We start from the raw sequence: 115,343 nt of genomic DNA, 5'->3' as shown, positions 1-115,343 counted from the left end.
CAGACCATATTCAGCCATCGGCATAAACAGCTTTGGTGTTATCACATTACTCAAAGCACTATTTCTTTGCTGCGGCGTGCGGGCGCCTTGAAGAACACGGTTCATCAACAAATGCACCGAGCATCCTGCTGGCCCTGCGTCAGATATGTCTCGAAGAAACATGTCAACCGTCGGCAGCCCCGTTCTTGCGAATGCGTTCTCCGCTTCAGCTATGGATGAAACTACATCAGGATGGACAGCAAATTTATAGATCACGGAAGCCGTTAAATCCTGACGCATACCATAGTCTGTGATTTTAATGCATGTGTCTGTTTCTACAGTATAACCCAACTCAACCGCTTTTTTGCGCACCAAGGCAAGGGCTGAATAGTCTGACTGTTTCCTTATACGCTGTAAAATTTCGTCCATGTTCCCACGATAATTTTGCCATCGCATAGCCCTAGCGAGGTCATGACAATAGTCTCGCCTTAATGCGCCTGTTTTTGTAAGTGGTATGCTATCTTTTCCTCTGAGGGACGAGAGCAAGTACGACAAGCCTCGCGTAAGAGGCGAATATCGCATGACTACTTGATCATCATTTGCGTCCTGAAGTTCAAAAGCCACAATTTTGCCCAACCATTCAGTTTCATCATTTGCGCGACGCTTTTATAGCACAGTTTTGCCAAGGTCTAACTTCAGGCTGTGCCCACCCCACCATCCGCCTTCTGCGCAGCATATTCTTCAGCTAACAACTCGTAGCGCTTGCCGGTGAACATATCCTTTTTGATACGCGGGGTCATGTTGCTGTAATGGCGTTCGATCATGCCTATGCTCAGGCCCATCTGCTGGGCTAGTCCGTGGATATCCATGCCGTCATTGACCAATGCGAACGTGGCATAGGTGGGCCGCAGACTGTAGATTACGTGGTTATCGCCCGGTTATGGACATATCAGCAGATCCTTGTCGCTCAAAAACGCCTTGAAGTTCCTTACCCAAAAATATGTGCCACGTCACCAACAGGTCTATGAAAGTGCGTATTTGGGGGCCCGGGCATTGCATCACATTTGATCACGGTGTCTGCTATGAGCACAAAGCCAGCAAGAGGGCAGAGCATGACGACCAAAACCAACAGTGTATTCGTTGCGATTGCGTCTTACGTTGCATTCGCCACCCTACCACACGCTGCAGCAGCAGAAACATGGCAATCAGTGCAAGCCATCTTCGAGGAACGCTGTGTCGCCTGTCATTCCGGCGAATATGCGCCCCTTGGCCTTGCTTTAGACAGTTATCAAGCACTGATGTCCGGCTCTGAGAATGGCTCGGTCGTGGATATTGCCATCCCCCAGCAAAGCGCCCTGGTTCAGCGCATAACAGGAGCAGCAGAGCCAAGGATGCCATTGGATGGGCCTCCATTTCTATCAAGCACGGAAATCGCAACAGTTGTGGCTTGGATAGCAGCTGGAGCCGTTGAGCCAGAGGCAGAATCTCCAGATACGACAAAAGCCGACGACCCTTATGCAGATGGCCAAATCACCTATGACGAAGTGGCCAGTGTTTTCGGACGCCACTGTGTTATCTGTCATTCGGACAACGGACGGTATGATAGCCCACCTGAAGGGCTTCGACTTTCTTCACTGGAAAATATTCTTCGAGGTGGCGAACGGTTGGCAGTTCTGCCTAGCAATGCACAGGCATCAGAAATCATACGTCGAGTGGAAGGGTACAGCGATCCGCGGATGCCCTTAGATGGGCCACCATGGCTTAGCAAAGAGGAAACTCAGCTGCTGCGCGATTGGATTGACGGCGGTGCGAAATCTGAGGACGGAATACCTGCAGAAATACCTACAGGCGCAAGAGTTCGCATGAGAGGGATATTGACAGGACGCCATGAGATTGATGGCGCAGTTTTCGTTGTCACCGGTGACACACGTATAGATGATGTACCTAGAAAAGGTGGCAGGGCGGAAGTACGCGGGCATATCAGCGCCAATGGTGACATCATCGCCGACCGCTTCAGAGATCGATAGCAAGCACCAGCTATCGACCAAATCTATAAAATTTCAGGCTTGATCTGACGTACACTCAACCCTCCACGCTGAACAGCTGAGCGCTGCGGCTGAACTACTCTGACTTGTACCGTTTTTTGAATTCGTCAGCTGGCAAATCGTACCTTTTTCCAGTGAACATTTCTTTCTTCATGCGCGGCTCAAGATGGCTGTAATGCCGCTCAATCATGCCGATTGACGTCCCCATCTGCTTGGCCAGGGCGTGGATATCCATGCCGTCATTGACCAATGCAAAGGTGGCATAGGTATGACGCAGGCTGTAAAGCGTTCGATCCTTGCCAGTCTTTGGGCACTTGAGCAGGTCAGCATCTTTCAAAAAAGCTTTGAACGTCTGACGCAGATGCTCCGTTACAGTGCCATCTGGCAAGCAAAACACAGGCAAATCCAGCTTCTGCTTGAGCATGTCGTAGAAGTCGATATCTTTGATCGCATCAGTGCGGGCATGAATGCGCTTGAGATAGCCAATCGTTCCAGCCCGACCGATGGCTTCATGGGGTTTGGTTTTGCCGTGCAGGTAAAACTCTACATATTCTAAGCCGCCGTCTTCAAATATCGTGACATGCTTCCAGCGCAGGTTTTGTGCTTCGGTACCATGTCGCATGCCGGTGTTGGCCAAGATCAACACGTAGTCCCTGAGTAGGTAACGCATATCCCGTGACTTGCCGCCTTTGCCTTTGTCGATCCAGTGCGGCAATTTCCGGATCAGAGTGCGATATTCATCACGGCTGAAATCAGGTCTGCGTTCAGCACCCTCACCCTTGTTGGACAAGATCGGCACTTTGCCCTGGGCTATGAAACCCCGCGCCACAGCCTCATCGAACACTCTGTTCATAGCCGAGTTGTGCGTGTTCAGCGTCGACGCTTTTGGTTCACGACCAAGCTGCTGGACCCGCCAACGATTGAAGTCCTGAATTTTTTCATGGTCGATGTTGGTGATGAATGTCTTACCGAAAAACGGGATGAAATACAGGTTCAGCGCCTTGATGTAATCCTTATAAACCTTGCGCCCGGCTTCCGCGTCCAGCTGCCGCTGCATGTCAGCAATCGCCAGCTTGGCCACGTCCTCAAACCGCTTGGTCACAACAGGCAGGTCATGCTTGGCGCGGAAGCGATATTCAAGATATTGGTCACGGGCCACAGTCTTGGCTTCTTCCAAGTCGGTCTTGCCCGTGCTGATGCGCACCCAGTGCTGATCGATCTTGAAGGTGGCCTGCCAGCGCTTGCTGTTGCCGCGCTTGTAGACCTTGACCTCGCCGTCCAACAGTACGTGCGTATTTGGGCTGAGTGCGACCATGCTTCCCTTCCAGCAGCTTCATCGCACAGTATGGTTTTGTGTTGGCACTGTCAGCCAGAAAGCGCAGCTCAACACGTGCACCCGATAAAGAGTCCGAATTGTGACAAATCTTCAGCTATTCGTTCGCCACTAATGCAAAGATTCCACCCTCATACAGGTACCAAGCCCGCTCTCTGGTCTCGTTGGTGACAAAGGGATAAAGTACCCGTGGAGGCACTAGGTCATTTCCGTTACAGGTGACCCTGTGGACGAATAGCGTGTCACTGTCCGCTTCCATATCAGATTTCAGCGGGATGAACTTTTTGAATTCGGGGTTTTCGAAAAACTCGGTATTGGCATAGGTGGTATAGGTCATGGACTGACCCTTGAAGTCGCAACTGTAGAAGTAACCTTCAGCGTATCCGCCATCGAACATTTGCGTCTGTCCAATCACTTTTTCAGGTTGGACGAACCAGGCTTCACCAGTGAATTTCTCAACAGTCCAAGTAGTGTCTATAAAGTCCGCATTCGCAGGGCTTACCGCCAGCCCGAAGGCAAGGGCTGCTGCAAGAATTCGGCTTCCGGCTGTCTTTGCTTGAATTTCCATGGTATCAAACTGACATGAAACGCCTTCTCGCCTCAACCCTATTCGCACTGCTGCCAGCTTCAGGCCTTGCGGATGAGACCTGCTCAATTGAGGTGGATGGCCTGCTGTATCACCACGGGGAATGCCGATACTCCAAAACACTCTATGCTGACCGATTGTGGTCGATTGAGGTTGGCCAAAAGACAGACGACGAATCCTTGGGCTATTGGGTTCTTCTGCTTGAAGACTCGGACGGGACCTACCAAGGCCACTGGAACGGATCCTACGGTGCAAGCCATGCGCACAATCGCTTGGGTGAGATGCAGCTTGAAGACGAGTGCTGGATAGGTGACGATTCCCGTATATGCCTTGGCGTTCCTGTCGGTACAGTTCCGACCTATCGTATTCTCGAAGGGGATCAGTCACCGCTGGATAACACTGTCGAGGCTAATTTGAACGGCACCCGGTACGTGATCGACCATGACAGTTGGGAGCAAGTGGGTCCCTACAAGATCGGATCAACAAAAGACCTTGACGGAGACGGACACCCAGAGACCGTCGTTGAACTGTCCAATGGCGGGAACTGCTGCCCCGGAAAACTTTCCGTTATCTCGTATCGCGGTGACGGATTTTTCGAAATATTAAACGGTCAGCCAATTTCCAATGGATGGGATGGATATGAGCTTGTCCCATTCAAGGGCGAGACGCTGGTTCGGGTGAAAGACAGGGCTCTGGGTGCCGACAACTACGAGGATTGGCAATCGCAGTCAGACTATGCCCAGAGGGATGGAAGGCTGGTCAAGCTGACGGAGCGTTTCAATTACGCCAAGTCTGTCAGCCTGATGGAACTGACTGCAGAAGAAGTTCGAGACGCTCCACGGCAGACAAAATCTTTTGATTTCGACCTTGATCTGGACGGGAGGCTAGACACCGTAACATGTGCGTATTGGGATCGATGGGGAAGCCTGAGCTGTGATGTTCAGTATGATGGAGATACGCAGCCAACAAAGATGACATGCAAACGTTTTGCAATTCTGCCCAAGGTCAGTGAAGGTTACGTCAGTTTAGAATGTGATTAACACCCTGAAGTAAAAGAAAAAATACAACACATCAACTATGAAAGAACCAAATATGAATTTTGCCTATGAGCAAGTTTGTTCAGAGAAATTTTCTACCGCAGAACTTTCCTTACTTCAGAACTTCTTAGATCGTGGCCTTGAAGCGCCAATTTTTTGAAAGATTGAAATGATTTATTGCTCAAAGGTTTATTAGCACTTATCCAAAATCCACTTACATGCTTATCAGATCTCTGGATCTTGAATCCAGTAAGCGATTTTTCAAGAATCTTTATAACAATTTCAGTATCATTCGCATCTACCGCCTTAAGGGATTTCAGAATCCTGCTCCAGTCACCATGTTTTAAGTAGTGTTTCATCGCATCTACGATATTCATAAGGGAACCTGCATCAGGGCATTGATTGAGCGCAGCGCACATAGAATTTTGGCGCTGGGACACTGCAGAAGATTCAAGCTCTTTTGCTAACTTACGCTTTTGGTCAGCGAGTTTCTTGCGTTCATCTATAAGGCGCAAGAGATCGCGATCGTGGTTAATTTTACTCATTGCTGTTCTGCCTTCTAAAGCTTGTAAAACAGCACAGGGCCAAAAAACCAAAGAGAATGTAGCAGCTGGTTCAAACTTGATTCACCTACCCACCGAATAGAACAAAAACAAAAATTATGATTGCAGCTCCAATGATCCAGCCAAGCCAAGTTCTGTCATCATTGGAAGATTTAGACGCCGTAGATATAGGGCGAAAGCTACCTTCAGTAATACCAGTGTGGTTTTTATCGAACTCCAGCCGAACGGTGTGATTGCCGACTTTGAGCTCTTGTGTCGCGAAATGTGTTAGATGCCCCTCCGAAGACGAGAGATGATCAATCACGGCTGGGACTTGCTGTTGAGCACCATATATGATTGCCTTTCGTTCAAGATCTTGAAAATGGTTTAGTAGTTTTTGCCTTACTGCAACATCACCTGCGGCTAGCCACTCAAATCGCCGCTCAAAATTATCTGGAATTTCAAACTCCTTTACGACTGCAAGTGTGTGATCAGTGATCTTTTGGATGACATTTTCTGCACTCACGTCTGCTCCAACAGTGAACGTGGTGTTTGATTTAGGCCCAAGATGCTTCCATAGGCTCTCAACTAAATCGTATTTTTTTTCCAACGGCATCCGGGGTGGCAACAAGCTAAACAATCTGCCCGCGACCGTGCCGCTCATTTTTCGACGGCCAGATTTCCAATCCAAAAAGGTTCTTTCAGCATAGTCTTGCTTATCACGGCCAAACTGACGACCGTATTCGTCCATAATTGCTTTCAATTCACGGTTGGCAAGTGAGAAGAAATAGCGCTTCACGTCTTGGTCTGTTCCACCGAGCTCCCTTGTGAGCTGTTGTGCCTCTTCAATGTGTTTTTTAGCGGCTTCATAGCCTAGATTGCGCGGTCTACTTTGGTAACGGTAACCGTTGTTTCTGTATCTCCTGCGTGCCAATTAATTTCACCCACCGAAAAGCTTTTTTAAGCGACCCAAAAATGTCAAAGGTTCAGTATTTAGGGTTATTAGCAACCTATCACCTTCGAATTCTAAATATTTTGAAAGCTCAATATTGCTGCCATTATTATACAACACACGCATACTAGAAAAACGTGGAACAATGGTTTTCTCGAATTGCTCCTCAAAATATTCACGCGATTTTTGGCTCAGGTTTTTTTTTACGAGGTAACTCATAAAACGCTCCGAAATCTCGTTATCAGACAGATTCAGATCTATCATAAAACGGGTCATGAAAACCTCTACCCGCCTCCTAGAAGAGCCGCTATCAGAACCATAGCGAGCAAACCTCCCCCAATGTAGTATGGAGTTAGATCGCGCTCCCCCGTCTGAGATTTGGTAAGCTTACCTGTCTTAGCTTGGTCAGTGTTTCCCATGATAACTTCAGTACGGCCGATGGATGTCTCCTGCGTATGAGTAATCGTTACAGAATTGCCATCTTGAGCCGCTTCATTAGTGGTATTCGAGAGCGAGTTTAAAGTTGCCCGGAGCGCATCCGAGTCAACTCTCATTTGATGGGCTGCTGCGCTCACATCCAGAACTTTGTTGTTATAATCTGCCAGCATCTTTGCTCGCTGTTCTTCTGGAATACCTGCGAGGTCAATTGTTGGAGTTGGCCCAAAGTTGACCGTTGTTGGAGTGTGGTCAACCCGAACCGCAACATCTCTGGCTGTTTCTTTGTCTTCTTTAGACAACTCTCATCTCCTACAATCTTTCACCAGAACGCCACAGAGCAGGCTCGATGAATTCGCCCTGCCAGATACCACGTCCTGCATTTTTAGCATCAGTCTCATGTGGTACGTATACATCATCGTACCTGCGGTACGCTAGTGCCCAGCCACTTGCGACCATAGATGCGCCAATGTCGGACCCGTTGACGGAACAGGTTGCAATAGTCCGGCCATACCGGTCTGTGTCAAGAGTCTCACATGTGACGACTGACCGCCCAAGAAGTTGTTCAAGATAAAAGGTGGATCGTTGTCCACATTTATATTTCGCGCTGTTTACGGCACATAACTGGCCTATTTCGGGCGCATCTATTCCATGCAAACGTATACGGGTTCCCATCACATCAATCGTATCGCCGTCAATGACCGATGCAATGCCCATCAGTGAGCCTTTGGACGTTGCATCATTATGGTCGAATTCGTTTGGGGAACTTGTTGCACTCTCATGTCTTTCGACATCGAGATTATTTCGAACTGTAAGTGTCGACCTTTGGCTATCTTCCACGAGGAATAGCACCAGCGCAAATACCAAGGGCACAAAAAAAGCGAGCATCGCTATGCGGTTCAAATCATACCCCTTTAGCGAAAGATGGATGTTTCTACTAGGATACAGTCGTCGCTGTGTTCAATCCAAGTAGACCAGCACATCGCTGCGTCTCCCTGCACCCATAAGTTCAAGATTTAGCTTGTTCAATTTTTTGAGATGAGCTCGATCCGCCAATTTGGAAAGTACTTGGAAGAGAATGCATGACGGCTTCCGGATGCGAAACAGCTTTTAACGCAACTGTGTTTGGGGACTATGTTGCAAAAACTGTGTTCAAACACTGTGTTTAACACAGTAACCGCAAACACTGTGTTCAACACAGCAAATCACCCAGCTGCACAGCTCAAACACGCGACAAAACTGTGCGATGAGTGTGCAACACATTTCGTAAAAATGTGCGATGTCTAAGTTACTGATTTTGCTGGTTTAAATGGTGCCCGGGGGCGGAATCGAACCACCGACACGAGGATTTTCAATCCACTGCTCTACCCCTGAGCTACCCGGGCATGGGGAACGCGTCAGCGTTCGGGTGCGCGTGTCTTAGGCGAGCGCGCACGGCGTGTCCAGAGGGATTGGCAAAATTTTCAATGTGGTTTCGCCCGCTCTTTTTCCGCCTCTTCGAAAGCGCGCTCGATATCTTCGGGGTCTTGAGACGGGACCGCATAATCACCCCCAAACCATTTCCCCAGATCCACATCCGCGCAGCGCTTCGAACAGAACGGACGAAAGCGTGTGTCGGTCGGCTTTTGACAGATCGGACAGGTCATTCGGCCACCTCGCTCAGAGCTATGCGGTCGCGTTTGCGCTGCAACTCGAAATGGCCCAGTGGGGTCCATCCGACAAGGGCCGTTTCGACACGGTCCGCCCGAAAAGCGGCGCGCAGCGTGGTTTCGAACTGCCGGCGATCCTTCTTGGGCATGGGCGCGGGATCTATCACGATTTGCCCACCAAGCCCGCGCAAGCGCAAGTGGCGCGGAAGCTCCTTTGCAGCGGCAAGATTGGCCTTGAAGCCTGATGCCGGCGACATGTCACCACCTGTGTTCACATCCACCGCGATCAGGGCGCGTGTCGGCTCGATCACCATGGATGCCCCGCCCGAAAGCGGGCAGTCCGGCTGACGCAAGGCCTCGATCTGATCGAGCACGCCATGCGCGGCGAAACTTCCCGGTGTCGTGTCCAGCTCGGCCACATCCGTCCACTCGCGCCATGCCAGCAGATGCGGACCATCCCCTTCAGTCAGCTTTTCCGGCCCGGCACCCTCGGCATCCTCGGCTACGGCTTGCGCCAGATCATGCATGGCGCGGATATCATCGGCGATGTCGTCATCGCTGGCCTCGGCGCAGGAGGATCGCAGGATCAGGCCCATCTCGGCATCCCCCATCTCGGCATGGGCGATGGCCAGAAGTGCATCACGCCGATCCTCATCACGAATGCTGCGCGACACGTTCAGTCCGGGCGCATCAGGTGTGACGATGGCGTAGCGGCTTTTATACAAAAGCCTGGAGGTCACCGGCAGGGCCTTGCCCGGCTCGGGTTGGCCGGTGACCTGAACCAGAACGGCCTGACCGGGGCGAAGACCGCTCACCTGTCGCAGAAACCCCATACCATCGGTGGTGCGGACAAAGACGCCTCCCTGCCCCTTGACCGGACGATCCACTACAGCGCGGTAGATCGCGCCTGTCCTTATCCCGTCGCTGTCGAGAAACAGATCCTCCAGCCGCCCATCGACCATCAGGGCCGCCGCCTCATGACCGTTCAGATCATCCAGCACAATCAACCGGCCCTTCATTCTGTCCATCCTCCGAATACAGGGTAGCCCGCGGCCTGCAGCAAGCTTGCGGTCTCATAAAGCGGCAGACCAACCACCGCCGTGAACGAGCCTTCGATCCAGGGAATCAAGGCACCGGCCGGTCCCTGAATGCCATAACCGCCCGCCTTGCCCTGCCAATCGCCAGTCGCCAGATAGGCGTTGAGTTCCTGATCCGACAGGCGCTTCATCCTGACGCTGGTCACCACATCCCGTTCCCAGAGCCGCTCCCCCCGGCGCACCGCGACGGCGGTGATCACCTTGTGCCGGCGACCGGACATGGCCAGCAGGAACTCCGCCGCCTCTGCGGCGGTCGCGGGCTTGCCCATGATCCGGCGGCCAAGGGCCACCGTTGTATCCGCCGACAGAACGATATCCCCGCCATCCGCAACCACGGCCATCGCCTTTTCACGCGCCATGCGTGCGCAATAGGGGCGGGGCAATTCCTGTTTGCGTGGGGTTTCATCTATGTCGGGTGGGCGGATGTCATCCGGCACCACCCCAATCTGAGCCAGCAGCTCCCGCCTGCGCGGGCTGCCGGATCCGAGGATCAAACGCATTCAGTCAAAAGCTTACTTGAAGCGATAATTGATCCGACCCTTGGTCAGATCATAGGGCGTCATTTCCACCTGAACCTTGTCGCCCGCAAGAACGCGAATGCGGTTCTTGCGCATCTTGCCTGCCGTATGCGCGATGATCTCATGGCCGTTTTCAAGCTCGACCCGAAACGTCGCGTTAGGCAGGAGTTCCTTCACGACACCGGGGAATTCGAGCGTATCTTCCTTGGCCATGATATCTCCTTCGTTATGGAATCCGCCTATGTGCGGACCGCGCCTTAAATGGGGCCATTCGCCGTGTTTTTCAAGCTTATAATCAACGCAGGCTCAGGTTTATGGCTTTCTCGACGCGTTCCACCTGCTCTGTCCAGTGCGCGCGGTTGAGCACGACGCCATCGACCCGCACAGCCGCGACAGCCGCGGGCCTGATCTCGGCAAAGGTCCAGCCGGGTTTATTCAACACACCCTCGGCAATCACGCCTGTTGGCGGAAATCCGGTGTCCGGCGGGCCGAAGATACCACCCATGCCCGTGTTTTCATCCACCGCAGGGCACCAGGCGGCCTCGCCCACGGTCGAGGCCATGGCCACGACACATTGCGTCTCGAGCGCCCGCGCCATGGCCCCGATGCGCACCCTCGAGTAGCCCGCCAGCCCCTCGGTGCAGGACGGGGCAAGGATCACATCGGCATCCGACAAGGCTCGCCCCAGAAGCGGAAATTCGACGTCATAGCAAATCAGGATACCGATCCGGCCAAGGGCTGTGTCGAACAGCCGCAAAGGGCCACCGGGGATCACGTCCCAATCTTCGCGCTCGAAACGGGTCATGATTTGTTTATCCTGAACGCCGCAGCCCCCCTGCGGTGTGAACAGCCTGGCCCGGTTGACCGGCCTTGTGCCGTGATCCGGATCGAAAACAGGCGCCGATGCCGCACAGATATGCACCCCGTAGCGTGCCGCCAAATCGGAATGCAGGTTGTCCACCTCCGGCAGCCAGCGCGACACCGCATGCAGGGATCGTTCCAGATCGCCTGCAGCTTCCGCGCCGTCCAGCATCGCCAGTTCCATCGCGCCATATTCCGGAAAAACCAGCAGGTCCGCGCCCTGCCCTGCGGCGTCGGCCACCCAGTCCTTCAGCTTGGCGGCATAGGCGTCCCAGGACTGCACGGGATCAAGCGGATAGGCCGCTGTCGCGATCTTCATCATCTGGCTCCCTTCACAACCTGCACGGCGGGATCACACCCTGCCGCACCCCGCTCAGGCCGCTTGACCATCGGTGAATTGCAGCCGTGCGAGACGCGCGTAAAGCCCGTCTTCTGCCACCAATGCCTCATGCGTGCCCTGAGCCACGATACGGCCCTTGTCCATCACGATGATACGGTCGGCCTTTTTAACCGTGGCAAGACGGTGCGCCACGATGATCGTGGTCCTGGTGCGCGCCATCGCCTCGACCGCCGTTTGCACCGCACGCTCGCTTTCCGCATCAAGCGCCGAGGTCGCCTCGTCCAGCAAGAGCACCGGCGCATCGCGCAGGATGGCGCGCGCAATCGCGATGCGTTGTTTCTGCCCGCCGGAAAGCATGACGCCACGTTCGCCCACATAGGTATCATAACCGTCAGGCAGGACCGCTATGAAATCATGTGCCGCCGCTGCGCGCGCGGCCTCTTCGACTTCGGCATCGGTGGCATCCAGACGGCCAAAGCGAATGTTTTCGCGCGCCGAGGCGGCAAAGATGATCGGGTCTTGCGGAACCAGCGCCATGTCCTGCCGGAAATCCCGGCGCTCCATGTCGGAAAGGGAAATCCCGTCCAGCAGGACACGTCCCTGATCGGGGTCATAAAAGCGCTGGATCATCTGGATCACGCTCGTTTTTCCCGCCCCCGAAGGTCCGACCAGAGCGATCGTCTCGCCGGGGGCAACCTTCAGATCGAAACCGTCAAGCGCTGGCGTTTCGCGGCGCGACGTATAGGCGAATCGGACGTTCTCGAAGCTGATCTCACCACGCACCGGGCGCGGCAAGGCAACGGGCTTGGCAGGGTCGTTCACATGATCTTCCGCCTGCAGCAATTCAACGAGCCGTTCCGTGGCACCGGCGGCCCGCTGCAGCTCGCCGTAAATCTCGGACAGGGCCGCCACAGCGCCCGCCACCATGACCGAATAGATCACGAACTGAACCAGCGAACCGGGCGTCATGTTCCCCGCGCGCATGTCATTCGCACCGATCCAAAGGACGCCGACAATACCGGTGAACACAAGGAAGATCACGATCATCGTCATGGCCGCACGCACCATGATGCGCCGACGGGCCGCGTCGAAACTTTCCTCGGTCACATCTGCAAAACGTCCGCGGCTGGCATCTTCGTGGGTAAAGGCCTGCACGGTCTGAACCGACAAAAGCGCCTCGGATGCATTGCCCGAACTGTTGGCGATCCAATCCTGATTTTCCCGGCTCAGCTTGCGCAGCTTTCGGCCCATCGTCAGGATCGGCACGATCACAAGCGGCACGATCAGCAGCACCATCCCGGTCAGTTTGGCCGAGGTCAGCATCATGAAGATCAGACCGCCGACAAAAATCAGCAGATTGCGCAGCGCGATCGACACAGACGACCCGATCACCGACAGGATGAGCGTCGTGTCGGTGGTGATCCGGCTCAGAACCTCGCCGGTCATGATCTTTTCGAAAAAGGCCGGGCTCATTCCGATCACGCGATCGAACACGGCCTTGCGGATGTCGGCCACCACACGTTCGCCCAACCGCGTGACCAGCGCATAGCGCAGCCCCGTGCCGATCGCCAGCAAAGCGGCGATACCAAGCGAGGCCATGAAATAAAGATCCAGAAGGGCGCTGTCTTCCACCCCGAAATTGTCGATCACCCGGCGCACCGCCAATGGCAGCGCCAGCGACACCATCGCCGTCAGAACCAGCGCAAGAAGGGCCGCACCCAGAAGCGTTTTGTAGGGCTTGAGAAATGGCCAAAGCTCGCCAAGCGCACCCATGTCCTTGGACTTGTCACGCTCCAGCATATCGGCGCCATTTTCAGCTTTGCGCACCATCTTCCATTCCCTTGCCCTTTACGGACACGTTACTTGGCCGGGGAGGCGCGTGGGGTCAAGGGGCCAGATTTGCCGCAGGTGCAAACAGATTTCCCAATAAGCTGGAGCGGGCGGCGGGAATCGAACCCGCATCTCTTGCTTGGAAGGCAAGGGTCTTACCATTACACAACGCCCGCTCAGCAAGGCCGACGCATATTCCAAGCTGCGGCAAGGGTCAAGCAGTCGAGATCAATTCACGATCCACCCCGGCGCAGACGCGAGCAGACCGGGCCGCTTGGCGCCGCTTTCGCGAAAAAAAGGGCCGGCTCAAGTAAGCCGGCCAGTCTAACAGGGAGGTAGGAGGCATGCGCCCCCTAAGCCTATGTATAGCACATTTGCCGCTAAACGTGTGTGCCCGGCAAAAATCCGTGCCGATATGTGCCCTTGCTGCATCATGCAGGCGTGTTGGCCGGAAAAGGAAAGGCCAGCCGCCGCGCGGTGCCGGCGATTGGCCGGGATCAACGCCGGCTCGGGGCGGGCGTCCTCGATATATCGGCAGATCGCATCGGTTTCGCGAATCCGGATCCCGTCGATATCGAGCACCGGAACCTTGCCGAACGGATGGCGGGCCAGATGCTCGGGCTTGTGCGGCTCGCCCGCCAGCACATTGATCTGATCCGGCTGACAGTCCATGCCCTTGTCGGCCAGAACCATCTTCACCGCACGCACATAAGTCGACCCGTCGAACCCGTATAAACTCGTCCCGCGTTCCATGACGTCCTCCTGTGACTTTGCCGTGTGCCGATTGCGTTCAACACATTGCCATTCGCGACGCAGTGCACTTAACTCCGGCGGGAATGGCGGGGCGATCTCCGCCGCATCACCCAAGGGAAGAGAGAACACATATGTCGCGCAGCATTGTCATCGAACAGGCCGGTGGTCCGGAAAACCTGAAACTCATCGAGACCGAGGTCGGCGCACCCGGCCCCGATGAAATCCGGATCGCGCACAAGGCCTGCGGCCTGAACTTCATCGACGTGTATCAGCGCACCGGTCTTTATCCACTGACCTTGCCCCATGCGCTCGGCATGGAAGCCGCCGGCATCGTCGAAGCCGTGGGCGAGGGGGTCACCCATCTCAAGCCGGGCGATCGCGCCGCCTATGCCGCGACACCGCCCGGCGCCTATTGCGATGCCCGTGTCATGCCCGCAGCACAGGTCTGCCCCCTGCCTGACGCGATCTCGTTCGAGGATGCCGCCGCGATCATGCTGCAGGGTATGACCGTGGAATACCTCTTTCACCGTGTCTGGCCCCTGAAAGCCGGGGACAAGGTGCTGTTCCACGCCGCCGCCGGTGGCGTCGGTCTTATGGCCTGCCAATGGGCGCGCTCCGAGGGGATCGAGCTGATCGGCACCGCGGGCACCGACGAGAAATGCCAGTTGGCACTCGAAAACGGCGCAACCTCCTGCATCAATTACCGCGATCAGGATTTCGTCGCCAAGGTCAAGGAACTCACCGACGGCAAGGGTGTCGATGTGGTGATGGATGGCGTGGGCAAAGACACGTTTACCGCCTCGCTTGATTGCATCAAGCCGCTTGGCATGATGATGTCCTTCGGCAATGCCTCGGGTCCTGTCGAACCCGTCAGCCTGCTGACCCTTGCCGCCAAGGGCTCGCTCAAGCTGACCCGCACCACCCTGTTCACCTTCCTCGCGGACCATGAGCGTTGTCAGGACATGGCCCGCCACCTGTTTTCCAAGGTCGAAAGCGGGGCGGTCAAGGTCAATATCGGTCAGACCTTCCCGCTGGAGCAGATCTCGGACGCGCATCGCGCCCTCGAAGGACGGCAGACAACCGGCTCGACGATCATCACGCTTTGACCGGGCGCAGCGCGGCGTGATCCGTGTTAAGCTGCCGGTTCGCAGGTCTCGCGGACCGGTGGCATCGCATGGCCGCACCGCCTGCCACGGCACCATTTTTGCGAAGGGGAGAGACATACCATGACGATCAGACGCACCGAAGGACGGGGTCAGCGCTATGACAGCATTCTGGACACCGTGGGAAACACGCCCGTCATCCGCATCAACCGCATCGCGCCGAAAAACGTCTCCGTCTACGTCAAGTTCGAAGCCTTCAATCCCGCAGGCTCCGTCAAGGACAGGCTGGCGCTGAACATCATCGAGGCCGCCGAGGCCGATGGCCGCCTCAAACCCGGTCAGACCGTGGTCGAGGCGACATCGGGCAATACCGGCATCGGGCTTGCCATGGTCTGCGCCGCCAAAGGCTATCCGCTGGTGGTCACAATGGCCGAAAGCTTTTCGGTCGAGCGCCGCAAGCTGATGCGGTTTCTGGGCGCCAAGGTTGTTCTGACCCCCAAGGCGCTGAAGGGCTTCGGCATGTATTCCAAGGCCAAGGAACTGGCCGAGGAAAACGGCTGGTTCCTCGCCAGCCAATTCGAGACGCCCGACAACGCCGCGATTCATGAGGCCACCACCGCCCGCGAGATCATCAACGATTTTCACGGCGCGAGGCTCGATTACTGGATCACCGGCTATGGCACCGGCGGCACCGTGTCGGGCGTGTCACGGGTTCTCAGACGCGAACGCCCCGAGACCAAGATCATTCTCAGCGAACCGGCCAATGCCGCGCTGATCGCCTCGGGCTATGTCAACACCCGCAACGCGGCGCATCAGCCCACCGAAAGCCATCCCGCGTTCCAGCCGCATCCGATCCAGGGCTGGACGCCGGATTTCATCCCCTATGTCCTGCAAGAAGCGATCGACAAGCAGAGTTACGACTCGCTCGTCCCGGTGGCCGGCGCCGACGGCATCGCATGGTCCAAACGCCTTGCCGCCGAAGAAGGCATCTTTACCGGCATCTCGGGTGGCTCGACCTTCGCCGTGGCGATGGATCTGGCAAAGACCGCGCCCGACGGGTCGGTGATGCTGGTCATGCTGCCCGATACCGGCGAGCGGTATTTGTCTACACCCCTTTTCGACGGCGTCATCGAAGAGATGTCCGACGAAGAATGGGAGATTTCGCGCTCCACCCCGACGGCACAGATGTCGTCGGACTGACGCCACTTCCCGCTTGGGTCTCGCACTTGGTCGGGAAGTGGTCTAAAGTTCGGAAATGGGTCACGCAGCTGACATCGTTGTTTTTTCCGATCTCGATGGAACATTGCTGGATCATCAGGATTATTCCTGGGGTCCGGCCCTGCCTGCCCTGAACCTTTTGCACGATCTGGGCGCTGGCCTCGTGCTGGCCACCAGCAAGACAGCCGCCGAGGTCTGCGGCCTTCGTGACGCCATCGGCTTTCCCGACTGGCCCGCTATCGTCGAGAATGGCGGCGGGCTGCTGGCCGGGGGCCAGACCGACACGCCCGATACAGGGATCTACCTGCAAATCCGCGCGATCCTCGCTGATCTGCCGTCGGGTTTTCGCGGCTTCGGCGACATGACGACACCCGAGATCAGCCACCTGACCGGGCTGCCGCCCGCCCAAGCTGCTCTGGCGCGCGACAGGCGGTTCAGCGAACCGGGGCTCTGGTCGGGCACGGAGCAGGATCTCCAGACCTTTCTCCATGCCGCGTCCGAGGCCGGATTGACCGCCCGTCGCGGTGGCCGCTTCCTGACCCTGTCCATGGGCGGCACCAAGGCCGACCGCATGGACGAGATCATCGCCACCTGCAACCCGGCCCATACCATCGCCCTTGGCGATGCGCCCAATGATCTGGAAATGTTGCAGAAAGCCGATTTTGGCGTGATCGTGAACAACCCCGCCGCCCCCGCAATTCCCCCTCTCCCGGGCGAAGCGCGCGGTCGTATAAAGCGGACGCAAAAGCAAGGCCCCGAAGGCTGGGCGCAGGCCGTGACGGCGCTGCTGACCGAGTTGGGCAAGATCGGAGAACGCAAGGCACATGGCTGATTTTCACCAGAACGGCAGCATCACGACACTGCACAACCTGCGCACCCGTACGCTGGACGATCTGACTTATGAGCTGACCGCCTGCGCCGAAACGCGCAAGATATCCCTGATCCTGCCATGCCTTTACTCCGAACTCGAAGGCCCCGCGCTGCCCGCGATCCTCGATGAGCTGTGCACGGTGCCCTATCTGCACCGCATCATCATCGGGCTGGACAAGGCCGACGAAGCCCAGTTTCGCCACGCGCAGACATTTTTCAGCCGCCTGCCGCAAAAGCATATGGTGATCTGGAACGACAGCCCCCGGATGCTCGCACTTGGCCAGCGTCTCGATGCGCTTGGCCTTGCGCCGCAAGAGGCCGGCAAGGGCAAGAATGTCTGGGGCTGCATGGGCTACCTGATTGCCTGCGCCGACAGTGCGATCATGGCGATCCATGACTGTGATATCCTGACCTATAACCGCGAGATGCTGGCCCGGCTGGTCTATCCTGTGGCGCAACCGGCCTTTCCCTATCAGATGGCCAAGGGGTTCTATCCCCGCATCGACGGGCAGAAACTGAATGGCCGGGTGACACGGCTTCTGGTCAGCCCACTCCTGATCGCCCTCAAGAAGGTGGTGGGGGACCGCGATTACCTCGATTACCTGCGCAGCTTCCGCTATCCGCTGTCGGGCGAATTCGCGATGCGCACCTCGACCTTGCCCGATCTTCGCATTCCATCGGACTGGGGCCTCGAGATCGGGGTGCTGTCAGAGGCGTGGCGCAACCTTGCGCCGCAATCTGTCTGTCAGGTGGACATATCCGACGCCTATGACCACAAGCATCAGGAGCTGTCTCCAGAAGACGCCAATCGCGGCCTCAGCCGGATGTCCACGGATATCTGCAAGGCGATCTTCCGCAAATTGGCCTCGGACGGCACGGTGTTCACGCCCAATCTCTTCCGCACGCTCAAGGCGACCTATTACCGTCAGGCGCTCGACCTGCTGGAATGCTATTACAACGACGCCAAGATGAACGGCCTGTCTCTGGACCGTCACAAGGAAGAGAAATCGGTCGAACTTTTTGCCGAGAACATCATCCGCGCGGGGCAGATCTTTCTGGAAAACCCAAATGAAAGCCCCTTCATCCCGACATGGAACAGGGTCCATTCCGCCGATCCCGATTTCCTGTCCGACCTGCTGCGCGCCGCCGCCGACGACGCGCAGGATTACCGCTGACCGCCGCGCTCAGGCGCGGTTGGTGATCCACCGGCACTGATAGGGCGCAAACACGATCTCGGGTCCGGCCAGCGCGATCCGGTCCCCACTCAGGATATCCGTCCAGATATCGTCCTCGATCAGGTTGATCGTGGACGGGCTGACCGCAACCGGCTGGTTGCTCACGTTGTGAATGGCAAAGATCGACTGGTTGCGATCAAGGCTCTGACGCCACACCCCGAACAGCCGCTCATCCAGCGTCAGCGTGAACTGCGTGGCATTGGGATGGAACGCCGGTTGCCGCGACCGCAGCCGCAACCTCTCGGACATCCCCCGCATCACCTTGGACTGATCCGATGCCGGATCGCGCAGCAACTCCAGAAGCTCGGGATAATGCCAGCGATGCCGGTTGATCGCCCGGTTCATCCCGCGCCTCTCGACCGCCTCGTGATCGTTGCGGGTGGCCAGCAGCGAATGGATATAGAACGCCGGGATCCCCTCCAGCGACATCACGATGGTCTGTGAACACAGGAAACGGTCGATATGATGGCCGTCCTCGCCCTCGAAGGTCCGGCGCAAGGCATCGAACAACGCACAGTTCAGCTCGTAAGGCTCCTCGTACCCGTCCGGCAGCGTCCGCATCGACACGCGCCCGCCCGCCGCCTGCACCGTCTGGATCATCCGGTCCTTTTCCTCAGCCGGCAAAACCCCTTCGGCGGGCCGCATCCCCACCCCGTCATGGCTGGCCGTGAAATTCAGATAGGCGCAGCCCAGCTGCGCCGGCGGCATCGCCGATTGCCAGCGATGCAGATACCGCGCGCTCCCCGATTGCAGCGCATGCAGGATCAGCGGCGGCAGCGGAAAATTATAAACCGCATGCGCCTCGTTGCGGTTGCCGAAATAGCTCAGGTTCTCGGTGCGCGGCACGTTGGTTTCGGTCAGCAGCACGACCGTTTCGACCGCATGATCGCACAGCAGCCGCAAAAGCTGCACGATGGCGTGGGTCTGTGGCAGATGAATGCAGGGCGTGCCCGGCTCTTTCCACAAAAACGCCACCGCATCGAGCCTGAGGATCCGCACGCCCTTGTCGATATGCAGACGGATGATCCGCAGCATTTCCACAAGCACCTCGGGATTGGCGAAATTCAGATCGACCTGATCGTGGCTGAAGGTGCACCACACATGGCGATCACCGGTGCGCGTTTCGATCTTCTGCAGCAGCGGGGTTGTCCTCGGGCGCACCACCATCGACAGATCATCCGCCGGATCCCCTTCAAAGAAGAACCGGTCATAAGGCGCCTGACCCTGCCGATAGGCATTGAACCACGCCCCTTGGCTCGAGACATGGTTGAGCACCAGATCCGACATCAAATGAAACCGCGCGGCGATCCGTTCGATATCCGCCCAATCGCCAAGCTGCGAATTGACCGCCCGGTAATCGGTGACGGCAAACCCGTCATCCGAACTGAACGGAAAGAACGGCAGGATATGCACGCAATTGACCACGCCATCCAGATGATTGACCAGAAAATCCTGCAACAGGTCCAACGGCTTGTGCTGACCGTCCCGGATCGTGTCGCCATAGGTGATGAGAATCGCATCCCGTTCCGACCACAAGCCGTTGCTCGGCGCGCGGGCGCGCCTGCGGCGCTGCGTGCCCTCGGGCCAGAACGCCGTGATGATGGCATCCGCCAGCGCCCTGCTGTCTTCGCGCGGATAGATCGCACGAAGAAGCTCGTGCAGGCGTGCGTTGAACAATCTGGACGTTTGGATCACCCGGACATGGCTCCTGCTGCGTGTCGCCCCCTACCCCAAGTGTTAGAACACCAGCAGGCCGGGGTCCATCTGAAGCGCCCCGATTGGGCCACAACTCCTGATTTCTGTTCATTTTTTGCCCACACCACCCGCATTCATGCTGCGGCCTGCGCCAATCTGCAAGCGCAGCGGCACGTCACAACAACGATTGATGTGCCCTCGGGACAGGGTTACGCTTGGGCCGCATAATGCGTGACCCGTTTGATGCGCGCGCCCCAAAACGACCTCTGGAACCGGCCCATGCAATACCTGTCTCCCACCACCATAGACGACGCCATACGCCTGCTCTCGTCCCAAAGCGGAGACTGCAAGGTGCTCGCAGGCGGCACCGACCTGCTGGTCAGGATGCGCTCGGGCTTTGCCGAACCAGACAGCATTCTCGACATCAAGCGCATCGACGAGTTGCGCCGCATCTCCCGCGATGCGGGCGGCTGGCGCATCGGCGCCGCCTTATCCGGCGCCGAAATGGGCGAACATGCGGAGCTTGTCGCCGACTGGCCCGGCGTGGTCGAAGCCGTGAACCTGATCGGCTCCACCCAGATACAGGGCCGCGCGACAATGGCGGGCAACCTGTGCAACGCCTCGCCAGCAGCCGACAGCGTGCCCGCGATGATCGCCGCAGGCGCCGTGGCCCGAATCGCGGGGCCAGACGGCCTGCGCGACATCCCGGTGGCCGATGTGCCAACCGGGCCGGGCAAGACATGCCTGTCCCCCGGCGAATTCGTCACCTCGATCTGGCTGCCGTCCCGCCCCGAGCGGTCCGGCGACGCCTATCTGCGGTTCATTCCGCGGACTGAGATGGACATCGCCGTGGTGGGCTGCGCCCTGGCGCTGACGCTGGACGCGGGCGGCACCTGCACGGCGGCGCGCGTGTCGCTCGGGGCCGTGGCCCCCACGGCCATTCTGGTTGACGCCGCCGCCGACACCCTGATCGGCACGACAGTTGACGACACAGCACTGGACGCTCTGGCGCGCGCCTGTTCGGACGCGGCCAAGCCCATCGCCGACAAGCGCGGCACCGTGGAATTCCGCGTCCATGTGGCCGGAGTTCTGGCAAAACGCGCCGCGATCATCGCAAAGACCCGCGCCGGAGGTGCATCATGAGCAAGATCCACGTCACCACCACGATCAACGGCGATCCCGTGGACTATCTCTGCGATGCCGAAGAGACCCTTCTGGATGTGCTGCGCGATCATCTCGGACTGACCGGCTCGAAAGAGGGCTGCGGCACCGGCGATTGCGGGGCCTGCTCGGTCACCGTGGACGGGCGGCTTGTCTGCTCCTGCCTGATGCTGGGCGCCGAAGCGGCAGGCCGCGAGATCGGCACGATCGAAGGCATGGCCAAAGGCGATCAGCTTCATCCGCTGCAGCAGAAATTCATCGAACACGCGGCCCTGCAATGCGGGATCTGCACGCCGGGCATTCTTGTCGCGGCCAAATCCCTTCTCGACCACAACCCCGACCCGTCCGAGGAAGAAACGCGCTACTGGCTGGCCGGCAACCTGTGCCGCTGCACCGGCTATGACAAGATCATCCGCGCGGTTCTGGACGCGGCCAAGGACATGCGGGAGGCATCTTGATGGCACTCGATAGCAAGACCGACACCAAGCCACAGCAGTTCAAGGTCGTTGGCACACGCCCCTTGCGCCCCGACGGCATCGACAAGGTCACCGGGCGTGCGCGGTTCGGCGCAGACATGTCCGCGCCGGGAATGCTGGTGGGGCTGGTGCTGCGCAGCCCGCACCCTCATGCCCGGATCAGATCCATCGACACCTCCGCAGCCGAGGCCCTGACCGGCGTTCACGCCGTGGTCACCCGCGCCGATTTCGGACCGCCAAGCGCTCCCGGAGTTGCGGATGTGCTCGACAATTGCATGGCAGGAGAAAAGGCGCTTTACGACGGCCATGCCGTCGCCGCCGTCGCCGCCATATCGGGCAAGGTGGCCCGTCAAGCGCTCAAGCTCATCAAGGTCGATTACCAGCCCTTGCCGCATGTCACCGATGTCGACGCCGCGATGGTAGCGGGTGCCCCGGCGCTGCACGAGGGCCGCGCCGATGAAACCGTCCCTGCCGGCATGTCGCCCAACGTGATGGCCCGTCACGAGTTCGGCCATGGCGATATCGACGCTGGCCTCTCGCAGGCCGACCGCGTGCTGGAACGCACCTACCGGACCGAGGCGACGCATCAGGGCTATATCGAACCGCATGCCTGCCTTGCCACGATGAACGCCGACGGTCAGGCCGATCTGTGGTGCTGCACCCAGGGTCACTACATGGTGCGCAACACCTGTGCCGCGATTCTCGGGATCGAACAGGGGCAATTGCGCGTCACCGCCTCCGAGATCGGCGGCGGCTTCGGCGGCAAGACCACCGTGTTTCTGGAACCCGTGGCGCTCAAGCTGTCGCAGAAATCCGGACGCCCGGTGAAAATGGTGATGTCGCGCTCCGAGGTGCTGCGCGCCACCGGCCCCACCGCCTCGAGCTCGATCGACGTGCGGATCGGCATGACCCGCGATGGCCGCATCACCGCCGGCTTCGCCGAATTGCGCTATCAGGGGGGCGCCTATCCCGGCTCTCCGGTGGACATGGGATCGATGTCGGCTTTCGCACCATATGACCTCGAAAACGTACGAACCGTAGGGTTTGACGTGGTCACAAATCGGCCCAAACAGGCCGCATATCGCGCCCCCGGCGCGCCAATGGCCGCATTTGCAGTGGAAAGCGCGATTGACGAACTCGCCCGCAGCTTCAGCCTCGACCCTTTGGAAGTCCGCCTCAAGAACGCCGCCCGCGAAGGTACCCGCGCGTCCTATGGGCCGACCTATCCGGCCATCGGGCTCGAGGCCACGTTGCGCACCGCAAAGGATCATCCGCATTGGTCCGCGCCACTTGGCCCCAATCAGGGGCGGGGCGTCGCCTGTGGTTTCTGGTTCAATTTTGGCGGCGATACCTGCGTTTCACTGAATATAACGCCAGATGGCACCGTGACCCTGTCCGAAGGCAATCCCGATATCGGCGGATCGAGGGCGTCGATGTCGATGATGGCCGCCGAAGAACTGGGCATTCCCTATGACCGGGTGCGCACCGTGATCGCCGACACAGGCTCGCTTGGTCAGAACGAGGTGACCGACGGCAGCCGGGTGACCTTCGCCGTGGGCCTTGCCACGATCGAGGCCGCCCGCGCCGCCAAGCGCGAGATGTGCAAACGTGCCGCACAGGTCTGGGGCATAGACGAAGACGCGGTGATCTGGGAAGACGGCGCCGCCCGCCCCGCTGGCCCCAACGCAGGCCAGCATCCACCGATGTCCTTGGCCGAGATTGCGGCCATCGCCTCGAACACAGGTGGGCCGATCGCCGGGCATTTCGAAGTGAATGCCGAAGGCGCCGGCGTCAGCTTCGCCACTCATATGGTCGATACCGAGGTCGATCCCGACACAGGTGCCGTCAAGATTTTGCGCTACACCGTGTTTCAGGACGCGGGCAAGGCGGTGCACCCATCGTATGTCGAGGGCCAGTTTCAGGGCGGCGCCGTGCAGGGCATCGGGTGGGCGCTCAACGAGGCTTATATCTATGGCGAGGACGGCATCCTGCAGAATCCCGGTTTTCTCGATTACCGCATCCCCGTGGCATCTGACCTGCCGATGATCGACACGGTCATTCTGGAAATTCCAAATCCCGGTCACCCTTACGGCGTGCGCGGCGTTGGAGAAACCTCGATCGTGCCGCCGCTGGCGGCCGTTGCCAATTCCGTATCCGACGCGGCAGGGGTTCGCATGACAAGCCTTCCGATGTCACCACCCAAGCTGCTGGCGGCGATCCGGTCGGGTCAGTCCTGACACGCCATGGTTAAGGTGCAGATCTTCGGCTCTCTGAAGGCGGCGACCGACAACAAGAGCGAGGTCGAGATCGATGCGTCGACCCTGCGGGAATTGCTGGATGCTCTGGCAGACCGCTATCCCGGGATGCGTCCGCAACTGGACCGCGGCGTGTCGGTCGCCATCGACGGACGGATCTACAACGACAGCTGGTTCACGCGGATCAAGGACGACAGCGAGGTTGTGCTGCTGGCGCGCCTCAAGGGCGGCTGACGCGGTATCGCGCGCTGGCGTTTGCAGGCGCATTATGCGACGCAAGGCCAAGGATCAGGAAACGGAGAGCCCCCGCATGACCCCCAGATTCGGCACGCCTCCTGTGCGTCATCAGGCCTACCGCCCACGCCCCGGCGTCTATGCCATACTGCCAAGTGACGCAGGTCTTCTGCTGACCTTCCAAGAAGCACCGGAACCGGAGCTGCAACTGCCGGGCGGCGGCATCGACCCCGGCGAGTCCCCCCTGCAAGCGCTGCACCGCGAAGTGCGCGAGGAAACCGGCTGGAAGATCGCGGACGCGCGGCGGCTTGGTGTGTATCGCCGCTTCGCCTACATGCCGGAATATGACATCTGGGCGGAAAAGATCTGCACGATCTTCGTGGCCACGCCAGTCCTGCAGCTCTCGGAACCTACAGAACCGGGCCATAGCGTGATCTGGGCCTCAGCAGAGCAAGCCACCGAGCTATTGGCCAGTTCCGGCGATGCCGCTTTCGTTGCACGCCATATCCGAGACTTGCGCTGATTGCGCGCACTCGACCTTGACCGTCATGACCCCGACATGCTCAGGCCAGGCCCGGCAGCCATAGCACGATCATTGGGAAACTGACCAAAAGGGCGATGGTGATGCCATCCGCGATGAAAAACGGCGTGACGCCCTTGAACACGTCCTGCACGCTCAGGTCGGGTCTGACCCCGGCCACGACAAAACAGTTCAGCCCGATAGGCGGTGTTATCAAGCAGAACTCGGCCATCTTGACCACGAGGATGCCGAACCAGATCGCACACATCGGTCCAGACATGCCGAATGCGCTGTCTTCGGCAGACACATATACGCCGCCGTTCAGCGCCATGACCGCAGGATAGACAACGGGCAGCGTCAGAAGAAGCATACCGATAGCATCCATGAACATTCCAAGCACCGCATAGGCCAAGAGAATGCAGATCAGGATCACCATGGGCGACATGGTCAGTGACGTGATCCAGTCCGCAAAGGCGCTTGGCAATTCCGCAAAGCCCAGAAACCGAACATAGATCAGAACACCCCAGATGATGGTGAAAATCATCACGCTCAGCTTTGCCGTCTCCAGCAGCGCATCCTTCAGTTCGGCCCATCTCATGCCCCGATACACCGCCATCAGGAACACGATGAACGCGCCGATTGCGCCGCCTTCGGTCGGCGTTCCCCAAGCGTCCCCGCCAAACGGGTTGTAGACGAAAAAGACGATGGTCACGACGACCAGAACAATGGGCAGGGCCGCGGGAAGACATTCGAACCGCTCACGCCACGAAAAGCCCCCAACCGGCGGCCCGAAACCCTTGATCGTCAGGGCCATACCGATAATCAGAATCGCATAGACCAGCGCCGAGAACACTCCGGGAATGAACCCCGCCAGAAGCAGCTTGCCCACATCCTGTTCGACGATGATCGCATAGATCACAAGGATCGCCGAGGGCGGGATCAGACTGGCCAGAGTGCCGCCCGCCGCCACGACACCGGCGGCGAATTTCTTGTCATAGCCGATCTTGAGCATCTCCGGGATGGCGATGCGCGCAAACACGGCCGCAGTGGCGACGCTTGCGCCGGAAACTGCAGCAAAGCCCGCCGTGGCAAAGACCGTCGATACCGCTAGGCCACCAGGAACCCAGGCGATCCATCGCTTGGACGCCTCGAAAAGCGCCCGGGTCAGCCCGGCGTAATAGGCCAGGTAGCCGATCAGGATAAAGGTGGGGATCAGACTGAGCGCCTGCGAACTGACCTTGGAATGCGGCACCTGACCTGCCGTCTTGGCTGCAACCGTCAGCGCCCAACCGAATTCGTCGGGGTCATAGCCTTTCTTGGACCAGAAGATCCAGATCAGCCCGACCAAACCGGCGAGCCCGGCGGCAAAGGCAACACGCATACCAAGAACCACGAAAACCAGCAGTCCACCGGTTACGACAAGGCCGATATCGATAGGTTCCATCAGTTGGCCCCCTTATCTTCGCGGCGGCTGACATGCTCGGCCTCGCGCGCAGCCACTGTCGCGGCATCCAGCACCAGCGGAACACCGACCGGTTCATCCATTCCCTGCACAAAGGCCCGCATGTATCCCCAAAGCTGCAGAACAAGACGAACGCAGAGCACCGCGAATGCCACCGGGGCCAGAAGTTTCGCCGGCCAAAGCGGAAGTGCGATATCCATCGAACTGTCCCTGCTCCAGAGCGGCGACGAAAAATCGAAGCTGCGCTCGAAATGCGCCCAACTTCCCCAGACCAGCAGAAGCATCAGGATCAGAATCGCGAATGTGGTGATGAACTCGGCCAGATACAGCGCGCGCCCCTTCAATGCGCCGACCAGAATATCCATGCGGATATGTCCGCCGTCACGCTGCGTATAGGACACGCCCATGAAAGCGATAAGCGGCATGATCTGTTCGATCCAATCCACATAGCCCGGCAACGGCTGGTTGAAAATGTTGCGGCCCGTTACCGAGAATACGGCCAACAGCATCAAGACGAACACGGCGATACCGCTGAGCAGTGCGAAGAACCGTTCCAGCCTGTAAAAGCCACGATCCAGACGGCTGAGTCGGCTGTCATCTGACAGTACTGATGCAGCACCTGCCATATCGGTCCCCTTCTTTCCGGATAGTCTGCATGTCCACCGCGCCGGTCAAAACAGCCCGGCGCGGTGGACGGTCATCCTTGATCGGAATGACCCGGTGTTACTGGCCCTTGAGTTCCGCCAGCTTGCTGGTCGCGAAATCATACAGCTCCTGTGCGGGTAGGCCGCGGGCGCTCATGTCCTCGATCCAGGCCTCGGCTGCAGGTCCGGCAACAGCGTCTTCAAAGGCGGCAAGCGCATCGGGGTCATAGCTGATGCGTTCAATGCCACGCTCATCCAGAGCGGGGCCCCAGGCTTTCATCGTCTCGTTCGTGTAATAATCGACATAATGATCCAGGGCCTCATCGATCGACCCCAGAAGCGCGTCGCGATAGGCGTCCGGCAGATCGTTCAACGCATCGGTATTGGCCACCACCGGGCAGTTCACCGTGCCGGGATTGAGATTGGTCGTCCACCATGTCGCGTTCTCGATCGTGCCAAAGGCCATATGCGCGTGCGGAGCGAACGAAGCCGCGGTAATCACGCCGCTGTCCAAGGACTGGCGCACTTCGGTGGCCGACATCGACGTGGGCACCGCGCCCACGGCCTCCATCGCCGCGCCGATGCCACCCGTTGCCCGGACGCTCAGCCCCGCGAATTCTTCAAGGCTGCGCGGCGGCTCACCCATACCGACAAGGTTGTATTGCGGCATGGGCGACGGCATCAGAAGCGTCGCGTTCCAGCGGCCCAGATCCTCTTTGACGGCGGGAAGGTCATAGAGCGCCATGGACAGCTCGCGTTCCTGCTCAAGCGTCTCGACCCCGAGGAACGGCAGTTCGAGCACGGTGATCGATGGGTTCTTGTCCCGGTGATAGCCTGCACAGAACTGCGCCATCTCGAAGGCGCCGATGCTGATGCCGTCAAGGTTCTCGCGGTTGTTCGACAAACCGCCATAGCTGATGTTCAGCGTGAATTCGCCATTGGTCTTCTCGCTGACCAGTTCAGCCAGCTTTTCGACATGCTCGGTGAACGCCCGGCGCTTGCCCCAAAGCGATACGTTCCATTCGGTCGCGAGTGCTTCGGTGGCGAATGCAAGGCTGATTGCGGCCACGGTCGTGCAGCCCAGAAACTTCTGCATGGTGTCTCCTCCCAAGGTTTCATGCGGATCTATGTCGGGAGTATCGGTAAATCTGCCCCGCGCTCCAACGAAGAAAACCGCCGGGAAGATCCACTAGGCCCTGCGGAAATCCGCAGGGCTGAAAGTGCCGTTCTACAACAGCGCCTCCTTGTCCAAAGCCAGCTTGACGATCTTTTCGTTCAAAGTGCGCCGCCCAATGCCAAGAGCCTCCGCCACGGCATCCATCCGGCCCTCATGCGCCTTGATAGCCTTTGCGATTAACTCGCGCTCAAACGAGGCGACGGCCTCGCGCAAGGTGTTGGGAATATCATCGATCAGGGGATCGATCCGCATGGCCTGCGCCACAGATCCGCCCCCGCGACGCGACGCCAGCACCCGGCGTTCGGCCACATTGCGCAATTCACGCACATTTCCCGGCCAGTCATGGGCCATCAGGGCGGCGATGTCTTCTTGCGTCAAGGGCGGGGATGCTGTCTCGTAGACGCGGGCGAACTCTTGCGTGAAATGCGTAAAGAGCAGCAACAGGTCATCACGCCTTTGGTGAAGAGTTGGCAGGCTGACCATCATCGTATTCAGCCGAAACAGCAGATCACGGCGCAAACGGCTCTCTTCGACCGCCTGCTCGGGGTCTTCGTTCGTGGCCGATACCACGCGAAACGAAAGTGGAATGGGAGGGCCGCCCGCCGTGGGCAAGATCTGTTTGTCTTCGATCACGCGCAGCAGTTTGGCCTGCACCTGAAGAGGGCAGGAACAGATCTCGTCCAGAAACAGGGTCCCGCCATTCGCCGCCAAAAGGCGGCTGCCCTGCCCTGCATGACCGCCGAACATCTCGGTCTCGAAACTATCCGCGGAAAGCGCCGCGCAGTTCAAAGCCACGAAGGGTCCATCCCCAGCCGGGCTGAGATCGTGCAGCGCTCGGGCCACCAATTCCTTGCCGGTGCCGGTCTGCCCCAAAACCAGAACAGGCGCATCGCTTTCGGCCAAATCCAGAACATCCTCGCGCAAAGCGCGGGTTTCAGGTGTTTGTCCCAACAAGGCGCGGTCCAGCCCGGACAGTCTCATCAGCCGCGCCTTGAGCCGTTCGTTCGTGCGCCGCATGAGATGCTGATCGGCGGCATGGCGCAGAATCGTCAGCAGGCGGCGCGGCTCGTATGGCTTTTCGACAAAAGAATACGCCCCGTCTTGCATGGCCTTGACGGCCATCGGAATGTCTCCATGTGCCGAGATCAGCACCAGAGGCGGTGAGATATCCGGCGCAAGCTGCCCCAGCAGATCAAGGCCCGACATGCCGGGCATCTTCACGTCCGACAGGATCACGTCGGGCTGCAGGTCCGGCAACAGGTCGACCGCCTTTTGCGCCCGCGATACGGCCTCTGCCCGCCATCCATCAGCCTCGAGAAGATCGACGAGCGACTCGCGCATCGAGCGGTCGTCATCGATCAGCAGGATGGTGCGTATCTGGCTGCGGCTCAAGCGGCGGCCTCCTCTTCGGTTTCATTCAGCGGAATTTCCACCCGGAACACGGCGCCGCCCGAAGAGGCGTTACATGCCGACATCCGGCCATGATGTTCCTTGACGATACTGGCCGATATCGCAAGCCCAAGACCCATGCCCCGCCCGCTTTCTCGCGTGGTGAAAAACGGCTCCTGCAGATCCGACAGGGTCGCGTCGCCCAGTCCATGCCCGGTGTCGCGGACCTCGAACCAGCCTTTGTCGCCAGTGGTGCCGATCCGCACCGACAGATGTCGCTCGGTGCTGTCTTCCAGCGCATCCATGGCATTACGCAAAATGTTGGTTATCACCTGCTCGAGGCGCAACTGGTCGCCCCTCACAAAGACGGGGTCTTCTGGCAACTCAAGGGTCACACTGGCCTCGGCTTGTTCGATATTCGGAGCGACGAGTTCAAGCGCGGCCTGTGCCGCCTGACGCAGGTCAACCTCGCGAAACCCTTCTCCATCGGTGCGCGAAAAGAATTTCAGCTGCCGGGTGATCCCCTCCATCCGGTCCACCAATCCGCCGATGCGCGGCAGCAGCCCGCGATTTGCCGCGCCGCTCAATTCAGCCGCCGCCAGATGGTTGCGCATTGCGGCAAGCGGCTGTCCCAACTCATGTGTCACTGACGCCGCCAACTGCCCAAGTGCCGCAAGCCTGCTGGCGCGCTCCAATTCACCGCGGGTCCGCTTCAGTTGCCGCTCCGCCGCCTTGCGCTCTTCGATCTCGAAGGCCAGCCTTTCGTTGGCCTGCCGCAGCTGCGCCTCTTCGGCCACCGACTTGCGCAACGCCGCCCCGATCCGGCGGGTCCGCCGCAATTGCGAGAAGATGAAGGCCAGTGCCGCCAGGATCACGGCGATACCCGTGACCAACAGGCTTCGCACCACGGCGCGGTCATCGCTTGTGAAATAGTGCAGAACCCAGCCATGCGGCAAATCATGCGCGCTGAGATGAATGCGCTCGCCGCCGCCGATCACGGCGCGCTGTCCGGATTTCGGCTGCCAATCCAGCCGGTCCAGAGCCTGTCCGGGGAATTGACGCGAGGCGCGGATGGCATCGCTTTGCTCAGTCGTGATGTCCGTCAGCAAAGTATAGCGCCAGTCCGCATCCGAGGCCAACAGCACGACACCATCTTCATTGGCAAGGATCACCTGTTCGCCAGCCTCGCGCCAGCTTGCTTCGAGCCCGGACAGATCCAGCTTGATCGCCACAACCCCCGACACCACGTCATCCGGCCCGCGCACAGCATCGGCGATGAAATATCCCGGCAAACCCGTTGTCGCCCCGATCCCGTAAAAGCGCCCCTGACGTCCCTTGGTGGCATCCTTGAAATAGGGTCGGAACGAATAATCCTGCCCAACGAAACTGCCCGGTTCTCCGGCATTGGACGCCGAGATCGTCAGCCCGTCAGGTCGCATCAGATAGATCGCGTCCAGCCCTGACTTCTCGGCGAATGCGGCAAACCGGAGGTTCAGGGCACGGGTGTCGGCGCCAAGCGATGTCTCGATCACGAAAGGATCGCGCGCCAGGACATATGTAAGGTGCGAAAATCGCTCCAATTCGGCAAGAACAGTGCTGCGATAAAGCGACAACCGCCCCTGCGCCTTGCTGCGCTCCTCGGATTGGAAATAGCTCAGCGATATCCAGAAAATGCAGGCCGCCACAAAGGCGACCGCCAATGCGGCAAGAAGGGTTTGGGTCCGGCGCATGGCCTATCGATTGTCAGGATCACCTCTGATTGCAACTAGAATCGTCACGGCTCTGGACCCCGCTTGACGCAAAAAGGCCCCGCAGATGGGTCTGCGGGGCCTTTTGATGGTTTTGGGACCGGTCTTAATCGTCACGATTTTCCGGCGTGTCGACGAAATTGTCGAACGTGTCATCACCGATCACATCATCGTCCTGCACCGGTGCCGCAAGGGCTGCGGCTGCTGCCGCTTCTTCGCGGCGGGCTTCGATGACGACATTGTCGCGGCTCTGAGCGATCTGGCGCACCTTCTGGGTCGCGCCGCCTGTGCCCGCCGGAATGAGGCGGCCCACGATGACGTTCTCCTTGAGGCCCACCAGTTTGTCCACTTTACCCTGAACCGAGGCTTCGGTCAGAACGCGGGTGGTTTCCTGGAAGGACGCCGCCGAAATGAACGAGCGCGTCTGCAGCGATGCCTTGGTGATGCCCAACAGGATCGGTTCACCCGAGGCCGGGCGTCCCCCTTTGGCGATCGCCTTCTGGTTGGCTGCCTCCAGCTCCATCTTGTCGACATGCTCGCCCTTCAGCAGCGTTGTCTCGCCACTGTCGAGGATCTCCCACTTCTGCAGCATCTGGCGCACGATCACCTCGATATGCTTGTCGTTGATCTTCACGCCCTGAAGGCGATAGACCTCCTGCACCTCATGGATCATGTAATCGGCCAGCGCTTCGACACCCATGATCGACAGGATGTCATGCGGCGCGGGATTGCCGTCCATGATGTAATCACCCTTCTGGACATAATCCCCCTCCTGGACGGGGATGTGCTTGCCCTTGGGCACCATGTATTCGACCGGCTCCATCGACTCGTCCGCAGGCTCGATGGTGATGCGACGCTTGTTCTTGTAGTCGCGTCCATAGCGGACATATCCGTCGATTTCGGCGATGATCGCGTGATCCTTGGGACGACGCGCCTCGAAGAGTTCGGCCACACGCGGCAGACCGCCGGTGATGTCCTTGGTCTTGGCGCCTTCGCGCGGGATACGTGCAACCACGTCGCCCGCATGAATCTCCTGACCTTCCTCGATCGACAGGATGGCATCCACCGACATCGGATAGGTCACCGGGTTACCCGCGTCGTTGCGGACCGGCTCACCGTCTTCGCCGACGATGATGATCTCGGGCTTCAGCTCGTTGCCGCGCGGGGCAGCGCGCCAATCGGTGACGATCTTCTGTGTCATGCCGGTGGCGTCATCGGTCACATCACGCACCGAAACACCGCTGGTGAGATCAACGAATTTCGCCATACCCGACTTTTCGGCAAGGATCGGCAGGGTGTAGGGATCCCATTCGAACAGCTTGGCCCCACGGGTGATCTTGTCCCCGTCCTTGACGAACAGCTTGGTGCCATAACCGATCTTGTGGCTGGCCAGTTCGACATCGTTGTCGCCGATGATCCGCAACTTCATGTTACGGCCCATGACCAACGTTTCGCCCGACGAATTCTCAAGCGTTTGCGCATTGTCGAACACGATACGACCGGACTGGCTTGCTTCGAGGAACGACTGCTGGCCACCCTGAGCCACGCCACCGATGTGGAATGTCCGCATCGTCAACTGCGTGCCGGGTTCACCGATCGACTGCGCGGCGATGATGCCGACCGCTTCACCGGTATTGACCATGGTACCACGCGCAAGATCACGGCCATAGCACATAGCACAGACCCCATCCTCGGCCTCGCAGGTCAGCGGGCTACGGATGCGCGCTGTCTGCACAGCGGCCTCCTCGATCGCGTCGGCAGTGCGCTCGTCGATGAGCTGACCTTCGGCGACGATCACCTCTTCGGTCACCGGGTTGACGATATCCTCGGCTGCGACACGGCCCAGAACACGCTCACCAAGAGACGCGACAACCTCACCATCATTGACCGCCGGTTCGGCGGTGATCGCAAGGTTGGTGCCGCAATCATGCTCACGCACGATGCAGTCCTGCGCCACATCGACCAGACGGCGTGTCAGGTAGCCCGAGTTTGCCGTCTTCAAAGCCGTGTCCGACAGACCCTTACGGGCACCGTGGGTCGAGTTGAAGTATTCAAGAACGGTCAGACCTTCCTTGAAGTTCGAGATGATCGGCGTTTCGATGATGTCGCCATTCGGCTTGGCCATCAGGCCGCGCATGCCGCCCAATTGCTTCATCTGGGTGACCGAACCACGGGCGCCCGAATGGGCCATCATATAGACGCTGTTGGGTTCCATCACCGCGCCGTTCTCGTCACGGATTTCGGCCGAAATGGTGTTCATCATGGCTTCGGTGACCTGGTCGTTACACTTCGACCAAGCATCGACCACCTTGTTGTACTTCTCACCCTGGGTGATCAGACCGTCCATATACTGCTGTTCGAACCCCTTGACCTGGTCACGGGTCTCTTCAACGATCGTCCATTTGTCATGGGGGATCACCATGTCGTCCTTGCCGAAGCTGATGCCGGCCTTGAACGCCTCGCGGAAGCCCATCGACATGATCTGATCGCAGAAGATGACCGATTCCTTCTGACCGCAATAGCGGTAAACGGTGTCGATCGTCTGCTGCACTTCCTTCTTGCGCAGAAGCTTGTTGACCAAGCTGAACGGCGCCTTGGCATTCAGCGGCAGAAGCGCGCCGATCCGCACACGACCCGGCGTGGTTTCGAAGCGCATCATCACTTCGTTGCCTTCCTCGTCGATCTGCGGAACGCGGGCGATGATCTTGGCGTGCATATGCACTTCGCCGGCGTCCAATGCGTGCTGCACTTCTTCGATCGAGGCAAAGGTCATGCCCTCACCTTTCATGCCTTCGCGCATGATCGAGGTGTAATAGAGGCCCAAAACCATATCCTGCGACGGAACGATGATCGGCGCACCGTTTGCCGGTGACAGAACGTTGTTCGTCGACATCATGAGAACACGGGCTTCCAACTGCGCTTCAAGGCTCAGCGGGACGTGCACAGCCATCTGGTCGCCGTCGAAATCGGCGTTGAAGGCCGAACAGACCAGTGGATGAAGCTGGATTGCCTTGCCTTCGATCAGGATCGGCTCGAACGCCTGAATGCCCAGACGGTGCAGCGTCGGTGCCCGGTTCAGAAGAACGGGGTGTTCGCGGATCACCTCGTCGAGGATATCCCACACCTCGGGGCGTTCCTTTTCCACAAGCTTCTTCGCCTGCTTGACGGTCGAGGACATGCCCTTGGCTTCCAGCCGCGAGTAGATGAACGGCTTGAACAGTTCCAGCGCCATCTTCTTGGGCAGGCCGCACTGATGCAGCTTGAGTTCCGGACCGGTCACGATGACCGAACGGCCCGAGAAGTCGACCCGCTTGCCCAGAAGGTTCTGACGGAACCGGCCCTGCTTGCCCTTGAGCATATCCGACAGCGACTTCAGCGGACGCTTGTTGGCGCCGGTGATGACACGGCCACGACGACCGTTGTCGAACAGCGCGTCGACAGATTCCTGCAACATCCGCTTTTCGTTGCGGACGATGATGTCGGGCGCGCGAAGCTCGATAAGGCGCTTGAGACGGTTGTTGCGGTTGATGACCCGGCGATACAGATCGTTGAGGTCGGATGTCGCGAAGCGACCGCCATCCAGCGGCACCAGCGGGCGCAGTTCGGGTGGGATCACGGGAATAACGGTCATGACCATCCATTCCGGACGGTTGCCGGATTCGATGAAGCTTTCGACCACTTTCAGACGCTTGATGATCTTCTTGGGCTTCAATTCACCCGTTGCGACAGCAAGATCAGCGCGCAGCTGTTCGGCCTCGGCTTCGAGGTCGATATTCTGCAGCATCTCGCGGATCGCCTCGGCGCCGATATTGGCAGTGAACGCATCCGTCCCATAGGCATCCTGCGCGTCCATGAACTCTTCTTCGGTCAGCATTTGCCCATAGGACAGATCGGTGAGACCGGGTTCGATGACCACGTAGTTCTCGAAATAAAGCACCCGCTCCAGATCGCGCAGGGTCATGTCCAGCATCAGACCGATGCGCGAAGGCAGCGATTTTAGAAACCAGATATGCGCACAGGGTGCTGCCAGTTCGATATGGCCCATCCGCTCGCGGCGGACCTTTTGCAGCGTCACTTCGACACCGCATTTTTCGCAGACGACGCCGCGATATTTCATCCGCTTGTACTTGCCGCACAGGCATTCGTAATCCTTGATCGGACCGAAGATGCGCGCGCAGAACAGCCCGTCACGCTCAGGCTTGAACGTGCGGTAGTTGATCGTCTCGGGCTTCTTGATCTCGCCGTAGGACCAGCTGAGGATACGCTCGGGGCTGGCAAGGCTGACCTTGATCTGATCGAACACCTTGGCCGGAGCGGCCGGGTTGAACGGGTTGTTTGTAAGTTCCTGGTTCATGTTCAAATCCTTGAAATCTGGCTGAGGGGATGGGGACGGCGGGGGATCCCGCCGTTATTCCTCGTCCTCCTCGGCATCCAGGAGTTCCATGTTGAGGCCGAGGCCGCGGACTTCCTTCACCAGAACGTTGAAGCTTTCGGGCACACCGGCCTCGAAATTGTCCTCGCCCTTGACGATCGACTCGTAGACCTTGGTCCGGCCTGCCACGTCGTCCGACTTTACGGTCAGCATCTCCTGCAGGGTATAGGCCGCGCCATAGGCTTCCAGCGCCCAGACTTCCATCTCGCCGAAGCGCTGGCCGCCGAACTGCGCCTTGCCGCCCAGAGGCTGCTGCGTGACAAGGCTGTAAGGCCCGGTCGAGCGCGCGTGGATCTTGTCGTCCACAAGGTGATGCAGCTTCATCAGGTACTTGACCCCAACGGTGACCGGACGGCTGAACTGCTCGCCGGTGCGCCCGTCGAACAGAACCGACTGGCCGCTTTCGTCAAACCCGGCACGCCGCAGCGCATCGTTGACGTCAGCTTCCTTGGCCCCATCGAACACAGGTGTTGCAATCGGAACGCCCTTTGTGACGTTACCGGCCGCTTCCACCAGATGGGTCTCATCCATGTCGACAATGCCTTCGTCGTAGACATCGTCGCCATAGGCGATCTTCATCGCCTCACGCACCGGTGTCAGGTCACCCGAGCGGCGGTATTCCTGCAGGGCCTCATCGATCTTGATGCCAAGGCCGCGCGCGGCCCACCCCATATGGGTTTCAAGAATCTGACCGACATTCATACGCGACGGCACACCCAGCGGGTTCAGACAGAAATCTACCGGCGTACCATCGGCAAGGAACGGCATGTCCTCGATCGGCACAACCTTCGAAATCACGCCCTTGTTGCCGTGACGGCCCGCCATCTTGTCGCCCGGCTGAAGCTTGCGCTTCACCGCGATGAAGACCTTGACCATCTTCATCACACCCGGCGGCAGATCGTCGCCGCGACGCACCTTTTCGACCTTGTCCTCGAAGCGGGCTTCCAGCGTGCGCTTCTGCGCCTCGTACTGTTCGTTCAGCGCCTCGACGATCTGGGCATCCTTCTCATCCTTGAGAGCCAGCTGCCACCACTGACCCTTGGTCAGCGTCTCCAGAAGCTCTTCGGTGATCTCGGAGTTGGACTTGACGCCCTTGGGGCCTTTCACGGCCACCTTGCCAAGGATCAGGGACTTCAGACGCGCATAGATGTTGCGATCCAGAATCCCCAGCTCGTCGTCGCGGTCACGGGCCAGACGCTCGACTTCCTCGCGCTCGATTTGCAGCGCGCGTTCGTCCTTTTCAACGCCGTGACGGTTGAACACCCGAACTTCCACGACCGTGCCGTAATCGCCTGGCTTCACGCGCAGCGACGTGTCACGCACATCGCTCGCCTTTTCGCCAAAGATCGCGCGCAGCAGCTTTTCCTCAGGGGTCATCGGGCTTTCACCCTTGGGGGTGATTTTGCCCACAAGAATATCGCCCGGCTCCACGTCGGCGCCGATATAGACGATACCCGCTTCGTCGAGGTTGCGCAGCGCTTCCTCGCCCACGTTCGGAATATCGCGGGTGATCTCTTCCGGCCCGAGCTTGGTGTCGCGGGCGGCCACTTCGAATTCCTCGATATGAATCGACGTGAACACGTCATCCCGTGCGATCCGCTCGGAAATCAGGATCGAGTCCTCGAAGTTGTAGCCATTCCACGGCATGAAGGCCGTGACCACGTTCTTGCCAAGCGCCAGTTCCCCCATGTCGGTGGACGGGCCATCGGCGATCACTTCGCCTTTCTGAACCAGGTCCCCCACCTTCACCAGCGGCCGCTGGTTGATACAGGTGTTCTGGTTGGAGCGCTGGAACTTGCGCATCCGGTAGATATCTACACCCGGATCGCCGATTTCCAGATCCTCGGTCGCACGCACAACGATACGGGCCGCATCGACCTGGTCGATGATACCAGCGCGCTTGGCCATGATCGACGCGCCCGAATCCCGGGCGACAACACCCTCGATCCCGGTGCCGATCAGCGGCGCTTCCGAACGCAGCGTCGGCACGGCCTGACGCTGCATGTTCGAGCCCATCAAAGCGCGGTTGGCGTCATCGTTTTCCAGGAACGGAATAAGCGACGCCGCGACCGACACCAACTGCTTGGGGCTCACGTCGATCAGGTCAACGCTTTCGTTCGGGGCCAACATGTATTCGCCGGACTGACGAGTCGAGACGAGATCGTTCACGAACCGGCCTGCGTCATCCAGCTTGGCGTTCGCCTGGGCCACGGTGTGACGCATTTCCTCGGTCGCGGACATATACACCACGTCATCGGTGACTTGTCCGCTGTTCACCTTGCGATACGGCGTTTCGATGAAACCGTATTTGTTGACCCGGGCAAAGGTCGCAAGGCTGTTGATCAGACCGATGTTCGGACCTTCGGGTGTCTCGATCGGGCACATCCGGCCATAGTGGGTCGGGTGCACGTCGCGCACTTCGAAGCCTGCGCGCTCGCGCGTCAGACCGCCCGGCCCAAGCGCCGACAGGCGCCGCTTGTGGGTGACTTCCGACAGCGGGTTGGTCTGGTCCATGAACTGCGACAGCTGGCTGGACCCGAAGAATTCACGCACGGCCGCCGCGGCAGGCTTGGCATTGATCAGATCCTGCGGCATCACCGTGTCGATCTCGACCGAGGACATGCGCTCCTTGATCGCGCGCTCCATGCGCAGCAGGCCAACGCGATACTGGTTTTCCATCAGTTCGCCGACCGAGCGCACCCGACGGTTGCCGAGGTGGTCGATATCGTCGATGTCGCCCTTGCCGTCGCGCAGCTCAACCAGCGCCTTGATGCAGGCCACGATATCTTCACGGTCCAGCGTGCGCTGCGTGTCGGGCTTGTCGAGGGCCAGACGCATGTTCATCTTGACCCGTCCCACGGCGCTCAGATCGTAACGTTCGGCGTCGAAAAACAGCGTGTCGAACAGGGCCGATGCGGCCTCTTCGGTGGGCGGTTCACCGGGACGCATCACGCGGTAGATGTCCATGAGCGCGGTTTCGCGGTTCATGTTCTTGTCCATCGCCACGGTGTTGCGGATGTAGGCGCCGACATTGATGTTGTCGATGTCGAGAACCGGAATATCGGTGATCCCGGCATCCAGCAATTCCTTGACCGATCCACCGATGATGTCACCGTCCTTGTCGCGCTCGATCGTCAACTCGTCGCCGGCCTCGACATAGATCGCGCCGGTTTCCTCGTTGATGATGTCCCGTGCCACGAACTTGCCGGCGATCTGCTCGAACGGCATCAGCAACTCACTGACATTGCCGTCGTCGATCAGCTTCTTGACCGCGCGCGGGGTGATCTTCTTGCTGGCTTCGGCGATCACTTCGCCGGTCTTGGCGTCGACCAGATCAAAGGTCGGGCGCGTGCCGCGCACGCGTTCCGGGAAGAACTTGGAGACCCAGCCCTTGTTCTTCTTCAACTTGTAATCGACCGTATCATAATAGGCATCCATGATGCCTTCCTGATCCATACCAAGCGCATAGAGCAGCGTCGTCACCGGCAGTTTGCGGCGACGGTCGATGCGGGCATAGACGTGATCCTTGGCGTCGAATTCGAAATCCAGCCACGAGCCGCGATAGGGGATGATGCGGCAGGCGAACAGCAGCTTGCCCGAGCTATGGGTCTTGCCCTTGTCGTGATCGAAGAACACGCCCGGGCTGCGATGCATCTGGCTGACGATGACGCGCTCTGTGCCGTTCACGATGAATGTGCCATTCGGCGTCATCAGGGGCATGTCGCCCATGAAAACGTCCTGTTCCTTGATGTCCTTGACCGACTTGGCGCCGGTATCCTCGTCCACATCGAACACGATCAGACGCAGGGTGACCTTCAACGGCGCGCTATAGGTCATGTCGCGCTGCATACATTCTTCGACGTCGTATTTCGGACGCTCGAGATCATAGCCGACGAATTCCAGCACGCTGGTTTCGTTGAAATCCTTGATCGGGAATACCGACTGGAAGACACCCTTGATGCCTTCGCCGTCCAGCGGTTTGGGCTGGTCGCCGGATTTCAGGAAAAGATCATACGAGGATTTCTGAACCTCGATGAGGTTCGGCATATCGAGAACTTCGCGAATTTTGCCGAAATATTTCCGCAAACGCTTCTGGCCAAGGAAGGTCTGAGCCATGTGTCTGGTCACCTTTCGTTTCTCACCGGTCGCACCTGCTGTCGGGCCACAGCAGCACGCCCATCCGAGATGGCGGGTTCGATCCATTCCCGGCCTCTGTCCCACCAGAAGCCTCCCGATCGTGAAAACCTCGCCTTAGAAAACCCCCGACAAATCAGGGCCTTGCTGAGACAGGTTCGGCTGGGCCCGGAAATCCGGACCCAGCCTGTGATGTGACGCCAGGTTGCCCTGGCAAACCGATTACTTGAGCTCGACTTCTGCGCCAGCTTCTTCAAGCTTCTTCTTGATCTCTTCGGCTTCATCCTTGGAGACCTGCTCCTTGACGGCCTTGCCACCGGCTTCGACCAGGTCCTTGGCTTCTTTCAGGCCCAGACCGGTGATTGCCCGGACTTCCTTGATCACGTTGATCTTGGACGCGCCTGCCGACTTCAGGATGACGTCGAATTCGGTCTGCTCTTCAGCTGCCGCAGCACCTGCGTCGCCAGCCGGACCAGCCATCATCACGGCGCCGCCAGCGGCGGGCTCGATGCCATACTCGTCTTTCAGGATGGTTTTCAGTTCCTGTGCTTCGAGAAGCGTCAGTCCAACGATCTCTTCAGCAAGTTTTTTCAGATCAGCCATTGTTCAGCTCTTTCCGTTTTAAGATGTGTTCCAACGTCGGGCATTCCCCAAACGCGAATATTCCAGTTGCTCGCTTAAGCAGCTTCCGCCTTCTCTTCGATGGTCGAAAGGATGCTCGCGATGTTAGAAGCAGGGGCGCCAATCGCACCGGCGATGTTCGAAGCGGGTGCGCCCAGCATGCCAGCGATCTGAGCAAGAAGCTCTTCGCGCGACGGCATGTCGGACACGGCTTTGACACCGGCACGGTCCAGCGGATCCGATCCCATCGCACCGCCGAGGATCTCGAATTTCGAGTTGTCCTTGGCGAAACCCTCTGCCACCTTGGCGGCGGACACAGGATCTTCCGAATAAGTCAGAACCGTCATACCCGTGAGATAGCCAGCAATGCTTTCGCAAGGCTTGCCCTCAAGGGCGATCTTGGCGAGCCTGTTCTTGGCGACGCGAACGGAAGCTTCGGCCGCGCGGGCGCGCGCACGAAGATCCTGCATCTCGGCAACTGTAAGACCCGCGTAGTGGGCAACCACTACGACGCCAGAGCTTTCAAAGATTTGGCCGAGTTCCTCGACCACTTTCTCTTTCTGGGCTCTATCCACAGTTTCACTCCAGTATTGGGGGTCTCCCCCCGGCTCAGTTGTGGCGGGTCTCCCCGCCGTTCGGGTCCAAAGTCAGGGTCCCGAGGCCAAGATCACCCGAAGGCTTGCACCTTCGTTGAATCTCATCTCGTTCCCCATCTCAGGAAGGAATTACAGAGCTTGCGCCCAACCCTCCATCTCGGACAGGACGAGGCCGGTTGCGGCCCCGCCATTCACGCCGGCCCATTGGGCCGACGCAAATCTCATTCCGACGCCGCGTTCGAGACGTCGATGCTAACACCCGGACCCATGGTCGAGGTCAGCGAAATCTTCTTCATGTAGGTGCCCTTGGCACCTGCCGGCTTGGCCTTGGCCACGGCCGTCACGAAGGCACGCACGTTTTCCACCAGCTTGGCATCGTCAAACGATGCCTTGCCGACACCGGCATGCACGACACCGGCCTTTTCGGCCTTGAACTGGACTTCACCGCCCTTGGCGGCCTTGACGGCGTCGCCCACGTCCATGGTCACGGTGCCGACCTTGGGGTTCGGCATCAGGTTGCGCGGGCCAAGCACCTTGCCCAGACGGCCGACGATCGGCATCATGTCCGGGGTTGCGATGCAGCGATCGAAATCGATCTTGCCGCCCTGAATGGTTTCCATCAGGTCTTCGGCGCCCACGATATCGGCACCTGCGGCCTGCGCTTCTTCGGCCTTGGCGCCACGGGCGAACACGGCAACGCGCACATCCTTGCCGGTGCCGTTCGGCAGGCCGACTACACCGCGGACCATCTGGTCAGCGTGGCGCGGATCGACGCCGAGATTCATCGAAATCTCGACCGTTTCATCGAATTTCGCGTTTGCGTTGGCCTTGATCAGCGCAACGGCTTCCTCGACGCTGAGGTTTTCCTTGCCGGCGAATGCCTCGCGTGCGGCGCGGGTGCGTTTTCCAAGCTTTGCCATCTTACTTCACCTCGATGCCCATGGAACGCGCGGAGCCGAGGATGATTTTCATCGCGGCGTCAACATCGTTCGCGTTCAGGTCTTTCCACTTGGCTTCGGCGATCTCACGCACCTGCTTGGTGGACACTGTGCCAGCGGTCGCGCGGCCCGGCGTATTGGACCCGGACTGCAGCTTTGCGGCCTTCTTGAGGTAGTACGACGCCGGCGGCGTCTTGATGTCCATCTCGAAAGACTTGTCCTGGTAATAGGTAATCACGGTCGGGCACGGCGCACCGGGCTCCATGTCCTGCGTCTTGGCGTTGAACGCCTTGCAGAATTCCATGATGTTGATGCCACGCTGACCGAGCGCCGGGCCCACCGGGGGGGACGGGGTCGCTTTGCCTGCTGGCACTTGCAGCTTCATCTTGCCTGCGAGTTTCTTGGCCATCTGGCCTCTCCTTCTTTCCAACTCCCGTCAGGGCGCGCCCCTCGGGGTCTCAGTCGTGTGGTCCGGTCCGGGCGCCGCGGCGCCCTCGCCTCCCACGGCTCACACATCAGGTCTGTTTGGTGACCTGCGTGAATTCCAGTTCGACCGGGGTTTCCCGACCAAAGATCGACACCGTCACCTTGAGGCGCTGGTTGTCTTCGTCCACTTCCTCGACCATGCCGTCGAAATCCTCGAACGGACCGTCATTCACCTTCACCCGCTCACCGATCTCGTAATGGATCAGAGTGCGCGGCGATTCCTCGCCTTCCTGAACGCGGTTCAGAATGGCATTGACCTCGGCATCGCGCATCGGCATCGGGCGGCCCTGCGGACCAAGAAAGCCGGTCACCCGGTTGATCGAATTGACGAGGTGATAACCACGGTCCGACATTTCCATATGGACCAGCACATAGCCGGGCATGAAACGGCGCTCGGTTGTCACCTTCTTGCCGCGCCGCACCTCGATCACCTCTTCGGTGGGGACCAGAACCTCGTCGATTTCCTCTTCGAGCCCCTGTTCGGCAACGGATTGTCTGATCTGCTCGGCGATCCTCTTTTCGAAATTCGAGAGAACACTGACCGAGTACCACCGTTTCGCCATGTCCGACCCATGCCCTTGTCGCTGCCGGCCATTCGACCGTTATTCTAGAATTCCTTCCGGATATGAACCCGGAGGTCTCGAAACAAAAATCGGCGCGCAACCCGAATCGCCGCGCGCCATATTCCGAAGTGACCTGCGGCTTACCCGTGATCGCTTGCGGTTTCAAGGGCGAAGGCGCACTTTTCTCGCCCGTCACACCGTCTTGCGAAGGCCTGTCAGCCGAATATCGACAGCAAGCCCTGCAGCCCGCTGCGAATACCAAGATCGACCAGCGCGAAGAAGACCGCTGTCAGGGCCGCCATGATGAACACCATGACCGTGGTCAACAGAACCTCGCGGCGGGTGGGCCAGACCACTTTCGCCACTTCTGCGCGGACCTGCTGAATGAACTGAAGCGGATTTGTGCGTGCCATGGGCGCTGTCTACTTTCCTGTGCCGGTTGACGGGCGACATACTCGGGCGGGCGCGCGAATTCAAGGGGCCATGCTCCGGCAGCATGCAGCCATGTGGCGCTGCTGCTCTGGCTCAGTCGTTGCGGATCTCTCTGGCCAGTCGCTCGAACGGGTCCGGCGCATCCTGCAGCGTTGTGCCGTTCGATCCCGAGAGATCGGGCAAGGCCAGCCGTTCGGCCCAGCTTTCGGGCAGATGGTCCAGCAGCATGTCCCATTGCAGAGCCAGCGCATCCGCCTTCGCGCGCAACGTCTCGGCGCGTTTCGGACGGCGCGCCTGGAATTTTCGCCAGCTTACGGCGCTGATTTCCGCGATCCGCTCATGTCCGACGGTCAAATAGGCGATGACAGCCAGAACAATCGGAACCCCGATCACGGCGAGAACAAGACCCGGTTTCCAGATCAGCAAAAGCGCGAACCCCATCGCCAGGACGGAACCACGTCCGAGCCTGATGCCCCGCGCCAGTCCGACCATGCGTTTTGTCTGGCCTTGGCTCGTGCCCATCGGTGTTTCAGCTTGCCGTGGCTCAGCCTGCACCGGGGTGAGCCGGTCAAGATGGTCCCGCTCGGTCTCGTCAAAAACCGCCTCTTGCCATTGCTGTCTCCGGACACATGCTTTCTTTTGCATCTTTGCCTTTATTTTGCCCGTGACTTCTGTCTCTGCGGGCGCAAGGTCGGGCAAACAATCCGCCCCGGTTTTCCGCATTTCTTCGACCATAAAATCGCGGACAATCCGCTCGGCCGCATCCTGTCCGGCAAGCGTCTCACCACCGTCCGCGACATGGCTGCGCCTGTCGGAGGCTTGTGCAAAAGGTGCAGGCTGGTCTGTGTGCGTAATGCGCACGGATGCATGGTTTGTCATGACAACACTCACTAAACTCCGCGCCCCCACGCAGAAAATACCCTTGTGATCTTATTCACATGGCTTTTGAGACTTGAGAATGGCGGAAATCCGTCAGGAATGCGGCCCGGCAGAAAACCTCCACGGCGCATCCGAACTTCATAAGCTATGACAGAAAATGTGGTTTGGCAGGGGCAGCAGGGCTCGAACCCGCGACCTACGGTTTTGGAGACCGTCGCTCTACCAGCTGAGCTATACCCCTACGCCAAGCGCCGGATTAAGCCACCTTACGCCGGGAATCAAGCCGCCTTCTTCGGAATTTCTTCATCGCGTCCTGGCGCTCGGTCCGGCGGCCCTTTCAGGCCGCCGATCGGGCGGTATAATTTGGACTTTGCACAACGCCCTTGTCGAAAAGCTGTGCGATCTCGGTATCGGTCAAACGCGCCACATCACCCAGAATTTCCTCGGTATGCTGGCCCAGTTCCGGCGCCGGCACCGGCTTGATCCTCGGCTTGGCCGAAAACTCGCCGGGATAGCCCGGCACCGGGAATCGGCCAAGCCCCGGCTGATCCAGCATCGAGAACATCGGGTTGGCCTCGCTCAGATCGGGGTCCTCGCGCACCGCTTGCTTCACACTGCGGAAGATCGACCATGTCAGGCCACGCGCCTCGAACTGCTCGGCGAACTCCTCGACCCTTCGCGCTGCGAACCAGGGCCGGAGGATCTCGGTAATCTCGTGGCGCAGTTCCCAACGCACGCCTTCATCCTCAAGATCGCGGCCCGTGCGCTTGGCCAGCCGGTCCATTGCATCTCCGGTGCCGGTCACCTTCACCAGCCCCGCCCATTGCCGCCCCGTCAGCCCGATCACCATGACCCGCCGCCCGCAGGCGCATTCAAAATCCTGTCCATACGCGCCATAGAGCGCGTTGCCGGATTTGCCGCGTTCCGTCTGATTGACGAGCGCATCGCCAATCATGCCCAGATGGCCGATGGTGGCCGCCGCGACATCCTTCAGCGCGATCTCCACATCCTGGCCCTCGCCCTCTCGCAGGCGGTGACGCTCGGCCGCAAGAAGCGCCGACACCACCATGTTTCCCGCGATCAGATCCCATGCCGGAAGTGCGCTGGCCACGGGCGCGTCATGGCCTTCGGGACCGGTCATCTCGGGGATGCCAAGTGCTGGATTGACCGTATAATCCACCTGCGGGCGGCCATGTCGGTCACCCATCAGCGTGACCATGATCAGGTCGCGCCGATACTGGCTGAGCGTTTCGTAATCCATCCAGCCGCGCACCCTCAGATTGGTCAGGAACATGCCCGCATCCTTTCCGGGGGCGGTGATGATCCGGGTGACCAGCTCTTTGCCTTCGGGGCTGCGCATATCCACCGCGACCGATTTCTTGCCCTTGTTCAGCCCCGCCCAGAACAGGCTGCGCCCGGAGGGGGCCAGTGGCCAGCGCCCCGCGTCCAGTCCGCCTTCAATCCGGTCAAAGCGGATCACCTCGGCCCCCATCTGCGCCAGCGTCATTCCCGCCAGCGGCACCGCCACAAAAGCCGAGCCTTCGACCACCCGCATTCCGTTGAGCAACCTGTTCATACCGTTTCCTCCCAAATGGCTGTGGCCTGCATGCCCTGATGCCCTTGCTGGCCGGTGCAGAGCAGTACCGCGCCGGTCTCGTCCTCGGTGCCCATGATGTCCAGATCGCGGCTTTCGCCGGGGCTCAGGAACACCGGATGCACGGCGCGGAAATCGAAATGGCTGGGTCGTCGGCCCTTGTACTGACACGCCGCCTGGATAAGCCAGGTCGCCTGCATCGGCCCGTGCACCACAAGACCGGGGTAATGCTCGACCTCTTGCGCATAGGGCAGATCATAGTGAATGCGGTGCGCGTTGAAAGTCAGCGCCGAATACCGGAACAAGAGCGCCTCGCTCAACCGGATCTGTTTGTGCAGCGCCGGACGCTCCGGCAGCGGGCGGGCAGCGGGCGGGCGGAATCTGTCTGGGATGTCGAGATAGACGATATCCTGCCGCTCTTCGATCGCAAGACCCTGTTCGCCGTAAATCCGGTGATCGACCGAAACCAGAACCATCGGCCCGGTCTTGCCTTCCTTTTCAACCACGCTGCGGATGAAAGATCGCTTTGTCAGCCGTTCTCCCACTCTGAGCGGCGCGCCGAAGCTCAGCGCCCCACTGGCCCACATCCGCCGTTCCAGACGGACCGGCGGCAGGAAATCCCCAAGCGCCGGGTGACCGTCGCGCGACAGCTCCGCCAAGGGGGCCGTGGGATTGAACGCACACCAGTGCCACAGCGGCTCCAGCACGTCACCCATCGCCGGCGGTCTGCTGCCCGGCGTCCCGAGAGTTGCATGGATCTGCGCGGCCTGAGCAGGCGATATACACCCCTCCTGAAGCTCCGTACGGCCTTCCCAGGCCCTGACATTCAATTGATCCATCCGCGTCTCCCCGACTTCTGCGCAAAGAGTGACGGAATGCTGAAAAAAGTCAAGTTTTCAATGACTTAGCGGAATACCATCGTATGCAGATGGCGATCTCGCACCTGCAGAAACATCCGGCTTGCCATTGTTTTGCATCACTAATCCGTCCCTTCGGCACGGCGCCTTGGCCTGCCGAATATCCCGGTTTCTGCATGTGAAAACACCACCCGCGGACAGGATCGCACCTGCGACATCTTGACGGATCGGGCCTGATATCCCCCGAATCCTCGGCGCGTGGCGCCCTTATGCGCCGGTCCAAGCAAAAGGGGCGCCCCGAAGGACGCCCCCTGCAATACCTATTGGATCCCGATCACTCGAGGATTTTGGACACGACGCCGGCGCCGACGGTACGGCCACCTTCGCGGATCGCGAAGCGCAGGCCGTCTTCCATGGCGATCGGTGCGATCAGCTCGACGGTGAACTTCAGGTTGTCGCCCGGCATCACCATTTCGGTGCCCGCAGGAAGCTCGACCGTGCCGGTCACGTCCGTCGTGCGGAAGTAGAACTGCGGACGGTAGTTGGCGAAGAACGGCGTGTGACGGCCACCCTCTTCCTTGGTCAGGATATACGCCTCGGCCTCGAACTTCGTGTGCGGCTTCACCGAACCCGGCTTGCACAGAACCTGACCACGCTCGACCGCCTCACGGTCGATACCGCGCAGCAGCGCGCCGATGTTGTCGCCAGCCTCACCGCGATCCAGCAGCTTGCGGAACATCTCGACGCCCGTGCAGGTCGTCTTCTGCGTCGCCTTGATGCCGACGATCTCAAGCTCGTCGCCCACATTCACAACGCCACGCTCGACACGGCCGGTCACAACCGTACCACGGCCCGAGATCGAGAACACGTCTTCGATCGGCATCAGGAACGGCTTGTCCACGGCGCGCTCCGGCGTCGGGATATACTCGTCCACAGCCGCCAGCAGCGCGCGGATCGAGTTCTCGCCGATCTCGGGATCGCGGCCTTCCATCGCCGCCAGCGCCGAGCCCTTGATCACGGGGATGTCGTCGCCCGGATAGTCATACGAGGTCAGAAGCTCGCGGATTTCCATTTCCACCAGTTCCAGCAGTTCCTCGTCATCGACCTGGTCGACCTTGTTCATGTAGACGACCATGTACGGAATGCCGACCTGACGACCCAGCAGGATGTGCTCGCGCGTCTGCGGCATCGGGCCGTCGGCCGCGTTCACCACCAGGATCGCGCCGTCCATCTGCGCCGCGCCGGTGATCATGTTCTTCACATAGTCCGCGTGGCCGGGGCAGTCGACATGCGCATAGTGGCGCGTGTCGGTCTCGTATTCCACATGCGCGGTCGAGATCGTGATCCCGCGGGCCTTCTCCTCGGGCGCGCCGTCAATCTGGTCATATGCCCGAAAATCGCCGAAATACTTCGTGATCGCCGCCGTCAGTGTCGTCTTGCCGTGGTCAACGTGACCAATCGTGCCGATGTTCACATGCGGTTTCGTGCGGTCAAACTTTTCCTTTGCCATGTCTCCGGGCGCCTTGTTCAGTTGGGGGGCCATCCGGCCCGTTTGATGCTCCGCGCGCCATTTATTGGCTTGCGGGGTGAAAATCAAGCAGTTCGTGCGGGGGTCGCGCCATCACTCGGCGACAGGTGTTTCGCCACTGTCTTCCTCAGGCGCCACATCGCTCTCGTCGCTGGCGGGTTCGGGTGTCTCGCCGGGTGTTTCCAAGGCGGCTTGCGCCGCTTCGGCGGCCTCGATCGCCTGCAGCGCGGAGAGCGCCTCGGCGCGGCCCTGCTCACCGCCTTCGAACCAGCCCTTCTCGGCATTCTCGCGCACCAGCCAGTTCTGGATCAGCTTGGCGGCATTGCGGCTGAGATTGCGCATCTGCTGCGCCTTGGTCTGCGTCAGGCCCGAGCCCAGCATGGTGCGGGGCGACATGCTTTCGACCACCGTCACCTGATGCGGCTCCGCGTTCAGCTTCTCCTGCTTGGCATCGTCCCAGACGGTGACCCGCAAGATCAGGGCCGAGCGCGGCGACGCCACCAACGGCAGGCCCGGTATCGCCAGCACATAGCCTTCGACGCTGATGCCCAGATGATAAAGACGGGTGCCCTCGTAGCGTCCGAACCGTTCGTCGATGGCGCTGGTCATCGCCTCGATCCACTCCTCCTCGGTGGCCTCGCGCGACACCGGCCCCCGCGTCAGATTGGGCGCCACCACGACGTTATGCGCCAGATTGAAATCCCCAAGATAAACCGGCGCTTCATCCAGATCATCGGGATTGGTGCAGGCCGCAACGATCGTCATCATGGCCAGCATGGCAAAAAGGCGCAGCATCTTCGTCCCCCTCAGGTCATCTTTGCGCCCCATACCCCACGCGCCCCTCATGCGCAACGATTTGGGCGGCGCGTTGCCCGGCACCCGGCGCCACCTCTATTCCCATGGACACCGTTTGAGGACGCCATGATCCCGACCGATATCTCGTTGCCCGTCCATGTCCCGCTGGTGGATGAGCAGATGGGCATCCTCGCAAGCCTTCAGGCCTCGCGCCGCAACATTCTGGGCATCATTCCACGCCTCGCCACGACCGAGCCGATCGTCTCGGGCCGAACCGGCAAGCGCTGGCACATGGTGATGGAGCCTACGGCGATCCGCCGAATGCTTCTGGAAGAGGTCGACAACTATCCCAAGTCAGTCATCACCAAGGCGCTCTTGCGCCCCGCGATCGGAGAGTCGCTCTTCATCGCCGAAGGCGCGCATTGGCGGTGGCAGCGGCGCACGGCAGCGCCCGTGTTTTCGCATCGCAACGTCATGAACCTCGCGCCCATCATGAGCGCCGCCGCTGAACGCAGTTGCGCCCGGATCATTACCGCCGGTCCACGTGCCGTCGACATGGCCGCGGACATGGTGCGCACCACCTTCGACGTGATCGCCGATGTGACCTTTTCGGGCGATGGCGGCTTTGCGGCGGACGCCGTGCACAAGGGGATCGACGCCTATATCGCGCAGGCGGGCAAGATCTCGTTGTTCGACATCTTGGGCTTTCCCGACTGGGTGCCGCGTCCGGGGCGGGTGATGTCGGGCGATGCCGTGGCCCAAATGAAACGCGTCGCCGACGAAGCGATCGAAGCCCGCCGGGCGCGCAGCCAGACCGAGCCAGACGCCGTGCCGGATCTCCTTGATCTTCTGATGGATGGCGCAGACCCAAAAACCGGGCGGCGCATGACCACCGCCGAGCTGCGCGACAACCTGCTGACCTTCATCGTCGCCGGCCACGAAACGACCGCGCTGACCCTCGGCTGGTCGCTCTATCTGTGCGCCTTCGACCAGAGCGTGCAGGACCGCGCCCGCGCCGAGGCGCAATCGGTGCTACAGGGCCGCGCCGCCACCGGCGACGATCTGGCCCGCCTGCCCTTCATCCGCCAGATCATCGACGAGGCGCTGCGCCTTTATCCGCCTGCAGGTGTCGTGTCGCGCAGCGCGATGCAGCATGACACGCTGTGCGGAACCGAGGTGCGCCCCGGCGACACCGTGATGATCCCGATCTATGCGCTACACCGCAACAGCCGCCTGTGGGAGCATCCGGACAGCTTCAAACCCGAGCGGTTCGCGGATCGCAAGGCGATCGACCGTTACGCCTATCTGCCTTTCGGCGACGGGCCGCGCATCTGCATCGGCGCCAGCTTCGCCCTTCAGGAGGCGGTCATCATCCTTGCCACGCTGCTGTCGCGCTTTCGGTTCACGCGCGTGCCGGGCCGCGATCCGGACCCAGTCATGATCCTGACCCTGCGCCCCGAAGGCGGCGTCTGGCTCGAGGCGGAACCGATGCCGCAGCCGTGACGCGCCATCAGTCGCAGATCGCCTGCAGCGCCTGCCAGTCCTGATCCCCAAGCACGGGCATGGTGGACCCTTGAGCATCGGCATTCCGGCGCGCCGCCTCGGCAAGGTCGGCGCTTGGCGGATGGCTTGCCAGATACTCGGGCAGGCTCAGGCCCTCTCCTTCCATCTCACCGATATGGTCGAAGAACTCGGCCATCCCGTCGCTGTCCACCCGGGCCGCGTTCAGCATCTCCAAAGCGAACTGGTCCGCTCTGGTCTCGGCCTCGCGGCTATAGCTCGACTGGATCAGCTGCTCGCCGAGGAAGACCGCAAAGGCGCCGCCGGTGACATCCCCCAGCACCATCGACAAGATCCCCGCCGATCCCGCCGCGCGCAGCGCATGGCGCGTGGCGTCGCGCCGTTCCACATGGCCGATCTCATGGGCCAGCACGGCGGCCACGGCATCGGGGCCGCTGGCCTCGTCCAGCAATCCGCGCAGGATCACCACCTGACCTCCGGGCGCGGCGAATGCATTGACCATCTCGTGATCGAACACCCTGAGCTGCAGATCATACTGCAGGTCCCGGCCCTCTGTCAGCCGCGTGAGCATCCGCGACAGCGCCGCATGCCCCGCCGGATCATCGCAGGTCAGCCCATCTTCGCGCCCTGCCCCAAGCGCCTGTTCCAGCTGCGCGGTCACCGCCTTGCCGAAGGCGATCTCGCGCTCGATGGGGATCAGGTCTGCCATCGTGTCGGCCATGCGCGGCAGGATCACGAACAGGATCAGCCCCACGGCCGCCACCGCCAACGCACCGCGCCGGACGATCCGTCCCCATGTGCCGGGGTGCAGGTCGCGCTTGTCCAGATCGGGGCACAGACGGCGCAGCCGCGAGATGGTGCCCGGATCATTCACCGTCAGCCGCGCGGGATCCCGCGGCGCCTCGTCATCGGTTGCCGCGTGCAACATCAGGGTCAGCCCGCCCTTGCGCGCCTGGTCCCGTTGCGCGCGCAGCCGTGCGAAGGGCCAGTGATGCGGGCCATCCCCAAGGGTCGGGCCATCGAACACCAGCTGCCCGCCCACCTCGTCCAGCACCAGTTCAACCGCGTGCCGCCCGGCACTTTGCCCATCGAAATAACGTGCCGCCACACCCGGCATCAGATCGCGCCGCCCACATCCAGCGCATCGGCGAAACCTTCGGCATCCGCGCCGGTGTCATGGCCGCGCTGCTCGATATAATCCAACTCGTCGGCATTGCGGATCGTGACCGCCTCGACCACCTGATGGATGATCGGCTGCAGGATCCAGACCAGCACCAGCGATGCCGAGACCGCATAGGCCAGAAGATACAGCGCCCCGATCGCCACCACGGCGATGAACACCGCGCCTTCTCCCAGCATTACCGCAGGCACCAGCATGAACATCACCGCCGCCCCCAGCCCACCGAAGATCAGCACCGTGATAATTCCGACCATCAGACCGCCCAGGAACACCGTCGACACGATGGGCGTCGCACGGATGTGCAGCTCGAACCAGATGTTGCCGTCCAGAATCTTGTTCTCGGTCAGGTAGATGAACGCTTTCACCCGGTAAACGACGATGCCCACCAGCAACCACACGAAGCCAAGCACCGCCACCGCGCCACCGCTCTCCGGCTGGCCCAGAAGCCCCGCCACCATGCCGCCCCCGATCATGATGAACAGACCGGCATAGATATGGCTCATCGCCGGCAGCAGGGCAGTCCACCGCCCCCCCTGTTGAAACGGCGCGTCTCCGTACCAGCTTCGGTCGGTCATATAGCGCTCCAGCCGCCATGTCTGCCATGGCAGCAAAAGCCCAAGCGACAGGATCGTCAGCAGCCAGTGCCCCATCGCCCGAAACGCATAGCCCCATGCGCCTTTCTCGGCGCCAAAGCGGATACCCCGCCAACGGGTGCGCGCCAGCTTGTAGCGCCGCACGCGGTATTGCGCGAAAAAGATCAGCGGCAGGACCGCGACGAAGGTGATGGAAAACGCCAGCGATTGCAGCATCGCCTGTTCCGGTGTCTGCGGCTCACCCAACAGCGTCAGGCCGAAATAGAACAGGATCATCTGCACCACGCCCAGATACACGGCCAGAAGCACCACTGCCATCAGAAAGCCCAGGAATTTCTCAAGCCCGGTGCCGGTATATTCGAAACTGTCGCGCCCGTCGCTGATCGACGACCAGACATAGCGCCTGATGCGCGTTCTGGCCCAGAACCGGTAAATTCCCAATGTCACCGTGGTCAGCAGCGCCGTCACGACGGCAAGCCGCAGAAGCGCGCCGCGCTCTCCGTCATACTGCCCGTGCAGGACCTTTTCGGGCTCTGCCATCGTCTGCGTCGCCATATCGTTACCTCTCGCGTTGCACTCGCACCCGTTGTGGCTCAGGCGGTTCGACACGTTCGGGATATCCCGAATTTTGGCAAAGTTTATGGCAACAGAGCGGCGATTCGCGGGAAAATCAGGTGAAGCGATTGTCCCTCGGGAAGCCCCTTGGGGCCATGCGGCCCGCGCTCGCGCGCTTGCCTGTCCACTCGGCCAGATCGGTCTCGCTGCGGGTGCGGCCCGCCGGATCATGCCAGCTCAACCCGTCGGCCAAGGCAAAGGTGGTCGCGTCGCTCAGCCCGCCATCCTTGTATTTCTGCAACCGGACTCCCTTACCGCGCCCCATCTCGGGCAGCTCATCCAGCGCAAAGATCAGCACCTTGCGGTTTTCGCCGACGCAGGCCACGTGATCGCCCTCAACCTTGGTGCAGACCTTCGCGCGCACATCGTCGCGCACGTTCAGCACCTGTTTGCCGCTGCGGGTCTGGGCCACGACCTCGTCCTCGGGCACCACGAAACCGTCGCCCGCGCTTGACGCCACCAACAGCTTGGCGCCGGGGCGATGGATGAACAGATCGACGATCTCGGCCTCGTTGGGCAGATCCACCATCAGGCGCAGCGGCTCGCCCATGCCGCGCCCGCCGGGCAGGTTGGCGGCACTCAACGTGTAGAACCGTCCGTTGGTGCCGAACACCAGAAGCCGGTCGGTGGTTTCGGCATGGAACACGAAACGCCCCTCGTCGCCATCCTTGAACTTCAACTCCCGGCTCAGGTCGATATGACCCGACATCGCCCGGATCCATCCCATCTTCGAGCACACCACCGTGATCGGCTCCCGGTCGATCATCGCCTCCAGCGGCACCTCCTCAACCTCTCCGGCCTCGGCGAACTGGGTACGGCGCACACCCACATTCTTGCCATCCAGCACGTAGTCGCGCCCGAATGTCTTCTTGACCTGCCGCAGCTGCTCCGAGATCGCATCCCATTGCAGCGTCTCGTCCTCCAGCAGATCCTCAAGCCCCGCGCGCTCTTCCATCAGGGTGTCGCGCTCGCGCACCAGCGCATCCTCCTCCAGCCGCCGCAAGCTGCGCAGGCGCATGTTCAGGATCGCTTCGGCCTGCACATCCGACAGCCCGTTCTCGCGGCCCGCATAGCTGTGCGGCACCTCGCGCGGGGTGGCGGCGGTGCTTTCCGCCAGAACGCCCATCGCCTCGGCCTCGGGATCCGCGATTAGCACCAGCTGCGCGATATCCACACCCTCCAGCGGCGAGCGGTAGTCGGCTTCGGTCATCGCCCGGCTCAACGAGGCCTGATGCGGCGTGCTCCAGTCCTCATACATGAGCGCGACCTTGGGATCGTCGTCATAGCGGATGATCTCGATCACCCGGTCGAGGTTCAGAAAGGCGGTAATCAGCCCCTGCAAAACCTCCAGCCGGTTGTCGATCTTGGCCATCCGGTGCCGCGACCGCCGCTCCAGCACCTCGCGCCGAAAATCCAGAAACGCGCGCAGCACCTCCTTGAGCGAACAGACCTTGGGCGTCACCCCGTCGATCAGCACGTTCATGTTCAGGCTGAAGCGCACTTCCAGGTCGGAATTACGATAGAGCATACCCATCAGCACCTCGGGGTCCACGTTCTTGGACCTCGGTTCCAGCACCATGCGCACGTCATCGGCGCTTTCATCGCGAATATCCGCGAGGATCGGCACCTTCTTGGTCTGGATCACCTCGGCCAGCTTTTCCACCAGCTTGGATTTCTGCACCTGATAGGGGATCTCGGTGACAACGATCTGCCACTGGCCCCGGCCCAGATCCTCGACCTCCCATTTACAGCGCAGCCGGAACGCGCCGCGCCCGGTGCGATAGGCCTGCGCGATATTCTCGCGCGGCTCCACGATCACGCCACCGGTCGGGAAATCCGGTCCGGGAATGTAATTGAGCAGCGTATCGTCGCGCGCATCGGGCACCTTGATCAGATGCAGACAGGCATCCACCAGTTCCGAGATGTTATGCGGCGGAATGTTGGTCGCCATACCGACCGCGATCCCCGACGAGCCATTGGCCAGCAGGTTGGGAAAGGACGCCGGCAGCACGATCGGCTCGCGCAGCGTGCCGTCGTAATTGTCCCGGTAATCGACCGCGTTCTCGTTCAGCCCGTCCAGCAGCGCCTCGGCCACCGCCGTCATGCGCGCTTCGGTGTAGCGGCTGGCGGCAGGGTTGTCGCCGTCGATATTGCCGAAATTGCCCTGACCGTCCACCAGCGGGTAACGCACCGCGAAATCCTGCGCCAGACGCGCCATCGCATCATAAATTGCGGCATCGCCATGCGGGTGATAATTGCCCATCACGTCGCCGCTGATCTTGGCGGATTTGCGGAAGCCCCCGGTGCTCGACAGGCGCAGCTCGCGCATTGCATACAGGATGCGCCGATGGACCGGCTTCAGGCCGTCACGCGCATCGGGCAGCGCGCGATGCATGATCGTGCTCAGCGCATAGGTTAGATACCGCTCGCCAATCGCGCGGCGCAGCGGCTCTGCGAATTCGGTTGCGGGCTCGGCCCCGTCGTCGATCAGGTCGCTCATGCTGCTCTTGATACCCTCTGGGCAGGGATCAAGGCCAGCCCCCGCCGCGTGTTCGTGCTTGATCTACGTAAACAGCCTCACAGGGGAGGAGGTCAAGCCCAGCCCGCCGGTAAACTCCGCGTATTTCTGCAAGACCAGCGCCGCAATCAGCCTTTCGCGCGCCGGATCGCGGAACTGCCGCACCCAGGTTTGCGCATTGCGTACGATCCGCTCCATCTCCTGCGGGTTGGCCTCGCACCACGCGATCCGCTCGTCCAGATCGCTCAGATCGGCGCGGATCTGCACGAAATGCACCCCCGGCTCCAGCCGCCCCTCCATGTACCAGGTCTCATATTCCAGCTTCGGCGCCAGCGCGACCGAGTTCGACGCCATGATCCATTTCAGATTGGTCGCCACGTCATTGCCCTCGAGCGACAGAACATACCGATGCTCAAGCTGCTGCGCGATGCTCAGCCAGCCCTTCGGCGGCGCCAGCCCCTCGGCCTCGTGGACCTGCCCGATATCATGCGCGGGGCTGTCCGCATAAAGCCGCACGGCGGCGATCCTCGGCGCCTGCCCGTTCAGCATCCCCCGCCACACAGCAGACGGGCGCTTGTCGGCCCAGCATCGGCTGTCCTTGGGAAATTGGAAATGCCGCAGCGCATCCAGCGGCAACAGAACCGACTGCGCCACATCCCCCGCAATCGGCCGGCTTTTGACCAGCGACGGCGCATCGGGCACATGGGTCACATCCCCGAAAAGCGGTGCGATGCGGAACTCCGGCCCGAACCCCTGCGCATCGCGCATCAGATCGATGTAATACATCTTGCCGCTGCGATCCGTGGTGCTGATCGACATATCGCCCAACCGCACGGGCGGCAGATCATCCACCGGCGCCGTCAGCCGATTGTAATAGGCCACCCGCTCCAGCACATCGCTCGGCACGTCCTCCAGACGCTCGGGCAGCCGCGCCGCCAGCCGCCTGCGCGCCACGGCCCACGCGCCCGGCGCATATTCCCTGAAGGCAGCGGCCAGAAAATATCCCGCCCTGTGCAGCCCGCTGCTCATTCTTGCACGTCTCCCCTCTGAAAGGCCGTTCCGCAATATCAGCGCCCGCCTCCCATCGCCAGAGTGCAGGCCCGCCCTTGGGGCACAATTTCCCGAAGATCCATTTTTCAGCCAGATTCCGCCCCCATTGCTGGACGAATCGTTTATGATGTATCCGTCTGCTCCTGCCGCCACAGTGGCGAGCAAGACGGGTCTCCGCGCGCTGCTGTCACGGGATCATTGACTGTTAAGTATTGGGGGGACGCGCATGTGGCGCTTTATTTTAATAACTTTTGCCTTTTTGGGATGGTCATTTTACGAACTGAGCGGCGGGGCCGATTACACACCCCGCACCAATTCCATCCAGGCCCGTGCGCTTCTGGATGATGTGCGCCCGGCGGCGCGCCCAGTGCGTGCGCATGTGACCCAAGTGGCCGGCACCGGCGGGATCGCTCCGGCGGTTGAGCCCGTGGCGCAGGATACCACGCCTCGCAAAGCCGCGCCCGGAATAGAGCCCGGCATCGAACCCGGCCCACAAACCTTGGTCACGCTCGCCTCGGCCAATGCCGACACTCTTGCCGCTCCCGTGACCGGCCTGCCAGTCATCACCGCGCAACCCGCAGAGACCGCTGTCACCGCCGCCGTGGCCCAGACCGAGATCGCCGGCCTCACATTGCGCGGCCTGTCGGACCCGATCCGCCTCGACACTGCACCGACTGATCGGCCCGACGATATTCGCAGCATCGCCGGCACAGCCGTCAACATGCGCGCCGGTCCCGGCACGCAATATGACCGCATCGCCCGGCTGGGCCGCGGCGACGAGGTCGCTGTCCTGCAAGACCCCGGCAATGGCTGGCTCAAGCTTCGGGTGGTTGAAACCGGACGCGTCGGATGGATGGCCGGCAGCCTGGTGACCGCATCGGCAAACTGATTGCATCGCCCTGCACTTGCGGCCATAGCTTGCAGCCATGAGCAAGAAAACGATCCTCATCACCGGCTGCTCTTCGGGCATCGGATATGATGCTGCCTTGGGCCTTCGCGCGCAGGGCTGGCGCGTCTTCGCCTCTTGCCGCCGCCACGAGGATTGCGCGCGCCTGATCGCCGAAGGCTTCGACAGCCCACTGATCGACTATCAGGACGAGGCGACCATCGCCTCGGGCCTGTCCGAAGTGCTTTCGGCCACAGGCGGCACGCTCGATGCGCTGTTCAACAACGGCGCTTTCGGCTGCCCCGGCCTCGTCGAAGACCTGCCCACCGATGCGCTGCGCGACATCTTTCAAGCCAATTTCTTCGGCTGGCACGAACTTACGCGTCGCGTGATCCCGGTGATGCGCGCCCAAGGCCATGGCCGCATCGTGCAATGCTCCTCGGTGCTGGGCTTCGTCACGCTGCCCTGGCGCGGCGCTTACAATTCCACCAAATTCGCGCTCGAAGGGCTGACCGACACGCTGCGCATCGAAATGCGCGATACCGGCATCCATGTCATCCTGATCGAACCCGGCCCTGTCACGTCGAAGATCCGGGTGAACTCGATTCCGCATTTCGAACGCTGGATCGACTGGGAAAAATCCCCGCGCGCCGACGCCTATCGCGACCAACTGCGCAAGCGGCTCTACAAGGACAGCGGCACCCCCGACAGATTCGAGCTGCCCGCGTCTGCGGTGACCGCGAAACTGATCCATGCGCTCACCTCTCCCCGGCCGCGGCCCCGCTATTACGTCACGACGCCCACCTACATGATGGGCGTTCTGCGCCGCATCCTGCCGACCCGCGCGCTCGACTGGGTTCTCTCGCGGGCCTGATGGCCCCGCATGACATGCGGCAGGGGAAAATTCGCTTTCGCTTTTCGGTCGCGGCACCCTAGATGGGCCAAAGACCCGATTCGAAGGAGCCCGACCCGATGCTGACAGATCCGCTCTTCCTCATTGCCGCCGCCGCGTGCCTTGGCGTGGCCGTGATCCTCGCACTGGGCATCGGCACCTTCGGCAAGGAAGGTCTCGACAACGCCAAGCGCTCCAACAAGTTCATGCGCTGGCGCATCATCGCGCAATTCGTCGCGGTGATCCTCATCCTACTTTTCGTTTTCATCCGCAGACAGGGGGGACAGTGACATGGTGGTTCTCAACAGGATCTACACCAAGACAGGCGACCACGGCGAAACCGCTCTCGGCAATGGCGCGCGGGTGGCGAAACATTCCATGCGCGTCACCGCATACGGCACCGTCGATGAGGTGAACGCGACCCTCGGGCTCGCCCGCCTGCATGCCAAGGGCGAAACCGACGAGGCGCTGGCCCGCATCCAGAACGACCTCTTCGATCTGGGCGCCGATCTGTGCCGCCCCGACATGGCCCGCGATGCCGAGGCCGAGTATACTCCCCTGCGCGTCACCGCCAATCAGGTCACCCGGCTTGAATCGGAAATCGACACGATGAACAAGACGCTGGAACCCCTGCGCAGCTTCATTTTGCCCGGCGGCACCCCGCTTGCGGCCTATCTGCACCTGTGCCGCACCGTGTCGCGCCGCGCCGAACGCCTGACGGTGGAGCTTGCCACCATGGAAGAGGTGAACCCCGACGCGGTCAAATACCTCAACCGCCTGAGCGACTGGTTCTTCGTCGCCGCCCGCGTCTCGAATGACGGCGGCACCTCCGACGTTCTTTGGATTCCCGGCGCGAACCGCTGACCCTTTTCAGCGCCCCACAAACCGAACCGGGCCGCAAGGCCCGGTGACGTGCCCGATGCAGGCCAGTGGCCTTTGGGGAACATCCACCAAGTCCTTCACCCGCCACAGTGACTCCGATCTGGAGCAGTTCGGGCAATCATGCTAGCCCTGCTCTATTGGCCCACCTGGATCACCTTCGGGCCGATCAGTACGAGGACGCCGATATGTCGTTACCCACAGTGGCCATGTTCTGGGATGGCCCGCCGCTGTCTTTCATAGAGCGGCTCTGCACCAAATCCTTCGTCGATGCCGGTCACAAGGTCGTCCTGTTTTCCTACGGCAAGGTCGAAGGCGTGCCCGACGGTGTGGAAATGGCCCCCGCCTCGGATATCCTGCCGCATCCCGACACCATGCTGCGCCATGATCGCACCGGCAGCCCTGCGCCCTATTCCGACAAGTTCCGCTATCATCTTCTGGCCCGCCATGACGGGCTGATCTGGTCGGATACCGACGCCTATTGCCTCAAGCCGTTCGAACCGAAGGATGGCTATTTCTTCGGGCGTGAAACCGATGACGTGGTGGCCAATGGCGTGCTCGCCCTGCCCGCCGCCTCGCCCACGCTCAAGGCGCTCATCGACATGTGCGAGGATGAATACACCATCCCCGTCTGGATGCGCCGCGCGCAGGTCCGCGAGATCAAGGCACGCCATGACGCAGGCGATCCGATGCATGTCTCCGAAATGCCCTGGGGCGTCTGGGGGCCGCGCGCGCTCTCGCATTTCCTCAAGGAAAATGACGAGTTTCGCCACGCGCTCGAACCCCATGTGCTCTACCCCGTGGGCTTCGCAGACCGGCGGCTCTATTTCCGCCGCGCCGCCCTGACGTGGAACATGGTGCGCGACGATACCGTTTCGATCCATTTCTACGGGCGCCGGTGTCGGCAGCTTCTCAAGATCAAATACGACGGCGTGCCCCCACCAACCTCGGTTCTGGGCGAGCTGGCCACCCGGCACGGTCTCGCTGCCTGAGCCGCGCGCCCGGCGGTCCCGATATTTCCCGCCTCAAAACCGCAAACGCGACGTCGCGGGACGCAAACGTGACGATTTTACCCTGTTTCCCGCTGGTACAAACCAGTATCAAACCCCGGAGAGCATTCCGAAGAGTCGCCCCGCGACGCTTCAACCATCCATAGGGAGACCATGCCAATGAAGGTGCTTGTGCCTGTCAAACGCGTGATCGACTACAACGTCAAGGTCCGCGTCAAGGCGGACGGCAGCGGTGTCGATCTTGCCAACGTGAAAATGTCGATGAACCCGTTCGACGAGATCGCAGTGGAAGAGGCCATCCGCCTGAAAGAGGCCGGCAAGGCCGATGAGGTGATCGCCGTCTCGATCGGCGTCAAGCAGGCGCAGGAAACCCTGCGCACCGCGCTGGCCATGGGCGCCGATCGCGCGATCCTCGTGGTGGCCGCCGATGACGTGCACACCGATATCGAACCTCTGGCCGTCGCCAAGATCCTCGCCAAGGTCGTGGCCGAGGAACAGCCGGGTATGGTGCTCTGCGGCAAGCAGGCAATCGACAACGACATGAACGCCACCGGGCAGATGCTGTCGGCGCTTCTGGGCTGGTCCCAGGCGACCTATGCCAACCAGATCGATGTCGAGGGCGATCACGCCGTGGTCACCCGCGAAGTCGATGGCGGCTTGCAGACCGTCAAGGTGAAGATGCCCACCATCATCACCACCGACCTGCGCCTGAACGAGCCGCGCTACGCCTCGCTGCCCAACATCATGAAGGCCAAGAAAAAGCCGCTCGATGAAAAGACAGCCGCCGATTACGGCGTCGACGTGACGCCGCGTCTCGAGATCCTCGAGACGATCGAACCGCCCGCCCGCAAGGCCGGTGAACTCGTGGGCTCGGTGGACGAGCTCGTGTCGAAACTCAAGGAAGCGGGGGCTGTGTGATGGCTGTTCTTCTTCTTGCCGAAGTCAATGACGGAACGCTGGCGATGGATGCCACGGCCAAGGCCGTGACCGCCGCCACCAAGCTGGGCGATGTGACCGTGCTCTGCGCCGGCGCCACCTGTTCGGGTGCCGCCGACGAGGCCGCCACAATCGCCGGTGTGTCCAAGGTGCTCTGCGCCGAGGATGCGCTTTATGGCCACCGTCTGGCCGAACCCGTGGCGCAGCTGGTGGCGGACCTCGCCGCCGATTACAGCCATATCGTGGCCCCGGCCACCACGGATGCCAAGAACATCCTGCCGCGCGTCGCGGCGCTGCTCGATGTGATGGTCATCACCGACGCCTCGGGTGTGGTCGATGCCGACACGTTCGAACGGCCGATCTATGCCGGCAACGCAGTGCAAAAGATCCGCTCGTCGGACGCCAAGAAAGTCGTGAGCTTCCGCACCTCGACCTTCGACGCCGCCGCCACCGGCAATGCCGCCCCGGTCGAAAAGATCGCTGCTGCGGCCGATCCGGCGCTGTCGGAATGGGTCGAAGACAAGGTCGCCGCCTCGGATCGTCCCGAACTGACCTCGGCTGGCGTGGTCGTCTCGGGTGGTCGCGGTGTCGGCTCGCAGGATGATTTCGCCCTGATCGAGGGCCTGGCCGACAAGCTCGGCGCCGCTGTCGGCGCCTCGCGTGCCGCGGTCGATTCGGGCTTTGCTCCGAATGACTGGCAGGTGGGCCAGACCGGCAAGGTGGTGGCACCAGAGCTTTACATCGCTGTCGGCATCTCGGGCGCGATCCAGCACCTCGCGGGCATGAAGGATTCCAAGATCATCGTCGCGATCAACAAGGACGAAGAGGCCCCGATCTTCCAGGTTGCCGATTACGGCCTTGTGGCCGATCTCTTCGCGGCCGTGCCGGAACTGACCGAAAAACTCGGCTGATCCGTCCTCCTCCGAATGAACCACGCTCAAAGGCCCGCCGCTCTGGCGGGCCTTTGTTCTTGGGCCCTTATCGCGCCACGACGTGCTGCGCATCTGTGCCCTCGCCCATGTCCAGCACCTCGCGCAAGACCGGCAGCAGCCCAAGCGCCGCCTCCTCATGGGCCGCCGGCCCCGGCAGACAGCGCGCGGCCTCAGCCTCCTCCGGGGTGAAAATCATCCCGCGGGTGCCCATCTTCTGCGCAGCTGCACTTGTCGTCACCTCGACAAACCGCGCGGCATGCGGCGCCACCCCCTCCAGCATCGCGCGCGTCACGAAGGCCGGATCGTAGGTCACATCAGGCCGCTGCGCGCCGCGCTCGGGCAGGCGGGCCGCGAACCACAGCAGGATGACCGGCGGGCCGATCCGGTGAACAAGGTCGATCATCCGCTCCACCCAGGCCGTGCGCAGCTCGTCGCGCACCAGATCGAACCGGTCCGGCGCCATGCCTTGCAGGCTTTTCAACAAATGCCGCGTGAACGCGTATTCGGTGAAATCCACATCCGGAAACAGGCTTTGCATCGGCCGCATGGCCCGCAGAAACCGGTCATTCCGGCGCGGATGCACCCGGTAGAACCTGTTGGACAGGTTCAGCGCCCCCGGCACCTGCAGCACCACCGCCCGCGCGCGCGCCACATGCCGCTCGAGCCCCGGATCGCCCAGCATCACATCCGGCCCGGCATTGGGCCATCCGAAATTCACACAAGCCATGCCCAGCCCGTCCTCCACCAGAGCGGGAAACGGCCTTCGGATGAACCGGCCATAGGTTTCCGATCCGCCCAGAAAGGCGACATAGTCTGTCGCAAGGCATTGCCGTGGCCCCCGGAACACCAGGTTCGATCCGGCATAACCGCACGGCTCATAATCAAGGGGCGCTGGCCCCTTCGCTGTGTCGTGATTCATCTTTTCCCACCGATTCCAACTCACCCGGGGCCAAGATGACGCCCCCGCGTTGACAAACTGCTAACGCGCCAATTCGCGGGGAATTTTAGCAATCAGCAGCCCTTGCGGCTTGCGCCCCTGCGGGCCTATTGTGGCGGCGTGGACAGGAAAGGTGCGACAATGGAGATCCGGAAAATCGGCGTGGTCGGCGCAGGCCAGATGGGCAACGGCATTGCGCATGTCATGTCCCTCGCCGGGTTCGAGGTGATGCTCAACGACATCAGCCAAGACATGCTGGACAACGCCATCGCGACCATGACCCGCAACATGGAACGTCAGGTCAGTCGCGGCAAGATCACCCAGGACGCGATGGTCAGCGCCCTGGCGCGTATCACGCCGACCCTCACGCTCACCGATCTCGGCGCCACGGATCTGGTGATCGAAGCCGCGACCGAGCGTGAAACCGTCAAGCAGGCGATTTTCGATGAACTGCTGCCGCATCTTCAGCCCCATACGATCCTCACGTCGAACACCTCGTCGATCTCAATCACCCGGCTGGCCAGCCGCACCGACCGGCCCGAAAAATTCATGGGGTTTCACTTCATGAACCCGGTGCCGGTCATGCAACTGGTCGAGCTCATTCGCGGCATCGCCACTGACAAGCCGACCTATGACGTCTGCCTCGCAGTGGTCGAGAAACTGGGCAAGACCGCCGCCTCGGCCGAGGATTTTCCCGCCTTCATCGTCAACCGGATCCTGATGCCGATGATAAACGAGGCGGTGTATACGCTCTATGAAGGCGTCGGAAACGTGCGGTCGATCGATCAGTCCATGAAGCTGGGGGCCAATCACCCGATGGGGCCTCTGGAACTGGCGGATTTCATCGGCCTGGACACCTGTCTGGCGATCATGAACGTGCTGCATGACGGGCTGGCCGATACCAAGTATCGCCCCTGCCCGCTGCTGACGAAATATGTCGAAGCCGGTTGGCTGGGCCGCAAGACGGGACGGGGATTTTATGATTATCGCGGCGAGGTGCCGGTCCCGACACGGTGAGCCGCGACGCTTATCGGGCAAGAGCGCCGCACGCGACGTCAGGATTCAGGCCAGGCACTTGGATCAGGCACCGCGTTTCGGCAGGCGCCCTTGATGATTTTTCACGAAAAATTCACCTCTGACCCTCATGAATTTTCGCAGAAAATTCTTCCCCGTCAAACGCAAAAAATTCCCCAAAGACCCCGACACCGCAGGTCACAAATTTTCGCAGAAAATTTGCGCCCTCAGCGCTCGTTCACATTATCGCCAAGCGCCAGCGTATGCTCGCGCAGCCATGCCATGAAGCCGCGCGGATCACTTTCCAGCATCTTCATCCGCTCCGCACTGATCGGCGCGCCGACCACCGGGCGCTGCGGCTTGTTGCAGCTGTGCACGACCTCATGCAGAAGCAATCCCTGCCGCAAGGTCGCCGATATCCGGTTGGCCATCTGGTACCAGCGCGAATTGGACCCCGGAAAATAGATCGGCACCACCGTCGCGCCAGACCGGCGGATCATCTGCGCCGTGAACACGTTCCATTCCCGCTCGATCACCGGTCCGAACATCGTGTCGCTTGATGCCACCACGCCCGACGGGAACACGCTGATCAGCCCGCCCTCCTTGAGATGCGCCATCGCCTTGGCGCGCATCTCCACGCTCTTGCGCTGCGCATCGGGCTCATGCGGAAACGGCACCGCGATCATGTACGAGGCCGCCACCTCGTCGATCCCGGTCAAAAGCGCTCGCGTCAGGATCTTGTAATCCGTGCGCCGCCGCCCGATCAGATCGGCAAGGATCATCCCATCCACCAGCCCATGCGGATGGTTGGCCACCGCCACCACCGGCCCTTCGCTGGGAATATTCATCAGCTCGGCGTCAGGCGTCAGAAGGTCGATCCCCATCGTATCCAGCGCCGCGCGCCAAAAGGGCTGGCCCGTGGGCGCGCCGCGTCTTTCGAATTCGCGGATCATCCGGAGGATCGTCAGTTTTCCGGTAAACCATTCGATCGCCCGTATGGTCAACGCCGTCCCGGGTTTGTCGAACGAATTGGCATAGGTGAGGCTCCGACGGTCATACTTCGTGAAGTTTACCGTCTCGTCATCCTGCCCCGGCGCATGGTCCTCAACGTGTTCTACCACGTGGCGTCGTCCCGTCCCGTCGCGCATATCTGCGCGGTTGGTTCACATATCCTCGCCGAACCGGTTGGCCACAAGCGCCTGCACCGCATCGGCCAGCGCCTCGGCATCCGGTCCCGAGGTTTGCACGTCAATAGTGGTTCCTTTCGACGCTGCCAACATCAAAAGCCCCATTATGCTGTCACCGCCCGCCGTCTGCCCGTCCATCGCCACCTCGGCGCGCGCGTCGAATCCCTCGACCACTTCCACCAGCCGTGCCGCGGCGCGCGCATGCAGGCCCTTTTCATTGATGATTTTCAGATGACGCGTGATCGTGTCGGCCATATGTCTTCTACCCGTCTGCCTTTTCACTCGAACCGGCATGGCTGTCTATGTATTTGCGCCCCGCGTCAAGCGCGGATCGCGCGGCCTCGTGCACCGGCATGTTCCGGCTCTTGGCCAGCTTGATGAGCATCGGCAAATTGGCCCCATAGAGAATCCGCCTGTCCGCGGGCTGGCACGCCTTGAGCGACAGGTTCGATGGCGAGCCGCCGAACAGGTCCGTCACGATCAAGACACCGTCCCCACGATCCACCGCATCGGCGGCGGCACAGATTTCGGCCTGTTTCTCGGCGCGGTTGCTGTCATCCTCCATCGTGATGGCCACAATGCCGGTCTGTGCGCCCACCACATGCTCGATGGCCCACAGATATTCCCGGGCCAGGCCGCCATGCGCCACGATCACGATACCGATCAACGCAGTCTCTCTCCCTGTTGGTCGTCCGCATCACCCATGTGCTGCGCGCCGATGCGCGGCGCCTCTGTCGCCCCTCGCCGTTCCAGTTCGCGGTGCCTTATTGACACCGGCCAGCCACCCTTCGCAAGGGCCGCCGCCAAAGTTTCTGCCATGGTCACGCTGCGATGCTGGCCGCCCGTGCAGCCGAATCCGATCGCAAGATAGGCCTTGCCCTCCGCCTCATAGGCCGGCAGCAGAAGCTGCGCCAGATCCACCACCTTGTCGCGAAACGCCGCGAAACGCGGGTCCTGCGCCACGTAGCCCGACACCCGCATGTCCCGCCCGTCGAGCGTGCGCAGCGCCTCGTCCCAATAGGGATTGCGCAGGAACCGGCAATCCAGAACCATGTCGAGCCCCCGCGGCACACCGCGCTTGTAGGAAAACGAGTGCACCGACACCGCCAGCCGGCTTTGCCCTTGCGGCGCGAACCATTGCTCCAGCTCCGCCCGCAGATCATGCGGCGACAGCTCGGACGTATCGATCAGGATATCGGCCCTCGCGCGGATCGGCTTTAGAAGATCGAATTCCCGCGCGATCCCCACGCCGGGGCTTTCGGCAGGCGCCAGCGGATGGCGGCGGCGCGTTTCCGAAAACCGGCGCAACAGAACCTCGGCGTCGCAATCCACGTACAACAGCTGCACCGGCGCGCCGCCCGGCGCCTCCATGCGGTCCACCGCCTCGATCAGCGCCGTCGTCGAAAAATCACGGTTGCGCGCATCGATGCCAAGCGCCAATGGCTTCTCGACCCCGGCGCCCGGCACAAGCCTCGGCAAAAGAGACAGCGGCAGATTATCGATCGCCTCATATCCCATATCCTCCAACGCACGGATCGCAGTGCTTCGGCCCGCCCCCGAAGGACCGGTCACCAGCACCAGCCGGGAAGCTATGGGGTCTGCCGTCTCGGGCATCTGCGCGTGGTCCGTCAGTCGCTGCGTCCGTGTCGTAGATAAGTCATGATCGCCGCGGGAAAATGGGCGCAGGTGTTTTTTCTTGTCACGGGCAAGCTCACACCCAGCAGATCCTCGCGCAGCGGCGGCGGCAAACGCGCCTCTTCCTCACGGTCCATGTCCACGATCAGCACCACATGCGCGGGTCCTTTTGCCGGACAGTTGAGCAGCCCCATGCCCCGCGCCTCGATCCGTCCCCGGATCGCTCGGGGCGCATCGGCGCTCACCTGTGCGCCATCGCGCCGGATCAGCGTGCGGTCATCGGCCACAAGATCGGCGCCAAGCGCAATCAGCTGCAGCGCCAGACCCGATTTGCCGCTGCCCGACGCCCCCCGGATCAACACCGCGCGGCCGTTCATGGCCACCGTGCTGGCATGCAGGCATGTGGCGTCGTCTTCCTCCGCTGTCGGCTCACTGGGATGCGCGTCGCCGCCTTGCCCCGATGTCATGGATCAGACCGGCAGGCCCACGACAAAGCGTGCGCCCAGCGGATCCGACGTTGGATCAGCATCGGTCGGGCGGATGTTCTCGGCCCAGATCACCCCGTCATGCGCCTCGACGATCTGCTTCGAGATCGACAGGCCAAGCCCCGAATTGTTGCCGAAATCGTTTTCCGCGCGTTGCGAATAGAAGCGTTTGAAAATCTTCGTCAGCGCCTGATCCGGAATGCCGGGGCCGGTATCCTCGACCACCACCAGAACCCGATTGTCGCGCTTGCGCACCCACAGCCGGATCGCGTCCCCATCCTCGCAAAAGCTGATCGCGTTGGTGATCAGATTGACGAAAACCTGCGCCAGCCGCCCCTCCAGACCGACGAAGACAATCGGCTCGTTGGGGAAATCGGTGATGAACTCGACCCCCTTTTTCTCGGCCTCTTCGCCAAGATAATCGCCCAGATTGCGCAGCATCGCCAAAAGGTCGAACGGCTCTTGCTCTTCCTTGACCAGCTCGCTGTCCAGCCGCGAGGCGTTCGAGATGTCGCTCACCAGCCGGTCGAGGCGGCGCACGTCATGCTCGATCACCTCCAGCAGCTTTTCGCGCTGATCCGGGCGCTTGGCCACCCGCATCGTGCCCACCGCCGAGCGCAGGCTGGCCAGCGGGTTCTTGATCTCATGCGCCACGTCGGCGGCGAATTGTTCGTTGCTGTCGATCCGGTGATAGAGCGCCGCGACCATGCCGCGCAGCGCCCCCGACAGGCGCCCGATCTCGTCGGGCCGCGCGGTCAGATCGGGGATCCGGATGCGCCCACCGCCCTTGCCGCGGTTGCGGTCCCCGCCGATTTCCGCGGCGGCGGCCAGATCCGAGAGCGGGTTCGCGATCGTCGAGGCCAGGATCAGGCTCAGCCCCACCGACACCGCCGTCGCGATCAGGAACATGCGCAGCACCCATTCATGCTCGGCGCGCACCAATTGATCGATCTCGCCGCTGGCATTGACCATCGCCACCGCGCCCACCGCCTCACCGTTCCGGATGATCGGGGTGGCCGCGGCGAAAACGGTGCGCCCGCCGACATCGCTCGACAGCGATTGCGGCGCGCCCTGCAGCGTCGGGCCAACCAGCGCGCTCACGGTTTCGAGCAGGGTGGTCTCGGGCGTGTTGGTCAGCACGGCATCGAACGGCGCCGAGACCAGCCCCCAGACGCGGCTCAGCACATCGGTGATGAACGTGCGCTGCTGGCTGCCCGCGGACAGCGCCGGCGCCCGGTCTCCTTCGCCGCGACCGGCCAGCGCGCCGGTGCTGTCGAACACAAAGACTTCGACGCCGCGCTGAATATCCAGCCCTTCGATCGTGCCGATCACATCGATCCCGTCGCCGGTCATCAGATTGACCGGGGCGGTGCTGGGCAGTTGCGCTTCGAACACGTCGGCGACAAGTTCGACCTCGCTCACCATGCTGCCCGCGCGCTGCAGCGCGAGACTGTCACGCGATGAGTTCAGGAACAGCACCCCGGCCAGCAGCAAACTCAGCGCGACCAGGTTGAAGGTGATGATCTTGCGTGTCAGCGACGACTCGCGCAGCGAGATGAAGCCCCGCCTTTCGCGCCGTGTCCGGACCTCTTCATCGCCCACGCTGTCGGGGGCGACGAAATCATCGCCCAGGACGACGTCATCATCCCGCCTTGGCGCCCCTCGGTCGCGCATGTCGATGCCTTCGGCCAGTGCCATTATTCCTCGTTGTACCGGTATCCGATACCATAAAGCGTTTCGATCGCCGAGAAGTCAGGGTCGACCATCCGCAATTTCTTCCGCAGCCGCTTTATATGACTGTCGATGGTGCGGTCATCCACATAGACCTGGTCGTCATAGGCGACATCCATCAGCTGGTCGCGGCTTTTGACAAACCCCGGACGTTGCGCCAGCGCCTGCAGCAACAGGAATTCCGTGACGGTCAGCGACACGTCCTGGCCCTTCCAGCTGACGGCGTGGCGCAGCGGGTCCATCTGCAGATGTCCGCGCTCGATCACCTTGGTTTCCTCGGTGTCGCCGACGATCTTGCCGTCCATCGCGTCCTGACGGCGCAGCAGCGCGCGGATCCGCTCGACCAGAAGGCGCTGGCTGAACGGCTTCTTGACATAGTCGTCCGCCCCCATGCGCAGGCCCAGAACCTCGTCGATCTCATCATCCTTGGAGGTCAGGAAGATCACCGGCATCGACGTCTTCTGACGCAGCCGCTGCAGCAGATCCATCCCGTCCATGCGGGGCATCTTGATATCCAGAACGGCCATGTCCGGCAGCTTCTTGCTGAAGGCATCGAACGCCTGTTGGCCGTCATTATACGTCTCCACCTCGAAACCTTCCGCTTCGAGCGTCATCGAGACCGAAGTCAGAATGTTGCGATCATCGTCCACGAGGGCGATCTTTGACATGTGATTGGTCCTTGTACTGCTCTGCTTGTTGTATTTTTTTCAACAATATGAGCCGTTTTGCCCTTTACGATCAATCCTAAACTGCGAATCGCCCCCTTTCCGCGCTCTCATTCGTGCAAAAAAATCCTGCTAATGGCTAAATTGACTCACTTTCGCCACGGTTGCCGGGTATTGTCCTCCTTTTGTTAGCGCCAACGTCGATCTGGTTGCGCTAACTTTCGCGTGGTTGCGCTAACGGCTTGAAACCGTCCTGTTCTTTCATGGAAACGTCATGTTAAGAGGCGCGCGGGGGCCGGTACACACCGACACACCGGCGCCGGTCCCGGCGCCACGACAGTTTCGCCGCCCTGCGGGCGGTCATCGCGAACAGGAGCGTGAAAGACATGACATCTAGACGGGTCAACCCGCAATTCCGGCTCGAGGATCAGGGCATCACGGGGCTGGGCAATGTCTATTACAACCTCATCGAACCGGCGCTGATCGAAGCGGCCCTCAAGAAGGGCGAGGGCACGCTGGGTCGTGGCGGCGCGTTTCTGGTCACCACCGGCAAGTTCACCGGCCGCTCGCCCAAGGACAAGCATGTCGTCAAGACCGACAGCGTGGCCGACACGATCTGGTGGGAGAACAACGCCGCCATGTCGCCCGAAGGGTTCGATACGCTTTACGCCGATATGATCGCCCATATGCAGGGGGGCGACTATTATGTGCAGGATCTGGTCGGCGGGGCCGATCCGGCCCATGCGATCAATGTGCGCATGGTGACCGAGCTGGCCTGGCACGGCCTTTTCATCCGTCACCTGCTGCGCCGCCCTGAGCGTGACGCGCTGGATCGCTTCACCGCCGATTTCACCGTCATCAACTGCCCCAGCTTCCGGGCCGATCCGGCACGGCACGGGTGCCGCTCGGAAACCGTCATCGCGATGAATTTCGACCGCAAGATGATCCTGATCGGCGGCACCGAATATGCCGGGGAGAACAAGAAATCCGTGTTCACCCTGCTCAACTACCTGCTGCCTGAAAAGGGCATCATGCCAATGCACTGCTCGGCCAACCATGCCGATGGCAACCCGGTCGACACGGCCGTTTTCTTCGGTCTCAGCGGCACCGGCAAGACCACGCTCTCGGCCGATCCGGCGCGCACGCTCATCGGCGATGACGAACATGGCTGGTCCGATCGCGGCACCTTCAATTTCGAAGGCGGCTGCTATGCCAAGACCATCAACCTCAACCCCGAGGCCGAGCCCGAGATCTACGCCACCACGTCGAAATTCGGCACAGTGATCGAGAATATGGTGTTCGATCCCGAAACCCTCGAGCTTGATTTCGACGACGATTCGCTCACCGCCAACATGCGCTGCGCCTATCCGCTGGACTATATCTCGAACGCGTCGGACACCGCGCTTGGCGGGCATCCCAAGAACGTCATCATGCTGACCTGCGATGCCTTCGGCGTGCTGCCGCCCATCGCGCGTCTGACCCCGGCGCAGGCGATGTATCACTTCCTGTCCGGCTTCACCTCCAAGGTGGCCGGCACCGAACGCGGCGTGACCGAGCCAGAGCCGACCTTTTCCACCTGTTTCGGCGCACCCTTCATGCCGCGCCGCCCCGAGGTCTATGGCAACCTGTTGCGCGACAAGATCGCCAAGCACGGCGCGACCTGCTGGCTGGTGAATACCGGCTGGACAGGCGGCGCCTATGGCACAGGCTCGCGGATGCCGATCAAGGCCACCCGCGCCCTGCTGACCGCCGCCCTTGACGGGTCGCTGAACAAGGTCGAGTTCCGCAAGGACGAAAACTTCGGTTTCGACGTTCCCGTCGAAGCGCCCGGTGTGGCCGAGGTCCTGCTCGATCCGCGCCGCACATGGGACGATCCGGCCTCTTACGATCGGCAGGCCGCCAAGCTGGTGCAGATGTTCGCGGATAATTTCGAACAATACGTGCCATATATCGACGAAGACGTGAAAGCAGCCGCGCTCGGCTGACCGGTATCGGCCCGGCCCTGCGGCGCGCACGCTTTGCGCGTCATGCAGGGCCGGGGCCATCCGCGCACCGCATCACCTTGTAAAATCTGTCGTGCATCATCCGAAAACCTCCTGAGCCGCGCCACCGGATTCGGTGACATGGAGACAGCTTGACCGCAAATTGTTGAAGACGGGTTAAAGCCCCGATTGCGTACGGGCTGGACACAAATTCAGGCCAAATCCCGGATATCCGTCCCAAACCCGCGTCGGTTTGGTACGGTCCGTACGAACCCCGCTCACATCGCCACGCTCGGCGCCCCCAAACGACCGAAACCCCGGCGATCGCGCCCATTGTCGCCTCGCCCCGGCGCCCCGCATCCCTTGCCACAGCTTCGCAACCAGCGTCGTCACGATCTACCCCCTCAGCGCGACATAAAGCGAAACCATTGATCCCGAACCGGGAATCAGGACCATCGCCATGGCAAACCCGACAACGCCCTTGACCAGCCCAGCCAACAGACCCACCATCCCTAACAAGATCCAACAGCCACTCCCGAATTCGAGGGTCATACTCTGTACCGTTTCCTGTGCACGTGTCGTTAGCTTCGCACCCGCAAAATTCAAGGCGCAATTTTCGATCAAAAACGCCACATTTTCGGTATAATAGTTGCGCTGCAGTTGCAAAATGGCTAGGACGGTCGCCAACTGGAAAAGGATTGATTCATGGCACATGACGGACAAGACGTTGCAATGGCAAACCCGATCATTCTGACCGATCTTCTGAGCCTCACCGGCGCGGCCGTGTCCCCGGCCGAGGCGGTGCTGGAAAAGGCCCGCACGCGGATGCGCGATCTGGTCACGGTCGATGGCCGGGTCTCGGGCGGCGCGGTCGAGGCGCATCAGTTCGCGGCCCACGGCCTTGCGTGGCTTGCCACCTATGTCGAGTCGCTGCGCCAGATGCAGAACTGGGCCAATCGCCTGACTGAAATGGGAAAATTCGGCGAGGTCGAACAGCTGACCCAGCAGATCGCCTTCGGCGAGTACCTCTCGCAGCTGCGCGGCGGCATCCAGATGAACCAGGGCGAAATGGTCCGTCTGCACGATCTGGACCTGACCGACAGCGACATCGCCTTGCTCGACACCCCCGAGATCCAGACCCTGTGCCGCGCCGGCAACACGCAGGCCGCGCGCACCCGTCTCGTCGAGCTTATGCAGGAACGCAGCGCCGAGCTGACGGTGGGCCATTCCGGGCTTGATGACGAGCTCGAGATGATCCGCGAACAATTCCGCCGCTTCTCGGTCGACAAGGTCGAACCCCATGCCCATGAATGGCACCTCAAGGACGAGCTGATCCCGATGGAAATCATCGAGGAACTGGCCGAAATGGGCGTCTTTGGCCTGACCATCCCCGAAGAATACGGCGGCTTCGGTCTGAGCAAGGCGTCCATGTGCGTCGTCTCCGAAGAACTCAGCCGGGGCTATATCGGCGTCGGCTCTCTCGGCACCCGCTCCGAGATCGCGGCCGAGCTGATCATCGCCGGCGGCACCGAGGAGCAGAAACAGAAATGGCTGCCGCGCCTTGCCAGCGCCGAAACCCTACCGACGGCTGTCTTCACCGAACCCAACACCGGCTCGGATCTCGGAAGCCTGCGCACCCGCGCGGTCAAGGATGAAAACGGCGATTGGAAGATCACCGGCAACAAGACATGGATCACCCATGCCTCGCGCACCCATGTCATGACCCTGCTGGCGCGCACCATTCCGGACACCACAGATCATCGCGGCCTGTCGATGTTTTTGGCCGAAAAGACCCCCGGCACCGACGAGGCGCCCTTCCCCACCGAAGGCATGACCGGCGGCGAGATCGAGGTTCTGGGCTATCGCGGCATGAAGGAATACGAACTGGCCTTCGACAACTTCGACGTCAAGGGCGAGAACCTTCTGGGCGGCGAAGAGGGCAAGGGCTTCAAGCAACTGATGGAGACCTTCGAATCCGCCCGCATTCAGACCGCCGCGCGCGCCATCGGCGTTGCGCAATCGGCGCTCGATGTCGGCATGCGCTATGCCATCGACCGCAAGCAATTCGGCAAATCGCTGATCGCCTTCCCGCGCGTGTCGGGCAAGCTGGCGATGATGGCCGTGGAAATCATGGTCGCCCGGCAGCTGACCTATTTCAGCGCATGGGAAAAGGACAATGGCAACCGCTGCGATCTCGAAGCCGGCATGGCCAAGCTGCTTGGCGCGCGCGTCGCGTGGTCGGCCGCCGATAACGGCCTGCAGATCCATGGAGGCAACGGCTTTGCGCTGGAATACGGCATCAGCCGCATCCTCTGCGATGCCCGCATCCTCAACATCTTCGAAGGTGCCGCCGAAATTCAGGCGCAGGTCATCGCCCGCCGCCTTCTGGGCTAAGCCCACGTCAAGTCAACAGCCGCGCCACTCCACGGCTAAGCCGCCCGAATTACCGGGCGGCTTTTTTCGTGTCAGACCTGTGCGGTCAGAAGCTGAGAACCGTCGTGTTCTCCGCCATCAGCGCCGCCGCCATTGCCGGCGGTTGCGCCGCCGTGATCCCGTCCAGCAGCGCCGACGCATCCACGCCCTTGTTGGGCAGGTAGATCGCGCAGACCTCGACCTTGGTGCCGGTCTTGTCCATGATCATCCGCATCAGGCCCTGCGGGCTCATGTCTTTCGGCTTTTGCGGCGCGGTGGCGCTGGCCGGGGCCTCTTTCAACGCCAGATCCCCCGCCGGACCACACAGCAGGATCTGCGCCTTGGCTCCCTGCTGCACCGATTGCATGGTCAGCACCATCGACATGAGCTGCGTTTGCGGATCGGCCGAGGTCACCACAGTGACCAGGTTTCTCGATTCTTCCGCCTGAGCGGGCAGGCCGGTGAGTGTTGCCGCCGCAAGGGCGAGGGCTGTCAGTGTCTTGCGCATTGGAAAACCTCTTTCATACAGGGTGTTGGGACGTTCGCGCGTCATTCGAGTTGAAACACGGCACCGGAACTGACCGCCCGAAAGGTGCGGATCAGCAAGGCGCCAAGGGTCACGGTCAAAGCCAGAAGCAGGCCCAGACCGATCAGATGATGGGCGGTAGAGCCGGTGACTTCGGCATACTGCAGGCTGGCGATGGTCAGCGCCGCCACCGGAAAGCTGAGCGCCCAGAAGGACATCGCAAACGGCAGCCGCAGGATGCGCGGCAGCTGCACCGCCACGATCAGGCCAAAGAAATACCCGCCATTCAGCAGGATATGCGCCAGATGATCGATCCCGCCGGTCAGCTTGACCCAAGCCAGGAACCCGGCCGCAGGCGGCGCGATCAGGATCACCAGCGTCGGTTGCAACCGCTCGGGCAGCGGGTCGTGGAACACCAGCCGGTTCATCACCAGCGTCAGCAGGATCAGCCAGAAGATCAGACCGACGGACATGAAAAACCAGCTCAGCTCGACATATCCCAGATCGACTCCGGCGATCGGCACGATCACGTTGCCAACCGCAGGAATGAACCACGCGGGCGACAGATGCCCATGCAGAAAGGCCCGCGATCCGATCCAGCCCGACACCACCGCAAGCGTCAGCACGCCCTGCAACGCCGCACCGATCAGCCACATCGCCCGCGCCACTGGCTCGGACCACGGCATTGTCGCCGCCGCCAGCAACAAAAGCCCGATGGAAATCGCCGGGAAAAACGCCAGCTTCACGGGATGATCCCATTCCGCGCGCAGGGCGGCGGGATGTCTCAGCGCCTTGGCGCCATAGCCCGCCGCGATCACCCCGAACAAGGCCAGCGTGACCACATAGACCGCCGCCGACAGCGCCGATGTCAGGCCCAGTGCCTGCTCCCCGGCGCGCAGCGCCAGGGTCAGCCCGGCCATGCCCATCACGATGGTGAACAAGGTGACGGGATAATGCTCAAGCCAGCGGTGGGTCGGGTCGGTCATCCTGTGGCGCTCCAAATATATATTCTATATTCAGCATATGATGACGCACGCCGCGTTGATCCAGATCAAGCCTGCCGCAACTCTCTGCATTTCAGAGCGATTTAAATGTCCGGCCCGCCATGACCCCCGCATAGGCCACATGCCATCACGCGCCTCGCAACGGCCCGGATCACCGAAAGGATCAGCTAAAGCCCGCAGCGCGGCCCCAGCACTGCCCGCCTCACTCGGCCTCGCCTATCGTGACACGCACCGGCTCCAGCCCCTCGATCTCGCCCAGAAGGACACTGCCGGGCTGCACCGGGCCAACCCCCGCTGGCGTGCCGGTATAGATCAGGTCTCCGGGCAGCAGGTGATAATAGCCCGACAGATGCGCAATCAGCTCGGGCACCGACCACACCATGTCACTCAGGCTGGCATCCTGCACGATCTCGTCATCCCGACGCAGGGTGATGCGCTGCTGGCCGATCTCGCCAAACGCCTCAGCAGGCGTCAATGCCGCCATAAGCGCTGAATTCTCGAAATCCTTGCCCAGATCCCAGGGGCGGCGCTTGTCCTTGGCGGCCCCCTGCAGATCGCGCCGCGTCAGGTCGATCCCGCAGCCATAGCCCCAGACCGCCTGCATCGCCTCCGCCTTGGTCACCCGGAACGCCGGCGCGCCGATCGCCACCACGAACTCCATCTCGTAATGGCAATCCTGCGTGCCCGGCGGATAAGGGATCGTCGCCCCCGAAAGGCACAGCGCATGGGCCGACTTGGTGAAATAGAAAGGCGCCTCGCGGTCCACCTCATTGCCCATCTCGGCGGCATGGGCGGCATAATTCCGCCCCACGCAGAAGATCCGCCGCAGCGGAAACTGACGGCTGTCACCGGCCACCGGAATGGCCAGACCTTCGGGCGGGGGAAAAAGCATATCCTGTGTCATGAGGGTGTTATGCGCCGCTCGGCGGGTCCTGTCAAAGCCGCTTTACGCCGGGCCTTCCGGCCTACGCGCAATTCGGGCATCGGTGGGCAGGCATGGCCGGAATCATCCTCATCCCACATCTTGGGGCGTTGCAGGGCGCGCGGCGCATTAACCCATGGCCCAAACCGACCCCGCACCGACGCGATACCGACGCGATACCGACGTGATACCGACGCGATACCGATGCGGGTTTTCCTTGAAAACAAGGCCGTTAACCTTCGAATCAGGCGACGCGCGATCCCCGCGACCAAACCCCGCGCAGCGCCGGCACCCCGCCGCGCATCGCGAAGCGGATCACATCCGCCCGTTTGCCCGGCTCCAGCACCCCCCGATCCTCCAGCCCCACACTGCGCGCAGGATTGGCCGTGACCGTCGCCAGCCCCCTTGCCATATCCCCCCAGATCTCGCCCAGTTGCACCGCCGCCAGCAGCAGCGCCGAGGGCACGTAATCCGACGACAGGATATCCAGATGCCCCGCCCTTGCCAGATCATGCGCGGCCACATTGCCCGAATGCGAGCCCCCTCGGATCAGGTTGGGCGCACCCATTATGATAGCAATATCATGCAGATGGCAGGCGCGCGCGGCCTCCAGCGTGGTGGGAAATTCGGCCACCCGGATGCCATGCCCCGCCGACACCCGCACCTGCTCCTCGGTGGTGTCATCGTGGCTCGCCAGCACCGCACCATAGCGTTTCGCCTCGGCCACCGCCGCCGCCTCGTGCCGGTCCCCATGCAGCGCGCGCAGCTCCTGCAACTGCGCGACATGGGCGCGGAATTCCTCGTCATTCAATGACAGCTTGCCCTTCACATAGGCTTCCAGCTTGCTGATGTCCCGGAACTGGCGCTGACCGGGGGTATGGTCCATCAGGCTGACGATGCCCACGCGGTCCGCCTCTCCAAACTCGGCCATCTCCTCTTCCAGCGTCTCGGAACAGACCTCGGCCCGAAGATGCAGAAAGTGGCTTATTTTCAATGCATTATCAGCTCGCAACGCCAGCAGCTCATTGGCCAGACCGCGCGCGTATTTGATATATCTGCCCCGTCCGCTCGGGATCGATCCCACCCGCATCGCGTCGAACACGGTGGTGATACCGGTGCCCGCCAGCTCGGCGTCATGGGCCAAGATCGCGGCATTATGCGGCCAGTCGACCTTGGGACGCGGCTGGATATGCCGCTCCAGATTGTCGGTATGCAACTCGATCAGCCCCGGCGCCACGACATCCCCCTCGCAATCCTCCGCGCCCTTGGGCAGCGCCGTGCCGGTGCCGATATCCGCGATCACCCCGTCGCGCAGCACGACATGGCCCGTCACGCTCCGGTCGGGCAGAACAAGGGTGGCATTGGCGAGGATGGTGTCTTGTGTCATGTGGTCGTTACGCTTTGCTGACAAGTGAAGCCAAAAGAAACGGGAACGTCATGGATTACAGGCGATACGCGATCTACTACACCCCCGCGCCGGGGCCACTGAGTCAGGTTTGCTCGGCCTGGCTGGGATGGGACATGACCACCGGAAACGAGCTGGCGCACCCGGATGTCGCGGGCCTGCCCCTGCCGGTCGCACAGATCACCGAAACACCAAGGAAATATGGGCTTCACGCCACCATGAAGCCGCCGTTCCGGCTGGCTCAGGGGGCAACGCCAGCCATGCTGGACGACGCGCTGGCCAGCTTCTGCGCGCAGCGCCCCGCCGTGACGATGGACGGGCTGGAACTGGCGCGGCTTGGCCGCTTTCTGGCACTGCGGCCCTTGGGCAACGAAGGCCCGCTCAACGCTCTGGCCGCCGACATTGTGCGCGGCTTCAATGCCTTCCGCGCCCCCCTGACCGAGGCCGAGATGGCCCGCCGCCGCGAGGCCGGCCTGACCCCCGAACAGGATGCCCTCTTGCGGGCCTGGGGCTATCCTTACGTGATGGACCAATTCCGCTTTCATATCACCCTGACCGGCAAATTGCCCGTCGCACAAGCCCGCCAGACCGCCCAAGCGCTTGGCCCTGTCCTCACGCCGCTTCTGCCCGCGCCCTTCGTGATCGACGCGCTCAGCCTCGCGGGCGAGGATGCCAAAGGCCGGTTCCATCTGATCTCCCGTCATGCCTTCACCGGGTAAAGCTGGTCCTCGATCATCTCAAGCGTTTGCTCCAGCGCCCCGGCATTGACCACCTCGATGGCCCGCTCCAACCCGTCCGGCAAGGCAAACTCCGACCGGGCCAGCCGCGCCTCGATCTGCCGCGCGCTTTCGCGCCCTCGTGCTGCCAACCGCTCCGCCAGCACATTGCGCGGGGCAGTCAGATGCAACGTGACGAAGCCCGCGAACCGTGCCTGCGCCTGACGCAGCACCGACCGCGACAGGTTCACCAACAGGACCTCGCCCGCCGCCAGCCGCCCCTCGATCTCGCGCGGGATGCCATAACGCAAACCATGCGCAGCCCAATGCAGGCAGAACGCCTCGTCCTGGCAGAGCGCCTCGAAACGCGCCGCACTGACACCTTCGAACACCTCGCCGCCCGCATCCTCTGGCCGAGTGATGACCCGCCGCACAAGGCCAAGACCGGGGCAGCGCACGGCCAATGCCGTCATCACCGTGTCCTTGCCGACACCCGATGGACCAACCACACCGATCAGCCGCCCTGTCATCATGCGGCCTTCGGCGTAAAGACGGACACATCGATTTCCCGGTCACAAACGCGGGCGCGCGCCTCTACATCGTGGAAAATTCCGACAATCGCAGCCCCCCGTGCCTTGGCCTCTTCGATCAGGCACAGCACCGTCTCGCGGTTGGCGGCATCAAGGCTGGCCGTCGGCTCGTCCAGCAAGAGCGCGGGATAGGCATGGGCAAAGCCGCGCGCGATGTTCACCCGCTGCTGCTCGCCGCCCGAAAAGGTCGTGGGGCTGAGCGACCACAAACGCTCGGGAATGTTCAGCCGGGCCAGCAGATCGCGGGCACGGTCCATCGCCTCCTCGCGCGGGCGGCCAAGCGCCAGAAGCGGCTCTGCCACCACGTCGATGGTCGGAACGCGCGGGACCACGCGCAGGAACTGGCTGACATAGCCAAGGGTCTCGCGGCGCAGCGCAAGGATCTCGCGCGGCTCGGCGCGCGCCACATCGACACCGCCCACCATAATCCGGCCCGACGCAGCCAGGTAATTGCCATAGATCATGCGCATCAGCGTGGACTTGCCCGCGCCCGAACTGCCGGTCAGCGCCACGCACTCGCCCGCGGCGACATTCAGGCTGGCGCCCTCCATCACCGGAATAACTGCACTGCCCTGATTATGAAGGATAAACCGCTTTGAAACATCGTTTATCTCGATCATTGCCTTGTCCTTCCTATCGGCCCTCTCATCGGGACAGCCCGCCCGTCTCAGACTTGCAGCACGCTGGAGACCAGCAACTGTGTATACCCATGCTGAGGATCATCCAGCACCTGATCGGTCAGGCCGGTTTCCACCACATGCCCGTCCTTCATCACCATCAGCCGGTCGGCCAGCAGCCGCACCACCGCCAGATCATGGGTCACGATGATCGCCGAGAGACCCATTTCGCGCACCAATCCCCGCAACAGATCCAGCAACCGCGCCTGCACCGACACGTCCAGCCCGCCGGTCGGCTCGTCCATGAAGACCAGCCTTGGCCCGGTGACCAGATTGCGGGCGATCTGCAAACGCTGCTGCATGCCGCCCGAGAAGGCCGTGGGCCGGTCATCCACCCGATCCGCCGGGATCTCGACCCGGCCCAGCCAATCGACGGCCTGATCGCGGATGTCACCATAGTGCCGCGCACCCACGGCCATCAGCCGCTCGCCCACATTGCCGCCCGCACTCACCCCCATGCGCAGCCCGTCGCGCGCATGCTGATGCACAAAGGCCCAATCCGTGCGCGACAGCATCCGGCGTTCAGGCTCGGACATCTTGAGCGTATCGCGCAGGCCATCGGTGCGGGTGTCGAACAGAACCTCGCCGGCATCAGGAGCTAACTGACCGGCGAGGCAGCCGAGAAGCGTGGATTTACCCGATCCGCTCTCCCCGACAATGCCCATGACCTCTCCGGGATAAAGATCGAAGCTCACGTCGCGGCAGCCGATCCTCGTGCCGTAAAATCGGGTGATATCGCGCACCTGCAAAAGCGGTTGGGGGCTCATGCTCGGGCCTCCGTCATCATCGGCGCATCCTGCGCCTGCGTCCCCACATGGCCCGCCTCGCGGCGGCCCCGGCAATAATCCGTGTCAGAGCAAACAAAGATGCGCCCCCCCTGATCGTCGGTGATGACCTCATCGAGATAGCTGTCTCCAGCGCCACACAGATCGCAGGCATGATCGGCCTTGCTGGCCTCGAACGGGTAATCCTCGAAATCGAGACTCACGACGCGTGTATAGGGCGGCAGCGCATAGATACGCTGCTCGCGCCCTGCGCCGAACAACTGGATCGCCGGGCAATCCGACAGCTTTGGATTATCGAATTTCGGGATCGGCGACGGGTCCATCACATAGCGCCCCTCCACCTTGACCGGATAGGCATAGGAGGTGGCGATCGCGCCGTGCTGGCTGATATCCTCGTAGAGTTTCACATGCATGAGGCCATATTCCTCGAGGCTGTGCATCTTGCGGGTCTCTGTCTCGCGTGGTTCCAGAAAGCGCAGCGGCTCGGGGATCGGCACCTGATAGACAAGGATCTGATCCTCGCTCAGCGGCGTCTCGGGGATGCGGTGGCGCGTCTGGATCACGCTGGCCTCGGCGGTGTGCTCAGTCGTCTCAACCCCGGCGGTGCGCTCAAAGAACTTGCGGATCGACACCGCGTTGGTGGTGTCGTCGGCCCCCTGATCGATCACCTTGAACCGGTCCTCGGGCACAAGCGTCGCCGCGCTGACCTGCACGCCGCCCGTGCCCCAGCCATAGGGCATCGGCATCTCGCGGCTGGCAAAGGGCACCTGATACCCCGGCAGCGCCAATCCCTTGAGGATGGCGCGGCGGATCATCCGCTTGGTCTGTTCATCCAGATAGGCGAAGTTGTAGTCGGTCATTCCGCAGCCTCCTGCACGGGGGACGCGCCCGCGCCGTCCTGCGCCTCGCGGCGCAGCTTCCGCACAAGTTCCAGCTCGGACTGGAAATCCACGTAATGCGGCAGCTTGATATGCTCGAGAAACCCGGTCGCCTGAATGTTGTCGCAATGCATCAGCACGAATTCCTCGTCCTGCGCCGGCGCGCCCTGATTGTCCTCGCCCAGTTCCTTCCAGCGCAGCGCACGATCCACCAGCGCCATGGAAATCGCCTTGCGCTCGGTCTGGCCAAAGACCAGCCCATAACCACGGGTGAATTGCGGCGGCTCGGTTTTCGATCCCTTGAACTGATTGACCGTCTCGCATTCGGTCAGGGTGATCTCGCCGATCTCGATGGCGAAGCCCAGCTCGGGGATATCCATCTCGACCGCCACGGCACCGATCCGCAATTCGCCCACGAAGGCATGGTTGCGGGCATAACCGCGCTGCGTGGAATAGGCGAGGCTCAGCACGAACCCCTCATCCCCCCGCGACAGCGCCTGCAAGCGCAAGGGCCGCTCGGCGGGCAGCTCCATCGGCTCGCGCGTCAAGTCGGGCGGGGTGTCCTCGCTGGCGGCTTCGGTCTGGATCAGCCCTTCACGGTTCAGAAACCCGGTGATATGCGGCACGCGTCCCTCCTGCGGTGCGGCGCTTGGCGCCTCGGGGGCGGCACCTTCTGCGGCCAGCTTGAAATCCAGCAAGCGATGCGTGTAGTCGAAGGTCGGCCCCAGAACCTGTCCGCCGGGCGCATCCTTGAACGCGGCCGAGATACGCCGGTCACAGGCCATCTGCGCGGTATCGACCGGCCTTGATGCACCGAAACGGGGCAAGGTGGTGCGATAGGCCCGAATGAGGAAAATCGCCTCGATCAGATCGCCGCGCGCCTGCTTGATCGCCAGCGCCGCCAGATCGGGATCGTAAAGCGACCCCTCGACCATCACCCGGTTCACGGCAAGGCTCAGTTGCTCGCGGATCTGCGCCACGGACAATTCCGCCACCGACAGATCGCCGCGCCGTTCCTCGGCCAGCCAGGCATGGGCGTTGTCGATCGCCCGTTCGCCACCTTTGACCGCTACATACATCAGATGTCCTCCACACAGGTGCTGCGCGGCAGGGCCGCCACTTGATCACCACAGGTCAGAAAGAAATCGAGGCCGAGGGGAAACTGCGCCGCGTTGCGCCGGAACGCCGCCGTCTCGGGAAGCGAGAGGTGCGCACTGTCCTTTATGCCGGGGCCGGTCAGCCGGGCGCCCTGCGCCGCAAGCGCCGGCATCTCGACGATCAGGGTGGCTGCGCGGTCGGGATAGTCCGACGTTCCGATCCGGTAGGCATCCAGCGGCTGCAGCGCATCCCAAGCGCCGACCGCGAACATGGCATCCGCCGCCCCGACCAGCGGTGCGCCGGTGTGAAACGTGATCCAGTCGCGCAAGGCAGTGGCATCATGCGCCCCGGCCAGATGCACCGGCGTTTCCGGATCGCACAGCGTCAGGATCAGCGCACCCGCCGCCCGCGACAGCGGCGCGGGCGGTGCGGCACCTGCCAGCCGCTCGATCCGACCGGGCCGGGCCATTACGGACATCGCCGCACGAAACGCGCGCGCGGCATCGATCGGGCCATCGGCGAACCCGCCATCCAGTGCCTCGGCCTGCATCAATCTTCTCCCCTTGCCATCGTGAAGAAATCCACCTTGGTCGCCGCGGCCTTGGCCGCACGCGCCGCGCGGGCTGCCTGCTGCGCCTCATCCAACGGCTCCAGAACCGCCTCGCGCACGAATGCCGCCTGCCCCGTCTGCATCAGCGCATCGATCAAGGCCGCTTGTGTCGCGTGCGCCTTGTCGCGCCCCTGGACATAGGCATGCCCCACCTCGCCCCCGCTCAGTTTCACCGAACAGCGCGTCACCGTCATCTCGCCCAGATTGAAGGGCGCTCCCGTCGCCCCGGCCCGTCCGCGCACCATGACGCCACCTGCTTCGGGGGCGCGCAGATAGCCATAGTCCGGTGTCAGCCCAAGCGCCGACCACAGCCTGTCCAGCTCGGCCGAAGGCGCCTTGGCCAGCAGGCTCATCCAATGCTGTCTCTTTTCGATCTCGGTCATCTAGACACCTTGCGGATTTGTCTAAGTTTCTATACAACTAGACAAACTATTACGCCGACACGCCGAGTCGCGCAATCCCAGAAGCGTGAAGTTTTCGTGACATGACCCAGACCACCACTCGCACCCCGATCTGGAAATCCATCCATGCCGCCCTGAGCGCCGACATCGCCGCATCCCGCTATGCGCCGGGCGACAAGCTCCCGACCGAAGCGGCGCTGTCCACCCGGTTTGGCGTCAACCGGCACACCGTGCGCCGGGCACTGGCGCAACTGGCCGAGGACGGGATGATTCATACGCGCCAGGGCGCGGGCGTCTTTGTCACCCACAAGCCCACCGATTACCCCATCGGCAGGCGCGTGCGCTTTCACCAGAACCTGCGCGCGGCGGGGCGCATGCCAGCCAAGACAGTCCTTGGTCTGGAAACCCGCGCCGCCGATCAGCGCGAAGCCGAAGCCCTGAACCTGGAACCCGGCGCCGCGGTGCATGTCTATGACGGGCTGTCGCTCTCAGATGGGGCGCCGGTCGCTCTTTTCCGCAGCGTCTTTCCCGCCAAGCGTTTTCCCGATCTGCCCGAGGCCTTGGCCCGGCTGCATTCTGTCACCGAGGCTCTGCGCGCACAGGGCGTCGCCGATTACACCCGCGCCTGGACGCGCCTGACCGCGAAACTCGCCAATCCGACACAGGCGCTGCACCTTCGGATCACCGAGGGCGCACCGATCCTGCGCTCGGTCTCGCTGAATGTCGATCCGGACAAGCAACCGGTAGAATATGGGCGCACCTGGTTCGCCGGCGACAGAGTCACCCTCACCCACTCCGATTCATGAAGGAGTCCAAGGGTTTGTCATGCGGGCGATACAATCCTGCGCTAGATTTACAAAAATGGCAGACAAGAGCAGTCCGATGTCCATGCAATGGCCCGATATACGCCTGACCGGCGCGACCGTCCTGCGTGACGGCGAACTTCAGACGCGCTCTGTCGCGATCGAATCCGGTTGCATCGGCAGAGGCCCTTTCCCCGAGGTCGATCTGACCGGCTATTATATCCTGCCGGGCATCATAGACCTGCATGGCGACGCGTTCGAGCGACACACCGCCCCGCGCCCCACCGCGCCATTCTCCATTGAACAGGGCCTGATCGGCACCGATCGCGACGCTGCCGCAAATGGCGTGACAACCGCGTGGCTGGCGCAAAGCTGGTCTTGGGAAGGCGGACGGCGCAGCCCCGATCACGCCGAGGCGATGCTCGAGGCCCACGCCGCTTACCGCGCCCGGATGAAGACCGATCTGCGGGTGCAGATCCGCTGCGAGACCCATACTGTCGACACTGCCGACCGCCTGATCGCTGCGATCAAGCGGCACGGCGTGGGCTATGTGGTGTTCAACAATCATCTGGAAGAGGCCGTCACCCTGTCGCACAGCCGCCCCGAAGTTCTGGCAGGTTGGGCCAAAGAGGCAGGCCGTAGCCCGCAAGAGCACCTCGCCGTTGTTGAAGAGGCGCGCAAACAGGGCCGCGCTGTGCCGCGCTATCTGTGCCGTCTGGCCGAAACCTTCGATGCTTTGGGCGTGCGCTACGGCAGCCATGATGATCCCGACGGCGAAACCCGCGAGACCTTTGCGATGATCGGCGCCCGGATCTGCGAATTCCCCATCTCGCGCTCCGCCGCACGGCTGGCCAAGGCAGTCAACGATCCGGTGATCATGGGCGCGCCCAACGTGGTGCGCGGCGGCTCGCAGGCGGGCAACATCTCGGCCGCTGACCTGATCGCATCGGGCCATTGCGATGCGCTTGTCTCGGACTACTACTACCCCGCGCTGGCGCAGGCGGCATTTCATCTGGCCGATCAAGGCATTCTCGATCTGGCCTCAGCCTGGGCGATGATTTCTGCGGCGCCTGCCCGCATCATGGGCCTGCCCGACCGGGGCGTGATCGACTACGGACTCAGGGCGGATCTGACGGTCGTGAACGCAGACACCCGCGAGATCGAGGCCACGCTTGTCGCAGGCCGCATCACCCATCTGACCGGCGAGGCTGCGCATCGCTTCCTGTCCATCGGCAACCGTATGGCTCTTGCCGCAGAGTGACCCTGCCTCGGACCATTTCGTGAAAATCCGGCGGCGCCCCGGACCGGGGCGCTTTTTGCGATGCCGTCAGCCGCCGTACTTTTCCAGAAACGCCTCAATCGAAAGCGCCCGGAAATCCCCGAGTGCCGCGCGCAGCCGCTCGTGGCTCCAGTCCCACCAGCCAAGGGCAATCAGCCGTTCGGCCAATGCAGCGGGCTGGCGAGGCCGCACCGGCTTCGCGGGCATACCCGCAACGATCATATAAGGCGCCACATCCTTCGTAACGATCGCCCCTGAGGCGACGACCGCGCCATGCCCTACGCTCAGGCCCGGCTTGATCTGCGCATCATGTCCGATCCATGTGTCATGGCCGATATGGGCGCGCCGCGACCGGCGATGCTCGAACCATGCAGCATCGTCCTCGGCATCGTCCCAGTACCTGGCTGAGCGATACATGAAATGATGCAGGCTCGCCCGGTCCAGAGGATGATCCGTGGCGCCGATCCTCACGAAACTGGCGATATTGCTGAACCGGCCCACATCGGCATTGGCGATGTCGCAATACCTGTCGCAATAGGAATAATCCCCGATCGACGAACGCGCCACGCGGCTGCCGCGCCCGATCTCGGTATAAGCCCCCAGATCGCTGTCGGTGATCTCGCACTCGGGATGGATCAGCGGCGCTTCGGCGGTCAGTCTTTTCATTCGCTTGCCCCCTTGCCGGTCCGTACGCGCGGCACCGTGCCTCGCCTCTCGGCTCAGACACCGCTATCGTCGGATCGGATCAGCTTGCGCCGCAGCCAGCCCGATAGCGTGTCCATGAAGATCACCATGATGATGATGAGCATGATGTAATAGCTCACCTCTTCCCAGTCCTTCTGAGTGATGATCGCCTGCGTCAGCAACAGGCCGATGCCGCCACCGGTGATCGCGCCGATCACCGTGGCGCTGCGCGTGTTGGATTCGAGGTAATACAGAACCTGGCTTAGCAGCACCGGCGTGATCTGCGGGATCACCCCGAACCGATAGCGTTGCAGCGGCTTCGCCCCGGTCGAGGTGACGCCCTCGATCTGCTTGTCGTCGACATTTTCCAGCGCCTCCGAGAATATCTTGCCGAAGCTGCCGGTATCGGTGATCAGGATCGCGAGCGCGCCAGTCATCGGCCCGGGACCGAAGGCACGTGACAGGATGATGGTCCAGATCAGCCCATCGACCCCGCGCACGAAATCGAACACCCGCCGGATCGCAAAGCGCAGGCTTGCCAGACGATTGAAATTCCGCGCCGCGATGAAAGCCATCGGCAGCGCCACGATCGCGGCGCCCATCGTGCCGAGAAAGGCCATCAGGATGGTCTCGAAGATCGCCCAGATCACATCCTTGTGCCGCCACATGCTGTTGTTCCAGACCTCACCGACCATGGCGGCAAAGTTGCTCTGACCCTCGATCACCTGCTCGCCCGATACCGCCAATGCCGCCAGTTCGGCAAAGGACTTGCCGTAGAAAGGGCTGTCCAGCGTGAACCAGAACAGCTCCCAGCCATAGGAATAGACATAAACCTCGGTGCGGGCGCGGGTCACGGTCGCGCGACCGCCCTCGCCCGTTATGTTGACGCGGGCAGTGCTGGCGCTGATCCAGTCGGGGATGGTCCCGTCCGGCGTCTCGACCGAAATATCCCGCCCCTCAACCGTTACGATCACCGTTCCATAATCAGGCAAGCTGTAGCGCAGGGTCGAGCCTTCGATCTCGGCCACCTCGCCCGCATCCAGCGTGATCGTCACGGCATCTTCGCCCGTGGACGTGACGAACCCCGGCATCATGCCGTCAGGATAAGTGCCCTTGTTCTCGCCCTCGATCGCAAAGCTCAGACCGCCATTGCGGTTGTCGTGGGTGATATGGGTCTTGTAGCTATAGCTGTCGGCGACAAGGATTTTCGCGTTGTCCATGCGGGCACGGTCCACCAGCCCGGCAATGTCGAAGGCGAAGAAAAGATAGACGAAATAGGCCAGGATCACCGCCGGCACCGCAAAGCCCGCGATCTGCTTGCGCCGGAACCGCGCTACCGCATCCTGCGCAGGATTGCCGCCCGTCACCATTTCTGCCGTTGCGCTCATGGGTCAGACCTTTCCGACAAGTTTGTTGCGGTAATGGCTCGACAGCTGGTCGAAAAACACGATCGTCAGGAACACAAGGATAAAGATCGCCGCCACCTCATCGTAGCGGCCCTGCCCCCAGCTGAAGGCGTTCTTGAGATCATAGCCGATCCCGCCCGACCCCACGAAACCAAGGATCGCCGAGGCCCGGATATTGATCTCGAACCGCAGCAGCGCATAGCTCAACCAGTTGGGCGCCACCTGTGGCACCACGCCCAGGATCATCCTTTGGGTCCAGTTCGCCCCAACCGATTCCAGCCCCTCCAACGGCTTGAGGCTGGCATTCTCGTTGACCTCGGAAAAGAGCTTGCCCAAGGCACCGGCCGTATGCAGCGCGATGGCGATCATCGCTGGCACCGGCCCGCCACCAAGGATGAAGATCAGCACCAGCGCGATCACGATCTCGGGCACCGCGCGCAGGATATCCATCAACCGGCGGAAAGGACCGACCAGCGCCGGAAACCGCGCCAGCCCGCGCGTCGACAAAAGCGACAGCACCACCGCCATCAACCCGCCAATCAGCGTCGAGGCCGCGGCGATATTCACCGTCTCGATCAGCGACGGGAAAAATTTCACCATCAGCGCGGGGATCAGCGTCACCTTCTCGCGCGCTTCCGCGAGCACTTCGCCGGGAAACGCAAAGATGTTCAGGATCCCGTCCCAGAACCCGCCCGCATTGCGGCTATCGGCCAGCATGAACCCGGATGTCATCAACGCGATGAAGATCACCAGCATGATCCCGCCATACATGCGCTTGGTGCGCGTCATGGCCAGATAGGCGTCTTGAATTGCGGCGGTGTCCGGCGCTGCGCTGTTCCGGGCCAGCGAGGTATCGACCATGCGGCTTTGCTCCTTGACGAGATGACGGGGCGGGAGAACAAAAAAGAACGAGCCGGCCCCGCAAGGGACCGGCCGAGGTATCCGCCTTGCGGCTTACATCTTGGACTTGCGCGCTTCGATGATCGACAGATAGGCGTCATGGTTGATCGGCTGGAATCCCAGGGCCTCGCCTGCCATGAAGTTATAGGCACAGTCAGGCGCCATGTAGGGCAGCGACGCCGTCAGCGTGGTGATGTCGATCTTCACACGCTCGGGCAGATCTTTGCGCAGAACGATCGGACCTTCCGGGATCGGCTTTGACTTCCAGATTTCGACCAGGTCGTTCATGTCGACCAAGCCTGCGTCCGACGCCTTGCGCAGCGCGCCCGAGTTATAGCCGTCTTCCCAAGCGCCCATGCCGTCTGCCCATGTCACGCCGCCGTCGACATCGCCATTGGCCACCGCGACGATGGTCTGTTCATGACCGCCGACGAATTTCACTTCACCAAAGTAATCGCCCGACTCCATCGACGCACCCGTCTCCACGGGGATTTCGATCGACGGGATCAGGTAGCCCGAGGTCGAGTTGGGATCGCCGAACGCGAACACCTTGCCCTGCATGTCCCCAAGCGAGGTGATGCCGCTGTCCTTGCGGGCAAACCCGATCGAGTGATATCCGTACGAGCCGTCGACATTGGTTTTGACCATGATCGGCTCGACTGCATCAGGATTGGTCAGATAGGCTTTGGCATAGGCCGATGCTCCCAGCCACGCCATGTCGATCGTGCCTCCCAGCAGGCCCTGGATCACGCCGTCATAATCAGCGGGCGTGAACAGCTTGACCGGAACGCCCAGCAAATCTTCGGCCATGGCGCGGTAGCACTCGTTCGATGCCATCCGGTCCTGGGCGTTTTCGCCACCCAGAATGCCGATGCGGAATTCGGTGATGTCCTGAGCCATGACCGGGGCGGTCAGTGCGGTTGTGGCCACGATGGCAGCAAGCAGTTTCTTCATGATATCCTCTTTCAGGTTTCGGTCTTTAGGGGTCTCAGGGGCTGCTCTGCCGCGTTCCACGGCAGGGCGAAGAACGTCAGATCGTAGCCTCGGCCGCGCGCATGGCGCGGTCTTCGGCACGCTCCAGAGTCTCGATCGAGGTCGAGGTGCTGGTCTCGGAAAACCCGGCATCAGCGCCGTAAATGTCGCGCGCGGCACCCGTGGTCAGTTGCTCGGGCGTGCCGTCGAACACGATCCGGCCATGCAGCATCCCGATCACCCGGTCGCAATAGCGCCGCGCGGTATCCAGCGTATGCAGATTGGCGATGACCGTGCGGCCATCCTCTTCGTGAATGCGGCGCAGGTCATCCATCACCAGCTGGGCATTCATCGGGTCAAGGCTGGCGATCGGCTCGTCGGCCAGAACGATCCTGGGGTCCTGCATCAGCGCACGGGCAATCGCGACGCGCTGCTGCTGGCCGCCCGACAACGCCTCGGCGCGCTTGGGCGCATGTTCCGCGATGCCCAGACGATCCAGGATCTCAATGGCGCGGCAGATATCCGCCTGAGGATAGAGGTTGAACATCGTCGCCAGCGTCGAGCGGCGATTGAGCGTGCCATGCAGCACGTTCGACACCACATCCATCCGCGGCACCAGGTTGAACTGCTGAAAGATCATCGCGCAATCGGATTGCCAGGCGCGCTTGGCGTCGCCCTTCAGCGCCGTCACGTCGCGCCCTTCGAACTCGATCTTGCCCTCGGTCGCGTCCGTCAGCCGGTTCACCATGCGCAACAGCGTCGATTTTCCCGCGCCCGACCGGCCAATGATGCCGATCATCATCGGCTTTTCGACCGTGAACGACACGGCGTCGACAGCCGTGTTCGGACCGAACTTTCTTGTCAGTTTGGTAATCTTCAGCACCAGGCATCCCCCAAAACGGTCGTGCAATGGTGCTAGGCCGGATTCTCGAAAGCCTCGTGACACTCCGGTGAAGCTTTTGTAACGGGCGACCGGTCTTGCCGGAAACAGGGCCGGAACCTATCCTTGGCGATGACACAGAAGACGCTCAGACTGGCGCGCGCGTGGACCGGCTGGAAACCGGACTGCAACAAAGCCCGGAAGATCGCCCGCTGCCACAAGAGCCAAAGGCAGGACAACGATCAAAAACAAAACAATCCGGGCGTTACCACCGAGATTGTTCCGTTTCTGAAAACAGGACAGCCCCCAGCCCGTTTCCGGAGACCGGCACACCCCCGATAGGTGCGCGCCGGTCGGCTGCATGTCTTAGCTCAGCAACAGCTTGGCCTCGTACTTCTTCAGGGACCGGCGCGCCGCCTGATAGGCTTTGAGCCCGTCGGCATCCCGCAGTTCGGGGAACAGCTCGTAGATCTCGTCACGCTGTGCCTGCCCCATCCCGTCCATGGTCTGCTCGCCCGGCTGGAAGCTTTCGGTCCACGCCCCATCCGACAGCACGACCTCGTGCTGATCGAACATGAAGTGAATATAGCTCACCGAGCTTGCATCCACCAAATCGACCCCGTCGAGACCCGTCAGATGCTTGGCCGCGGCCAGCACTTCACGATCCTCGAAATAGAGCGCCGTGCGTTCGTTGTTGATCAGAACCCTATGGTTGGGGCTGACCACCATGTCCCGCTCGGGCAAGCCGTAGCCAAGCGATCCCGCCCGGATCAGAACCGGCTTGAGATGCGGGGCCTGCAACAGCTCGCGCCCCTGCAGATCTCGGCGCCCGATCCAGCGGATCTCCTGGATGCCGTTGTCGCGGGTGATGATCCGGTCGCCAACCTGCAGATCCTGCACCAGCCGCTCGCCCCTCGGGGTCGCGATCACGGTACCCGGCGTGAAGCACGGGATCACGTTCTCGATTTCCGAGAAGGTGACGGTGACAAGGTCGCCATTGTCATTCGTAAAGGTCGCCGTACCGCTTTCGCTCCGGCCCGTGACCGGATCGAAGGTCGGATCGGTGGTGTCGAAGTCCAGCGTGACCGGGCCATTGCCGCTCAGATCAAGCGTATCGCCATTGGTCTCACCGGTCTCACCGCCGGTGATGGTGATCGGATCGGCGCCGGTCAGTGCCCGGTCGACGGTAAACACATCGTCACCAGCATCGCCCGCCGCGGTATCGCCCGCACCGACCTCCAGCGCGTCATTGCCCAGACCACCGTCCAGAACATCCGCGCCCTCGCCGCCAGCCAGCGTATCTTCACCCGCGCCACCCAACAGGCTGTCGTCACCTGCACCGCCCGTCAGCGAGTCGTTGTCGTCGCCACCGTCCAGCGTGTCGTTGCCGGCACCGCCGTCCAGAACATCTTCCCCGGCACCGCCAAGAACATCATCCGCACCGTCGCCAGCGTTGACCGTGTCATTGCCAAGACCTGCACCGATCGTATCGTCGCCCGCACCGCCATCGACACTGTCCGCACCGTCGCCAGCGTCAATCACATCATTGCCAGCGCCGCCGAGGACTTCGTCATCGCCCGCGCCCGTCGCCACATTGATCGGACCGTTCGAGGTACTGGCATCCAGCGTATCGTTGCCCGCGCCGGTGACCACCTGCTCGATTTCCGAGAAGGACACATCCGGGAAAACATCCCCGTCGACACCGTTCACAATCCCCGTTTCAGGGTTTGTCCCGAAGACAACGTCCAGCGGTCCGGTCGCATCCGACAGATCCAGGATATCGCCCGCATCGCCGTTCTCAGGCCCACCCGGCGCACCGTCGGTGCCGTCCGTGCCGCCATCAATCGTGATCTGCGTATTCGGGTTGGTGTCCGTAGGATCCAGCCTGAACACATCGTCGCCGGCACCGCCGACCGCCGAATCTCCGCCGCCGACCGCGATGTCATCGTCGCCAGCACCGCCATCCAGCGTGTCGTTGCCTTCGCCACCCGCCAGCGTATCGCTGCCGTCGCCTCCAAGCAGGCTGTCGTCACCGGCCCCACCGGTCACGGCGTCGTTATCGGCACCGCCATCCAGCGTGTCGTTGCCCGCGCCGCCATCCAGCACGTCGTTGCCGGCATCGCCGAGGACGCTGTCATTGCCAGCCCCCGCCGTGACCGAATCGTCGCCCGCGCCGGCTTCGATATCCACCGGACCGGTCGAGGTGCTGGCATCCAGCGTATCATTGCCCGCGCCGGTGATGACCTGTTCGATCTCGCTGAAGGCCAGATCCGGGAACACATCCCCGTCAAGCCCGTCAACGGCACCCGATTCCGGGTTCGGATCGAACACCACATCCAGCGGACCTGTTACAGCCGACAGGTCAAGGATATCGCCCGCATCGCCATTCTCTGGACCGCCCGGCGCACCGTCTGTTGCATCCGAACCGCCATCGATCGTGGCCTGCACATTGGGCTCCGGATCGGTCGTGTCGAAGATGAACACATCATCGCCCGCGCCGCCCGTCGCCACATCGCGACCGCCCACCGCGATAACATCATCGCCATCGCCACCAAGAAGCGTATCCGCCCCTGCGTTGCCAGCCAAACTATCCGCGCCATCACCGCCTTCCAGCGAGTCATTCCCGTCGCCGCCGAAAAGGATATCATTGCCCTCGTCCCCAAAGAGGCTGTCGTCACCCAGCTCACCGACAATAAAGTCGTCACCGGTGCCGCCCGAGATCTGGTCGTTCCCGGCAGCGCCCGCGAGGTCATCATTGCCGGCATCGCCCGAAATCACATCATTGCCCGCACCGCCATCGACAACGTCATCGCCCGTGCCGGCTGTGACCGTGTCATCGCCCAGACCGGCAGCGACCGAGTCATTGCCCGCGCCCGCATCAATCACATCGTTGTCACCATCGGCCCCGTCGATCTGATCGCCCTGCGCATCGGTAAACCCAATCGGCAACGCGTCGTCGCCCGCCGTGCCGTCCACAACCCCATCGGCCAGCGGATCGAAGATCACCGTCTCGATCTCGCTGAAATTGAGAGTGACCGGATCGCCAGCGTCATTGTTGAACACAACCGTGCCGCTTTCGCCGACACCGGTCACCGGATCGAAGGTCGGATCGGTATTGTCATAGGTGACCGAGACCACATCCAGACCCGTCAGGTCCAGCACATCGCCAGCTCCGCCATTGGTCGGATCGGTCAGATCCTCGCCGGTCTCGCCGCCCACCACCGTGATCGGATCGCTGCCCGTCAGCATCGGGTCCACGGTGAACACGTCGTCGCCGTCACCACCCGTCGCGATGTCGCCCGCGCCGACCACAAGGTTGTCGTCGCCCAGACCACCGTCCAGAGAATCCGCCCCTTCGCCGCCAGTCAGGGTATCCGATCCCTCCTCGCCCAGCAGGGTGTCGTTGCCCGCGCCGCCATCCAGCAGATCGTTGCCTTCGCTGCCGCGCATATCGTCATTGCCGTCGCCGCCGAAGACCATGTCGTCACCGGCGTCACCATCAAGGAAATCGTCCCCGGTCCCGCCGAACAGCATATCCACGTCATCACCGCCGCGCAGATCGTCGTTGTCCTCTTCGCCGAGGATATTGTCGTTGCCAGCACCACCGTCGATGAAATCCTCGCCTTCGCTGCCGCGCAGATCATCGTTGCCGTCGCCCGCAAAGATCTGGTCGTCGCCCGCGTCGCCGTCAATGAAATCATCGCCAGCACCGCCAAGGATCGTGTCGTTATCGGTGCCACCGCGCAGATCATCATTGCCATCGCCGCCATCGACGCTGTCGGCCCCTGCCCCTGCATCGACGAAATCATCGCCCGTGCCAGCATCGACGCTGTCATCGCCACCGCCCGCCGCGATCGTGTCATTGCCGGCCCCGGCCAGGATCGTGTCCGCGCCGTCCGTCACCTGGTCGCCCTGCGCATCGGTGAAGCCGACAGGGATGTTATCACCCGACGGCGTGCCATCGACCACCCCATCGGGATCGGTCAGGACCGTCTCGATCTCGCTGAAATTGATGGTGACCGGATCGCCAGCCGTGTTGGTATAGGTCGCCCTGCCGCTTTCGCTGGTCCCCGTTGCGGGATCGAAGGTCGGGTCTGTGGTGTCATAGACCAACGTGACCGGCCCCACGCCCCGCAGGTCCAGCGTGTCGCCATTCGTCTCGCCGGTTTCGCCACCGACGATCGTCGCATCGCCGCCCGTGGGCAGGGTCGGATCGACAAGGAACAGGTCGTCGCCATCGCCGCCGCCAGCCGTGTCATCCGCGCCCAGAACGAAGGAATCCTCGCCTGCACCGCCGACAAGAGAGTCCGCCCCTGTACCACCCGCCAGCGTGTCGTTGCCGTCGCCGCCGAACAGCTGGTCATCCCCCGCCTCACCGCGCAGGTCGTCATTGCCCTCGTCGCCGTTCAGCGTGTCGTTGCCATTGCCGCCTTCGAGGAAATCGTCGCCGATGCCACCCGACAGGAAGTCGTCGCCATCCTCGCCGCGCAGGTCATCATTGCCCGCATCCCCAAGCAGCACGTCATTATCGAAGCCACCGGCCAGCAGGTCGTTGCCATCGCCGCCGAACAGGGTGTCGATCCCGGCACCGCCGAACAGCTGGTCATCCCCCGCCTCGCCGCGCAGGTCGTCATTGCCATCGTCGCCGTTGACATTGTCGTTGCCCGTGCCGCCTTCGAGGAAATCGTCACCGATGCCGCCCGACAGGAAGTCGTCGCCATCCTCGCCGCGCAGGTCATCATTGCCCGCATCGCCAAAGAGCGTGTCATTGTCCAGACCACCGGCCAGCAGGTCGTCCCCGTCCCCGCCGCTCAGCGCATCAAAGCCGCTGCCGCCGAACAGCTGATCGTTGCCCGCATCGCCGCTGAGGCTGTCATTGCCGTCATCGCCATTGAGGTTGTCGTTGCCAAGGCCGCCATCGATGACATCATTGCCGATACCGCCCGCAACGAAATCGTCGCCGCCACCTGAACTGATCGTATCATCGCCGCCATTGCCAAAGATCGTATCGGCATTCTCGGTGATCACGTCACCCTGGGCGTCGGTAAACCCGACAGGCATCGCCTGCGAGGTGTCGGCCCCATCGACCACTCCGTCAGGGTCACGCAGGATGGTTTCGATCCCTTCGAAGGTCAGGGTCGAGCCATCGCCGAAGGTCACCGTGCCACGGGTGGCACCTGCATCATTCGGGTCGGCCTCCTGAGTGATCGTGACCGGACCCGCGCCGCGCAGGTCGAGCACGTCATTGTCCAACGCCCCTTCGGCTCCGCCAAAGACCGAGTCGCCGGCGCCATCCGCGGCACTGGCCGCAACGATGGTGTCGTTGCCCGCGTCGCCCGACAGGAAATCGACTCCGGTTCCGCCGGAAATCAGATCATCGCCGTCTTCGCCAAGGATGTTATCGTTGCCCGCGTCGCCATTGAGTGTGTCGTTATCCTCACGTCCGCGCAGCGTGTCGTTGCCATCGCCGCCATAGATCAGGTCATCGCCCGCGTTACCATAGACAAGGTCATCCCCTGTTCCGCTGGTGATCGTGTCATTCCCGGCATTTGCAGTCAGTGCGGCCTCAAGACCGGCTTCGGACGTCGGCACCAGTTGAACATTGTCGAGACCGACACCGATATTGTCTTCAGTGCCAAGGCCAACGAATTGCAGCCGGTCACTGCCATCGCCTGCTCCGGCAACCACATCCACGCTGAAGCTTTGGAAACCAACCCCATTGTCAGGGTTGAAGACGCCCAGAGACTGGTTACCGAAGAAGACCTCGATCTCATTCGACCCGGGCCCGGTGTCCACGAGATTGGCGGAATCCGACAAATCAAAGGACAGCCGGTAGGTTTCGCCCGCAACCAGATTCTGCACATCCTGGAAGATGGTGATATTGCCTGGCGAGGCACCCATATCCAACGCGAAATCGCCATCGGAGCCCGTCACGGGCGTTTCCTGGTTGAAGTTGAATATCTCGATGGCCTGGTTCGGCTCGACGGTGATCCAGCCCGCAATCGCCCCATCACCTGCAAAGCCAGTCGGCGTTTGCCGCAGGCCGTCGAAATTCTCGAACGACCCGTTGTAGATCAGGTTTGGCGGGGTTTCGAAGCCGAAGACGCGGGTGCCAGAATCACCATTGTCGCCAAAGATCGTATCGTTGCCGTCACCGCCGACGATATTGTCGCCGCCGACGCCGCCAACCAACAGGTCTTCGCCCGCGCCACCGTCAAGACCGTCGTTTGACGTGGCCTCAAGCGCGGCATCGATGGCCGGAGCCGAAAACGGCTGAAGCATGATGTTGTCAAGGCCAACGCCGATGTCATCCTCGGGGCCAAGACCGCGGAACTCCAGCCGGTCACTGCCATTGCCCGAACCGCCGACAAGATTCGCCGAAAACGTTTGCCATTGCGCATTGTTCTCGGGGTTGAAGACGCCGACTGACTGACCCCCGAAGAACACCTCGATCGCGTTCGAACCGGAGCCTGTGTTCGGCAAGCTGGGTGAATCGTAGAGATCAAAGCTCAGGCGATAGATTTCGCCCGCCAAAAGGTTCGGAACATCCTGGAAAATGCCGATATTGCCCGGGGATTCCCCCATATCAAGCGCGTTGGAACCATCGCTTGCGACCGTGCCGCCTGCGTTCACTGCTTCGCTGTTGACGTTATAGACTTCCAGCGTGTCCGTCGGGTCGATGGAGGTCCAGCCGGGGACCGCGCCCGCCCCCGTGAAGCCAAAGGACTCTGCCGTCAGCCCCGTGGTATCCTCGAACGAACCGTTGACGATCAGGTTCGGCAGGCCCTCGCCCACCCGTCCATCGGAATTGTCCCCGAACAAGGTGTCATTGCCGCCTTCGCCCGCGACGAAATCCTGCCCTGTGCCGCCCTCGGCAAGGTCGTTGCCGTCGGATGCGAAAATCTGGTCATCGCCGCCATTGCCCAAGATGGTATCGTTACCTGCCGTCACAACATCGCTGTCGCTGTCGGTGAATTGGCCGACCGCGATCAGATCGCCATCATTGGTGCCGTCCACGACCTGATCGGGGTAGACGCCATAGATAAAATCCACCTCTTCAAGGCTTTGGTTGATGTCCGAGATGACAAGGACATCGGTCAGACCATTGGAATTTGCATCGCTGTCTGACCGGAAGTCACCACCAACATTCTTATCCGCCAGAGTCCGGTCACCAAGCTCTTGCGGAATCTGAATGCGATATTCCCCGACATCAACACCGGTGAAAATGTAATTGCCGTTCGCATCCGTAAAGGTCGTCTGCAAAACAGTCCCGAACCGATCCAGAAGCGTGACCTGAATGCCTGGAATGCCGGTATCGAAGCCGCCGCTACCGTTATTTTCGGTGAAATCGAGATTGGTATCATCAACGACGCGGCCAAGGATCTGTGCCATGATTAAAACTCCTTACCAATAAATGCGGATGCTGCAGAAATTGCCGATCCGGGGCGCTTGAACGCCTGATGTTCAGCACAAAGAGACTTCGCACCCCGGCGCTGTCCGATCCCGTCAGGCCGGGACGCACCCATGCCACGACGTGCAGCGCCGACCGAAACGCCTGTCGCGTCGGCAGAGACCTCATTGGAATGTAGGGATGGTTTGTCTTGGGTGCCGCTCACGGCACGCCCGACGACATTATACACAACCAGACTCAACTCTCGCACTCCGACAACAGCGGCACCAACACCACACACACAACTTCGGAGGAATCAGACAACTTGCCAGACGCAACTGAATCTCATCCCGCGATTGGAAAAGGCGCCAGGTGCGACACGCATACGGGGTTGTTACACACCGAAAAAGCGCGTTACCTAGACGTCTTGCCAGACGTGGAACAGCTCAAGGTCGCCCCCTTGACCGCAGACTTCGCCCCCCAGTTGGGCAAACTTGTTTTACTCAGTCCGCTCGTCGAAACAAAGGGAAATCTGTCCAAAAACCGGCAACATATTGTCAAGTGACCGTAAAAAGCCTATTCCGGAATGGCTGTCGGATACCTTCCCCAAGGGCACTGTCGACCATCCGTCAACAGAGCTCACGAGCGAAAGCCCCGCAAACAAAGCATTTACATAAATTAAGAGAAAATTCACCAACAACCACAGGGTGAATTCGTTTCTTATTTCGAAACATTAACCTTGTTTGCAGATTCCACGTCAAACCCCCACCAAACTCGCATCCTTCGGGCCATGCTGGGTTTTTGACCGGTAATCAATCCATCCGAACCCGACCGGATCGGACACGAACTGGAGACAAGCGCCCCTCCCGAATCGGGCGGCCTGCCAAAATTCCGCCATCAATACCCGCCGGAAAGATGTCGCATATGAACAGGGTCATGCAGCGCTGAAGACCTATGCCGCCAAAGCTTGGAACCGGCAGGGGCAGTTGGACAAGCAATGGGCCGCGCCAAAGCCGCGGATGCTGCATGACGCTCCTAGCCTCAAAAAGAAAGGCCCCGGCAGGTCCGGGGCCTTTTGCGTCGTGGAAGCCGGATCAGTGACAGGCCGGGCGCGTACCGGGCAGCAGCACCTTGTCGATCACGTGGATCACGCCATTGTCGGCCTGGATGTTCGCAATCACCACATTGGCGCTGGTCCCGGTGCCGTCGGCGATGCTCACACCCGAGGCATCCCTTGTGATGCACAGGCGCTCTGAAGCCAGGACCGGCTTGAAGAAGTTCGATCCGTGCGGGATCATCTCGGCGGTCAGTTTGCGATCATCAACATGATAGAGCAGAACATTTGTCAACTGGCCCTTGTTCTCGGGCTGGAGCAGCGTTTCCACAGTGCCTTCGGGCAGCGCGGCAAAGGCGTCATTGACCGGCGCATAAACGGTGAAAGGGCCGGGACCTTGCAGGGTTTCGACCAGACCTGCGGCGCTGACGGCTGCCACGAGGGTCGAGAACCGCTCGTCACCCGAGGCAATCTCTACGATGTTGGCTGCGTTTGCGGCGGTGCCGAGGCTGAGTGCGGTTGCGGCCACTGCGGCGAAGCTACGAATTGATGTCATGTTTCCGTCTACCTTTTACTGTGTCCATGCCGATCGACATGTTGCAAAGGGGTACGCAGGCCGCGCCTCATGCAGATGTGCGCATCACGGGCCTGTGACAAAATGTCATCTAAAATCTGCTACAGACCCCGAAAAGCGGGCTTTTGTAACAATTTTCATCTATAAATGTTTCAGATCAGCCCGCAAAGCTGCCAGCTTGACGCCATGGCATCGCACGACGACATGCAGCACCGCATGGGCTGACCCGCCCCCTTTGGAGTCCGCAGTTAAGAGTTAGCTCCGTTCAGGGCTGCAGTTCTACCGGACGCGTCCCCCGCTCAGGGCGATATCTTCCAGTCCCCAAACGACAAAGGCAAGACAGCCGTGCTCGGGCCGAACGGTCTTGCCGGTTAGTAATCTTCCAAATCACACATCCCCCAAAGCGATCGGTCTTGCCGGAAACAGGCCCGCGACCTATCCTTGCGCCATGACGCAAAAGACCCGCAGACTCGCGCGCTTGGACTGGCTGGAAACCGGACTGCAGGCGCTGGCCGAAACCGGCCCATCGGCCCTCAAGGCCGAAGCTCTGGCGCGTCGGCTCAAGACCACCAAAGGCTCGTTCTACTGGCATTTCGACGATATTCCCGCCTATCACGCCGCCCTTCTGGAGCTGTGGGAAACGCGCGCGACAGCCGCGCTGGATATCGCCCTCGCCCGCGGCGCCACCGCGACCAGCAAGCTGCGCGCCACGGCACAGATGGTGGCCGAATGCGCCGATGACATGACCGCCGAGCCCGCGATCCGGGCCTGGGCGCGCGATCATGCCGGCGCGCGGACCACCTTGGCCCGTGTCGATGCGCAGCGGCTTGACCTGATCGGACGGCTTCTGTCCGATATCGGGATCGCCAATCCCGAAATGGCGCGGATCATCTACGCCACCGGCATCGGCATCGCGGACCTCACCGAGGATCACCCCGGTCGCAACGCCGCGGCCATCGGTTCGCTCGTTGATCTGGTGCTTGCGCTGCGCTGACCGCTACCGCTCCAGCCGTGCCCGGAACCGATCGACGAAGCGCTGCCGCGCCGCGGGCAGCGGCTTGTTGCCAAGCTCGGGCGCCAGATGGTTCTGCAGGAAATGCCCGGTCACCTGAAACCCTTCGGCCACCTCGGCATCCGGCGCAGGCCCCGCCCCCAGCAGACAGGCCGGCAAGGGCAGCAGCCGGTCCGCCCATTCGCCCGCCCCCGCCCTCGAAACCGCCCGTCCGCTGCGCGGCGACACATAGCTCAGATCATTGGCCTGCGGCCCCATCACCGCGCACCCGCTCAGGTCCAGCCCGAACCCCATCTCGTCCAGCAGCGCCATCTCCCAGTTGAGATAGGCCAGCGGCCAAACATCCCCCTGTCCCAGCAGATCCAGAAGCGCCTCGGTCCTGCGATACAGCCGCCTATGCGCCTCGCGGTCCGGCAGGCAGAACAGCAACAGCGCCGTCACCGCGTTCAGCCCCGCCAGCGACAGCCGGTCTCCCATCGACGCCGCCGCGCGCGATCTGACCGGCTCGACCGTGAAGGTGCCGATATGATCCTCCAGCCTTGCGCGCCATCTCAGGTCAAGCTGCGCTCCCGGTTGCAGCACCGGCGCCAGCTTGCGCGACGTGCCACCGCGCACAACACCCGCGTGCCGCCCGTGTTCGGGCGTGAAGACCTCGATGATGACCGAGGTTTCGCCATGCGTCCGCGTGGACAGCAATATGCCCTGATCGCGCCACTCCATGTCCGCTCTTGCGCCCGCTCCTGCCTGTGCCAGACGCCATACGACACCAGAAGCCGCCCCTTGCCAAGCCCCGGCCCCCCGGCCAAGGGACAAGACCGGCTTACCGCACCGACACGACCGTGCAATCGGCGGTGTTCAGCACCTTTTGCGCCACGCTGCCCAACCATGCGCGCTTGAGCCGCCCCAGTCCCCGATGGCCGATCACGATCATGTCGGCCCCGGCCTCCTTGGCCATGTCCAGAATGGCATCCGCCGTATCCCCTTGCGAGGAGACCGTCTTGATCTTCGTCGCTCCCATATTCGCCGCCTGATCGGCGGCCCGGTGCAGGATCTCGTCGCCCACAAGCGTGACCAGCCGCACGGCATTCTCCCCCGGTCTGGTCTCGGCAAAGAGGCTCAGCATCGTATCGGGCACATTGGGAAAATCCACGCCCGACTTGGCGCGCACTTCCTCGATCATATGCTCGACATGGGCCATGCGCTGCAATTCTTCCGAAGGCCGACCGAAATGCAGCACATGCCCGATCGTCAGATCCAGATCATACCGCGCCGCCAGATCGGCGGCCAGATCGACAGCCTTTGCCGCCGTGTCCGACCCGTCGGTCGCTACGAAAATATGAGTTTTCATGGGTCTGTCTCCCTGTCAGGTCTCGGCCCGCAGCATAGACATCACCCCCCACCCTTCGCGTTGACGCGCATCAACGCCGCTCAGTCGGCAAGACCCTCTTCATCCAGCAGATGCCGACCCTCCCGATCCTCGACCTCGATCACCCATAGATCGGGATCGAACCCGCGCTGCCGCGCAATCGCGGCGTCCACCGCGCTTTCCTCGCCCTCGGCCAGCACCAGCCATTGCCGCGCATCGCTCATCACATCGAACGACCGCTGATAGGCGGCAGCGCGCCCGTCCAATGTGTTCAGCTTGACCAGAACGGCGCCTGCAGTGTCATCGCCATGTGCCGTGACAAAGGCCGGGATATCGCGCAGCCGCAACCGCGTTAGATAAGCCTGAACCCAGAACTCCGCCGTCAGTCGCGTCACGCGTTGCCGTCCCGGAAATCCAGCCCCATCTCGGAATAGCGTTCCGCCTCGTCCAGCCAGTTGGGCCGCACCTTGATCTGGCAGAACAGATGCACGCGACGGCCAAGGAACTCTTCCAGCTCCTCTCGCGCGGCCTTGCTCACGGCCTTGATCGTCTCGCCACCCTTGCCAAGGATGATGCCCTTGTGACCGTCACGCATCACATAGATGATCTGGTCGATCCGCGCCGAGCCGTCCTCGCGCTCTTCCCAGGCCTCGGTCTCGACCGTCAGCTGATAGGGCAATTCCTGATGCAGCCGCAGGGTCAGCTTTTCTCGGGTGATCTCGGCCGCGATCATGCGCATCGGCAGATCGGCGATCTGATCCTCCGGATAGAGCCACGGCCCCTCGGGCACCTGTTCGGCCAGCCATTTGCGCAGATCCTCGACCCCATGGCCGCGTTCCGCCGAGATCATGAAGGTCTTGGCAAAGCTGAACCGCGCATTCAGATCCTGTGTCAGCCTAAGCAGCGCCTCGGATTTCACCCGGTCGATCTTGTTGATGGCCAGTGCCACGGTGCGCCCCTTGCCGACATCCTGAAGCCGTTCGAGAATGCGTTCGACGCCCTCGGTGATCCCGCGATGCGCCTCGATCAGCAGCACGATCACATCCGCATCCGCAGCCCCGCCCCATGCGGCGGCGACCATCGCCCGGTCCAGCCTCCGGCGCGGCTGGAACAGACCGGGCGTGTCGACGAAAACCAACTGGCTCTCGCCCTCCATCGCCACCCCCCGGATACGGGCGCGGGTGGTCTGCACCTTGTGGGTCACGATACTGACCTTCGCTCCCACCATCCGGTTCAGAAGCGTGGATTTGCCCGCATTGGGCTCTCCGATCAGGGCAATGAATCCGGCGCGTGTGGTCATCAGGGGGTCCGCTACAATGGTTTTCCCGGGAGATACCGGAATTCGCCTCCCCGCACCAGCCAGATCGCCTCTCTTGTCGACTGGCCCTTGCAAGGCATCGACCCCGACGGTCTCAGCCCTGCTTGAGCCGCGCCAGCAGCGCCTTGGCCGCCGCCTGTTCGGCCTGCCGCTTCGATCCGGCGCTGGCCGTCTCGACCTCGCCATTCTGAAGCCTGGCCTCGATGGTGAATTGCGGCGCGTGATCCGGCCCAGAACGGGCCGTCTCCACATAGGCGGGCGGCGTCTGGCCACGCGCCTGCGCCCATTCCTGGAGCGCGGTCTTGGCGTCGCGGGCATCTTCCTTGACGCTGTCGATCCGCTTACCCCACAGCCGCAGCACCACGGCCTTGGCCACATCGAAGCCCGCATCGCGATAGACCGCGGCAATCACCGCCTCCATCGCATCGCCCAGCAACGCCTGCTTGCGCCGTCCGCCCGACAGCATCTCGGACCGCCCCAGCTTGAGCACATCGCCAAGCGCGATCTCGCGGGCCACGTCGGCACAGGCCTCCTTGCGCACCAGCGCGTTGAAACGCGGCGCCAGAAGCCCCTCTTCCGCCGAGCGGTCCCGCTCCAGAAGCGCCTCGGCCATCACCAGCCCCAGCACCCGGTCGCCCAGAAACTCCAGCCGCTGATTGTCGTCGCGCGTGGGCGACGCCATCGAGGAATGCGTCACCGCCCGAACCAGCAGCGCAGACTGCTCGAACCGGTGTCCCAACCGCTCCTCGAATGCCTTCAACTCCGCCGACAGCTTCATTCTTCCGTCAGTCCAGTTTCTCGAAAAAGCGGTCGCTGCGCCATGTCCAGAAAAACAGCATCGAGCTGCCTGCCGACGAGAACATCACCCGCCCCGCGCGCCCGATCAGGTTTTCATGGGGCACGAACCCAACGCCGCCCACCGCCTGCGGAAAGCGCGAATCGGTCGAATTGTCCCGGTTGTCGCCCATGAAGAAATAATGCCCCTCGGGCACCGTGAAGACACCCGTATCATCCGACCGTTGGTTGCCGATATTCAGGATGTGATGCGACGCGCCATTCGGCAGCGTCTCGAGGAACCGTGACTTGGCGCAGATCGCCCCCTCGCCCACGACCCCATTCTCACAACGCGGCCGGATGCGCACCGGGCCTTGCGGCTCGAACACCTCTTCGAACGTGCCCGCCGGCTCCACCTCCACGGGCTCCCCGTTCAGATAAAGCCGCCCGCTGCGCATCTGCACGGTATCACCGGGCAGACCGACCAGCCGCTTGATGAAATCGGTGCCCTGCACCGGATGCCGAAAGACGATGATATCGCCGCGCTCGGGCTCGCTGCCCAGAAAGCGGGTGTTGTCGCCATCCAGAAACCCGCAGACATCGCGCGCGTCGATATCCAGCCCAAGGCTCGCGATCCGGATCGTCGGGCAGGACGCATAGGAATAGCCATAGGCCATCTTGTTGACGAACAGGAAATCCCCGATCAGCAGCGTGTCCTTCATCGACCCGGACGGGATCCAGAACGGCTGGAAAAAGATCGTGCGGAAGATCCCCGCGATCACAAGCGCCCAGAACACCGTCTTGACGGTTTCCCAGATCGAGCTTGATGTCTTGCCTTCGGCGGCCATGTGGCGTCCTCCGCTATCTCTTCGCGCTACATGCGGGGACGGGGCCGGGGTGTCAAGCCAGCAGGCCTTGGCGCGCCGCACTCCACCCCCTCAGACCCCTTCAGGCCGCAGGCGGCATGTCGATGCTCATGCCGCGTTTCTCGGCGCTTTTCTGCACGGCCTCCCGCAGGGGCGCACTGCGCCGCAAGAGCCGCCGGAACCGCGCCTCGTCCAGCACCAGAAGCGCCGAGGGCGTGATCGCCCGCGCCTCCGCGCGCCGGGCCATCCGCTTGAGCACCGACAATTCGCCGAACATCTCGCCGCGCCCCAGACGCCAAGTCTGCCCCGCCGCCTCAAGCTCGACCGCGCCCGAGGCGATGAAGAACACGCTGCGCGCCGGGCTGTCCTTGCGCATCAGCACATCGCCCACATTGGCATAGCGCGTGCGCAGCGCCCGGCTCAGCCGCCGGATCGCCGCCTCGTCCAGACCCGCAAACAGCGGAAACTGCGCCACCAGTTCGCGCCGCTGCAGCGCGATATCGAGCCGCGGGCGCTCTTCGGCGCGCGCGCGCCGCTCGGCCACCTCCTGCATCAGCGCGGTATGCACCTCAGCACCGATCAGCCCATCCTCTCGCATGGCGGTATATTCGCGCTCTTCCAGCCGCAGCGCCGTGCGGCGGATGAACCGACGCTCCAGCTTTTCGGCATAGCCGGGATATTGCAGCCTCAGCCCCTCCAGCGCGGTCTCGACAAGCTCGACCCGCCGCGCCAGCAACTCGCGCAGAAGATCGGCCACCCGCCGCCCGTGGATGCGCCGGATCCGCCCATCGATGAACCCGCCCAGATCGCGCAGGCTCAACCTCTGCGTCAGCAACAATTCGAACCGGTCCGCCGTCAGCCGGGCAAGCGGCACCGACACGCCCAGCCGGTTATGCAGCAGCAACGCCGTCCGGAACGCCGTGCCATAGGCCACGCTGCGCCGGGCGGCGCGCTGATACCCGCTGCGCCCGGCCGATCTCGCCCCCTCGATCAGCCGGTCGGCATCGGACAACACCTGATCGGCCATCCGCGCCGAGATCGTCCTCTCGCGCACCCGCACGATGATCGTGTCGCGCTCATGCCCCGCCAGCGCAATAAGACCAAGCGTGATCCGGTCGCGATCCAGAATATCGGCGCTCTCCTCGGCGGTCTTGACCGCCGCATCCAGCCGCTCGCCAAAGCGCTTGGCCTCGGTGCGCACGATCTCATGGCCCAGATCGTAATTCCCGGTGGTGCGCGCCACATCCTCGCGCACCGTCTGCAGCGCCACCGCCACCACCTGCCGCGACAGCGCCTCGTCGATCGCCGACAGCCGGTCCAGCCCCAGCTTCGAAATGACCAGCCGCAGCGTCGTGCCCTGCACCAGCAGCGTGAACAGCGTATAGCCCGTGGCCAGAATGCCCACCACGCGCTGAATCCCGTCCGGCACCCGGAAACTTTCGGTCACCGCCAGCGCCAGCGCCAGCGTCACCGCGCCGCGCAGCCCGCCCCACAGGATCGCCGCGCGATAGGGCCGCTCGACAACCGGCGACACGCGCAACCTCGACAACAGCGGCAACAACCCGAACAGGATCACCGCCCGCGCCGCCGTCGCCGCCAGAATGACCACACCCACCAGCGCGAAATCGCTCAGCCGCGCCTCTTCCAGAAGGCGTGGGATCAGCAGCGCCGCCAGAATGAAGATCAGCGCCCCGGCCCAATGCGCCAGCAGGCCCCACACCTCGCGCATATTGGCCCAGGCCTGTGGCGGCAACCGCCCCGGCGCCGTCAGGTTCAGCGTGATCCCCGCCGTCACCACCGCGATCACACCCGACGCGCCGACGCTCTGTTCCGCCCCGATATAGGCCAGATACGGCAGCGCCACCGAGATCGAGATCTGCGCCAGCTCATAGCGCCCGAACGCCGCCATCATCCAGACCGCGATCCGCGCCGTGACCCACCCGGTCAGCACGCCTCCCGCCACCAGAACCGGGAACTGCGCCAGCGCATCGCTCAGTTGCGGGTCCGGCACGCCCAGCATCACGAAGCCCATGAACAGCCCGAACAGCGCAATCGCGGCGGCATCGTTCAGCAGGCTTTCGCCCTCGATGATCCGGGCAAGCCGGCGCGGCGCCGATACCGACCGAAAGATCGACACCACCGCCGACGGGTCCGTGGTCGACACGATCGCCCCGATCAGCAGGCACGCCGCCAGCGGCAGCGCGCTGGTCCATGACAGCGCATAGCCCACCGTCACCGTGGCCACGACCACCGCCACCACCGACAGCACTAGGATCGGCACCCAGTCATCCAGCATCCGCCGCAGGTTCATGCCAAGCGTCGCCTGAAACAGCAGCGTCGGAAGAAAGACATAAAGGAACACGTTCGAGCGGATCGGCAGGCCAAGGATCGCCTCAGCCACCGGATTGAGCGCATCGGTCAACTCGGTGCGCAGGAAAAAGATCGCGGCCACGCCGATCAGCGTGCCAAGCACCGCCAAAATCACGCTATAGGGCAGCCGCAGCCGCGCCGCCAAAGGCTCGGCCACGCCGATCACCACGAAAAGCGCGGCAATGACCGTGGTGATCAGAACGATATCCATGCCTTTCAACCTATGCCAAAGCCCGGGGCTTTGGAATCACCTCCGCTTAGGGCATGGGCGATTAACGCCGGAGCGGCGCAGGCCTGCCCGGTGTTCGCGCGCCCCGCCCACTGCGCCGGCATCCCGCAGACGGGCACGGGGCAACGCACGGCCTGTTAAGGACCATATCCCCGCAGGATCAGGCGCTTGCACACCGACGCGATACCGACGTGATACCGACGCAATACCGAACGGTATAATTTCATTATATCAACGCGTTAACCCCGATTCGCCTCGATGGGCCGCGCCTCGATCACCACAAAGGCCTGCGCCCATGGGTGGTCGTCGGTCAGGGTCACATGGATGATCGCCTCATGCCCCGGCGGCGTCATCGCCTCCAGCCGCTCCGCCGCCCAGCCCGTCAGGTGCATCCTCGGCTGGCCGGTGCCAAGGTTGCTCACGGCCATGTCCTTCCACGCGATCCCCATCCGCAGCCCCGTGCCAAGCGCCTTGGAACAGGCCTCTTTCGCGGCCCACCGCTTGGCATAGGTGCCCGCCACATCCTGCCGCCGCTCGGCCTTGTGCTGCTCGATCTCGGTGAACACGCGGTTGCGGAACCGGTCCCCGAACCGCTCCAGCGTGCCGGCGATGCGGTCGATATTGGCCAGGTCCGTGCCGATCCCGAGGATCATCGCGCCTCTCCCATCACGCTGAAAACAAGGGGAAACTTACCCCCAAAGCCCAAGCCAGCGCCAGCCCCAGCCCAAGCCCCGCCGCCATCGGTCCCGACCTTTGGGCCACCGCCCGGCCCATCACACCGAAGCTCAGGAAGAACAGCACGATCACCGGCGCGATCATCAGCAGGAAGAACAACCCCCCGAAATCCAGCGCCACCGCAATCCCGAGCGAGGCCAGAAACCCGACCCTTGCCAGCACCCTTCGCCACAGCCCCGCACCATGCGCAAGCCAGCTGTCCGCCAGCATGAACGGCACCGCCCCCAGACACAGCGCCGCGATGATCGTCAGCCGCTCCGGCGTCGGCCAGAAATTCGCGCCATAGCGATCCAGCGCAAACCCGAACACCCCAAGCGTCCAGAGCACCAGCAGCCCCGCCGCCAGCGGCGCGGGCCATCCCGGACGCCCCCTCAGCCAGCCCAGCACCGCCAGTTGCAGCCCGCCATAGATCATCAGATGCAGCGCCAGATACTCGGCCACCAGCACCGGCAGAACCTTCGTTTCCACCTGCGTCGCCAGAAGCGGCGCGGCCAGCGCCGGCAGCACTATGGCCGCGGCTAAACCCCTTGCAGACAAGGGTATATCGGGGGTTTCGCGCCGGGGCAGCAGCCGCGCGACAGGGCCGAAAAGCGCCGTGATCGCCGTCAGCAAACCGATCAGCGCCCAGCCGGTCGGCGGCACCTGCGTGCCCTGATCCCGTCCATGAAACCCGTTCAACCAATCGAGCGCCGCGCGCTGTGCTGCACGCGAATGCAGGATCGCTACATGCTCCACCATCGGTGCCTGCAGGGCCATCCGGCGCAGCCCATCTTCGCCCACCACATCTCCGAAACCCGCCTCGGGATCGATTTGTCGCACCTGCTCCAGCGCGAACTCCGACAGCCGCGCCTCCCATGCGCCCGCGATCATCAGAAGGTCTTTTGGCTCTGTCGCGGTGATCGCCTGCGAAAACGGAGAGAGCAGGATCAGCGGCCCGACCCCCTCGGTCTCGGCCGCGACGCGCACCAGAACATCCGTCGCCATCGAATGCCCCAACAAGGCCACCGCCGCGCCATCGCCCCGCGCCCGCGCCATCGCAATGACCTCTGCGGTCTGATCGACCAGCAGCCGGGTCGTTCCCTCGACGCTGCTGACATCCCCGCCCATCGGCACCTTGTGGCGGCCATGACCCAGGAAATCGAACGCATGCACGTCATAGCCCGACCGCGCCAGCGTCAGCCCATAGGCCTGCATCATCTGGCGTGACCCGGCAAAGCCATGCGCGATCACCACCGGCGGCCCGCCGCTGCCGTCGCTCATCCGTGTCACCGGCGTGTCGCCCAGTCTCAGATCTTCGATCACCACGCCCTGACGCGCGCCCTCGAGCACCCACAGCGACCACACCGCCAGCAGCAGTGCTGCAAGTCCGACACTCAGATCGCGGCGACGCATGTCACCTGATCCCGCAACACGCGCTCTCGGCTCATGCCGCGCGCGCCTCGTCCATCAGGCGGCGCATCTCGGCGATGGCGGGACCAAGCCCCAGGAAGATCGCCTCGGCAATCAGAAAATGTCCGATATTCAACTCGATCACCTGCGGGATCGCCGCGATCGGCTTGACCGTCTCGAAGGTCAGCCCATGCCCCGCATGCACTTCGAGCCCCAGCGAATGCGCCAGTGCGGCACCTTCGCACAGCGCGGCCAGTTCGGCATCGCGCTCATTGAGCCTGCCCTCGTAATGCAGATCGCAATAGGCGCCGGTATGAAGTTCCACCACCGCCGCACCGACCCGCGCCGCCGCCTCGATCTGGCGTGGCTCATGCCCGATGAACAGCGACACCCGGCAGCCCGCATCGCTGAGCGGCGCGATGAAACCCGCCAGCGCGGCCTCATCCCGCGCCACATCCAGCCCGCCCTCGGTGGTCCGTTCCTCGCGCTTTTCAGGCACGATGCATACCGCATGCGGTTTGTGGCGCAGGGCAATCGCCTGCATTTCCGCCGTCGCCGCCATCTCGAAATTCAAGGGCCGCTCCAACGCCGCCATAAGCCGTTCGATATCGGCATCCGCGATATGGCGGCGATCCTCGCGGAGATGCGCGGTGATGCCATCGGCACCCGCCTCTTCGGCCAGTTTCGCCGCGCGCACCGGATCGGGATAGGCGCTGCCGCGCGCATTGCGCACCGTCGCCACGTGATCGATATTCACTCCAAGCCGTAGCTTGCCTTCGGATGTCATGCTGAACGCCCTTCCATGATGCACCGCCGTCTTGAACGGGAACCTAGAGCGTTTCGCGGAAAACCTGAATCACAGATTTTCGCGAAATGCATTGTTTCTTTCATTCGTTGCTCGCGTTCCGCCCTTGGCTGATGCCTCAGGTCAAGGGCGGAACGCTTTAGTCCTGTTTCTTCTTGGCGTCAGCCTTTTGCGCGGCTTTTTCGCGGATCGCGGCCCATTTCGCCTTGAGCACACCCTTGCGCCGGTTCTGATAGGCCTGAATGACCGGCAGGCTGATGTAATAGCCGATCATCCCGGCGATCAGTCCGGGGATGATGCTGCCCACCATGTAGGGAAAGAACACCTCGTCATAAAAGACCAGCAGATGGCTCCAGTCCGCGCGCTCATCCGTGAAGATCGCCCAGATGTTGTGTTTGAGATCGCGCCCGGCATCCACGAACTTGCCCCCGAGCGAGCGATGCACCTCATCACCAAGCGCATGGCCCTGCCCGGTCAGGAAATACCCCGTCTGCAACGAGATCGCCATGATCGGCACGAAAGTCAGCGGATTGCCCACGAAGGTCGACAAAAGCGAGGCGATGATATTGCCCCGCATGATCCATGCGACCGTGGCCGCCAGAAAGAAATGCAGCCCGAAAAACGGTGTGAACGTCACGAAAATACCGGCAAAGATGCCCCTTGCGATCCGGTGCGGCGGATCGGGCAGGCGGCGCACACGATGTTTGACATAGGTGAACGCACGCCCCCAGCCGCCGCGCGGCCAGAAGAAGTCTGCGACGGCCTGCCAGATCGGTCGTCTGTCTCGGCGTTTGAAGACCACCTCTGCGGCTCCTAGCGTTCTGTCTGCGTCGCGGCTCCGGATAGCCTCGGATCGCGATGCCGCTCAACCGAAGCGACATCGCTTTCAGCGTCGAGAACAGTGATGACACCATGCAGATGTTCCGCATCGCGCAACTCGACATCGACAAGCAGCCGGTAGAAGTCCGGCTTTCGGTCCACGAACGTCAGGTCCGAGATATTGGCCTTCTGCTCTCCGATCAATGTGCAAATACGTCCCAAGACCCCCGCATCGTTCGACAAGGTGATATCAAGGGTCACATCATAGGCAGCGGGATGCGTGCCGGAATGCCAATGCAGGTCCAGCCAGCGTTCCGGCTGGTCGTCAAGCGCCGAAAGTGATTCGCAGTCGATCGCGTGCACCACGACCCCGCGCCCGCGATAGGTGATGCCGACGATCCGCTCTCCGGGCAGCGGCTGACAGCAGCGCGCGCGCTCGAAGCTCTGGTCGGGCGACAGGCCGATCACCGCGCGCTCGCGCCCGACCTCTTCGCCGGGATCGGGGACCAGATCGGGATAGACCGCATTCAGCACCTGATGCGCGGTCAGCTCGGCGCTGCCCAAGCGCGCCAGAACCTCGTCGCGGTTTTTCAGACGCAGGGTCTTGGCCGCCGTCTCGAGCGCCTTGTCGGTGGCTTTCTTGCCGACATGCTCAAAGGCCGAACGCGCCAGCTCCCGGCCCAGCTTGATAAAGCGGTCGCGGTCCTGCTCGCGCAGCGCCCGGCGAATGGCCGCGCGCGCCTTGCCGGTGGTGGCGATGTCCAGCCATGTGGCCTGCGGGGTCTGGCCATCGGCGGTGATGACCTCGACGGACTGGCCGTTCTTGACCCGCGTCCAGAGCGGCACGCGCATCCCGTCCACCTTGGCGCCCACGGTGGCATTGCCGATCCTCGTATGGATCGCATAGGCGAAATCGATCGGCGTCGCACCGCGCGGCAGCTTGACCACATCGCCCTTGGGCGTGAAGCAGAACACCTTGTCGGCATACATCTCCAGCTTGACCGCCTCGAGGAAATCCTCGTGATCCTCCTCGGCGTCGAATTGCTCGGTCAGGCTGGAAATCCAGCGGGCGGGGTCCACGGCAAAGGGGTTCTGGACCCGCACGCCGTCACGATAGGACCAATGCGCCGCCACGCCGGCCTCGGCCACGTCATGCATCTGGCGAGTGCGGATCTGCACCTCCACGCGCTTGCCGTCGCGCCCCGACACGGTCGTGTGAATCGAGCGGTAGCCATTCGATTTGGGCTGGCTGATGTAATCCTTGAACCGTCCCGGCACCGCCCGCCAGCGGCGATGGATCGCGCCCAGAACCGCATAGCAATCCTCTTCCGAGCCGGTGATGATCCGGAACCCGTAGATGTCGCTCAGCCGCGAGAACCCCATCTCCTTTTCCTGCATCTTGCGCCAGATCGAATAGGGTTTCTTGGCCCGGCCGAACACCTCGGCCTCAAGTTTCGCCTTGCGCAGCTCCAGCCGCATGTCGCCGGTGATGCGTTCGACCACATCGCCGGTTTCCTTCTGCAAGGTGATGAACCGCCGGATGATCGAGGCCCGCGCATCCGGGTTCAGCACGCGAAACGCCAGATCCTCCAGCTCTTCGCGCATCCATTGCATACCCATGCGCCCTGCCAGCGGCGCGAAGATATCCATCGTCTCGCGGGCCTTCTGGGCCTGTTTTTCCGGGCGCATCGCCTTGATCGTGCGCATGTTGTGCAGACGGTCGGCCAGCTTGACAAGGATCACCCGCAGATCCTTGGACATCGCCATGAACAGCTTGCGGAAATTCTCGGCCTGTTTGGTCTCCGAACTGCTCAGCTGCAGATTGGTCAGCTTGGTGACGCCATCCACCAGATCGGCGACCTCGCCCCCAAACCTCTCCGCCACCTCGTTATACGAGGCGCGGGTATCTTCGATCGTGTCGTGCAAAAGCGCAGTAATGATGGTGGCATCGTCCAGCCGCTGTTCGGCCAGAATGGCGGCGACGGCGACGGGATGCGTGAAATACGGCTCGCCGGAATGGCGAAACTGGCCCTCATGCATCGCACGGCCATAATCATAGGCCGCGCGGATCAGCGCCTCATCGGTCTTGGGGTTGTAGGTGCGGACAAGCGCGACAAGGTCATCAACCGAAATCATGCCGCCCGCAGCTCCGGGTTCGCCAGCAGGGTCAGCCCTGGCCTTGCGCTTCCATCAGGGCGCGCAACAGCTTTTCCTCGGACATGTCGTCGTCTGCCGAGGCGCGGTCAGGCTCTCCACCACCCATCAGAAGGGCCATCGAATCCTCTTCGGGTTCGTCAACCTCGATCTGGGTCTGGTTGGATTCGATCAGACGCTCGCGAAGCTCATCAGCCGACTGGGTCTCTTCGGCGATCTCGCGCAGGGAGACGACAGGGTTCTTGTCGTTGTCGCGATCCACGGTGATCGGGGCGCCCGCCGAGATCTCACGCGCACGGTGCGCGGCAAGCATCACAAGCTCGAATCGGTTCGGAACCTTGTCGACGCAATCTTCGGTTGTAACTCGGGCCATTGGACCTCCGGAAAGTCATCTGAGTCATCTTGCAAGAAACGCACATCTAAAGCCTTGGACCGGGATTTACAAGCCAAGAATCAGTTTGACGATCGGGGCCGCCAGACACCCGAACCGGAGGCAGGACAGACCCCCTCCGCTCGCGCGCCAGCCGCTTGCATTCGGCCCGATCCATGCGGCTCAGCGCGGCGGCAATGTCCCCGGCGCTCTCACGAAGGGCACGGTCCCATAACCGGCGCACGGATCGCGGCGACCACGGCAGAACAGCATTGCGCAGCCAGTCCCGGGCCGGCGGCGGCAGCCGGTCGAATTCGGCCATCGGGTTGGTGCCCCGCCGCCGCCGGACAAGGCTCGACCTTATGTTGCGCCCCATCTCAGCAGGACCGCCTTGAGGACGCACCCCGCGCCGGGACCCGGACAGGTCTTTGTGTCGGCCGCATGGATCAGGCAGCCAGCGCCCGGCGCCATTGAGGAAAGGGATCCTCCAGATGCTCGAACGCGGACGGCTCGAACGTCATCTCGGATCCGATCAGCGCTGCATCAAGCGCCGCCGTGATGGCCTCCCGGTCAAATCCACTGCCAATGAAAACCAGTTCCTGCCGCCGGTCCCCGAACGGCGCCTGCCAATACCGGTCGATATAGGCCCGCGCCTCGGGGTGCTCGGGCCAACGCTCTTGCGGTACAGACGCCCACCAGGTGCCAAGCGGCGCAACCTTCGACAAGGCCCCCGCAAGGCTGAACTCCGCAACCCAGTCAGGACGCGTTGCCAGCCAGAAATGTCCTTTGGCGCGGATGATGCCGGGAAGCGGGCCATTCAGCACGCCATGTACCTTTACAGGATCGAACGGGCGGCGCGCACGATAGACGAAGGAGGAAACACCATATTCCTCGGTTTCCGGAACATGATCGGCAAACCCGTAGAGTTCCTTGGCCCATAGCGGATGCTCATGCGCCTTTTCGAAGTCGAACAGCCCCGTGTCGAAGATCATCGCGGCAGGCACCTGCGCATAATCCGTCTCGATGATCTGCGCATCGGGGTTGAGGCTCTTTATAATGAGCCGTGCCGCGGACAGCCGCTCCACCCCTGCGTCGGCGATCTTGTTGAGAACGACGACATCGGCAAACTCGATCTGGTCCACCAGCAGGTCAACAAGCGTGCGCTCATCTCCCTCTCCGGCCGTCTCACCACGATCCGACAGGAAATCGTGGCTGGCGTAATCCTGCAGCAGGTTCACGGCGTCGACCACCGTCACCATCGTATCCAGCCGCGCAACATCCGACAGGCTCTGGCCGTCCTCGTCACGAAATTCGAAGGTCGCAGCCACCGGCAGAGGTTCTGCGATACCTGTCGACTCGATAAGCAGGTAATCGAACCGGCCTTCATCGGCCAGCCTGCGCACCTCCTGCAACAGGTCATCCCGAAGCGTGCAGCAAATGCAGCCATTGGTCATTTCAACCAGCTTTTCATCCGTTCGGCTCAGATCCGCGCCACCCTCACGCAGCAAGTCCGCATCGATATT

At 61.9% G+C, this 115,343-nt stretch carries 106 protein-coding genes and 3 tRNA genes (2 of these 109 cut by a window edge); 26 read left to right on the top strand and 83 right to left on the bottom strand.

Annotated features, from left to right (window positions below; genetic code table 11):
- Together RAZWK3B_RS21070 and RAZWK3B_RS21395 are read right to left on the bottom strand one after the other, a co-directional pair.
- On the bottom strand, positions 1-561 hold the 5' portion of the coding sequence (locus tag RAZWK3B_RS21070) for a hypothetical protein (protein ID WP_502685141.1). 102 nt of this gene lie to the left of the window's left edge; 561 of the gene's 663 nt are visible here — the first part of the coding sequence; its start codon is at positions 559-561; its stop codon lies beyond the left edge, outside the window.
- Between the two features lie 113 nt (positions 562-674).
- Complete coding sequence (locus tag RAZWK3B_RS21395; RefSeq protein WP_198133249.1) at positions 675-848, bottom strand: hypothetical protein; 174 nt, start codon at positions 846-848, stop codon at positions 675-677.
- Between the two features lie 243 nt (positions 849-1,091).
- Between RAZWK3B_RS21395 and RAZWK3B_RS20490 the strand changes: the two genes are divergently transcribed.
- On the top strand, positions 1,092-2,006 hold the full coding sequence (locus RAZWK3B_RS20490; protein WP_198133248.1) for a c-type cytochrome domain-containing protein: 915 nt from the start codon (positions 1,092-1,094) through the stop codon (positions 2,004-2,006).
- Positions 2,007-2,100: 94 nt separating this feature from the next.
- On the opposite strand, the gene RAZWK3B_RS05535 is transcribed toward RAZWK3B_RS20490, so the two are convergent.
- Complete coding sequence (locus tag RAZWK3B_RS05535; protein WP_007813046.1) at positions 2,101-3,339, bottom strand: tyrosine-type recombinase/integrase; 1,239 nt, start codon at positions 3,337-3,339, stop codon at positions 2,101-2,103.
- 115 nt (positions 3,340-3,454) lie between these two features.
- A complete protein-coding gene (locus RAZWK3B_RS05530) occupies positions 3,455-3,925 on the bottom strand; it encodes a hypothetical protein (RefSeq protein WP_007813044.1) in 471 nt (156 codons plus the stop codon).
- 14 nt (positions 3,926-3,939) lie between these two features.
- On the opposite strand from RAZWK3B_RS05530, the gene RAZWK3B_RS05525 reads away from it, so the two are divergent.
- A complete protein-coding gene (locus RAZWK3B_RS05525) occupies positions 3,940-4,983 on the top strand; it encodes a hypothetical protein (protein WP_007813043.1) in 1,044 nt (347 codons plus the stop codon).
- Between the two features lie 92 nt (positions 4,984-5,075).
- On the opposite strand, the gene RAZWK3B_RS21060 is transcribed toward RAZWK3B_RS05525, so the two are convergent.
- From RAZWK3B_RS21060 to RAZWK3B_RS20480, 14 genes are all read right to left on the bottom strand, one after another.
- A complete protein-coding gene (locus RAZWK3B_RS21060; protein ID WP_157132161.1) occupies positions 5,076-5,525 on the bottom strand; it encodes a hypothetical protein in 450 nt (149 codons plus the stop codon).
- A gap of 85 nt (positions 5,526-5,610) precedes the next feature.
- Positions 5,611-6,456, bottom strand: a complete 846-nt coding sequence (locus RAZWK3B_RS21055; protein WP_157132160.1) for a hypothetical protein — start codon at positions 6,454-6,456, stop codon at positions 5,611-5,613.
- A 6-nt stretch (positions 6,457-6,462) separates the two neighbouring features.
- On the bottom strand, positions 6,463-6,750 hold the full coding sequence (locus RAZWK3B_RS21050) for a hypothetical protein (protein WP_007813040.1): 288 nt from the start codon (positions 6,748-6,750) through the stop codon (positions 6,463-6,465).
- An 8-nt stretch (positions 6,751-6,758) separates the two neighbouring features.
- Positions 6,759-7,211 carry a hypothetical protein gene (locus RAZWK3B_RS05520; RefSeq protein ID WP_157132159.1) on the bottom strand — a complete coding sequence of 151 codons (453 nt, stop codon included), beginning with the start codon at positions 7,209-7,211 and terminating at the stop codon, positions 6,759-6,761.
- Between the two features lie 10 nt (positions 7,212-7,221).
- The gene (locus RAZWK3B_RS21920) at positions 7,222-7,584 is read right to left on the bottom strand and encodes a thermonuclease family protein (RefSeq protein WP_353611283.1); all 363 of its coding nucleotides are present in this window, start codon (positions 7,582-7,584) and stop codon (positions 7,222-7,224) included.
- 635 nt (positions 7,585-8,219) lie between these two features.
- Positions 8,220-8,294, bottom strand: a tRNA-Phe gene (locus RAZWK3B_RS05515).
- Positions 8,295-8,372: 78 nt separating this feature from the next.
- The gene (locus RAZWK3B_RS05510; RefSeq protein WP_007813034.1) at positions 8,373-8,555 is read right to left on the bottom strand and encodes a DNA gyrase inhibitor YacG; all 183 of its coding nucleotides are present in this window, start codon (positions 8,553-8,555) and stop codon (positions 8,373-8,375) included.
- Positions 8,552-9,577: a ribonuclease E/G gene (locus tag RAZWK3B_RS05505; RefSeq protein ID WP_007813033.1), complete on the bottom strand. Its 1,026-nt coding sequence runs from the start codon at positions 9,575-9,577 to the stop codon at positions 8,552-8,554. The genes RAZWK3B_RS05510 and RAZWK3B_RS05505 overlap by 4 nt, the downstream gene beginning before the upstream one ends.
- Positions 9,574-10,155 carry a Maf family protein gene (locus RAZWK3B_RS05500; RefSeq protein ID WP_007813031.1) on the bottom strand — a complete coding sequence of 194 codons (582 nt, stop codon included), beginning with the start codon at positions 10,153-10,155 and terminating at the stop codon, positions 9,574-9,576. The genes RAZWK3B_RS05505 and RAZWK3B_RS05500 overlap by 4 nt, the downstream gene beginning before the upstream one ends.
- A gap of 12 nt (positions 10,156-10,167) precedes the next feature.
- A complete protein-coding gene (gene infA / locus RAZWK3B_RS05495; protein ID WP_005978431.1) occupies positions 10,168-10,386 on the bottom strand; it encodes a translation initiation factor IF-1 in 219 nt (72 codons plus the stop codon).
- Between the two features lie 82 nt (positions 10,387-10,468).
- Complete coding sequence (locus RAZWK3B_RS05490) at positions 10,469-11,353, bottom strand: carbon-nitrogen hydrolase family protein (protein WP_037295176.1); 885 nt, start codon at positions 11,351-11,353, stop codon at positions 10,469-10,471.
- A 54-nt stretch (positions 11,354-11,407) separates the two neighbouring features.
- Positions 11,408-13,204, bottom strand: coding sequence for an ABC transporter transmembrane domain-containing protein (locus RAZWK3B_RS05485; RefSeq protein WP_007812989.1), 1,797 nt, complete (start codon positions 13,202-13,204; stop codon positions 11,408-11,410).
- A gap of 102 nt (positions 13,205-13,306) precedes the next feature.
- Positions 13,307-13,380 (bottom strand) — tRNA-Gly (locus RAZWK3B_RS05480).
- Between the two features lie 148 nt (positions 13,381-13,528).
- Positions 13,529-13,957: a glutathione S-transferase family protein gene (locus RAZWK3B_RS20480; protein ID WP_007812987.1), complete on the bottom strand. Its 429-nt coding sequence runs from the start codon at positions 13,955-13,957 to the stop codon at positions 13,529-13,531.
- Positions 13,958-14,088: 131 nt separating this feature from the next.
- Here RAZWK3B_RS20480 and RAZWK3B_RS05470 point away from each other — a divergent pair, with 131 nt between their 5' ends.
- The 4 genes from RAZWK3B_RS05470 (at position 14,089) to RAZWK3B_RS05455 (ending at position 18,323) form a co-directional block, all read left to right on the top strand.
- Positions 14,089-15,063 carry a quinone oxidoreductase family protein gene (locus RAZWK3B_RS05470; protein ID WP_007812985.1) on the top strand — a complete coding sequence of 325 codons (975 nt, stop codon included), beginning with the start codon at positions 14,089-14,091 and terminating at the stop codon, positions 15,061-15,063.
- Between the two features lie 120 nt (positions 15,064-15,183).
- Complete coding sequence (locus RAZWK3B_RS05465; RefSeq protein WP_007812983.1) at positions 15,184-16,260, top strand: PLP-dependent cysteine synthase family protein; 1,077 nt, start codon at positions 15,184-15,186, stop codon at positions 16,258-16,260.
- A gap of 55 nt (positions 16,261-16,315) precedes the next feature.
- On the top strand, positions 16,316-17,110 hold the full coding sequence (locus RAZWK3B_RS05460) for an HAD-IIB family hydrolase (protein ID WP_007812982.1): 795 nt from the start codon (positions 16,316-16,318) through the stop codon (positions 17,108-17,110).
- Positions 17,103-18,323 (top strand): glycosyltransferase family protein, encoded by a 1,221-nt coding sequence (locus RAZWK3B_RS05455; protein WP_007812981.1) that lies wholly within the window; start codon positions 17,103-17,105, stop codon positions 18,321-18,323. The genes RAZWK3B_RS05460 and RAZWK3B_RS05455 overlap by 8 nt, the downstream gene beginning before the upstream one ends.
- Positions 18,324-18,332: 9 nt before the next feature.
- Here RAZWK3B_RS05455 and RAZWK3B_RS05450 read toward each other — a convergent pair whose 3' ends face one another.
- Complete coding sequence (locus RAZWK3B_RS05450; protein WP_007812980.1) at positions 18,333-20,078, bottom strand: sugar phosphorylase; 1,746 nt, start codon at positions 20,076-20,078, stop codon at positions 18,333-18,335.
- A gap of 279 nt (positions 20,079-20,357) precedes the next feature.
- On the opposite strand from RAZWK3B_RS05450, the gene RAZWK3B_RS05445 reads away from it, so the two are divergent.
- From RAZWK3B_RS05445 to RAZWK3B_RS05425, 5 genes are all read left to right on the top strand, one after another.
- The gene (locus RAZWK3B_RS05445) at positions 20,358-21,221 is read left to right on the top strand and encodes an FAD binding domain-containing protein (RefSeq protein ID WP_037295175.1); all 864 of its coding nucleotides are present in this window, start codon (positions 20,358-20,360) and stop codon (positions 21,219-21,221) included.
- Positions 21,218-21,697, top strand: coding sequence for a (2Fe-2S)-binding protein (locus RAZWK3B_RS05440; protein ID WP_007812976.1), 480 nt, complete (start codon positions 21,218-21,220; stop codon positions 21,695-21,697). Before RAZWK3B_RS05445 ends, RAZWK3B_RS05440 begins: the two co-directional genes overlap by 4 nt.
- Positions 21,697-23,952, top strand: coding sequence for a xanthine dehydrogenase family protein molybdopterin-binding subunit (locus RAZWK3B_RS05435; RefSeq protein WP_007812975.1), 2,256 nt, complete (start codon positions 21,697-21,699; stop codon positions 23,950-23,952). The genes RAZWK3B_RS05440 and RAZWK3B_RS05435 overlap by 1 nt, the downstream gene beginning before the upstream one ends.
- A 6-nt stretch (positions 23,953-23,958) precedes the next feature.
- Positions 23,959-24,204, top strand: coding sequence for a MoaD/ThiS family protein (locus RAZWK3B_RS05430; protein ID WP_007812973.1), 246 nt, complete (start codon positions 23,959-23,961; stop codon positions 24,202-24,204).
- Positions 24,205-24,280: 76 nt separating this feature from the next.
- On the top strand, positions 24,281-24,727 hold the full coding sequence (locus tag RAZWK3B_RS05425) for an NUDIX hydrolase (protein ID WP_037295174.1): 447 nt from the start codon (positions 24,281-24,283) through the stop codon (positions 24,725-24,727).
- A 40-nt stretch (positions 24,728-24,767) separates the two neighbouring features.
- On the opposite strand, the gene RAZWK3B_RS05420 is transcribed toward RAZWK3B_RS05425, so the two are convergent.
- From RAZWK3B_RS05420 to RAZWK3B_RS05330, 19 genes are all read right to left on the bottom strand, one after another.
- Positions 24,768-26,168, bottom strand: a complete 1,401-nt coding sequence (locus RAZWK3B_RS05420; protein ID WP_007812970.1) for a TRAP transporter large permease — start codon at positions 26,166-26,168, stop codon at positions 24,768-24,770.
- Positions 26,168-26,812, bottom strand: coding sequence for a TRAP transporter small permease subunit (locus tag RAZWK3B_RS05415; RefSeq protein WP_007812969.1), 645 nt, complete (start codon positions 26,810-26,812; stop codon positions 26,168-26,170). The genes RAZWK3B_RS05420 and RAZWK3B_RS05415 overlap by 1 nt, the downstream gene beginning before the upstream one ends.
- Before the next feature lie 97 nt (positions 26,813-26,909).
- Complete coding sequence (locus RAZWK3B_RS05410) at positions 26,910-27,926, bottom strand: C4-dicarboxylate TRAP transporter substrate-binding protein (protein ID WP_007812967.1); 1,017 nt, start codon at positions 27,924-27,926, stop codon at positions 26,910-26,912.
- A gap of 132 nt (positions 27,927-28,058) precedes the next feature.
- On the bottom strand, positions 28,059-29,399 hold the full coding sequence (locus tag RAZWK3B_RS05405; protein ID WP_007812966.1) for a sigma-54-dependent transcriptional regulator: 1,341 nt from the start codon (positions 29,397-29,399) through the stop codon (positions 28,059-28,061).
- Entirely contained in the window at positions 29,396-31,126 is a 1,731-nt protein-coding gene (locus RAZWK3B_RS05400; protein ID WP_007812964.1) for a sensor histidine kinase, read from the bottom strand. The genes RAZWK3B_RS05405 and RAZWK3B_RS05400 overlap by 4 nt, the downstream gene beginning before the upstream one ends.
- Positions 31,127-31,250: 124 nt before the next feature.
- The gene (rpoC, locus tag RAZWK3B_RS05395; protein WP_007812962.1) at positions 31,251-35,498 is read right to left on the bottom strand and encodes a DNA-directed RNA polymerase subunit beta'; all 4,248 of its coding nucleotides are present in this window, start codon (positions 35,496-35,498) and stop codon (positions 31,251-31,253) included.
- A gap of 54 nt (positions 35,499-35,552) precedes the next feature.
- Entirely contained in the window at positions 35,553-39,692 is a 4,140-nt protein-coding gene (gene rpoB, locus RAZWK3B_RS05390; protein ID WP_007812960.1) for a DNA-directed RNA polymerase subunit beta, read from the bottom strand.
- 240 nt (positions 39,693-39,932) lie between these two features.
- The gene (gene rplL, locus RAZWK3B_RS05385; RefSeq protein ID WP_007812958.1) at positions 39,933-40,313 is read right to left on the bottom strand and encodes a 50S ribosomal protein L7/L12; all 381 of its coding nucleotides are present in this window, start codon (positions 40,311-40,313) and stop codon (positions 39,933-39,935) included.
- Positions 40,314-40,387: 74 nt separating this feature from the next.
- Positions 40,388-40,906, bottom strand: a complete 519-nt coding sequence (gene rplJ, locus RAZWK3B_RS05380) for a 50S ribosomal protein L10 (RefSeq protein WP_037295094.1) — start codon at positions 40,904-40,906, stop codon at positions 40,388-40,390.
- A 242-nt stretch (positions 40,907-41,148) separates the two neighbouring features.
- Positions 41,149-41,847, bottom strand: coding sequence for a 50S ribosomal protein L1 (gene rplA, locus RAZWK3B_RS05375; RefSeq protein WP_007812954.1), 699 nt, complete (start codon positions 41,845-41,847; stop codon positions 41,149-41,151).
- Position 41,848: 1 nt separating this feature from the next.
- Positions 41,849-42,274, bottom strand: a complete 426-nt coding sequence (gene rplK, locus RAZWK3B_RS05370) for a 50S ribosomal protein L11 (RefSeq protein ID WP_007812952.1) — start codon at positions 42,272-42,274, stop codon at positions 41,849-41,851.
- A 106-nt stretch (positions 42,275-42,380) separates the two neighbouring features.
- The gene (nusG, locus tag RAZWK3B_RS05365) at positions 42,381-42,914 is read right to left on the bottom strand and encodes a transcription termination/antitermination protein NusG (protein WP_007812948.1); all 534 of its coding nucleotides are present in this window, start codon (positions 42,912-42,914) and stop codon (positions 42,381-42,383) included.
- Positions 42,915-43,129: 215 nt separating this feature from the next.
- On the bottom strand, positions 43,130-43,327 hold the full coding sequence (gene secE / locus RAZWK3B_RS05360; protein ID WP_007812946.1) for a preprotein translocase subunit SecE: 198 nt from the start codon (positions 43,325-43,327) through the stop codon (positions 43,130-43,132).
- Between the two features lie 112 nt (positions 43,328-43,439).
- Positions 43,440-43,991, bottom strand: coding sequence for a hypothetical protein (locus RAZWK3B_RS05355; RefSeq protein WP_157132157.1), 552 nt, complete (start codon positions 43,989-43,991; stop codon positions 43,440-43,442).
- Between the two features lie 399 nt (positions 43,992-44,390).
- A tRNA-Trp gene (locus tag RAZWK3B_RS05350) sits at positions 44,391-44,466 on the bottom strand.
- Positions 44,467-44,562: 96 nt separating this feature from the next.
- Positions 44,563-45,801, bottom strand: coding sequence for a CoA transferase (locus RAZWK3B_RS05345; protein WP_007812942.1), 1,239 nt, complete (start codon positions 45,799-45,801; stop codon positions 44,563-44,565).
- Positions 45,798-46,658: an HTD2 family dehydratase gene (locus RAZWK3B_RS05340; RefSeq protein ID WP_037295093.1), complete on the bottom strand. Its 861-nt coding sequence runs from the start codon at positions 46,656-46,658 to the stop codon at positions 45,798-45,800. Before RAZWK3B_RS05340 ends, RAZWK3B_RS05345 begins: the two co-directional genes overlap by 4 nt.
- A 352-nt stretch (positions 46,659-47,010) precedes the next feature.
- Positions 47,011-48,186: an elongation factor Tu gene (gene tuf, locus RAZWK3B_RS05335; RefSeq protein ID WP_007817140.1), complete on the bottom strand. Its 1,176-nt coding sequence runs from the start codon at positions 48,184-48,186 to the stop codon at positions 47,011-47,013.
- Between the two features lie 111 nt (positions 48,187-48,297).
- The gene (locus tag RAZWK3B_RS05330; protein ID WP_050774191.1) at positions 48,298-48,999 is read right to left on the bottom strand and encodes a hypothetical protein; all 702 of its coding nucleotides are present in this window, start codon (positions 48,997-48,999) and stop codon (positions 48,298-48,300) included.
- Between the two features lie 126 nt (positions 49,000-49,125).
- On the opposite strand from RAZWK3B_RS05330, the gene RAZWK3B_RS05325 reads away from it, so the two are divergent.
- Entirely contained in the window at positions 49,126-50,502 is a 1,377-nt protein-coding gene (locus tag RAZWK3B_RS05325; protein ID WP_007812935.1) for a cytochrome P450, read from the top strand.
- 7 nt (positions 50,503-50,509) lie between these two features.
- Here the strand turns inward: RAZWK3B_RS05325 and RAZWK3B_RS05320 are convergent, their stop codons facing one another.
- The 4 genes from RAZWK3B_RS05320 to RAZWK3B_RS05305 form a co-directional block, all read right to left on the bottom strand.
- Positions 50,510-51,637 (bottom strand): M48 family metallopeptidase, encoded by a 1,128-nt coding sequence (locus RAZWK3B_RS05320; RefSeq protein ID WP_007812933.1) that lies wholly within the window; start codon positions 51,635-51,637, stop codon positions 50,510-50,512.
- Positions 51,637-52,848: a DUF898 family protein gene (locus RAZWK3B_RS05315; protein WP_007812932.1), complete on the bottom strand. Its 1,212-nt coding sequence runs from the start codon at positions 52,846-52,848 to the stop codon at positions 51,637-51,639. The genes RAZWK3B_RS05320 and RAZWK3B_RS05315 overlap by 1 nt, the downstream gene beginning before the upstream one ends.
- 115 nt (positions 52,849-52,963) lie before the next feature.
- Positions 52,964-55,408 (bottom strand): DNA topoisomerase IV subunit A, encoded by a 2,445-nt coding sequence (locus RAZWK3B_RS05310; RefSeq protein WP_007812930.1) that lies wholly within the window; start codon positions 55,406-55,408, stop codon positions 52,964-52,966.
- Between the two features lie 63 nt (positions 55,409-55,471).
- Positions 55,472-56,455 carry a glycosyl transferase family 90 gene (locus RAZWK3B_RS05305; protein WP_007812928.1) on the bottom strand — a complete coding sequence of 328 codons (984 nt, stop codon included), beginning with the start codon at positions 56,453-56,455 and terminating at the stop codon, positions 55,472-55,474.
- Between the two features lie 280 nt (positions 56,456-56,735).
- On the opposite strand from RAZWK3B_RS05305, the gene RAZWK3B_RS05300 reads away from it, so the two are divergent.
- The 7 genes from RAZWK3B_RS05300 (at position 56,736) to RAZWK3B_RS05270 (ending at position 61,990) form a co-directional block, all read left to right on the top strand.
- Positions 56,736-57,365 (top strand): SH3 domain-containing protein, encoded by a 630-nt coding sequence (locus RAZWK3B_RS05300; RefSeq protein ID WP_050774172.1) that lies wholly within the window; start codon positions 56,736-56,738, stop codon positions 57,363-57,365.
- A gap of 37 nt (positions 57,366-57,402) precedes the next feature.
- Complete coding sequence (locus RAZWK3B_RS05295) at positions 57,403-58,236, top strand: SDR family NAD(P)-dependent oxidoreductase (protein WP_007812924.1); 834 nt, start codon at positions 57,403-57,405, stop codon at positions 58,234-58,236.
- Between the two features lie 98 nt (positions 58,237-58,334).
- On the top strand, positions 58,335-58,544 hold the full coding sequence (locus tag RAZWK3B_RS05290) for a twin transmembrane helix small protein (protein ID WP_007812922.1): 210 nt from the start codon (positions 58,335-58,337) through the stop codon (positions 58,542-58,544).
- 1 nt (position 58,545) lies between these two features.
- Positions 58,546-59,118 carry a cob(I)yrinic acid a,c-diamide adenosyltransferase gene (locus RAZWK3B_RS05285; RefSeq protein WP_007812921.1) on the top strand — a complete coding sequence of 191 codons (573 nt, stop codon included), beginning with the start codon at positions 58,546-58,548 and terminating at the stop codon, positions 59,116-59,118.
- Between the two features lie 203 nt (positions 59,119-59,321).
- On the top strand, positions 59,322-60,125 hold the full coding sequence (locus RAZWK3B_RS05280; RefSeq protein ID WP_050774189.1) for a hypothetical protein: 804 nt from the start codon (positions 59,322-59,324) through the stop codon (positions 60,123-60,125).
- A gap of 177 nt (positions 60,126-60,302) precedes the next feature.
- Positions 60,303-61,061, top strand: coding sequence for an electron transfer flavoprotein subunit beta/FixA family protein (locus RAZWK3B_RS05275; RefSeq protein ID WP_007812917.1), 759 nt, complete (start codon positions 60,303-60,305; stop codon positions 61,059-61,061).
- A complete protein-coding gene (locus tag RAZWK3B_RS05270) occupies positions 61,061-61,990 on the top strand; it encodes an electron transfer flavoprotein subunit alpha/FixB family protein (RefSeq protein ID WP_007812916.1) in 930 nt (309 codons plus the stop codon). The genes RAZWK3B_RS05275 and RAZWK3B_RS05270 overlap by 1 nt, the downstream gene beginning before the upstream one ends.
- A gap of 67 nt (positions 61,991-62,057) precedes the next feature.
- Here RAZWK3B_RS05270 and RAZWK3B_RS05265 read toward each other — a convergent pair whose 3' ends face one another.
- Positions 62,058-62,930: a DUF6473 family protein gene (locus RAZWK3B_RS05265; protein WP_007812914.1), complete on the bottom strand. Its 873-nt coding sequence runs from the start codon at positions 62,928-62,930 to the stop codon at positions 62,058-62,060.
- Between the two features lie 159 nt (positions 62,931-63,089).
- On the opposite strand from RAZWK3B_RS05265, the gene RAZWK3B_RS05260 reads away from it, so the two are divergent.
- Positions 63,090-63,965 carry a 3-hydroxybutyryl-CoA dehydrogenase gene (locus tag RAZWK3B_RS05260; RefSeq protein ID WP_007812913.1) on the top strand — a complete coding sequence of 292 codons (876 nt, stop codon included), beginning with the start codon at positions 63,090-63,092 and terminating at the stop codon, positions 63,963-63,965.
- A 224-nt stretch (positions 63,966-64,189) separates the two neighbouring features.
- Here RAZWK3B_RS05260 and RAZWK3B_RS05255 read toward each other — a convergent pair whose 3' ends face one another.
- Genes RAZWK3B_RS05255 through RAZWK3B_RS05225 form a run of 7 tightly spaced genes read right to left on the bottom strand, consistent with a single transcriptional unit; the run spans position 64,190 to position 69,668 of the window.
- The gene (locus RAZWK3B_RS05255; RefSeq protein WP_007812911.1) at positions 64,190-65,110 is read right to left on the bottom strand and encodes a lysophospholipid acyltransferase family protein; all 921 of its coding nucleotides are present in this window, start codon (positions 65,108-65,110) and stop codon (positions 64,190-64,192) included.
- 15 nt (positions 65,111-65,125) lie between these two features.
- The gene (locus RAZWK3B_RS05250) at positions 65,126-65,404 is read right to left on the bottom strand and encodes an HPr family phosphocarrier protein (RefSeq protein WP_007812908.1); all 279 of its coding nucleotides are present in this window, start codon (positions 65,402-65,404) and stop codon (positions 65,126-65,128) included.
- 7 nt (positions 65,405-65,411) lie between these two features.
- A complete protein-coding gene (locus RAZWK3B_RS05245) occupies positions 65,412-65,816 on the bottom strand; it encodes a PTS sugar transporter subunit IIA (protein WP_007812906.1) in 405 nt (134 codons plus the stop codon).
- On the bottom strand, positions 65,813-66,763 hold the full coding sequence (gene rapZ / locus RAZWK3B_RS05240; protein WP_007812904.1) for an RNase adapter RapZ: 951 nt from the start codon (positions 66,761-66,763) through the stop codon (positions 65,813-65,815). The genes RAZWK3B_RS05245 and rapZ overlap by 4 nt, the downstream gene beginning before the upstream one ends.
- Positions 66,764-66,777: 14 nt before the next feature.
- On the bottom strand, positions 66,778-67,251 hold the full coding sequence (locus RAZWK3B_RS05235; RefSeq protein WP_007812903.1) for an HPr kinase/phosphorylase: 474 nt from the start codon (positions 67,249-67,251) through the stop codon (positions 66,778-66,780).
- A 3-nt stretch (positions 67,252-67,254) separates the two neighbouring features.
- Positions 67,255-68,967: a sensor histidine kinase gene (locus RAZWK3B_RS05230; RefSeq protein WP_007812901.1), complete on the bottom strand. Its 1,713-nt coding sequence runs from the start codon at positions 68,965-68,967 to the stop codon at positions 67,255-67,257.
- The gene (locus RAZWK3B_RS05225; RefSeq protein ID WP_007812899.1) at positions 68,967-69,668 is read right to left on the bottom strand and encodes a response regulator transcription factor; all 702 of its coding nucleotides are present in this window, start codon (positions 69,666-69,668) and stop codon (positions 68,967-68,969) included. Before RAZWK3B_RS05225 ends, RAZWK3B_RS05230 begins: the two co-directional genes overlap by 1 nt.
- Positions 69,669-70,051: 383 nt before the next feature.
- Here RAZWK3B_RS05225 and RAZWK3B_RS05220 point away from each other — a divergent pair, with 383 nt between their 5' ends.
- Together RAZWK3B_RS05220 and RAZWK3B_RS05210 are read left to right on the top strand one after the other, a co-directional pair.
- Positions 70,052-71,650 (top strand): phosphoenolpyruvate carboxykinase, encoded by a 1,599-nt coding sequence (locus tag RAZWK3B_RS05220; protein WP_007812898.1) that lies wholly within the window; start codon positions 70,052-70,054, stop codon positions 71,648-71,650.
- A gap of 702 nt (positions 71,651-72,352) precedes the next feature.
- Positions 72,353-74,041 (top strand): acyl-CoA dehydrogenase family protein, encoded by a 1,689-nt coding sequence (locus tag RAZWK3B_RS05210; RefSeq protein ID WP_037295087.1) that lies wholly within the window; start codon positions 72,353-72,355, stop codon positions 74,039-74,041.
- Between the two features lie 85 nt (positions 74,042-74,126).
- Here RAZWK3B_RS05210 and RAZWK3B_RS05205 read toward each other — a convergent pair whose 3' ends face one another.
- The 4 genes from RAZWK3B_RS05205 to RAZWK3B_RS05190 all read right to left on the bottom strand — a co-directional run bounded on the left by RAZWK3B_RS05205 (position 74,127) and on the right by RAZWK3B_RS05190 (position 77,898).
- On the bottom strand, positions 74,127-74,567 hold the full coding sequence (locus RAZWK3B_RS05205; protein ID WP_007812892.1) for a hypothetical protein: 441 nt from the start codon (positions 74,565-74,567) through the stop codon (positions 74,127-74,129).
- A 41-nt stretch (positions 74,568-74,608) separates the two neighbouring features.
- Positions 74,609-75,571, bottom strand: a complete 963-nt coding sequence (locus RAZWK3B_RS05200) for an SLAC1 anion channel family protein (protein WP_007812890.1) — start codon at positions 75,569-75,571, stop codon at positions 74,609-74,611.
- Positions 75,572-75,791: 220 nt separating this feature from the next.
- Entirely contained in the window at positions 75,792-76,481 is a 690-nt protein-coding gene (locus RAZWK3B_RS05195; protein ID WP_007812888.1) for a fumarylacetoacetate hydrolase family protein, read from the bottom strand.
- Between the two features lie 274 nt (positions 76,482-76,755).
- The gene (locus RAZWK3B_RS05190) at positions 76,756-77,898 is read right to left on the bottom strand and encodes an alpha-D-ribose 1-methylphosphonate 5-triphosphate diphosphatase (protein WP_007812886.1); all 1,143 of its coding nucleotides are present in this window, start codon (positions 77,896-77,898) and stop codon (positions 76,756-76,758) included.
- Positions 77,899-77,948: 50 nt separating this feature from the next.
- Between RAZWK3B_RS05190 and RAZWK3B_RS05185 the strand changes: the two genes are divergently transcribed.
- Positions 77,949-78,635 carry a DUF1045 domain-containing protein gene (locus RAZWK3B_RS05185; RefSeq protein WP_007812884.1) on the top strand — a complete coding sequence of 229 codons (687 nt, stop codon included), beginning with the start codon at positions 77,949-77,951 and terminating at the stop codon, positions 78,633-78,635.
- Here the strand turns inward: RAZWK3B_RS05185 and phnN are convergent.
- Genes phnN through phnG form a run of 7 tightly spaced genes read right to left on the bottom strand, consistent with a single transcriptional unit; the run spans position 78,617 to position 83,653 of the window.
- Positions 78,617-79,162, bottom strand: a complete 546-nt coding sequence (gene phnN, locus RAZWK3B_RS05180; protein ID WP_007812883.1) for a phosphonate metabolism protein/1,5-bisphosphokinase (PRPP-forming) PhnN — start codon at positions 79,160-79,162, stop codon at positions 78,617-78,619. The two genes, RAZWK3B_RS05185 and phnN, sit on opposite strands and share 19 nt — an antisense overlap.
- Entirely contained in the window at positions 79,162-79,842 is a 681-nt protein-coding gene (gene phnL / locus RAZWK3B_RS05175) for a phosphonate C-P lyase system protein PhnL (RefSeq protein ID WP_007812881.1), read from the bottom strand. Before phnL ends, phnN begins: the two co-directional genes overlap by 1 nt.
- 47 nt (positions 79,843-79,889) lie before the next feature.
- Positions 79,890-80,666, bottom strand: coding sequence for a phosphonate C-P lyase system protein PhnK (gene phnK, locus RAZWK3B_RS05170; protein WP_007812879.1), 777 nt, complete (start codon positions 80,664-80,666; stop codon positions 79,890-79,892).
- Entirely contained in the window at positions 80,663-81,544 is an 882-nt protein-coding gene (locus RAZWK3B_RS05165) for an alpha-D-ribose 1-methylphosphonate 5-phosphate C-P-lyase PhnJ (RefSeq protein WP_007812877.1), read from the bottom strand. The genes phnK and RAZWK3B_RS05165 overlap by 4 nt, the downstream gene beginning before the upstream one ends.
- The gene (locus RAZWK3B_RS05160; RefSeq protein WP_007812876.1) at positions 81,541-82,641 is read right to left on the bottom strand and encodes a carbon-phosphorus lyase complex subunit; all 1,101 of its coding nucleotides are present in this window, start codon (positions 82,639-82,641) and stop codon (positions 81,541-81,543) included. The genes RAZWK3B_RS05165 and RAZWK3B_RS05160 overlap by 4 nt, the downstream gene beginning before the upstream one ends.
- Positions 82,641-83,210 (bottom strand): phosphonate C-P lyase system protein PhnH, encoded by a 570-nt coding sequence (gene phnH / locus RAZWK3B_RS05155; RefSeq protein ID WP_007812874.1) that lies wholly within the window; start codon positions 83,208-83,210, stop codon positions 82,641-82,643. Before phnH ends, RAZWK3B_RS05160 begins: the two co-directional genes overlap by 1 nt.
- Positions 83,210-83,653 carry a phosphonate C-P lyase system protein PhnG gene (gene phnG / locus RAZWK3B_RS05150; RefSeq protein ID WP_007812873.1) on the bottom strand — a complete coding sequence of 148 codons (444 nt, stop codon included), beginning with the start codon at positions 83,651-83,653 and terminating at the stop codon, positions 83,210-83,212. The genes phnH and phnG overlap by 1 nt, the downstream gene beginning before the upstream one ends.
- A 101-nt stretch (positions 83,654-83,754) precedes the next feature.
- Here phnG and phnF point away from each other — a divergent pair, with 101 nt between their 5' ends.
- Positions 83,755-84,477, top strand: a complete 723-nt coding sequence (gene phnF, locus RAZWK3B_RS05145) for a phosphonate metabolism transcriptional regulator PhnF (protein WP_007812870.1) — start codon at positions 83,755-83,757, stop codon at positions 84,475-84,477.
- Positions 84,478-84,553: 76 nt separating this feature from the next.
- The gene (locus tag RAZWK3B_RS05140) at positions 84,554-85,735 is read left to right on the top strand and encodes an alpha-D-ribose 1-methylphosphonate 5-triphosphate diphosphatase (protein ID WP_007812869.1); all 1,182 of its coding nucleotides are present in this window, start codon (positions 84,554-84,556) and stop codon (positions 85,733-85,735) included.
- Positions 85,736-85,801: 66 nt separating this feature from the next.
- On the opposite strand, the gene RAZWK3B_RS05135 is transcribed toward RAZWK3B_RS05140, so the two are convergent.
- From RAZWK3B_RS05135 to RAZWK3B_RS05100, 7 genes are all read right to left on the bottom strand, one after another.
- A complete protein-coding gene (locus RAZWK3B_RS05135; RefSeq protein WP_007812867.1) occupies positions 85,802-86,419 on the bottom strand; it encodes an LbetaH domain-containing protein in 618 nt (205 codons plus the stop codon).
- Between the two features lie 53 nt (positions 86,420-86,472).
- Positions 86,473-87,825, bottom strand: coding sequence for a phosphonate ABC transporter, permease protein PhnE (phnE, locus tag RAZWK3B_RS05130; RefSeq protein WP_007812865.1), 1,353 nt, complete (start codon positions 87,823-87,825; stop codon positions 86,473-86,475).
- A 3-nt stretch (positions 87,826-87,828) separates the two neighbouring features.
- A complete protein-coding gene (gene phnE / locus RAZWK3B_RS05125) occupies positions 87,829-88,704 on the bottom strand; it encodes a phosphonate ABC transporter, permease protein PhnE (protein WP_007812863.1) in 876 nt (291 codons plus the stop codon).
- A 93-nt stretch (positions 88,705-88,797) separates the two neighbouring features.
- A complete protein-coding gene (phnD, locus tag RAZWK3B_RS05120; protein ID WP_007812860.1) occupies positions 88,798-89,697 on the bottom strand; it encodes a phosphonate ABC transporter substrate-binding protein in 900 nt (299 codons plus the stop codon).
- Positions 89,698-89,773: 76 nt separating this feature from the next.
- A complete protein-coding gene (gene phnC, locus RAZWK3B_RS05115; protein WP_007812858.1) occupies positions 89,774-90,598 on the bottom strand; it encodes a phosphonate ABC transporter ATP-binding protein in 825 nt (274 codons plus the stop codon).
- 363 nt (positions 90,599-90,961) lie between these two features.
- Positions 90,962-97,987, bottom strand: a complete 7,026-nt coding sequence (locus RAZWK3B_RS05110) for a Hint domain-containing protein (protein ID WP_007812857.1) — start codon at positions 97,985-97,987, stop codon at positions 90,962-90,964.
- 1,092 nt (positions 97,988-99,079) lie between these two features.
- Entirely contained in the window at positions 99,080-99,595 is a 516-nt protein-coding gene (locus tag RAZWK3B_RS05100; RefSeq protein WP_037295083.1) for a fasciclin domain-containing protein, read from the bottom strand.
- A 466-nt stretch (positions 99,596-100,061) separates the two neighbouring features.
- On the opposite strand from RAZWK3B_RS05100, the gene RAZWK3B_RS05095 reads away from it, so the two are divergent.
- Complete coding sequence (locus tag RAZWK3B_RS05095) at positions 100,062-100,607, top strand: TetR/AcrR family transcriptional regulator (RefSeq protein WP_007812854.1); 546 nt, start codon at positions 100,062-100,064, stop codon at positions 100,605-100,607.
- Between the two features lie 3 nt (positions 100,608-100,610).
- Here the strand turns inward: RAZWK3B_RS05095 and recO are convergent, their stop codons facing one another.
- The 15 genes from recO to RAZWK3B_RS05025 all read right to left on the bottom strand — a co-directional run.
- Positions 100,611-101,345 (bottom strand): DNA repair protein RecO, encoded by a 735-nt coding sequence (gene recO, locus RAZWK3B_RS05090; protein WP_007812853.1) that lies wholly within the window; start codon positions 101,343-101,345, stop codon positions 100,611-100,613.
- A gap of 100 nt (positions 101,346-101,445) precedes the next feature.
- Positions 101,446-101,973 carry a universal stress protein gene (locus RAZWK3B_RS05085; RefSeq protein WP_007812852.1) on the bottom strand — a complete coding sequence of 176 codons (528 nt, stop codon included), beginning with the start codon at positions 101,971-101,973 and terminating at the stop codon, positions 101,446-101,448.
- A gap of 80 nt (positions 101,974-102,053) precedes the next feature.
- The gene (locus RAZWK3B_RS05080) at positions 102,054-102,386 is read right to left on the bottom strand and encodes a DUF1491 family protein (protein WP_007812851.1); all 333 of its coding nucleotides are present in this window, start codon (positions 102,384-102,386) and stop codon (positions 102,054-102,056) included.
- Positions 102,383-103,291 (bottom strand): GTPase Era, encoded by a 909-nt coding sequence (gene era, locus RAZWK3B_RS05075; protein WP_007812850.1) that lies wholly within the window; start codon positions 103,289-103,291, stop codon positions 102,383-102,385. The genes RAZWK3B_RS05080 and era overlap by 4 nt, the downstream gene beginning before the upstream one ends.
- Before the next feature lie 112 nt (positions 103,292-103,403).
- A complete protein-coding gene (gene rnc / locus RAZWK3B_RS05070) occupies positions 103,404-104,087 on the bottom strand; it encodes a ribonuclease III (RefSeq protein ID WP_007812849.1) in 684 nt (227 codons plus the stop codon).
- A 7-nt stretch (positions 104,088-104,094) separates the two neighbouring features.
- Positions 104,095-104,931 (bottom strand): signal peptidase I, encoded by an 837-nt coding sequence (gene lepB / locus RAZWK3B_RS05065; protein WP_007812848.1) that lies wholly within the window; start codon positions 104,929-104,931, stop codon positions 104,095-104,097.
- Between the two features lie 100 nt (positions 104,932-105,031).
- Complete coding sequence (locus RAZWK3B_RS05060) at positions 105,032-107,530, bottom strand: cation:proton antiporter (RefSeq protein ID WP_007812847.1); 2,499 nt, start codon at positions 107,528-107,530, stop codon at positions 105,032-105,034.
- 257 nt (positions 107,531-107,787) lie between these two features.
- Complete coding sequence (gene acpS / locus RAZWK3B_RS05055) at positions 107,788-108,201, bottom strand: holo-ACP synthase (RefSeq protein ID WP_007812846.1); 414 nt, start codon at positions 108,199-108,201, stop codon at positions 107,788-107,790.
- Positions 108,202-108,214: 13 nt separating this feature from the next.
- On the bottom strand, positions 108,215-109,675 hold the full coding sequence (locus RAZWK3B_RS05050) for an alpha/beta hydrolase (RefSeq protein ID WP_007812845.1): 1,461 nt from the start codon (positions 109,673-109,675) through the stop codon (positions 108,215-108,217).
- Between the two features lie 31 nt (positions 109,676-109,706).
- A complete protein-coding gene (locus RAZWK3B_RS05045; RefSeq protein ID WP_007812844.1) occupies positions 109,707-110,459 on the bottom strand; it encodes a pyridoxine 5'-phosphate synthase in 753 nt (250 codons plus the stop codon).
- Between the two features lie 157 nt (positions 110,460-110,616).
- Positions 110,617-111,279: a DUF2062 domain-containing protein gene (locus RAZWK3B_RS05040; RefSeq protein WP_007812843.1), complete on the bottom strand. Its 663-nt coding sequence runs from the start codon at positions 111,277-111,279 to the stop codon at positions 110,617-110,619.
- Positions 111,280-111,290: 11 nt separating this feature from the next.
- Complete coding sequence (locus RAZWK3B_RS05035) at positions 111,291-113,432, bottom strand: RelA/SpoT family protein (RefSeq protein WP_007812842.1); 2,142 nt, start codon at positions 113,430-113,432, stop codon at positions 111,291-111,293.
- 31 nt (positions 113,433-113,463) lie between these two features.
- On the bottom strand, positions 113,464-113,823 hold the full coding sequence (rpoZ, locus tag RAZWK3B_RS05030; RefSeq protein WP_007812841.1) for a DNA-directed RNA polymerase subunit omega: 360 nt from the start codon (positions 113,821-113,823) through the stop codon (positions 113,464-113,466).
- A 46-nt stretch (positions 113,824-113,869) separates the two neighbouring features.
- Complete coding sequence (locus RAZWK3B_RS21590) at positions 113,870-114,196, bottom strand: DUF6525 family protein (RefSeq protein ID WP_232279480.1); 327 nt, start codon at positions 114,194-114,196, stop codon at positions 113,870-113,872.
- Positions 114,197-114,266: 70 nt separating this feature from the next.
- A protein-coding gene (locus RAZWK3B_RS05025; protein WP_037295080.1) for a GTP-binding protein crosses the window boundary here: on the bottom strand, positions 114,267-115,343 show its 3' portion. The gene runs 144 nt beyond the window's last position; the window shows 1,077 of its 1,221 coding nt (coding positions 145-1,221); the start codon falls outside the window, past its right edge; it ends in the stop codon at positions 114,267-114,269.

This window comes from Roseobacter sp. AzwK-3b, assembly GCF_000170875.1.
Lineage (GTDB): Bacteria > Pseudomonadota > Alphaproteobacteria > Rhodobacterales > Rhodobacteraceae > Roseovarius > Roseovarius litoreus.
The sequence above is the reverse complement of the archived record's forward strand: the minus strand, read 5'-3'. Positions and strand labels throughout refer to the sequence as shown.

Bases quoted from the DNA above. Each gene is read 5' to 3' on its own strand.
- RAZWK3B_RS05325 (WP_007812935.1), top strand. From the start codon at position 49,126: ATGATCCCGACCGATATCTCGTTGCCCGTCCATGTCCCGCTGGTGGAT.
- RAZWK3B_RS20480 (WP_007812987.1), bottom strand. From the start codon at position 13,957: ATGGAACGCGGGACGAGTTTATACGGGTTCGACGGGTCGACTTATGTG.
- RAZWK3B_RS05205 (WP_007812892.1), bottom strand. From the start codon at position 74,567: ATGCGCAAGACACTGACAGCCCTCGCCCTTGCGGCGGCAACACTCACC.
- infA (WP_005978431.1), bottom strand. From the start codon at position 10,386: ATGGCCAAGGAAGATACGCTCGAATTCCCCGGTGTCGTGAAGGAACTC.
- RAZWK3B_RS05455 (WP_007812981.1), top strand. From the start codon at position 17,103: ATGGCTGATTTTCACCAGAACGGCAGCATCACGACACTGCACAACCTG.
- RAZWK3B_RS05305 (WP_007812928.1), bottom strand. From the start codon at position 56,455: ATGAGCAGCGGGCTGCACAGGGCGGGATATTTTCTGGCCGCTGCCTTC.
- RAZWK3B_RS05410 (WP_007812967.1), bottom strand. From the start codon at position 27,926: ATGCAGAAGTTTCTGGGCTGCACGACCGTGGCCGCAATCAGCCTTGCA.
- RAZWK3B_RS05415 (WP_007812969.1), bottom strand. From the start codon at position 26,812: ATGGCAGGTGCTGCATCAGTACTGTCAGATGACAGCCGACTCAGCCGT.
- phnD (WP_007812860.1), bottom strand. From the start codon at position 89,697: ATGAAGAAACTGCTTGCTGCCATCGTGGCCACAACCGCACTGACCGCC.
- rplK (WP_007812952.1), bottom strand. From the start codon at position 42,274: ATGGCCAAGAAACTCGCAGGCAAGATGAAGCTGCAAGTGCCAGCAGGC.
- tuf (WP_007817140.1), bottom strand. From the start codon at position 48,186: ATGGCAAAGGAAAAGTTTGACCGCACGAAACCGCATGTGAACATCGGC.
- RAZWK3B_RS05345 (WP_007812942.1), bottom strand. From the start codon at position 45,801: ATGAACAGGTTGCTCAACGGAATGCGGGTGGTCGAAGGCTCGGCTTTT.
- RAZWK3B_RS05210 (WP_037295087.1), top strand. From the start codon at position 72,353: ATGGCACATGACGGACAAGACGTTGCAATGGCAAACCCGATCATTCTG.
- RAZWK3B_RS05315 (WP_007812932.1), bottom strand. From the start codon at position 52,848: ATGGCGACGCAGACGATGGCAGAGCCCGAAAAGGTCCTGCACGGGCAG.
- phnE (WP_007812865.1), bottom strand. From the start codon at position 87,825: ATGAGCGCAACGGCAGAAATGGTGACGGGCGGCAATCCTGCGCAGGAT.
- RAZWK3B_RS05490 (WP_037295176.1), bottom strand. From the start codon at position 11,353: ATGAAGATCGCGACAGCGGCCTATCCGCTTGATCCCGTGCAGTCCTGG.
- phnF (WP_007812870.1), top strand. From the start codon at position 83,755: ATGACCCAGACCACCACTCGCACCCCGATCTGGAAATCCATCCATGCC.
- RAZWK3B_RS05200 (WP_007812890.1), bottom strand. From the start codon at position 75,571: ATGACCGACCCGACCCACCGCTGGCTTGAGCATTATCCCGTCACCTTG.
- RAZWK3B_RS05340 (WP_037295093.1), bottom strand. From the start codon at position 46,658: ATGGATCAATTGAATGTCAGGGCCTGGGAAGGCCGTACGGAGCTTCAG.
- RAZWK3B_RS05295 (WP_007812924.1), top strand. From the start codon at position 57,403: ATGAGCAAGAAAACGATCCTCATCACCGGCTGCTCTTCGGGCATCGGA.
- RAZWK3B_RS05505 (WP_007813033.1), bottom strand. From the start codon at position 9,577: ATGAAGGGCCGGTTGATTGTGCTGGATGATCTGAACGGTCATGAGGCG.
- RAZWK3B_RS05230 (WP_007812901.1), bottom strand. From the start codon at position 68,967: ATGGCACTGGCCGAAGGCATCGACATGCGCGACCGAGGGGCGCCAAGG.
- RAZWK3B_RS05135 (WP_007812867.1), bottom strand. From the start codon at position 86,419: ATGAAAAGACTGACCGCCGAAGCGCCGCTGATCCATCCCGAGTGCGAG.
- RAZWK3B_RS05140 (WP_007812869.1), top strand. From the start codon at position 84,554: ATGTCCATGCAATGGCCCGATATACGCCTGACCGGCGCGACCGTCCTG.
- RAZWK3B_RS05535 (WP_007813046.1), bottom strand. From the start codon at position 3,339: ATGGTCGCACTCAGCCCAAATACGCACGTACTGTTGGACGGCGAGGTC.
- era (WP_007812850.1), bottom strand. From the start codon at position 103,291: ATGACCACACGCGCCGGATTCATTGCCCTGATCGGAGAGCCCAATGCG.
- phnG (WP_007812873.1), bottom strand. From the start codon at position 83,653: ATGACCGAGATCGAAAAGAGACAGCATTGGATGAGCCTGCTGGCCAAG.
- RAZWK3B_RS05445 (WP_037295175.1), top strand. From the start codon at position 20,358: ATGCAATACCTGTCTCCCACCACCATAGACGACGCCATACGCCTGCTC.
- RAZWK3B_RS05425 (WP_037295174.1), top strand. From the start codon at position 24,281: ATGACCCCCAGATTCGGCACGCCTCCTGTGCGTCATCAGGCCTACCGC.
- RAZWK3B_RS05285 (WP_007812921.1), top strand. From the start codon at position 58,546: ATGGTGGTTCTCAACAGGATCTACACCAAGACAGGCGACCACGGCGAA.
- RAZWK3B_RS05275 (WP_007812917.1), top strand. From the start codon at position 60,303: ATGAAGGTGCTTGTGCCTGTCAAACGCGTGATCGACTACAACGTCAAG.
- RAZWK3B_RS05530 (WP_007813044.1), bottom strand. From the start codon at position 3,925: ATGGAAATTCAAGCAAAGACAGCCGGAAGCCGAATTCTTGCAGCAGCC.
- RAZWK3B_RS05220 (WP_007812898.1), top strand. From the start codon at position 70,052: ATGACATCTAGACGGGTCAACCCGCAATTCCGGCTCGAGGATCAGGGC.
- RAZWK3B_RS05525 (WP_007813043.1), top strand. From the start codon at position 3,940: ATGAAACGCCTTCTCGCCTCAACCCTATTCGCACTGCTGCCAGCTTCA.
- recO (WP_007812853.1), bottom strand. From the start codon at position 101,345: ATGGAGTGGCGCGATCAGGGCATATTGCTGTCCACGCGGACGCATGGC.
- RAZWK3B_RS05095 (WP_007812854.1), top strand. From the start codon at position 100,062: ATGACGCAAAAGACCCGCAGACTCGCGCGCTTGGACTGGCTGGAAACC.
- RAZWK3B_RS21920 (WP_353611283.1), bottom strand. From the start codon at position 7,584: ATGGGAACCCGTATACGTTTGCATGGAATAGATGCGCCCGAAATAGGC.
- RAZWK3B_RS21050 (WP_007813040.1), bottom strand. From the start codon at position 6,750: ATGACCCGTTTTATGATAGATCTGAATCTGTCTGATAACGAGATTTCG.
- RAZWK3B_RS05355 (WP_157132157.1), bottom strand. From the start codon at position 43,991: ATGCAAAAGAAAGCATGTGTCCGGAGACAGCAATGGCAAGAGGCGGTT.
- RAZWK3B_RS05485 (WP_007812989.1), bottom strand. From the start codon at position 13,204: ATGGTGCGCAAAGCTGAAAATGGCGCCGATATGCTGGAGCGTGACAAG.
- RAZWK3B_RS05050 (WP_007812845.1), bottom strand. From the start codon at position 109,675: ATGCGTCGCCGCGATCTGAGTGTCGGACTTGCAGCACTGCTGCTGGCG.
- rnc (WP_007812849.1), bottom strand. From the start codon at position 104,087: ATGAAGCTGTCGGCGGAGTTGAAGGCATTCGAGGAGCGGTTGGGACAC.
- rpoC (WP_007812962.1), bottom strand. From the start codon at position 35,498: ATGAACCAGGAACTTACAAACAACCCGTTCAACCCGGCCGCTCCGGCC.
- RAZWK3B_RS05225 (WP_007812899.1), bottom strand. From the start codon at position 69,668: ATGTCAAAGATCGCCCTCGTGGACGATGATCGCAACATTCTGACTTCG.
- RAZWK3B_RS05310 (WP_007812930.1), bottom strand. From the start codon at position 55,408: ATGAGCGACCTGATCGACGACGGGGCCGAGCCCGCAACCGAATTCGCA.
- RAZWK3B_RS05265 (WP_007812914.1), bottom strand. From the start codon at position 62,930: ATGAATCACGACACAGCGAAGGGGCCAGCGCCCCTTGATTATGAGCCG.
- RAZWK3B_RS05190 (WP_007812886.1), bottom strand. From the start codon at position 77,898: ATGACACAAGACACCATCCTCGCCAATGCCACCCTTGTTCTGCCCGAC.
- rplL (WP_007812958.1), bottom strand. From the start codon at position 40,313: ATGGCTGATCTGAAAAAACTTGCTGAAGAGATCGTTGGACTGACGCTT.
- phnH (WP_007812874.1), bottom strand. From the start codon at position 83,210: ATGCAGGCCGAGGCACTGGATGGCGGGTTCGCCGATGGCCCGATCGAT.
- RAZWK3B_RS05290 (WP_007812922.1), top strand. From the start codon at position 58,335: ATGCTGACAGATCCGCTCTTCCTCATTGCCGCCGCCGCGTGCCTTGGC.
- RAZWK3B_RS21060 (WP_157132161.1), bottom strand. From the start codon at position 5,525: ATGAGTAAAATTAACCACGATCGCGATCTCTTGCGCCTTATAGATGAA.
- rpoB (WP_007812960.1), bottom strand. From the start codon at position 39,692: ATGGCTCAGACCTTCCTTGGCCAGAAGCGTTTGCGGAAATATTTCGGC.
- RAZWK3B_RS05510 (WP_007813034.1), bottom strand. From the start codon at position 8,555: ATGACCTGTCCGATCTGTCAAAAGCCGACCGACACACGCTTTCGTCCG.
- RAZWK3B_RS05185 (WP_007812884.1), top strand. From the start codon at position 77,949: ATGGATTACAGGCGATACGCGATCTACTACACCCCCGCGCCGGGGCCA.
- RAZWK3B_RS05280 (WP_050774189.1), top strand. From the start codon at position 59,322: ATGTCGTTACCCACAGTGGCCATGTTCTGGGATGGCCCGCCGCTGTCT.
- RAZWK3B_RS05430 (WP_007812973.1), top strand. From the start codon at position 23,959: ATGGTTAAGGTGCAGATCTTCGGCTCTCTGAAGGCGGCGACCGACAAC.
- RAZWK3B_RS05165 (WP_007812877.1), bottom strand. From the start codon at position 81,544: ATGACCGACTACAACTTCGCCTATCTGGATGAACAGACCAAGCGGATG.
- RAZWK3B_RS05320 (WP_007812933.1), bottom strand. From the start codon at position 51,637: ATGCCGGGTGTGGCGGCACGTTATTTCGATGGGCAAAGTGCCGGGCGG.
- RAZWK3B_RS05250 (WP_007812908.1), bottom strand. From the start codon at position 65,404: ATGGCCGACACGATCACGCGTCATCTGAAAATCATCAATGAAAAGGGC.
- RAZWK3B_RS05195 (WP_007812888.1), bottom strand. From the start codon at position 76,481: ATGCTTTTTCCCCCGCCCGAAGGTCTGGCCATTCCGGTGGCCGGTGAC.
- RAZWK3B_RS05420 (WP_007812970.1), bottom strand. From the start codon at position 26,168: ATGGAACCTATCGATATCGGCCTTGTCGTAACCGGTGGACTGCTGGTT.
- lepB (WP_007812848.1), bottom strand. From the start codon at position 104,931: ATGGCCGCCGAAGGCAAGACATCAAGCTCGATCTGGGAAACCGTCAAG.
- nusG (WP_007812948.1), bottom strand. From the start codon at position 42,914: ATGGCGAAACGGTGGTACTCGGTCAGTGTTCTCTCGAATTTCGAAAAG.
- RAZWK3B_RS20490 (WP_198133248.1), top strand. From the start codon at position 1,092: ATGACGACCAAAACCAACAGTGTATTCGTTGCGATTGCGTCTTACGTT.
- RAZWK3B_RS21395 (WP_198133249.1), bottom strand. From the start codon at position 848: ATGGATATCCACGGACTAGCCCAGCAGATGGGCCTGAGCATAGGCATG.
- RAZWK3B_RS05060 (WP_007812847.1), bottom strand. From the start codon at position 107,530: ATGGATATCGTTCTGATCACCACGGTCATTGCCGCGCTTTTCGTGGTG.
- rplA (WP_007812954.1), bottom strand. From the start codon at position 41,847: ATGGCAAAGCTTGGAAAACGCACCCGCGCCGCACGCGAGGCATTCGCC.
- RAZWK3B_RS05260 (WP_007812913.1), top strand. From the start codon at position 63,090: ATGGAGATCCGGAAAATCGGCGTGGTCGGCGCAGGCCAGATGGGCAAC.
- phnK (WP_007812879.1), bottom strand. From the start codon at position 80,666: ATGAGCCCCCAACCGCTTTTGCAGGTGCGCGATATCACCCGATTTTAC.
- RAZWK3B_RS05085 (WP_007812852.1), bottom strand. From the start codon at position 101,973: ATGAAAACTCATATTTTCGTAGCGACCGACGGGTCGGACACGGCGGCA.
- RAZWK3B_RS05035 (WP_007812842.1), bottom strand. From the start codon at position 113,432: ATGATTTCGGTTGATGACCTTGTCGCGCTTGTCCGCACCTACAACCCC.
- RAZWK3B_RS05045 (WP_007812844.1), bottom strand. From the start codon at position 110,459: ATGACATCCGAAGGCAAGCTACGGCTTGGAGTGAATATCGATCACGTG.
- RAZWK3B_RS05255 (WP_007812911.1), bottom strand. From the start codon at position 65,110: ATGCGCGACGGGACGGGACGACGCCACGTGGTAGAACACGTTGAGGAC.
- acpS (WP_007812846.1), bottom strand. From the start codon at position 108,201: ATGATCCTCGGGATCGGCACGGACCTGGCCAATATCGACCGCATCGCC.
- rapZ (WP_007812904.1), bottom strand. From the start codon at position 66,763: ATGCCCGAGACGGCAGACCCCATAGCTTCCCGGCTGGTGCTGGTGACC.
- RAZWK3B_RS05110 (WP_007812857.1), bottom strand. From the start codon at position 97,987: ATGGCACAGATCCTTGGCCGCGTCGTTGATGATACCAATCTCGATTTC.
- RAZWK3B_RS05435 (WP_007812975.1), top strand. From the start codon at position 21,697: ATGGCACTCGATAGCAAGACCGACACCAAGCCACAGCAGTTCAAGGTC.
- phnN (WP_007812883.1), bottom strand. From the start codon at position 79,162: ATGACAGGGCGGCTGATCGGTGTGGTTGGTCCATCGGGTGTCGGCAAG.
- RAZWK3B_RS05465 (WP_007812983.1), top strand. From the start codon at position 15,184: ATGACGATCAGACGCACCGAAGGACGGGGTCAGCGCTATGACAGCATT.
- RAZWK3B_RS05460 (WP_007812982.1), top strand. From the start codon at position 16,316: ATGGGTCACGCAGCTGACATCGTTGTTTTTTCCGATCTCGATGGAACA.
- RAZWK3B_RS05100 (WP_037295083.1), bottom strand. From the start codon at position 99,595: ATGACATCAATTCGTAGCTTCGCCGCAGTGGCCGCAACCGCACTCAGC.
- RAZWK3B_RS21590 (WP_232279480.1), bottom strand. From the start codon at position 114,196: ATGGGGCGCAACATAAGGTCGAGCCTTGTCCGGCGGCGGCGGGGCACC.
- phnL (WP_007812881.1), bottom strand. From the start codon at position 79,842: ATGATCGAGATAAACGATGTTTCAAAGCGGTTTATCCTTCATAATCAG.
- rpoZ (WP_007812841.1), bottom strand. From the start codon at position 113,823: ATGGCCCGAGTTACAACCGAAGATTGCGTCGACAAGGTTCCGAACCGA.
- RAZWK3B_RS05470 (WP_007812985.1), top strand. From the start codon at position 14,089: ATGTCGCGCAGCATTGTCATCGAACAGGCCGGTGGTCCGGAAAACCTG.
- secE (WP_007812946.1), bottom strand. From the start codon at position 43,327: ATGGCACGCACAAATCCGCTTCAGTTCATTCAGCAGGTCCGCGCAGAA.
- phnE (WP_007812863.1), bottom strand. From the start codon at position 88,704: ATGGTCGATACCTCGCTGGCCCGGAACAGCGCAGCGCCGGACACCGCC.
- RAZWK3B_RS05160 (WP_007812876.1), bottom strand. From the start codon at position 82,641: ATGTATGTAGCGGTCAAAGGTGGCGAACGGGCGATCGACAACGCCCAT.
- RAZWK3B_RS05500 (WP_007813031.1), bottom strand. From the start codon at position 10,155: ATGCGTTTGATCCTCGGATCCGGCAGCCCGCGCAGGCGGGAGCTGCTG.
- RAZWK3B_RS05330 (WP_050774191.1), bottom strand. From the start codon at position 48,999: ATGCTGCGCCTTTTTGCCATGCTGGCCATGATGACGATCGTTGCGGCC.
- RAZWK3B_RS05270 (WP_007812916.1), top strand. From the start codon at position 61,061: ATGGCTGTTCTTCTTCTTGCCGAAGTCAATGACGGAACGCTGGCGATG.
- RAZWK3B_RS05400 (WP_007812964.1), bottom strand. From the start codon at position 31,126: ATGCGCCGGACCCAAACCCTTCTTGCCGCATTGGCGGTCGCCTTTGTG.
- RAZWK3B_RS05235 (WP_007812903.1), bottom strand. From the start codon at position 67,251: ATGACATCGGGGCAAGGCGGCGACGCGCATCCCAGTGAGCCGACAGCG.
- RAZWK3B_RS05440 (WP_007812976.1), top strand. From the start codon at position 21,218: ATGAGCAAGATCCACGTCACCACCACGATCAACGGCGATCCCGTGGAC.